Raw genomic sequence first — 104,107 nt, 5'->3', positions numbered from 1 at the left:
GAAGAACCGGCCGCACTCGCCATCAAGCGCCCACACTTATCGGCTGTTAGTTTTTAAAGAGCACATCGCCTGACTTATCCACTTCACCGCACCGAGCGTCTTGCTCAGCGCCGCTTCAGTCTGGCGTTTGCTGCATCAGCAGCAGAGAAACGAGATTATGAACATCGCTTCGGAGTCTGTCAACAAGTTTTTTGCAGCATCTTGTTTGACTCGCCTTTCGGCACTCCTCCCAAGACTCGGATCACATTCCATCCGTTTGAAGTTAAACGGGTCGTGCGAACATCGCACGACCCGTCGACGCTAGTCTTGGTGCCGGCTGCAGGACTCGAACCCGCCACCTGATGATTACAAATCAACTGCTCTACCAGATGAGCTAAGCCGGCGAAGGACGAGATTCTACTCTACTTGACGACTTTGAGGTGCGATCTCACCGCAGATTTTGCAGCGTCCTCATCAGATGAACCGAGCGCCGGCTCCTCACGAGACGAAGCAGCCCCAGCACCCGTCCGCTCATCCGTAGCAGGCTCGGCCGGACGCACATCGCGCTCAGTGGATCGCGCAGCGCCCGATACACCCGCCGGCTCCATCGCGGAATGCGATGCAGGCTCGACCGGGAATGCCATTCCCTGCCCGTTCTCCCGTGCGTAGATCGCGAGAACGTTCGCTACCTGCACTTCGATCTTGTGCGACTTGCCCGAGAATCGCGCACTGAACTCGATCCATTCGTTGCCCATTTGCAGCTGGCTCGTCGCCTCGAAGCTGATGTTCAGCACGATTTCGTCGTTCCGCACGAACTGGCGCGGCACGCGCGTGGCCCCGTCGACCCGAACGGCGATGTGTGGCGTGAAGCCGTTATCCGTGCACCACTCATAGAGCGCGCGCAGCAAATAAGGCTTGGTGGAAATTTCTTGCATCAACTTTCCTCTGCCGAAGCACGGCCGCACGAACTCGCGCCGCCATGCTCCGCTCTCGCAAACTATCGACGCATCACCTTTTCGGAAGGCGTGAGCGCTTCAATATAAGCCGGACGGCTGAAGATCCGTTCCGCGTACTTCATCAACGGTGCAGCGTTCTTCGACAGCTCGATCCCGTAATGATCCAGACGCCACAGCAGCGGTGCGATGGCCACGTCGAGCATCGAGAACTCTTCGCCCAGCATGTACTTGTTCTTCAGGAAGATCGGCGCGAGCTGCGTGAGACGGTCGCGGATTGCGCTGCGAGCCTTCTCATGATTCTTCTCCGCGGCCTTGCCCTTTTCGTTTTCGAGCGTGCCGACGTGCACGAACAGTTCTTTCTCGAAGTTCAGCAGGAACAGGCGCGCACGCGCACGCTGCACCGGATCGGCCGGCATGAGTTGCGGGTGCGGGAACCGCTCGTCGATATATTCGTTGATGATATTCGACTCGTACAGGATCAGGTCGCGCTCGACGAGAATCGGCACCTGTCCGTAAGGGTTCATCACCGCGATGTCTTCCGGCTTGTTGAACAGATCGACGTCGCGGATCTCGAAATCCATGCCCTTTTCGAACAACACCAGCCGGCAGCGCTGGGAGAACGGGCAAGTTGTGCCGGAATACAGAACCATCATGTTTTTAAATTCCCTTCAGTAAACTCGAAGGGCCGGCCGAGGCGGCTTTCCTGGGAAAGCGCCGTCGCACCGACCCACGCCGTCGATTGGCGTGCTATTTGATATCTCTCCAGTATGCCGCGTTCAGGCGCCATGCGAGGAAGCTCAGGAGCGCCAGGAACAGCAAAACCCAGACGCCGAGGCGCTTGCGGGTCTGCTGGGCGGGTTCGGACATCCACGAAAGGTACGAAACCAGATCGGCCACAGCTGAATCATAATCCACGTTCGACATGGCGCCAGGCGTCACCTGAGTGTAACCCACGAATCTTTTTACCTTTTCGCCCGTCTTTTCGTCCGTTTCCGTCGTGAACCGCGCGTCGCGGACGCCCTGCAGCATCCATAGCACGTGCGGCATGCCAACGTTCTCGTACACGCGATTATTCCAGCCCGTCGGCCGCGTCGGGTCGCGGTAGAAGCTGCGCAGGTACGTGTAGAGCCAGTCGCGTCCACGCGCCCGCGCTTCCACCGACAAATCCGGCGGCGACGCACCGAACCACGCCTTGGCGTCGTCGGGACGCATGGCAATGCTCATCGTGTTGCCGATTTTGTCCGTCGTGAACAGCAGATTGTCCTGAATCTCCTTCTGACTGATGCCGAGATCGGTCAGCCGGTTGTAGCGCATCAGGTTCGCACTGTGACAGTTCAGGCAATAGTTTACAAAGATTTGTGCGCCGTGCTGCAACGACGCAAAATTGTCCGCGTTATTCGGCGCGCGGTCGAGCACTGCTTCTTCCTGGGCGTGAACCGGCGCGACGCCGAATGCGAACATCGCGGCGCCGATCATCGCCATGATTGAGAGCCATTTTTTCATCGTGTTGTCTCCGGACGTGAGCTCAGTGCGGTTTGTACTTCACTCGCTCGGGCGGCAATTTGAATCTGCCGCGCGGCGTCCAGAAAGGCATGCCCAGGAAAAACGCAAAATAGATCAACGCGCAAATCTGTGCGATGAGCGTCCCCGCCGGCGATGGCGGCCTCGTTCCTAGAAAGCCGAGCACGAGGAACGCGAATACGAATATCGCGTAAAAGACCTTGTGGAAGAGCGGCCGATAACGAATCGATTTGACCGGACTGCGGTCGAGCCACGGCAGGAAAAACAGCGATACGACCGCCGTGCCCATTACCACCACGCCCCAGAATTTTGACTCGGTGAATGCCATGAATACGATCACGACGAGCGCCAGCACCGGCAGCGCAATCCGCCATTTACCGCGCGCCCGCAACAGCGCGAACAAGCCGAGCAGCGCGATAATGATCATCAACACGATCTTGAACGGATCGGTGGTTGCGCGGAGCATGGCGTAGAACGCGGTGAAATACCAGACGGGCGCGATCTCGGGAGGCGTCTGCAGCGGATTGGCCGGCACGAAGTTATTCGCTTCGAGAAAATAGCCGCCCATTTCCGGCGCGAAGAAAATGATCGCCGCGAAAATCAGCAGAAACACGCACACGCCCATGAAGTCGTGCACCGAGTAATACGGGTGAAATGGAATGCCGTCGAGCGGAATGCCGTCCGCGTCCTTCTTCGCCTTGATTTCGATGCCATCGGGATTATTCGATCCGACTTCATGCAGCGCGACCAGATGTGCGACCACGAGCCCGATCAACACGAGCGGAATCGCGATCACGTGGAACGCGAAGAAGCGATTCAGCGTGACATCCGACACCACATAATCGCCGCGAATCCAGAGCGACAAATCCGGTCCGATGAACGGGATCGCGGAAAACAGATTCACGATTACCTGCGCGCCCCAGAACGACATTTGGCCCCACGGCAGCAGATAGCCGAAAAACGCCTCGGCCATCAGGCATAAGAAAATCGCGCAGCCGAAAATCCACACGAGTTCGCGCGGTTTCCGGTATGAACCGTAAATGAGCCCGCGGAACATATGCAAATACACGACAACGAAAAACATCGATGCGCCCGTCGAATGCATATAGCGAATGAGCCAGCCCCACGGCACCTCTCGCATGATGTATTCGACCGACGCAAACGCGAGCGTCGCATCCGGCTTGTAATTCATCACGAGGAAAATGCCCGTCACGATCTGAATGACGAGGACGAGCAACGCGAGCGAGCCGAAGAAATACCAGAAGTTGAAGTTTTTCGGCGCGTAGTATTCGGAAACGTGTTTTTTCCAGGTTGCAGTCAGCGGAAACCGGCGGTCGATCCAGCCCGTCAGGCCCGTCGTCTCGACATCCTTGTCTGCGGTCGCCATTTAAGCCTCTCCCTTTTCGTCCTTGCCGATCACGAGTTGCGTCGCCGAAGTGAACATATACGGAGGTATGTCCAGATTCTGCGGCGCGGGCTTGTTCTTGAAGACGCGGCCCGCCAGGTCATAAGTCGAACCGTGGCAGGGGCAAAGGAAACCGCCCGGCCAGTTATCGGGAAGATTGGGTTGGGGACCTTCGGTGAATCGCGGCGTCGGCGTACAGCCCAGGTGCGTGCACACCGCGACCGTCACCAGAATGTTTCTATGATCGGCGCGCGACCGATATTCATTCTTGCAATACTCCGGCAACGGCATTGAAAATTCCATTTTGGAATTCGGGTCCGCCACTTCGCCGTCGGCCTTCTTGATGTCGGCCAGCATTTCATCGGTGCGATTGACGATCCACACCGGCCGGCCGCGCCACGCGACCGTCATCATTTCGCCCGGCTTCAGTCCGCTGATATCGACCTCGACGGGCGCGCCCGCCGCCTTGGCCTTTTCCGATGGCGCAAACGAACTGACAAAAGGCACTACGGTTGCCACACCTCCGACACCACCTGCTACGGTCGTCGCAATCAGCCAGGTACGGCGGCCGCCGTCGACGCGCTTATCGTCCTTGTCTCGCATCACACGCCCCACTTCTGAGTTGGATTTATACCGTCACATCAGTGTTCCGCCGCTAGTGTGCGCGAATGGAGTTGCCATTTACAAGGCCCGCGCAGTAAAAATCACTCGAAGCTGGCGGGCCTTCCGGGTTTTCCCCACGTTTTCGCGCATTCCCGTGAAGCAATCTTTCAAAGCGATCTCGAGCGTCGAATAACAGAAAATACTCGTGAGCGCCTATTAAACAGGATTATCGATGTCGATGAACAGGTGCTCGACATCGAATTCCTCGGACAGATGCGCCCCGACCGCCTGCACGCCATAGCGCTCAGTGGCGTGATGCCCCGCCGCGATAAACGCGACGCCGGATTCCGCCGCGATATGCATCGTCTGCTCGGACACTTCGCCGGTCACGTAGACATCCGCGCCGGCCTCAATTGCTTCTTCGAAATAGCCTTGCGCGCCGCCGGTGCACCACGCGACGCGCCGCAGTTCGCGGCCGAAATCGCCGAAAACGAGCGGCTTGCGGCCGAGCGCGTTTTCCACCGTCGCGGTGAAGTGCTCGAGCGAAAGCGGCATCGTGAGCGGTGCGACCCAGCCAAGGTCCTGATCCCCGAAACGGCCATCCGCGATCAGCCCGAGCCGCGCGCCGAGCTGCGCGTTGTTGCCGAACTCCGGATGCGAATCGAGCGGCAGATGGTACGCGAACAGATTGATGTCGTTGGCGATCAGCGTCCGCAGGCGCCGATGCTTGCGCCCCGTGATTTGGGGCGCCTCGTTGCGCCAGAAGTAGCCGTGATGGACGAGCACGGTATCCGCGCCCCACTCCAGCGCGGCTTCCAGGAACGCGAGCGACGCCGTCACGCCCGTCGCAATTTTCTGAACGCGCCGGCCGCCTTCGACCTGCAGGCCGTTCGGGCAATAGTCCTTGAAGCGGCCGATTTCCAGCAGATTGTTCAGATACAATTCGAGTTCGATCCGATCCATGAAATCCTCTATCCCTTCAAATGCTTAGACGCTTCTGGCTGTTTTTTGCCCAAGCGGTCACCGTGCTTTTGGCTCTGATGTTCATCATCGCGACCCTCAAACCGCAGTGGCTTCAACGTCAGGGCCAATTTGGCAAGCAACTCGCCGAGCCGATCGTCGCGCTACAGGAAGTAGCGCCGAGCATCGGCTCGCGTCCGGCTCAGTCGTCGTATGCCGAAGGCGCGCAGAAAGCGATGCCCGCGGTCGTGAACGTGTTCTCCAGCAAGGATGGCAACCTGCCTCCGGACGCGCGCTCGAAAGATCCGCTGTTTCGCTACTTCTTCGGCGACAAGAACCGGCGCAAGAGCGACGAGCCTCCCGCGTCGAATCTCGGCTCAGGGGTCATCGTCAGCTCGGAAGGCTACATTCTAACGAACCAGCATGTCGTGGACGGTGCGGACCAAATCGAAGTCGCGCTCGCGGACGGGCGCACGTCGAGCGCCAAAGTCATCGGCGTCGATCCCGAAACCGACCTCGCGGTGCTGAAGATCAACATGACGAACCTGCCGACCATCACGCTCGGCCGGATGGATCAGGCGCGCGTCGGCGATGTCGTATTGGCGATCGGCAACCCGTTCGGCGTCGGGCAAACGGTGACGATGGGTATCGTGAGCGCGCTCGGGCGCAATCACCTCGGCATCAACACGTTCGAGAACTTCATTCAGACCGACGCGGCCATCAATCCCGGCAACTCCGGCGGTGCGCTCGTCGACGTGAACGGCAACCTGCTCGGCATCAACACGGCAATCTACTCGCGCAGCGGCGGGTCGCTCGGCATCGGCTTCGCCATTCCGGTCTCGACGGCGCGCAGCGTGCTGGAAAGCATCATCACGACGGGCACGGTCACGCGCGGATGGATCGGCGTGGAGCCGCAGGACGTGACGCCGGAAATCGCGGAATCGTTCGGGCTGGATCAGAAGTCGGGCGCGATCGTCGCGGGCGTGCTGCAAGGCGGCCCGGCGGACAAGGCTGGCATCAAGCCGGGCGACATTCTCGTGAGCATCAACGAGGACACGATCACCGACACCACGCGCCTGCTCAACGTCGTCGCGCAGATCAAGCCGGGCACGGCGGTGAAAGTCCACCTGATGCGCAAGAACAAGGAATTGGACGTCAACGTGACCATCGGCAAGCGGCCCGCACAGCCGCGCGCGCCGCAGATGCCGGACGAAGACCAGGGCGATCAGGGCGACGAATAAGGCATCGTTCGGAAAAGTAAAAAGGCGGCTTCGAGAAATCGAAGCCGCCTTTTTTCATCGAACGCGGGCACTTTGGAAGCGACCAAACGCGACAATCTGCCGCACCCGATCTACTTCACCACCACTTCCTCGCTCTTGACCGCTTCCTTTCCGACGACAAACCGCGCCGCCACGATTCCGGCCTCGTAAAGCACGATGAGCGGAATCGCGAGAATGAGCTGCGAGAAGACGTCGGGCGGCGTCACGACCGCCGAGATGATGAACGCGCCGACGATCACATAAGGGCGAATCTGCTTCAGCTTCGGAATGGACACCACGCCCATGCGCGCGAGCAACACGACGACGATCGGCACCTCGAACGTCACGCCGAACGCAAGGAACATGGTCAGCACGAAGCTCAGATAATTGTCGATATCCGTCGTCATCTCCGCGCCGAGCGGCGCGTTGTAGTGCGCCATTACGCGGAAAATGGTGGGAAACACGACGAAATAGGCGAACGCCATGCCGCAGAGAAAGAGCGCGTAGCTGCTGAAAACCAGCGGCCCCACGAGCTTTTTCTCGTGCTGGTAAAGGCCCGGCGCGACGAACGCCCAGATCTGATACAGCACGATTGGCAAGGCGATGACGAACGCGACGAGCATCGTCACCTTCATCGGCACGAAGAAGGAGCCGGTGACGTCGGTGACGATCATCTTGCCGTCGCGCGGCAGGTTTTGCATGAGCGGCCGCGCGAGCAGCTTGAAGATGTCCGGCGCCCAGTAGACGAGCGAAACGAATACGACGATGACCGCAGCGCCCGCGCGGATAATGCGGTCACGCAGTTCGACCAGGTGCGAAATGAACGTCTCTTCGACGGGCTCGTCTTTATTTTGTTGCGGGTCGCTCACGCCGGCCCTCGGAATGGATCATCGATGGAAGGAATGCGGCCGCGTCAGAAAAACTTCGTCGGACGCCGCAGGCTGGCGGGCGTATGCCGCGCCACGCGCGCCGCGCCCGACTGGACACGCGTGCGGCGCGCGGTCGTGCGCTTGTACCAGCCCGGAATCGCACTCTGTTTGACGCGCCAGTTCTTGCGTTTCGCCGGCACGGGCGCCGCGCTGCCCCACGACCGGCCGATGCCGCCCTCATCCGCAACCGACGATTCCCCCTCGCCCGCGATGCTCGGCGACACCGACGTGCCCTGATTCCACGCGTCGTTGAGTTCGGATTCGTGGCGCCGCAGATTGTCGTGAATCGTCGATTCGACGTTCGACGCCGCCGTCTCGAACTGCGTGCGCATCTTCTTCAGCTCGTCGAGTTCCATCTCGCGCGCCACCTCCGACTTGACGTCGTTGATGTAGCGCTGCGCGCGTCCGAAGAGCGCGCCGGCGGTGCGCGCGACGCCGGGCAGGCGCTCCGGCCCGAGCACCACGAGCGCGACGACGCCGATCAGCGCCATTTTGGTCAGACCGAGATCGAGCATTGAGAAAGAAGTGGAGGGTTGCGGTCAGCGGCCCAGCTTAGCGGTAGTCGCTCGAGCGGGTCTTGTCTTTCGCTTCCACGTCCACCGTGCCGTTGCGCGGCAGTTCGCGCTGGTCCGGCGACGCGGGGTTGTCGCCTTCGCGCATGCCTTCCTTGAAGCCCTTCACCGCGCCGCCCAGGTCGCCGCCGATGTTACGCAGTTTCTTCGTCCCGAAAACCAGCGCCACGATCAGCAACACGATCAACCAATGCCAAATGCTCAACGAACCCATGAATGAAAACTCTCCTTAGTACGGCCGCCAAACCTTTCCGCGACGGAAGGCTGGCCCGGCGGCCCGAGCCGAAGCACTATCGCTTCAGCCAGCAATAATCGATCTTGCCCGCCCAATGATGCGTCAATAAGCTGAAATCACGATGAAACCGTATCAGCCCATCCGCCGCCACGGGCGCTCCCCGGCCAAAAGATGCGCATGAATGTGAAACACCTCCTGCCCGCCGCCCGGCCCGGTGTTGATGACCGTGCGAAAACCCGTGTCGCCCCCGGTGTAGGAGACGCCCAGATCCTTCGCCAGACGGCCAACGAGATTCATCATTCTACCAAGCAACGGGGCATCACTTTCAGAGCAGTCCGAAAGTGTCTCAATGTGCCTGCGGGGGATGACCAGCACGTGGACCGGCGCGGCCGGGTTGATGTCGTTGAAGGCGACGAATTCGTCGTCCTCAAAGACCTTCGTGCTGGGAATCTGCCCGGCGGCGATCTTGCAGAAAATGCAGTTGTCTTGACTCATGAATGTCCAGTATCCGGAGATCCGGCTTGGCCGATCAAAACCACGCGCGCGGCTCGATCGCTTTGTTTTCGTAGAGGAACAGCCAGCCCTTGATGACGCGATAAAGGGTCCAGATGCCGACCGCGAACAGAATAACGAAACCGATGCCCACGAAAAGCAGCGCCACGCCGACCAGATGCCCCAGCACCGCCCACCAGAACGTGCGGATCTGCCACGTGAAGTGCGCTTCGTACGGCGTGCCGACGGTGTCGCCGCGCTTCAGATAATTGATGATGACCGCGACGAGCACGGTCAGCCCGCCCGTCAGCCAGTAGAGCGCATACAGGGCGTAGAGGATGTGAGTCAGCGTGCGCAGACGGCGCAGGCGCTCGGGCTCGCCCGATTCCTGATACATGGGCGGCGGATACGGCTGGTCGGGCGATCTCATGCTTGCCTCCAACGCTTGCGCGAGAAAGTGGGCGAAACCCTCGTCAGCCGCCGTTCTGCTCGCGCTCGCGCGATTTGCGCAGCGCCTTTTCTTCGATCCCCGACAGGCCTTCGCGCCGCTCCAGTTCGGCGATCACGTCGGCCGGGCTCAGATCGAAATGCGACAGCATCACGAGACAATGGAACCACAAGTCGGCGACTTCTCCGACGAGCGCTTTCGGCGCGCCGCCTTGCCGCGTGTCCTTCGCGGCGAGCACGACTTCCGTCGCTTCCTCGCCGATTTTCTTCAGGACCGCGTCGTCACCTTTATGAAAGAGTCGCGAAACGTAAGATTGTTCCGGATCGCCGCCCTTGCGGCTGTCGATGACGGCGGCGAGGCGCAGCAGCGTGTCCAGCGTGTTGGCTTGCGTCATTTATAGATGCTTTCTGGGTCTTTCAGGACCGGTTCGACGGCGACCCACTCGCCGCTTTCGGCCGTTCCTTCGAATTTCTGAAAAAAGCAGGAATGGCGGCCCGTGTGGCAGGCGATACCCGAAACCTGCTCGACTTTGAGCAGCACGACGTCCTCGTCGCAGTCGAGGCGCACGTCGTGGACGTGCTGGACGTGCCCCGATTCCTCGCCCTTGAACCACAACCGCTGCCGCGAGCGCGAGAAATACACGGCGCGCTTCAGTTCGATGGTCTTCGCGAGCGCCTCGCGGTTCATCCACGCGAACATCAGCACGTCGTTCGTCGATGCTTCTTGCGCGATGACCGGCACGAGGCCGTTCGCGTCCCACTTCACTTTGTCGAGCCAGGTGGCTTGGTCGCTCATGGTCAGATCCTCACCGCGATGCCCTGGTCGGCCATGAAGCGCTTCGCCTCGCCGACCGTGTGCTCGCCGTAGTGGAAGATGCTCGCCGCGAGCACGGCGTCTGCGTGACCATCCACGATGCCATCGGCAAGATGCTGCAGCGAGCCGACGCCGCCGGACGCGATCACCGGAACCGGCACGGCGTCCGATACGGCGCGCGTCAGCGCCAGATCGAAGCCCGCCTTGGTGCCGTCGCGATCCATGCTGGTCAGCAGGATTTCGCCCGCGCCGAGTTCGGCCATCTTGCGCGCCCATTCGATCGCGTCGATGCCCGTCGCCTTGCGCCCGCCGTGCGTGAACACTTCCCAGCGCGGCGCATCGCCTTCCGCCGACACGCGCTTCGCGTCGATGGCGACGACGATGCACTGCGAACCGTGCTTGTCCGACGCATCGCGCACGAGTTGCGGATTCGCGACCGCCGACGAGTTCATGCTGATCTTGTCCGCGCCCGCGTTCAGCAGGCGCCGGACGTCCTCCACGGCGCGCACGCCCCCGCCGACGGTCAGCGGAATGAAGACCTGCGACGCCACCGCCTCGATGATCGGGAGAATGAGGTCGCGCTGATCGGACGTCGCGGTGATGTCGAGGAACGTGAGTTCGTCCGCGCCCTGATCGTCATAGCGCCGCGCGATTTCCACGGGATCGCCCGCGTCGCGCAGTTCGACGAAGTTGACCCCTTTGACGACGCGGCCAGCGGTCACGTCGAGACAGGGGATGATGCGTTTTGCGAGAGCCATGTTCTTGCCACTGCCGGTTCGGTACGAAGTGAGGGCGGCCAGCGCCGCCCGGCGCGCTTGAAACGTCCGCGCAAGGGGCGAAGCGGCGGGTTTAAGCGTCGTCCGCTTCGCGCAGCGCGTCGGCGCGCTGTTGCGCCGCGTTGAAGTCGAGGTCGCCGGAGTAGATCGCGCGGCCGCAGATCACGCCTTCGATGCCTTCGCTCTCGACTTCGCAGAGCGACTCGATGTCCGCGATGCTCGACAGCCCGCCGCTCGCGATGACCGGAATCTTCACCGCTTGCGCGAGCCGCACGGTCGCGTCGATGTTGATGCCCTGAAGCATGCCGTCGCGGCCGATGTCCGTATAGATGATGGACTCGCAGCCGTAGTCCTCGAACTTGCGGCCGAGGTCCACGACTTCGTGACCGGTCAGCTTGCTCCAGCCGTCGGTGGCGACTTTGCCGTCTTTCGCGTCCAGCCCGACGATGATGTGCCCGGCAAACGCGGTGCACGCGTCCTGCAAAAAGCCGGGATTCTTCACCGCCGCCGTGCCGATGATCACGTAGGCGAGGCCGTCGTCGAGATAGCGTTCGATCGTGTTGAGGTCGCGGATGCCGCCGCCCAACTGCACGGGAATTTCGCTGCCCACTTCTTCGATGATCGCGCGGATGGCGTCGCCGTTTCTCGGCTTGCCCGCGAATGCGCCGTTCAGGTCGACGAGGTGCAGTCTGCGTGCCCCCTTGTCGACCCAATGCCGGGCCATCGCCGCCGGATCCTCTGAGAAAATGGTCGCCTGGTCCATATCGCCCTGCTTGAGGCGCACGCACTGACCGTCTTTAAGATCGATGGCCGGAATGAGCAGCATAGGTATCGCGTAATGTCTGGATGAAATTAATGAGAACGGCCGCGCGGGCCGTCTCGCTAGTGTAGTACAAGTCTTGCAGCACTCCGTCGCGCGAGAGGCTAGGCCGAACGGCTAACGTGCGGTGCCTCTCACGGATTCCAGTGCACGAAGTTCCGGTACAGGCGCAAGCCCGCATCCGCGCTTTTTTCGGGGTGGAATTGCGTGGCGAAAATGTTGTCGCGCGCGACCGCCGACGTGAAGGCATCGCCATACGCGGTTTCGCCGGCGGTATGCGCGGGATTGTCCGGCACCACGTAGTAACTGTGCACGAAGTAGAAGAAAGCGCCATCCGCGATGCCGTCCCACAGCGGATGCGCCTGCGTCTGACGCACGCGGTTCCAGCCCATCTGCGGCACCTTGAAGCGCGACCCGTCGTCCTGCACGCGGCCTTCCAGATCGAAGCGCACCACCTTGCCGGGGAAAAGCCCGAGGCCTTGGGTGTCGCCTTCCTCGCTCCAGTCGAACAGCATCTGCTCGCCGACGCACACGCCGAGCATCGGCTTTTCGCGCGACGCCTGCATCACCGCTTCCTGCAGGCCCGACTCGCCGAGGTGGCCCATGCAGTCGCGCATCGCGCCCTGACCCGGCAGCACGATGCGATCGGCTGCGCGGATGGCCTGCGGCTGATCGACGATCGCCACGTCCGCATCCGGCGCGGCCTTCTTCAGCGCCTGATAGACCGAGCGCAGATTGCCCATTCCGTAATCAACAATCGCAATCGAAGTTTTCATTTCAAAGTAGGCAACAGGGCCTTCAATCCGTTGACGATGAACTCCACCGCCAGCGCCGACAACATCAATCCCATGAGACGCGTGCCGATGTTGATGCCGGTGCGCCCGACCCAGCGCGCGATCGGCTCGGCGAGATTCAGCGCGCCGAAGCACAGTCCCGCGATGACCGCGCCCAGCACCACGAGCCCGAAGCGGTCGTACCAGTGCTGCGCGTTCGCGGCATAGACGATCACCGTGCTGATCGATCCCGGCCCGGTGAGCAGCGGAATCGCGAGCGGCACGACGGCCACGCTGTTGCGCTCCTCGGCTTCCATGCGCTCTTCGGGCGTGGAGCGCGCGTTGCCGACTTGCGCGTTCAGCATGCTGATCGCCATCAGCAACATGATGATGCCGCCGCCGACTTCGAACGATCCGACCGATATCCCGAAGAACTCGATGATCTGCTGCCCGAGCAGCGCGGTCACCGCGATCACGCAGAACACCGAAATGCACGCGACACGGATGGTATTGCGCTTCTCCCCATCGGACTGCTGCGCGGTGAGGCTCAGAAAAAACGGTATCGCGCCGATCGGGTTGATCAGCGCGAGCAAGGATATGAACGACTTGAACAGATCCATCGTGGATGGCCAGCCGGGTTGGACGCGGCGTCGCGCCGAATCGGCATGCAGCGCTTAAAGACTGCCTTTGGTCGACGGAATCTGCCCCGCCGCGCGTTCGTCGAACTCGACGGCCATGCGCAGCGCGCGGCCGAACGCCTTGAACACGGTCTCGACCTGATGATGCGCGTTGATGCCGCGCAAGTTGTCGATATGCAGCGTGACGCCGGCGTGATTCACGAACCCGCGGAAGAATTCGATGGTGAGATCGACATCGAAATTGCCGATGCGCGCGCGCGTGAACGGCACGTTGAACTCCAGTCCCGGCCGCCCCGAAAAGTCGATGACGACGCGCGACAGCGCTTCGTCCAGCGGCACATACGAATGACCGTAGCGGCGGATGCCCTTGCGGTCGCCGATGGCCTTCGCCACCGCTTGCCCGAGCGTGATGCCGGTATCCTCGACTGTATGGTGATCGTCGATATGGAGGTCGCCATGCGCTTCGATTTCGAGGTCGAACAGGCCGTGACGGGCGATCTGGTCGAGCATGTGATCGAGGAACGGCACGCCGGTGGCGAGCTTCTGCTTGCCGGTGCCGTCCAGATCGAGCTTCACACGGATCTGCGTTTCGCTGGTGTTGCGAACGACTTCCGCAATGCGCATGGTGTTTCCTTGAGACTTTCGAGAAGAGGTGAGCTTATTTCGGCGCGAGCTTTTTGAGCGCCGCGATCATCTGCGCGTTTTCTTCGGCGGTTCCTACCGTCAATCGCACGCAATTTGAAAGCAATGGGTGCATTTTACCCACGTTTTTGACCAGAACCCGCGAAGTTAGCAGCGTTTCGAACGCGAGCGCGGCATCCGGCACGCGCACGAGCAGGAAGTTGCCCGCGCTCGGGTACACCGTCATGCCCGGCAGCGCCGCCACTTCGCGCGCGAGTCTAGCGCGTTCCTCGCGCAGCGCGGCGGCCTGCGCGTCGAGCACGTCGAGGTGATCGAGCAGGAAATCGGCGGTGGCCTGCGTCAGCACGTTGATGTTGTACGGCGGGCGCACCTTGTCGAACTGCATGATCCACGCGGGCCGCCCCGCCATGTAGCCCAGGCGGATGCCCGCCAGCCCGAGCTTCGAGACCGTGCGCATCACGACGACATTATCGAATTCGGCCGCGCGCGGCATCCACGTCTTTTCGGCGAACGGCTGATACGCCTCGTCGATGACGACGAGACTCTTGCGCGCCGCCGCGATCACGCGTTCCATGTCGGCGTCGCTGTAGAGCGTGCCGGTCGGATTGTTCGGATACGCGAGGTAGACGAGCGCCGGCGCATGTTCTTCGATGGCCGCGACGAGCGCGTTCGCGTCGAGCGTGAAATCCGCGTTGAGCGGCACGCCGACAAACTCGAGCCCCGCGAACGCCGCCGACATCTGATACATGACGAAGCCCGGCACCGGCGCGACGACCTTCGCGCCCGGCTTCGCGCACGCCACCGACATCATGCTGATCAGTTCGTCCGAACCGTTGCCGAGCAGCACGTCGCAGGCGTCGGGCACGTGCATCGCGCGCTTGAGCTTCGCGACGAGATCTGCCGGGCGCGGCGCCGGATAGCGATTCAGCGCGACGCCCGCCAGATGCGCGCCTAGGCGCTCGGCGAGATCGGCGGGAAGCGTGTACGGATTTTCCATCGCGTCGAGCTTGATGAGGCCCGTGGAATCGGGCACGGGATAGCTCGTCATCGCGAGGATGTCGGGACGAATGATGTCTTGTGGTGTCGTCATGGTGCCGCCGATGGCGGGTGCGGCGGCTCTCAGGCCGCCTCGTTCAGTCGGGCCGGCACAATCAGCCGAGGTTTTTCATGCGGTATTCGGCGCTCTTCGCATGCGCCTGCAAGCCTTCGCCGTACGCGAGTTCGGCCGCGATTTCCCCGAGCGTCTGCGCGCCGTCCGCGCTCACTTCGATCACGCTGGAGCGCTTCATGAAGTCGTACACGCCGAGCGGCGACGAGAAACGCGCGGTCCGCGATGTCGGCAGCACGTGATTCGGGCCCGCGCAGTAATCGCCCAAGCTTTCGCTCGTGTAGCGGCCGAGGAACATGGCGCCTGCGTTGTGAATACGCGCCGCCCACTGATGCGGATCCAGCGCGGAGATTTCGAGGTGCTCCGGCGCGATGTCGTTGGCGATCGCGCAGGCTTCGGTCATGTCCTTCACCTTGATCAGCGCGCCGCGATCTTCGAGCGAGCGCTGGATGACATCGCGGCGCGGCATGGCGGGCAGCAGTTCGACGATCGCATCTTCCACGCGCTGAATGAACGCCGCGTCCGGGCACAGCAGAATGGACTGCGCGAGTTCGTCGTGCTCGGCTTGCGAGAAGAGGTCCATCGCGACCCAGCGCGGATCGGTGGTGGCGTCGCAGATCACGAGAATCTCGGAGGGGCCCGCGATCATGTCGATGCCGACCGTGCCGAAAACACGCCGCTTCGCCGATGCGACATACGCGTTGCCCGGCCCGCAAATCTTGTCGACCGCCGGCACGGATTCCGTGCCGTAGGCGAGCGCGCCGACTGCCTGCGCGCCGCCGATGGTGAACACGCGGTCCACGCCGCCGAGCAGCGCCGCCGCCAGCACGAGCGGATTCTTCACGCCGTCGGGCGTCGGCACGACCATCACGATTTCCTTCACGCCCGCGACGCGTGCCGGAATCGCGTTCATCAGCACCGACGACGGATACGCCGCCTTGCCGCCCGGCACGTAGATGCCCGCGCGATCGAGCGGCGTCACTTTCTGGCCGAGCACGGTGCCGTCGGCTTCGGTGTACTGCCAGCTATGACTTCCGCATTCGATGCGCTGTTTCTCGTGATACCCGCGCACACGCGCCGCCGCCGCTTCGAGCGCCGCGCGGCGCTTCGGCTCGAGTCCTTCGAGCGCGGCTTCAAGTTCGGACGCAGGCAGTTCCAGCGCCGCGACGCTGTCCGCTTTCAACCGGTCGAACTTGTTGGTGTAGTCGAGCACGGCGGCGTCGCCACGCGTTTTCACGTCCGCGAGAATCTGCGCGACGGCGCGCTCGATGGCTTCGTCCTCGCTCGCTTCGAACGCGAGAACCGCGCGCAGCGCCTTCTGAAAACCGTCGGTGCTGGAATCGAGCTTACGAATCTTGATAGACATGCTGGTTTCCGTTTGCTGTGGCGCGCCGCGCGATGCGGCCGCCCTAGTTGTTCGTTCCTGCCGAGGCGCGCTCGAACGCGTCGAGATACGGCTTGAGCGCCGCGCGCTTCAGCTTCAGCGCCGCCTGATTCACGACGAGACGCGACGAAATCTGCATGATCTCTTCGACCTCGACCAGATTGTTCGCCCGCAGCGTGCCGCCCGAGCTGACCAGATCGACGATCGCATCCGCGAGGCCGACGAGCGGCGCGAGTTCCATCGAACCGTACAGCTTGATCAGATCGACGTGCACGCCCTTGGCCGCGAAGTGCTCGCGCGCCGTCTCGGTGTATTTCGTCGCGACGCGCAGACGCGCGCCCTGCCGCACCGCGTTCGCGTAATCGAAGCCCGCCTTCACCGCCACCGACATCCGGCAGCGCGCAATGTCCAGATCGATCGGCTGATACAGCCCGCTGCCGCCGTGTTCGATCAGCACGTCCTTGCCCGCCACGCCGAAGTCCGCCGCGCCGTACTCGACGTAAGTCGGCACGTCCGTCGCGCGCACGATGATCACGCGCAGGTTCGGATTGGTCGTCGGAAGAATCAGCTTGCGCGAGCTTTCCGGATCTTCGGCCACCTGCACGCCGGCTGCGGCGAGCAGCGGCACGGTTTCCTCGAAGATACGCCCTTTCGACAAGGCGAGCGTGAGCGGCGCGCTCGCCGCGATGGACGATGACGTCTGCGGCAACGAGCTCATTGCTCGCTCCCCGTGCCCTTGATGCGGCGAACGTTCGCGCCCACGGCGGTCAGCTTCGACTCCATGCGGTCGTAGCCGCGATCCAGATGGTAGATGCGATCGATCAGCGTTTCGCCGTCCGCGCACATCGCCGCGATCACGAGACTCGCCGACGCGCGAAGATCGGTGGCCATCACCTTCGCGCCGGAGAGTTGCTCGACGCCGCTCACGAGCGCCGTGTTGCCGTCGATGGTGATGCGCGCGCCCAGACGATTCAGCTCCTGCACGTGCATGAAGCGGTTCTCGAAGATGGTTTCGACCACTTGCGACGTGCCGCTCGCAATCGCGTTGAGCGCCATGAACTGCGCCTGCATGTCGGTCGGGAACGCCGGGTATTCGGACGTGCGGATATTGACCGCTTCCGGACGCTTGCTCATGCGAACGCGCATCCAGTCGTCGCCTTCCTCGATGGAAACGCCCGCTTCGCGCAGCTTCGCCGTGACCGCGTCGAGCAGCGAAGGGGTCACGTGGCGCAGCGTGACATCGCCGCCCGCCGCCGCGACCGCGCACAGGAACGTGCCCGCTTCGATGCGGTCCGGCACCACTGCGTGACGCGCGCCGTGCAGCTTCTCGACGCCCTGAATCACGAGACGGTCCGTGCCGATGCCGTCGATCTTCGCGCCCATCGCGACGAGCAGATTCGCGAGGTCGCTCACTTCCGGCTCGCGCGCCGCGTTCTCGATGATCGTTTCGCCGTCCGCCAGCACCGCCGCCATCAGCAGGTTCTCGGTGCCCGTGACGGTGATCATGTCGGTGACGATGCGCGCGCCCTTCAACCGCTTCGCCCGCGCTTCGATGAAGCCGTGCTCGATGTTGATCTCGGCGCCCATCGCCTGAAGGCCCTTGATGTGCTGATCGACCGGACGCGCGCCGATCGCGCAGCCGCCCGGGAGCGACACCTTCGCTTCGCCGAATCGCGCGACGAGCGGCCCGAGCACGAGAATCGACGCGCGCATGGTCTTGACCATCTCGTAAGGCGCGACGAGCTTGTCGACCTTCGATGCGTTCAGCGTCACGCGGCCGTCGTTCATCGCTTCGGATTGCACGCCCATCTGGCGCAGCAGTTCGAGCGTCGTGCGCACGTCCTTCAGATTCGGAACGTTCGACAGATGGACGTCCTCGGCGGTGAGAAGGCTCGCGCACAGAATCGGCAAAGCCGCGTTCTTCGCGCCCGATACGGTGATTTCGCCGGAGAGCTTCGTGCCCCCTGTGATGACCAGTTTGTCCATGGTTGCGTGTCCTTCGACCGAGCGTCCTGCTGCGGAGCCCGATTCGGCGCCGCGGTTATCTTGAATGATTCGCACTGTTTCCTGCCGGTGATGCCGGGTGTTGCGGTGTTGCTGATGTGTTGCCTAGAGATGCCGTGACCTGTTCTGGCTTCGCCGGATGGATTCAGGCCGATTTCCATTCGTCGGGCGTGAGCGTCTTCATGCTGAGCGCATGAATCTCCTCGCGCATGCGCTCGCCGAGCGCCGCATAGACCAGTTGATGACGCGCGATCAGCCGCTTGCCGACGAACGCATCGCTCACGATGGTCGCGAAAAAGTGCTGACCGTCGCCTTCCACTTCCAGGTGCTGGCACTGCAAGCCGCCAGCGATGTAGTCCTTCACTTGCTCCGGGGTCGGCAACATGAAAGTGTCCTTGAGATGAGTTAGTGACGCAGCTTGTAGCCGCTTGCGAGCAAACGCACGGCGATCAGCGCGAGCACGGCCAGAAAACCGCCGACGATGCCGAGGCTCACCAGCGGATTGACATCCGAGAGGCCGAAGAAGCCGTAGCGAAAGCCGTCGATCATGTAAAAGAACGGGTTCAGATGCGACACCGCGCGCCACACGGGCGGCAGCGTATGGGTCGAATAGAACACGCCCGAGAGAAACGTGAGCGGCATGATCAGGAAGTTCTGGAACGCGGCGAGCTGATCGAACTTGTCGGCCCAGATGCCGGCGATCAGGCCTAGCGTGCCGAGAATCGCCGAACCGAGCATCGCGAACGCAATGATGTAGAGCGGCGCGGCGAAAGACATCGGGATGAACCATATCGTCACGATGAACACGCCGAAGCCCACGCACAGCCCGCGCACGACCGACGCCAGCACGTAGGCGAAGAACATCTCCCAATGCGCGATGGGCGGCAGCAGCACGAACACGAGATTGCCGGTGATCTTCGACTGGATCAGCGACGACGAACTGTTCGCGAACGCGTTCTGCAGCACGCTCATCATCACGAGGCCGGGCACGAGGAAGCTCGTATAGCCGACGCCCGGATACACCTGCACATGTCCCGATAGCGCGTGACCGAAGATGGTGAGATAGAGCAGCGCGGTCACGATGGGCGCGAGCACCGTCTGGAACGACACTTTCCAGAAGCGCAGCAACTCCTTGTAGAACAACGTCTGAAAGCCGCTCATGACAGGCCCTCGACGACTTCCGGTTCCTTCATGACCTGCATGAATACATCCTCGAGGTCGGCTTTACGCACTTCGATTTCGTCGAACGTGCAGCCGGCCGCGCGGCATTTCGCGAGAATCGGCTCGACTTCGTCGTACGTCGACAGACGCAGCAAATGCTGCGCGCCCGATACGGCGTGCGGATCGACTTCGAGCGAGCGTAGTTCCGCAGGCAGCACGCCGTTCGAAAAACGCAGATACAACTGCATGCCGGAGAAGCGCTGCAGCAGCGTGCTCGTGCGCTCGAGCGCGACGACTTCGCCGCGGCGGAGCATCGCGAGCCGGTCGCACAGCGATTCGGCTTCTTCGAGGTAATGCGTCGTCAACACGATGGTGTGGCCTTCGCGATTCAGCCGCGAGATGAATTTCCACAGCGTCTGCCGAAGCTCGACATCGACGCCGGCCGTCGGCTCGTCCAGCACGATCACCGGCGGCCGATGCACCAGCGCCTGCGCCACCAGCACGCGGCGCTTCATCCCGCCCGACAGCGCGCGCGTGTTGACGTCGGCTTTCTCGGTGAGATCGAGGTTCGCCATGACTTCGTCGATCCAGTCGTCGTTGTTGCGCAAGCCAAAATAGCCCGACTGGATGCGCAGCGATTCGCGGACGGTGAAGAACGGGTCGAACACCAGTTCCTGCGGGACGACGCCGAGCGCACGCCGCGCCGCGCGGAAATCGCTGACGACATCGTGGCCGCGAACGGCGATCGTGCCGCTGTCGGCACGCGCAAGCCCGGCAAGAATGCTGATCAGCGTGGTTTTGCCTGCGCCGTTGGGGCCGAGCAGGCCGAAGAACTCGCCCTCTTCCACCGTGAGGCTCACGCCTTTGAGCGCCTGGAGGTCCTTGTAGCGCTTCCTGACGTTTCGGATTTCTATGGCTGACATTGACAGTGCACGCGCCTCGTGCGGCCGCGCCTCGATTGGCGGATTGTCGCTTGACGGACCCGGACTCGATCGAAATGGGGCCGGGTTTGGGCCCGAAAAAACGTTTGATTATAGGGCAAAGCGGTGGGGCCCGACGTCGGAGCCGTCCTGTTTGCGGCGGGATCACGCTTCTTGAGCGCGCCGCCGCGCCTGAGAGCAAGTCAGGACAGGATCAATGTCGGAAGGTGAGCAGCGTGTCGACGCCATAGGCTTGCGCAAGACTGGCGAGCCCGGAAGGAAAGTTGACGATATCGAGCGCGACACCGCGTGCGGTCGCCGCGCGCTGCCATGCGAGGAGCACGGCGAGCGCGGACGAATCGAACTGGCGCAGCGGGGCGCAGTCCACTTCGGTCGCGCCGGCGGTAATGCGCGAAAGACCCGCTTCGAGCGCGGACTTCGCGCTCTCGTGGGTCAGAGTCGCGGCCGTTTGAAAGCGGCCGCCGGTGGCGACTGAACTCACGACGAAGCCTTGCCGCTCGCGAGTTGCTGGTTACGCTGCGTCAGGAAGTCGAGCAGACCGCTGACGCCGTGTTGCGAAATCTGCTCGCTGAACTGCTGCTGATACGCCTGAATGAGCCACGCGCCGAGCACGTTGATGTCATACACGCGCCAGCCTTGCGGCGTCTTGTACAGGCGATAGTCGAGTTCGACCGGCGAGCCGTTGTTCATCACGACCGAGCGGACCACGACGTCCGTATCTTCCGGCGATGCACGGAACGGCTTGTACTGAACCGTCTGGTTGCGAACCTGGCTCAACGCGCCCGAGTACGTGCGGATCAGCAGCATCTTGAATTGCTCGACGATCTGCTTTTGCTGTTCCGGCGTCGCCGTATTCCAGTTGCGCCCCATCACGAGACGCGTGGTGCGCGTGAAGTCCGTGTACGGCAGAATCTTTTGATTGACGAGTTCGGTGATGCGCTGCACGTTGCCCGACTGAAGCTGCGGGTCGGACTTGATCTGATCGAGCACCTGCTGCGTGACCGTCTTGATCATGGCGTCAGGCGAGTTCGAATCGACAGTTTGCGCGGAGGCCGCGCCGCAGAACGCCATGAACAGGGCAAACAAGGGAAGCAAAAAGAATTTTTTCATCGCAATTCCTGCAAGAAAGTGGCTTGAGTTGGATTGCGCTCACCGGACCGGAGTTCAGCGAGCACACCGCCCAAGCTGTAAAAAATGCTGTCAGTTATGTTACCGGGTGTTAGCGCAAGCGCGCTCAACGCAAGCGGAACGAAGGGAAGCCCGGCGGGGCGCGCGGCGGGACGTACTGATTGCCCGGCACCGTCGCGTTGCCCGTGGAACTGGCCGCATTCGGCGCCACGGCAGTTCCCGAAGCAGGAGCCACGCCCGATGCCGCTTCAGCAGCCTCGGCCCCCGACGCAGCCGATGCCGCCGCAGGCGGAACCGCCGTCGCCGATGCACCGACGGCGCCCGCTGCGCCCACCGCGCCCGTCGTTCCAGTCGCGCCTTCGGGTTCGGCATATGTCGGCAGCGGCGCTTCGTCGTAGTTCGGCGCAGCCTCGGTGCCGGTATCGCGGCCTTCGCCGATCAGATACTGACGCCGCTGAAGATAGGCGTTGCGCACGAAGGAATACTTGTCGAGCGCGGCGTCGGCGAGCACGTCTGTCGCACCGAGCAGATTCGCCCGCACGTTGACGAGATTCACGCCGTAGAGCGCCCAGCTCACCGAATCCGGGCTCACGTAGCTCAGCGGATTGCCGAAATAATCGACGACGAGCCCGCTCGTGTCGCGCACCGTGCTCGGGCCGAGTAGCGGCAACACGACATACGGCCCCGGCGGCACACCGTAGTGGCCGAGCGTCAGGCCGAAGTCGCCCGCGTGCTTCGGCAGCTTCGCGACGGTCGCGACGTCGAACAGGCCGCCGACGCCGAAGAGCGTGTTGATCGTGACGCGCATGATGTCCGACACGCCATCCGCGATCTTCAGTTGCAGCAGATTGTTCGCCGCGATGTAGACGTCGCCGATATTCGAGAAGAAGTTCGTGACGCTGTTGCGCACCGGCTCCGGAACCGCCCACACGTATGCCTTCGCGACCGGCTTCAACGCGACCTGATCGACCTTGTCGTTGATCGTGAACATCGTCCGGTTGTAGCTTTCGAACGGATCGCCTTTGGTCGGCGTCGTAACCGTCGCGCAACCGGCGAGCGTCACCACCGCCGCCGATACCAGCACGCGCCGCAGCCCCATCGCGTACATACGATTCTCCTTATTGCGCGGCGCCTGATGCCGCGCTTGCCGCACTCGCCGCCGATGCAGCCGGCGCCGGTTCGGGCGCCACGCCCATCGCGCTGGCGGCCCCGGGGAACGCGGGTGCGGGCGCAGCCGGCGTCGCCGCCTTCGATGCGCCCGAATCCGCCGCCTTGTTGTAGAGGAACTGACCGATCAGGTTTTCGAGCACGACTGCCGATTGCGTCATCGTGAGCGTGTCGCCGTTCTTCAGCATCTGATCGTCACCGCCCGGCTCCAGACCGATGTACTGCTCGCCGAGCAGGCCGGAGGTCAGGATTTTCGCGGACGAATCTTTCGGAAACTGATACTGCTTGTCGATATCGATGGTCACGACCGCCTGGTACGTGTGCTCATCGAAGCCGATCGAACCGACGCGCCCGACCGTCACGCCCGCGCTCTTCACTGGCGCGCGCGGCTTGAGTCCGCCGATGTTGTCGAACTTGAGCCGAACCGCATAGGTTTGCTGGAACGACAGGGAACTCATGTTGCCGGCCTTCAGCGCGAGAAACAGCAGCGCCACGAAACCGAGCACCACGAAGAGGCCGACCCAAAAGTCGAGAGCAGTCTTTTTCATCGTCTTTCCAAAGAGAATCTTGTCGCGGAGCGCGTGTGACGGTATGTACCCTTCACAACGCCCACGTCCGCGCCGTGGCCATCAGCTGAACATCAAGGCGGTCAGCAGGAAATCGAGGCCGAGCACCGCCAGCGACGCATACACGACCGTCTTGGTCGTCGCACGCGAGACGCCTTCAGGCGTCGGCCGGGCTTCGTAGCCCTGGAACAACGCGATGAACGTCACCGCGAAACCGAAGACGACGCTCTTCACGACGCCATTGCCGACATCGCGCCAGACGTCCACGCCGCCCTGCATCTGCGACCAGAACGCGCCCGGGTCCACGCCGATCAGCAACACGCCGACCACATAGCCGCCGATCACGCCCACCGCGCTGAAAATGGCCGCGAGCACCGGCATGGCGATGATGCCCGCCCACATGCGCGGCGCGACGACCACCTTCATGGGATCGACGGCCATCATTTCCATCGCCGTGAGTTGCTCGCCGGCCTTCATCAGGCCGATTTCCGCCGTCAGCGACGTGCCCGCGCGCCCCGCGAACAGCAGCGCGGTGACGACCGGCCCGAGTTCGCGCACGAGCGAGAGCGCGACGAGCAGCCCGAGCGCCTGCTCGGAACCGTAGCGATTCAGCGTGTAATAGCCCTGCAGCCCGAGCACGAAGCCGACGAACAAGCCCGACACCGCGATGATGACAAGCGAATAATTGCCGACGAAGTGGATCTGCTTCGTGACAAGGCGCGGACGGCGCAGCAGCGGGAAGAATTCGAGGACGAGGCGCACGAGCATGCGCGTGGCGTAGCCGGCGGTGCCGAAGCCGTCGAGCACCCAGCGTCCGATTGCGCTGATCATGCCTTGCCTCCGATGCCGAAATCCGCCGCGAGCGGCTGGCTCGCGTAGTGGAACTTGAACGGGCCGTCCGGCGTGCCGTCGATGAACTGGCGCACCGTGGGGTCCTGCGACGCGCGCAGTTGCGCGGGCGTGCCTTCGGCGTGAATGCCGCCATTGGCGATGAAGTACACGTAATCCGCGATGGCGAACGATTCGGGCACGTCGTGCGTGACGAGGATGGAGGTCGCGCCGAGGGCGTCGTTGATCGTGCGGATCAGCTTCGCGGTGATGCCGAGCGAGATGGGATCGAGGCCGGCGAACGGCTCGTCGTACATCATGAGTTCGGGATCGAGCGCGATGGCGCGGGCAAGCGCCACGCGCCGCGCCATGCCGCCCGAGATCTCGGACGGCGCGAGGTCGCGCGCGCCGCGCAAGCCGACCGCGTTGAGCTTCATCAGCACGAGATCGCGGATGAGTTCTTCCGGCAGATCGGTGTGCTCGCGCAGCGGAAACGCGACGTTCTCGAACACCGTCTGGTCGGTGAAGAGCGCGCCGAACTGGAACAGCATGCCCATCTTGCGGCGAAGCGCGTAAAGACCTTCACGCGTTTGCGCGCCGACGTCCTGGCCGCCGTAAAGCACCTGGCCACGATTCGCCTTGACGAGACCGCCGACCAGCCGCAGCGTCGTGGTCTTTCCGCAGCCGGAGCCGCCCATGACCGCGACCACCTGCCCACGCGGGAATCGCATGTTCAGGTTCGACAGCACGAGCCGGTCGCCGTAACCGAAGTCGACGTCACGTAGCTCTAACAGAGTCTCTGAAGAGGCTGGCACTGGGTAACAAATTCCGTTGACGCAAAACGCCGCATTATAGGGCCTGCGTGCAATCGGTGCTTCGCCCTATCCTGCGAGGTCTTGATTTTTCGGAACTGTCAGCATTGACGTGCAAACTTCTGTTGCAGCGACGAAACCGCCGCAGCCGTGTCCGGCGCTTCCGTCACCGCGCGCACGACCGCCGCGCTGCCGACGCCGGTCGCGAGCACGTCGCCGATCACGTTACCGTCGATTCCGCCGATCGCGACGAGCGGCACGCGGCCAGCGAGCAACTGCACGTAGCGGCGAAGGCGCGCGAGTCCTTGCGGCTTCGTCGGCATGACTTTGGTGGTCGTCGGGAAGACCGCGCCGAGCGCGAGGTAGCTCGCGCCGAAATGCAGCGCGCGCAGCATTTCGTAGTAGCCGTGCGTCGAGAGGCCGAGGCGCAGGCCGGCGCGCGCGATCGCGTTCAGATCGGCGGTCTGCACGTCTTCCTGGCCGAGATGCACGCCGTAAGCGCCCGCCGCGATCGCCGCGCGCCAGTGATCGTTGATGAAAAGCTGCGCCGCATGCCGACGCCCCGCCGCCACCGACCGCTCGATCTCGCGCTGGAGGTCATCGGCGTCGTTGCTCTTGCGGCGCAACTGCGCGGTGACGACGCCCAGGTCGAGCACGCGCTCGATCCATTCGCCGCTCGGCAGCACGGGATACAGCCCCAGCTTGTCCGGGCACGATGGAAAGCCCGGCTCCGGCGCGGGCGGCAGGTCGCCGACACGCGGGAACGTCGCGAAATCGACGGGCCATGCGTCGTCCCTGGCGTCGTCGCCGGTGCGCCAGGCGAGCGCCAGCACGAGCGCGTCGTGCGGCTCGAAGTTGCAGTCGAGAAACGCGGCGAGCGCGGCCAGCCAGTCGTCGGACCGCTCGCCTTCCAGCACGAAACGGTCGCCGCCGCGCGTCAGCGTCACGCGATCGCCGTGCGCTTCGAGGACCGCCGCGCCGCCGCGTTCGAGCGCTTCGACATCGACGTCATGCGCATCCGTGAACACGATCAAATCCTGCGCGGCCGGGGACTCGGGCGGCGTCAGGCAGATGCGCCAGCGCGTCGCTGCCGCAGGCCACTCGCCGAGTCGCGCGCGGATTCGCTCGGCGACTTCCGTGAGTTCGTCCGCCGGCGGCCAGAACACTTCGCGTCCGAGCAAACTCATGCCGCACCTCCGTCCTGATGCCAGAACGGCATGCCGACGACCGGCGTGCTCGCCTGCGCGCTGTCGCGCTCGGCCATCGGCCCGGCGAGAAACGCCGTGCGTCCGGCCGCGACGCCCAGCGCGAACGCGCGCGCCATCTGCGGGGGAAACGTCGCCTGCGAGACGGCCGTGTTGAGCAGCACGCCGTCGAAGCCCCACTCCATCACTTGACACGCATGCGACGGCACGCCGAGCCCGGCATCGACGATCAGCGGAACATCCGGCAGCCGCTCGCGCAACGTGCGCAGGCCGTAGGGATTCGTCACGCCCTTGCCGGTGCCGATGGGCGCGCCCCACGGCATCAGCGCTTCGCAGCCGGCATCGAGCAGACGCCGGCCGATCACGAGATCTTCGGTGCAGTACGGCAGCACCTTGAAGCCGTCGCGCACGAGCTTCGCGGCGGCTTCAACGAGGCCGATCGGGTCGGGCTGCAGCGTGTAGTCGTCGCCGATCAGCTCGAGCTTGATCCACGGCGTATCGAACACTTCGCGCGCCATGTACGCGGTCGTCAGCACTTCGTCGACGCTCTGACAGCCCGCCGTGTTCGGCAAGAGCGCGACGCCGTGGCGCTTGAGGACATCGAAGAAGCCGGCCTCGCCGGTCTCCGACTGACGGCGCAGCGCGACGGTCACCATGCCGGGACGCGCGGCGTCGATGGAATCCGAAAGCGATTGCAGCGACGGATAACGCGATGTCCCGAGCAGCACGCGGCTCGGGAAAGTCTGGCCGTAGAGCGTGAGCGCGTCAGCGGCGGATTGTGTGGTCATGATCGTGTCCCTGGTTTGGACTCAGCCGCCCGCGACGGGCGAAACGATGTCGAGCTTGTCGCCCGGCGAAAGCGTCTTCGTGCCGTGCTCGCCGCGCGCGACGAACTGGCCGTTCAGCGCCACGGCAAACGGCGGCTTCGCGCCGAACGCGGCGAGCGCGTCGGTGACGGTCGCCGCATCGGGCAAGATGAATTCGCGCTGATTGATGTGGATGTCCATGCTTTGTCTCAAATAGCCGTCATACAGTCGCGACGGTCGCCGCCTCGAACGCGCCGTGCAGAAGTTCGGACCAGCGCGCGCGGCGGCGGAAGTCGTCGAAGGAAGCGGCGTCGCGCACGTTTTCGCCGATGAGCGCATCCGCGAGCGCGCAGGCCGAATCCGCGACTTCGGGCGCGATCATGAAGCCGTGCCGATACAGCCCGTTCACGCGAACGGTCCGCGCGCCGTCCCACACGATGGCCGGCCGATGGTCCGGCAGCGTCGGCCGGCATTGCGAATTCAGTTCGAGAATGCGCGCCTCGCCGAAGCCCGGATGCACGGCGAACGCCGCGCTCAGCAATTCGAGCGCCGATCGCACGCTCACGGGCGACATGTCTTCGCCTTCGACTTCGGTGGCGCCGATCACGTAGAGGTCGTTTTCTTTCGGCGCGATGTAGAGCGGATAGCGCGGATGCAGCAGCCGCACGGGCCGCGTCAAGCCGATGCCCGGCGCATGCACGCGCGCCACTTCGCCGCGAATGCCGCGTAGCGCGGGCCACGCGGGCTTGCCGCCGAGTCCGCGGCAATCGATGATCCAGCGCGCGTCGGGCATCGCATCGACGGGCGTGTTCCACTGCGTGCGCACGCCGCGCGCCGCCAGCCCCGCCGCGAGCGCCTTTAACGCCTGACGGTTGTCGAGCTGGCCGTCGTGCGGCAGCAGCCAGCCCTGCGCGAAACGCGTTCCGAGCGCGGGTTCCGCCTGCGCGACTTGCGCGCCCGCGAGCTTGACGAAACCGCCATCGAGCAGCGCGGCGGGCGCATTCGCGCGCAAGCGGCGCTCGAAAAGCGGCGCCTCCGCGCGATCCGCGCCGTGCCAGACGACGAGCGTCCCGTTCTGCTGGAAGAAAACCGGTTCGGGCAAGGCCGCGAGCACGTCCGGCCAGCGCGCGAGCGACGCCGCTCCGAGTTCGACGACCAGCGGTTCCGCGCTCGTCGCTTCGGCGAGCGGCGCGAGCATGGCGGCCGCGACCCACGCCGCCGACTGCGTGCCCGATTCGTCGCCGCGCTCGTACAGCGCGACCTCGTGGCCCGCGCCCGCGAGCTGCCACGCGACGAGCCGCCCGACGAGTCCGCCGCCGATCACGGCGAAATCGGGCTTGTTCGCTGCGGCCTGATCGATGCTATTCACAATCCGATGTCTCCTTTGACGACGCGCGTGCGCGGGTGTCGCGGACGAGCGCGCACCCATGCGTGAAACCAGCGACGAAATCAGCGGAGAGACCGGCCCGGCGCCGAAGCAAGACGCAGCGGGCGGAAAGGAAGACTGGAAGAAACTGGAGGAAAGGCGCAAGGCATTGCGCGTTCTCCGGAAACTTCCCTCGCCGGTATTACCCGGATCGGGTGCAAAGGGTCTCTCTCAGCCTCGCCGCGCCCTGTACCGATGCGCGCGAAGCACCCCTGTTTCGCCGTTGGTCATTAGAGCATAAAAGGCAAAGCCGCTGCAAACCGGGATTGCCCGCGCGCACGGGCGGCATCGGTCGCGGGCTGCGGCACTCTGGCACAATGCCCCGAAAGCGGTTCATCGAACGATCGCACCGTATTAAGCGGCAGTTAAGAGAACATCTCAACAATCTGCGAGGCTGGAAGCGGCTCGCGCGCGACGATCACCTCGCGCGCGCATGCCCGATCCGGCCGCGAAACGTGTCAACCCGCCGGCAAGCCGGCGCACCAGCAGAAAGGTCATGGCCAACACAAATTCCGAAAACACGCAGCAGCAGGCGGATCAGGTCTCGGCGTGGAGCCTCATCAAGCCGTACTGGGTATCCGAAGAACGCAAGCTGGCCTGGGGGCTGCTCGTTGCGATCATCGCGATCAACATGACCGTCGTGTGGATCAACGTGCGGCTCAACAGCTGGAACGCGGACTTCTATAACGCGCTGCAGAACAAGAACGTCCGCGATTTTCCGCACTTGCTGCTGATCTTCACCGGCCTCGCGTTCGCGTACATCCTGCTCGCCGTCTACGGGCGATATCTGCGTCAGATGCTCGCCTTCCGCTGGCGGCAATGGCTCACGAACCGGTATCTCGAACAATGGCTTGGCGACCGCGCGTTCTACCGCATCGAGCGCGACCGCCTCGCCGATAACCCCGACCAGCGTATCAGCGACGACCTGCAATCTTTCGCGACGACCACGCTGACGCTGTCGCTCGATCTGCTTTCGACGCTCGTCACGCTCGTCACCTTCATCACGATTCTGTGGACCATCGCGGGCGCGCTCACGTTCTCGCTCGGCGGCACGCCGATCACGATTCCCGGCTACATGGTCTGGGCGGCGGCGCTGTACGCGATTCTCGGCTCGCTCATCATTCAGAAGGTCGGGCATCCGCTGGTGTCCATCAATTATCAGCAGCAGAAGGTGGAAGCGGACTTTCGTTTCGGGCTGATTCGCGTGCGCGAGAACGCGGAGCAGATTGCGTTCTACGACGGCATCGCCACGGAAACCGCGAACGCGAAGACCATCTTCCACCGCATCCGCGACAACTGGTGGCTCATCATGAAGTACACGAAGCGCATGACCTTCGTGCTGAGTTTCTACGGCCAGATCGCGATCATTTTCCCGATCATGGTCGCCGCGCCGCGCTACTTCGCGGGCGCGTTTTCGTTCGGCGTGCTGATGCAGATTTCATCGGCGTTCGGCACCGTCAGCGATTCGTTCTCCTGGTTCATCAACAGTTATTCGACGCTGGTCGAATGGCGCGCCACGGTCAACCGTCTTCGCGAATTCAAGCGCGTGATGCGCTCGACGCATATCCGCGAGGAAACGTCGCCCGCGACGGAGCGTGGCGGCATCAATCTGCATTACACGAGCACGCCATCGCTGACGACGACGAATCTGACGCTCGCGTTGCCGAACGGCACGCCGCTTTCGCGCGTGGCGGATGTATCGATCGAGCCGGGATCGCGCTGGCTGGTCGTGGGGCCGTCGGGATCGGGCAAGAGCACGCTGATGCGCGCGCTCGCGGGCCTGTGGCCGTTCGGCGACGGCACGATCGACGCGCCCGTCGACGCGAAAATGATGTTCATCCCGCAGCAAAGCTATCTGCCGATCGGCACGTTGCGCGCGGCGCTGGCGTATCCGTCGCCGGGCGGCACGTTCACCGACGAGGAATCGCGCGAGGTGTTGCGCGCGTGCAATCTGGAAGCGTACGGCGATCGGCTGGACGAGAACGCACACTGGGCGCGGAGCTTGTCGCCGGGCGAGCAGCAACGGCTTGCGGCCGCGCGCGTGCTGCTGCACAAGCCGGACTTCCTGTTCCTCGACGAAGCCACGAGCGCGCTCGATGCGGACAACGAACTGCATATCTACAACACGCTCGTGGACCGGCTGCCGAAAGCGGCGATTCTGAGCGTCGCGCACCGGGAATCGGTGGCGCTGTTTCATGATTATCGGATCGAGATCGAGAGGGCGATGGTGGAGGCTTGATCGCTGCATCGTCGAATTTGAAAAAAGCCGCACCCGCGAGCAATTGCCGGTGCGGTTTTTCTTATTTGTAGGTGCGGTTGAACAGCCGCCGACCGCAGCGCCATAGACTGTCGCGTCCCTTCGACGTAAAGACAGCAGATGGACCTGAAACTATTGACGGACGATGACCTCGAGTCCATGCGCCGCGCGCCCAAGATCATCGTCAACCCGCGTGCGCGGTGGGTGACCAAAGGCGGGCATCGCGAACGGAATTTCATGCTTCACGACACGCGCGATGCAACGCAGAGCTATCGATTGTTCTTGCGCATCTCGCTCACGAATCGCAGCGTCTTTTCGGCCGGACTCGCGCGTGTCTGGCCGACGGAAGAAACGCTCGTCCTCGCGCGCTATAACGGTCCGTACCATCCGCACCGGAACGTACTGGAGCGAACGAAGGTGCCGCCCGGCTGCCACCGGCATCTCGCCACGCACCGCTATATCGTCGCCGACCTCGACCCCGACGGTTTCGCTGAAGCGGTGTCCGGCTACAATTCGCTCGACGGCGCCTTCCAGTGCTTGTGCAAGGACTGTGGCATCGCGTCGCTCGCCTTGCATCCACTTCAACCTGAACTCGAGTTCTGATATGTCGCGCGATACATCGGACGCCATCAAGCGACTGCTTTGCGAATCGTGGTGCTCGGAGCTCGACGTCGCTGAAGACGGCGATGCACTCCGCTTGTCCATGCCCCTGCTGGAACCCGACGGCGATTATGTGACCGTCTGGCTGCGGCAAGCGATGGGCGGCTGGCGCATCGAAGATGCCGGCACGACGCTGATGCGCATCTCCTACGACTCAGACTCAGGTTCATTTCTGCGCGGTCCGCGACGCGTCTTGCTCGACAAGACACTCGCCGCATACGGCGCGCGGCTGGCGGACGACGGCCAGATCGTGGCCGAATCGGACGAGCAGTTTCTCGGCATGTCGCTGCTGCGTTTTGGACAAGCGCTCTTGCGCGTGAACGATCTGAAAAGCTCGACCCGCTCGCGCGTCGCGTCCACGTTCTTCGACGACCTGAACGCCCGGCTGATGCAGATCGTGGGCGCGGACAACGTGGTGCCGAAATATCATGCACCGGAGGTTCCGGATGCCGCCGACTATCCGATCGACTTTTTCCTGAGAGGCTCGCGCACGCCGCTTTTCGTCTTCGGTGTGCCGAATCAGGAGCGCGCGCGCACGGCGACCATCGTTCTGCAGCATATCGACCAATACATCCCGCATTACGACTCGATCATCGTCTTCCAGGATGCGAGCGTCATTCCGAGCATCGATCTGCGCCGGCTCATGAACGCGGCCAATGACATGGTCGATTCGCTCGATGCAAAAGCGTCGCTCGCGAAGAAGATCCAGCACCGCATGCGCGCAGCATAGAAACGAAAAGGCCACGCAAGCGCGTGGCCTTCTCACTTCTCACCTTCAAGCCTTACCGCGGCAACTCACTACTCCCCATCAAATAAGCATCGACCGACCGCGCGCACTGGCGTCCTTCACGAATCGCCCACACGACGAGCGATTGTCCGCGCCGCATATCGCCGGCGGTGAACACCTTGTCGACCGACGTGTAATACGCCTTCTCGCCTTCCGTCGATGCGCGCACGTTGCCGCGCGCGTCCTTGTCCACGCCGAACGCTTCGAGCACCGGCGACAGCGGCTGCGTGAAGCCCATCGCGAGCAGCACGAGGTCCGCCTTCATCTCGAACTCGGAGCCGGGCACTTCGACCATCTTCCCGCCCTTCCACTCGACGCGCGCCGCGATCAGCTTCTCGACCTTGCCGTTCTTGCCTTCGAAGCGCTTCGTCGCGACCGACCAGTCGCGCTCGCAACCTTCTTCATGCGACGACGACGTCCGCAGCTTGATCGGCCAATACGGCCACACGAGCGGCTTGTTCTCTTCCTCGGGCGGTTGCGCGAGCAGCTCGAACTGCGTCACGCCCTTCGCGCCATGACGATTCGACGTCCCGACGCAATCCGAACCCGTATCGCCGCCGCCGATCACGACGACATGCTTGCCCTTCGCGAGCAACTGATCCGCGACCTTGTCGCCCGCGTTGACCTTGTTCTGCTGCGGCAGGAACTCCATCGCGTAATGGATGCCTTCCAGCTCGCGCCCCGGCACCGGCAAGTCGCGCGGCGTTTCGGAACCGCCCGCGATCACCACGGCATCGAACTGTTCCTTCAGTTCTTCCGGCGTGACGCTTTCCTTCGCCGTGTTGCCGATGTGCGAAGGCAGCGCGTCCTTGCCGACGAACACGTTCGTGCGGAACGACACGCCTTCCGCTTCCATCTGGCGCATGCGGCGATCGATCAGCCACTTCTCCAGCTTGAAATCGGGGATGCCATAGCGCAGCAATCCGCCGATGCGATCGTTCTTCTCGAACACGACGACATCGTGCCCCGCGCGCGCCAGTTGCTGCGCGACCGCGAGCCCCGCCGGCCCGGAACCGACGACGGCCACTTTCTTGCCCGTCTTGTGCTTCGCGGGCTGCGGCGCGACCCAGCCTTCTTCCCACGCCTTGTCGATGATCTTGCGCTCGATCGACTTGATGCCGACCGGATCTTCGTTGATGCCGAGCGTGCATGCCGCTTCGCACGGCGCCGGGCAGATGCGGCCCGTGAACTCGGGGAAATTGTTCGTCGAATGAAGGACGTCGATCGCCGTCTTCCAGTCCTGGCGGAAAACGAGATCGTTGAAGTCCGGAATGATGTTGTTCACCGGACAGCCGTTGTTGCAGAACGGAATGCCGCAGTCCATGCAGCGCGCGCCCTGAACCTTGGCGTCGTCGTCGGTCAGCGCGGCGACGAATTCCTTGTAGTGCTTGACGCGGGTCAGCGGTGCTTCGTACGCCTCGTGACGGCGTTCGAACTCGAGAAAACCGGTTGCCTTGCCCATTTCTTTCTCTGTATTTGGTGAGGATCGCGCTCTCCGATGCCGTGCACCGGAGAGCCTTGCTTTGATTGTTTCGAGCTTAGGCCGCGAGCGCTTCCTTCGCCTTCTTCGCGCCGAGTTCGCCGAGCGCGCGCTTGTATTCGGTCGGGAAGACCTTCACGAACTGACGGCGCGACGCATCCCAGTTTTCGAGCAGCGCCTTCGCACGCGGCGATCCGGTGAACTGGAAGTGACGCTCGACGAGACCCTTGAGCAGCGCTTCGTCGGTCTGGCCGGTGTGCCACAGCGCGCGATCCACCGTGCGCTCCTGCTCGGCCTGCTGCAGCAGCGGATCGAGCGCGACCATCGACTTGTTGCACTTGGCGGCGAACGTGCCGTCCGGGTCGTACACGAACGCGATACCGCCCGACATGCCCGCTGCGAAGTTGCGTCCCGTCTCGCCGAGCACGACCACCGTGCCGCCCGTCATGTATTCGCAGCCGTGGTCGCCCGTGCCTTCGACGACCGCCGTCGCGCCCGAGTTACGCACGCAGAAGCGCTCCCCCGCGACGCCGCGGAAATACGATTCGCCTTCGATCGCGCCGTACATCACCGTGTTGCCGCAGATGATGTTTTCCTCGGACTTGCCGCGGAAGTCGTTCGTCGGGCGAATGATGATGCGCCCGCCCGACAGGCCCTTGCCGACGTAGTCGTTGCCGTCGCCGACGAGATCCAGCGTCACGCCCTTCGCGAGAAACGCGCCGAAGCTCTGGCCCGCCGTGCCCTTCAACTGGATGTGGATCGTGTCGTCGGGCAGACCGTCGTGGCCGTACTTCTTCGCGATCAGGCCGGACAGCATCGCGCCGACCGTGCGATTCACGTTGCGCACCGGCTGGATGAACGAGACATGCTCGCCCTTCTCGATCGCCGCCTTCGACTTCTCGATCAGCACGTGATCGAGCGCCTTGTCGAGACCGTGATCCTGCACATCGACGTGCTTGCGCGCGACTTCGTTCGCCACCGGCACCTGATAGAAGATGCGCGAGAAGTCGAGACCCTTCGCCTTCCAGTGCTCGACGCCCTTCTTCGTGTCGAGCAGATCGACGCGGCCGATGAGATCATCGAACTTGCGCAGGCCCAGTTGCGCCATGATTTCGCGCACTTCTTCCGCGACGAAGAAGAAGTAGTTGACGACATGCTCCGGCTGGCCCGTGAACTTCGCGCGCAGCACCGGGTCTTGCGTCGCGACGCCGACCGGGCACGTGTTCAGATGGCACTTGCGCATCATGATGCAGCCTTCGACGACGAGCGGCGCCGTCGCGAAGCCGAATTCGTCCGCGCCGAGCAGCGCGCCGATCACGACGTCGCGGCCGGTCTTCATCTGACCGTCCGCCTGCACGCGGATGCGGCCACGCAGACGGTTCAGCACGAGCGTCTGCTGCGTTTCGGCGAGGCCGAGTTCCCACGGCGTGCCCGCGTGCTTGAGCGACGACAAGGGCGACGCGCCCGTGCCGCCGTCATGACCGGCGATCACGACGTGATCCGCCTTCGCCTTCGCCACGCCCGCTGCCACGGTGCCGACGCCGACTTCCGACACGAGCTTCACCGAGATGCTCGACGACGAGTTCACGTTCTTCAAATCGTGAATGAGCTGCGCGAGGTCTTCGATCGAATAGATGTCGTGGTGCGGCGGCGGCGAAATCAGCCCGACGCCCGGCACCGAATAACGCAGCTTGCCGATGTAATCCGACACCTTGTGGCCCGGCAACTGGCCGCCTTCGCCCGGCTTCGCGCCCTGCGCCATCTTGATCTGGATCTGATCGGCCGACGACAGGTACTCCGCCGTCACGCCGAAACGTCCCGACGCGACCTGCTTGATCTTCGAGCGCAGCGAATCGCCGTCCTTCAGCGGGATGTCGGTGACGACTTCCTTGCCGATGATCGATTGCAGCGTGTCGCCGTTCTTGATCGGAATGCCGCGCAGTTCGTTGCGATAACGCGTTTCGTCCTCGCCGCCTTCGCCGGTGTTCGACTTGCCGCCGATGCGGTTCATCGCGACCGCGAGCGTGGCGTGCGCTTCCGTGCTGATCGAGCCGAGCGACATCGCGCCGGTCGCGAAGCGCTTCACGATGTCCTTCGCCGATTCCACTTCGTCGAGCGGAATGGCCTTCGCCGGATCGAGCCTGAACTCGAAGAGACCACGGAACGTCATGTGACGGCGCGTCTGGTCGTTGATCAGATGCGCGTATTCCTTGTACGTCTGGTACGAATTGCTGCGCGCCGAATGTTGCAGCTTGGCGATCGCATCCGGCGTCCACATGTGCTCTTCGCCGCGCACGCGGTACGCGTACTCGCCGCCCGCATCGAGCATGTTGGCGAGGACCGGGTTGTCGCCGAACGCCTCGCGATGCAGGCGAATGGCTTCCTCGGCCACTTCGAAGATGCCGATGCCGCCGACCTTCGACGCCGTGCCCTTGAAATACTTCTCCACGAGATCCGACGACAGGCCGACCGCCTCGAAAATCTGCGCGCCGGTGTAGGACATGTAAGTGGAAATGCCCATCTTCGACATGACCTTGTGCAGGCCCTTGCCGACTGCCTTCGTGAAGTTGTAGATGGCCTTGTCCGCCGAGAGATCGCCCTTCAGCCCTTCGGCCATGTTGGCGAGCGTTTCCAGCGCGAGGTACGGATGCACGGCTTCCGCGCCGTAGCCCGCGAGCAGCGCGAAGTGATGCGTCTCGCGCGCCGAACCCGTTTCCACGACGAGACCCGTGCTCGTGCGCAGGCCGTGCTGCACGAGGTGCGTGTGGATCGCGGACGTGGCGAGCAGCGCCGGAATCGCGACGTTATCGCGGTCCATCTTGCGGTCCGACACGATCAGGATGTTGTAGCCGGACTTCACGGCATCGACGGCTTCGGCGCACAGCGACGCGATGCGCGCTTCCACGCCTTCCTTGCCCCACGCCGCCGGATAGCAGATGCTCAGTTCGTACGAGCGGAACTTGCCGCCGGTGTACGTATCGATCGCGCGGATCTTCGCGATGTCCTTGAAGTCGAGCACGGGCTGCGACACTTCGAGGCGCATCGTCGGGTTGATGTTGATGGTGTCGAGCAGGTTCGGCTTCGGCCCGATGAACGAGACGAGCGACATCACCATGTTCTCGCGGATCGGATCGATCGGCGGGTTCGTCACTTGCGCGAACAACTGCTTGAAGTAGTGATACAGCGTCTTGTTCTTGCTGGACATGACCGCGAGCGGCGAGTCGTTGCCCATCGAGCCGATCGCTTCCTCGCCCGATTGCGCCATCGGCGCCATCAGGAACTTCACGTCCTCTTGCGTGTAGCCGAACGCCTGCTGACGGTCGAGCAGCGCGGCGGCCTCGCGGCGCTGCGTTTCGACGTCCTCGGCCTTCGGCTCGATCTCGTCGAGCTTGATGCGCACGGCGTCGATCCAGCTCTTGTACGGCTTCGCGTTCGCGAGGTTGTCCTTGAGCTCCTTGTCCTCGATGATGCGGCCCTGCTCCATGTCGATCAGGAACATCTTGCCCGGCTGCAGACGCCACTTCTTCACGATCTTCGATTCGGGAATCGGCAGCACGCCGGATTCCGACGCGAGGATCACGAGATCGTCGTCGGTCACGAGATAACGCGCCGGACGCAGGCCGTTGCGGTCCAGCGTCGCGCCGATCTGGCGGCCGTCCGTGAACGCGATCGCGGCGGGGCCGTCCCACGGCTCCATCATCGCGGCGTGATATTCGTAGAACGCGCGGCGGTTCTCGTCCATCAGCGTGTGCTGTTCCCAGGCTTCCGGGATCATCATCATCATTGCGTGGACGAGCGGGTAGCCGGCCATCACCAGCAGTTCGAGACAGTTGTCGAACGAAGCGGTGTCCGACTGGCCCGGATAGATCAGCGGCCAGAGCTTCGGCAGGTCGTCGCCGAGCACGTACGATGCGATCGCGCCGGTGCGCGCGTTCAGCCAGTTGACGTTGCCCTTCACGGTGTTGATTTCACCGTTGTGCGCGATCATGCGATACGGGTGCGCGAGTTCCCACGCCGGGAACGTGTTGGTCGAGAAGCGCTGGTGCACGAGCGCGAGCGCGGAGACGACGCGCTCGTCCTGCAAGTCGCGGTAGTACACGCCGACCTGACCGGCCAGCAGCAGGCCCTTGTAGACGACCGTGCGCGAGGACATCGACGGCACGAAGTATTCCTTGCCGTGCTTGAGCTTGAGCGCCTGAATGCGATGGCTTGCCGTCTTGCGGATGATGTACAGCTTGCGCTCGAGCGCATCCGTCACGACGATGTCCTTGCCGCGCCCGATGAAGATCATGCGGATGAGCGGCTCGCTCGCCTTCACGGCGGGTGAAATCGGCATGTTGCCGTCGACGGGCACGTCGCGCCAGCCGAGCACGACCTGGCCTTCGGCCTTCACCGTGCGTTCGAGTTCCTGCTCGCACGCGAGACGCGACGCGTGTTCCTTCGGCAGGAAGATCATGCCGACGCCGTATTCGCCGGCGGGCGGCAGCGTCACACCCTGCTTGGCCATCTCCTCGCGATAGAAGCCGTCCGGCACCTGAATCAGGATGCCGGCGCCGTCGCCCATCAGCGGGTCTGCGCCGACCGCGCCCCGGTGATCGAGGTTCTCAAGAATCTTGAGACCCTGCTGAATGATCTCGTGGCTTTTCTTGCCCTTGATATGGGCGACGAAGCCGACGCCGCAAGCGTCATGTTCGTTGGCAGGGTCGTACATGCCCTGCGCGGCGGGAAGCGAACCGGCTGCCGGCTGCTGATGATCGTTCATGGGGACACCGTCTCTACTGTGAGGGGCCGACTCGGCCGTTGAATCGTTTTTCTGTTGCCCGCGGCGCGATTCGCTGATCGCGCGCCGCGAGGCGGGTGCGCTATGACGCGCTGCACCGCAAAACCGCCGGAAATCGAAATATACGCGACGAATCAAAGCGATGGCAAATAAAACATGATGATCCGGCACCTATTATGGTTATGGTGCAAAAGCGCCCCAATAAATAAGTGCCATATCAATGCGAGCCGAAAATAAACGGCGTTCGCCAAACACGAGACGCCGTTCGTTGGTGTCCTTGCCGCCAGGCGCCTTATCCCTACTGGGCTTGCGGCGTTTCCCGGACTTTGCGTGGACGCCCGCGCGGCAACGGCGACACGCGCCGGTTCGCCGCCCGCGACGCCCATTCGCGGTAGGCATCGCTGCCGAGCACCCAGCCTTTGAGCGTGGCCTGGAGGAGACGCGTGGTCTCGCGTTCGTCGAGCGGCTGCTCGCACAGTTCCCTGTACGCGTGCTGACGCTCGAAGGGCGTGTTGCCGAGCGACCAGAAAAGCGGGTGATCGGTGATGAGCGGATCGAGCGTCACGCCGATGTGATGCCGGTAGCTCGACCACTTGTAGTCCTGCGGCGCCGCTGCGAGCTGCGCGCGGACAGGCGCCATTTCGACGACGCGCGTCGCGAGCAGGAAATAGCGCTCGCCTTCGATGACCGTCGCGCGATAGCGTCCTTCCCACAGCGTGCCGCGCCGCATGTAACGCCGGTTGAAGTGCGCGACGTATCGACGTCCGACCGCCTGCATCGCCTTCGGCAGGCTGGCCTCGTCGCGCGGCGTCACGAGCAGATGCACGGCCTGCGGCATCAGCGCGTAGGCATGAATGGAAAGGTGATGATCGCGTGAAGCCGTCCTCAAGCAGTCGATGAAAAGCTCGTAGTCCTGGTCGTCGACGAAGGCAGGTTGCTGGTCGAGACCACGCAGGATGACATGCTGCGGCTGTTCGGGAACGTAGAGTCGTGCAAGCCGTGCCATTCTGGATATTCCGTTGGTCGCGTTTGTGTTACCCCGTTCGGGGGCTGACTGGAGACGCCGCTGCGGCGGGGTTCGAGGCGCATGCAAGCGCCGTGCAACGCGTTTCCGAAGCCGCTTGCCACCTAGGGAAAATGCTCTACGGAACCGCTATGGTTAGATTGAAACGTTGTGTTCATAATGGGCGTGCTTTCAGGAGGAGCACAAATTGAAAATAAAACAAGTCGTAACGGGGATCGCAGCATTGGCGTGTGTGTCCACGGCGGCACAGGCACAATCGGCTGGGTCCATTTATGCAACGGCAGGCTGGTTTCACTTCGCCCCACAGGACAGCAGCGGTCCGCTCAAAGAAACAAGTGTAGGCGGATCTCCCGTCAATATCAGCGTGCCGGGTACGGGCGCCGGCATCAGCAGCGCGGATACGGCAGGCTTCACGCTCGGCTACTTCGTCACCGACCACATCGCCACTGAATTCGAAATTGGCATTCCGCCCACGTTCGACCTCAACGGAACGGGAACGCTCTCGCGGTACGGCAAGATCGGCAGCGCGAAGCAATGGAGCCCAACGCTGCTTTTCAAATACTTCTTTAATGAACCGCAGGCCAAGTTTCGCCCGTTCGTCGGCGTGGGCGTGACGCGCACCTGGTTCACCGACGCGCAAATCAACAACACGGCGTTCGAAGGCTCCGTTCTGCATGGTCCGACCACGGTCGATACGGATAGTTCGTGGGCGCCGGTCTTTAATGTCGGCGCTGTCTACAATTTCACGGAGCACTGGTTCGCGGGTTTTTCCGTCTCGTTCATTCCGTTGAAGGCAACGGCCAAGCTGAGCACGCAAGCGCAAACGCCGGTCGGCACACTCAACGTTCAGTCGCAGGCAAAGATCACCATCAACCCGATCGTGACGTACCTGCGCGTAGGCTATCGCTTTTGATATCACATGCGGCCACGCGCCGGTACCGAATTGCGACTCCACGAAACGCCGTTATGCCATGCTGCATAGCGGCGTTTTGTTTTACACGCGCCTTGTAAATCTGACTCGCCGAGCGCGCGAGACGCCGCAGTAATTACGCATGACGGTCGCCGCACGTGCGTTTGCAGCGGGCAACAGCCGCCCCGGCATTCAACTTGCTCAAGACACCTTCCCCGCGATATTCGCGGGCACCTCCATCCACGATTCATCCATCGACGGAGCGAACTATGAACGCACTGCCCAACACGCGAGACGCCATCGGAGATTCATGGAACAGCACGAGCCGCCGCGCACGCCGCATGGCGCGTCATGGCCGCGAAGCAGCCGAGGATATCGGCGTCGAACTGCGCGCCCTGCTCTCCGAACTCGAAGAAGCGCTGTCGGACGGCGCGTCCGCTGACGCCGCCGCACTGCGCTCGCGCATCAGCGATCAAATCGATTCCGCCCGCGCGCGACTGAGCGGCACGCAAGCCGCCGTCCGCGAGCGCGCCGCCGCCGCACTCGACGACGCCGACGCCTATCTGCACGACAGGCCGTGGCAAACCATCGCGATCGTCGGCGGCCTGGCGCTGGTCGCGGGCATCCTGCTCGCCCGCGCCCGCTGACGCGCGGTCACTTCGACGCATCGTTCAGAAAATCCGCGCCGATGATGTCGATGCGATCCGTACAGATTGCATCGACGCCCCATCGCGCGATGAGCCGCGCCCGCTCCGGCTCGTTCACCGTGTAGGCGAGGACGCGCAATCCGGCGTCCTTGATCTCGCGCACGAGGTTCTCATCGAGCGAACGATGGTCCGCATGCAGCGACACGCAACCGAGCGCGGCGGTCTGCGCACGCCAGTCCGCCGGCACGCGCTCGTACAACATGCCGCGCGGGAGCGTCGGCGCGGCGTCGCGCGCGGCCTCCAACGCCGCATATGAAAACGACGACAACAGCGGTTCGGGCTCCGCATCGTTCCAGAGGCGCGCCGCCTCGCGCGCCACGCGTTCGCCCGTTTCCACTTCGCGCCCCGGGCACGGCTTGATCTCGATGTTCGCGGCCATGTTGAGCAAAGCGCATCGCTCGCGCACTTCGGCAAGCGTGGGCATATGCGCGCCCGCGAATTCCTTTCCGAACCACGCGCCGGCGTCGAGCGCGCGCAATTGCGCGTAAGTCATCGACTTCGCCGCGCCCTGCCCGTTCGACGTGCGATCCACGTCGTCGTCATGCAGCAGGAACACGACATCGTCGGCGGACAGCTTGGCATCGAACTCGATCATCTTGAGACCGAAACGCGCGCCCGTGTCGATGCCTTCCAGCGTGTTCTCCGGCGCGAGCTTGCCGCCGCCGCGATGCGCGACGATGGCGGGATAAGGCCAGGTTCTCATGTCAAAGCCTCCTTCAGTTCGCGCGCAGCCCGGTGGCCGGATCGAAAAAATGCAGATGCTGCGCCGGCACCGATACAACCAGCTTCTCGCCGCGCACCGGCCGATGCGCATGCGGCAGGCGCGCCGCCACGTCATGCTTGCCCCACTTGCCGTGCGCGAGATTGTCCGCGCCGAGCAGTTCCGCCGAATCGACTTCGAGCACGGCTTGCGCGGCCTCGCTGTTGCCGGGCGTCATGTGCTCCGGCCGAATGCCGACGATCCACTCGCGCCCGTTCATCGCGCTGCCGGCATGGCTCACGTTGCCCGCGCCCGCGACCGGCAGCTTCGGCCCGCCGCCCGCTACTTCGAACACCGAACCGTCTTCGGACAGGCGGCCTTCGAGCAGATTCATGGCCGGCGATCCGATAAAGCTCGCCACGAACACGGTTGCCGGGCGCTCGTACACGTCGGTCGGCGCGCCGATCTGCTCCGCGTGGCCCTTGTTCATCACGATGACACGCTGCGCGAGCGTCATGGCCTCGATCTGGTCGTGCGTGACGTACAGGCTCGTGGTCGCGAGACGCGCGTGCAGCCGCTGAATCTCAAGGCGCATTTGCACGCGCAGTTTCGCATCCAGATTCGACAGCGGTTCGTCGAACAGAAACACGGCCGGTTCGCGCACGATGGCGCGTCCCATTGCGACGCGCTGCCGCTGCCCGCCCGACAACTCGCGCGGCTTGCGCGCGAGCAGATGCTCCAGTTCCAGAATGCGCGCGGCGTTCGCCACGCGGCTCTCGATTGTCCCGCGATCCACACCGCCGATCTTGAGCGCATAAGCCATATTCTGCGCGACGCTCATGTGCGGATAAAGTGCGTAATTCTGAAAGACCATCGCGATATCGCGATCTTTCGGTTCCAGCTTGTTCACGACCTTGCCGCCGATCTCGATCGTGCCTTCCGACACGCTTTCGAGCCCCGCGACCATGCGCAGAAGCGTCGACTTGCCGCAGCCGGACGGTCCCACCATCACGACGAACTCGCCGTCGTTGACGGCTACATCGATGCCGTGCAGCACGAATTGCGTGCCGTCGTAAGTCTTCTTGACGCCTTTGAGTGTCAGCGCAGCCATTGATCCCCGCTCTCCCTTTTACTTTTCCGCGTCCACGAGACCGCGCACGAACCAGCGCTGCATCGTCAGCACGACGACGAGCGGCGGCAGCATCGCGAGCAGCGTCGCAGTCATCACGAGATGCCATTCGGTCGCGGTATCGCCCGAGGCGATCATGCTCTTGATGCCGACCACCGCCGTTTGCAGCGACTGCTGATTGGTGATGAGAATCGGCCAGAGGTACTGGTTCCAGCCGTAGATAAAGGTAATGACGAATAGCGCCGCGATGTTCGTCTTCGAGAGCGGCAGCACCACGTCCCAGAAAAAGCGCAGCGGCCCCGCGCCGTCGATGCGCGCCGCTTCCATCAGCTCGTCGGGCAGCGTCATGAAGAACTGGCGGAAGAGGAACGTCGCCGTCGCGGATGCGATCAGCGGCAGCGTGAGGCCGGCGTACGTGTTGACGAGATGCATCGACGATACGACTTGCACCGTCGGAAAGATGCGCACTTCGACGGGCAGCATCAGCGTGATGAAGATCAGCCAGAACGCGAGGTTCTTCATCGGGAAACGGAAGAAGACGATGGCATACGCCGAGATGATCGACACCGCGATCTTGCCGATGGCAATCACGAGCGCCATCACGAGGCTGTTGACGAGCATGCGCCCGAACGGCGCGGCCGCATTGCCGCTGCCGTAGCTCCATATATGCGCGATGTTCTCGAAGAGATGCGTGCTCGGGATCAGCGAAAGCGGGACGCTGAACACTTCTTTCGCGTTCATCGAGGCCGCGCAGAACGCGACGTACACCGGAAAGACGATCAGCGCGACGCCGAGAATCAGCACCGCGTGACAGAAGATATCGAAGCCGCGACGGTTTTCGATCATGAATATTGCACCCTGCGTTCGACGAAGCGGAATTGCACGATGGTCAGCGCGATGACGATCACCATCAGCACGACCGACTGCGCGCCCGAGCTGCCGATGTCGAGTCCCTGGAAGCCTTCCGCGAAGATCTTGTAGATGAGCGTCTTGGTCGATTGCGCGGGGCCGCCGCCGGTGGCGGCATCGATGACGGGGAAGGTATCGAAGAACGCGTAGACGAGATTGACGACCAGCAGGAAGAAGCTCGTTGGCGACAAGAGCGGCAGCGCGATGCCGAAGAAGCGTCGCACGGGACCGGCGCCGTCGATGGCGGCGGCTTCGATCAGCGATTGCGGAATCGCCTGCAAGCCGGCGTAGAAGAACAGGAAGTTATAGCTGACCTGCTTCCAGACGGAGGCGAGCACCACGAGAAACATCGCCTGCGTGCCGTTGAGCGCGTGATTCCACACGACGCCCTGCTTCGCGAGCGCATACGTCACGAGCCCGATGCTCGGATTGAACAGGAACGACCACAGCACCGCCGCGATCGCGGGCGCGACGGCATACGGCCAGATCAAAAGCGTCTGGTACGCCTTCGCGCCGCGCGTCACGCGATCCGCGCACGCGGCGAGCAGCAGCGAAATCGCGAGGCCGGACACGGTGACGAGCGCGCAGAAGATCATCGTCGTACTGAACGACGACAGATACAGCGGGTCCGCGAAAAGCTGCCGGAAGTTCGCGAGACCGACGAATTCGCTCGACGTGCCGAAGGCGTCCTGGCTTTGCGTCGCCTGCCAGAGCGCGACGCCCGCGGGCCAGAGAAAGAAGAGCGCGGTGATCGCGAGCTGCGGCGCGACGAGCAGATACGGCAACACGCTCGTGTCGAAACGAGACCGTTTTTCCATCGGTATGTCCTGAACGGCGCCCGCGATTTTGGCGCGGGCGCATGCCTTTAGGTTGGCGTTCGACGCGGCTTAACCGCCGCTCTTCTCGAAGCGGCGCAGCAGTTCGTCGCCGCGCTGCACGGAAGAATCGAGCGCCTGTTGCGGCGTCTTCTTGTCGGCCCAGACCTGCTCCAGCTCTTCATCGACGATGGTGCGAATCTGCGGCATGTTGCCGAGACGCAGGCCCTTCGTGTAGGCGAGCGGCGGCTTGTTCAGCATCTGCTTGATGGCGATGTCCGCGCCGGGGTTCTTGTCGTAGAAGCCCTGCTTTTGCGTGAGTTCGTAAGCGGCGGTGGTCACGGGCAGATAACCCGTGTCCTGATGCCACTTCGCCGCGACTTGGGGCGACGCCAGATACGCGAGGAACTTCGCGACGCCCTTGTACACGGCCGGGTCCTTGCCCGACAGCACCCACAGACTCGCGCCGCCGATGATCGCGTTCTGCGGCGCGCCCTTCACGCTCGCGTCGTAAGGCATCATGCCGACGCCATAATCGAACTTCGCGTACTTCTGGATGGTCGCGCGCGAGCCCGACGAGTTCGTGATGATTCCGCAGTCGCCGCTATAGAACTTCGAGACCGGCTCGTCCTTGCGGCCCACGTAGGTGAACGTGCCTTCCTTCGCCATCTTCTGCAGGAACTGGATATGCGCGACCTGCAGCGGCTTGTTGAACTCGAGTTTCGCGTCGAGTCCGTCGAAGCCATTGTTCTTCGACGCGAACGGCGCCGCGTGCCACGCGCTGTAGTTCTCGAGCTGAATCCAGCTTTGCCAGCCCGACGAATACCCGCACGAATAGCCCGCCGCCTTCAGCTTCTTCGCGTCGGCTTCGACATCGGCCCAGGTCTTCGGCGGCTGGTTAGGATCGAGGCCGGCCTTCTTGAACGCCTCCTTGTTGTAATAGAGGACGGGCGTGGAACTGTTGAAGGGCATCGAGATGAGATGGCCGGTCTTCGCGTCGCTGTAGTAGCCGGCGATGGTCGGCACGAACGCCTTTTCGTCGAGCGGCACGCCCGCCTGCTTGAACACGTCGGAGACCGGGAGCACGGCCTTCTTCGCCTGCATCATCGTCGCGGTGCCGACTTCGTAAACTTGCAGGATCGCGGGCGCGTTGCCGCTGCGATACGCCGCGATGCCCGCCGCCAGCGTCTGATCATAGGTGCCCTTGAAGACCGGGACGATCGTGTAATCGCTCTGCGACGCGTTGAAGTCCTTCGCAATGTCGTTCACGCGCTCGCCGAGGGCGGCTTCCATGGCGTGCCAGAACTGGATTTCCGTCGCGGCGTGGGCCGCGGTGCTGGCGCCGAAAGCCAGAATGGCCGCAGCCGAAATCGAACGGAACGAGGGCGTGCATTTCATCGATGAGTCTCCTTATTGCGGATTCGCGCGTGGAAAAGCGCGATCCTAGTTGTTGTCGATGACAAACAGACGTTGGTATTCCTTCAGTGCGTAACGGTCCGTCATTCCCGCGATGTAATGCGCGATGAGCCGCGCCTGCGTGCTGTCATGGCCGGGCGCGGCGGCGTCGTTCGCCGATACCTCCGCCACGGCGAGACGCGCCTGATAAGCCGGCGGCAACAGGCGCGGGTCGTCGGTGAAGGCGTCGAAGAGACCGGTCACGACGCGCTTCGCCTTGTTGGCCATGCGCATGACGCGGTAATGGCGGTAGAGGTTCTTGAAGAGAAAGCGCTTGAGCGCGGCGGCTTGCGCGGCGACTTCATCGCTATGCGCGACGAGCGTCGGCGCATTGCGCACGTCGTCGATGGAAGCGGGCGCGACGCGCGCGAGATTGCGGCTCGTCGTCTCGATCAGATCGACGATCAGCGTGTTGATGATGCGGCGGATGGTCTCGTGAATGAGCCTGCGCCCTTCGATGTCCGGAAACTCCGCGCGCGCCGCGTCGAAGTGCGTGTGCCACAGACTGACTTCGGAGAGCTGGTCGAGCGTGAGCAGGCCCGAGCGAAGGCCGTCGTCGACATCGTGATTGTTATACGCGATTTCATCCGCGACGTTCGCGATCTGTGCTTCGAGCGACGGCTGCTTGCCGGTGAGAAAACGCTCGCCGAGGTCGCCGAGCTTGCGCGCATTTTCGCGCGAGCAATGTTTGAGAATGCCTTCACGCGTTTCGAAGCACAGATTGAGGCCGTCGAACGCGCCGTAATGCTCTTCGAGCTGATCAACGACGGCGAGGCTCTGCAGATTGTGTTCGAAGCCGCCGTGATCGCGCATGCATTCGTGCAGCGCATCCTGCCCGGCGTGGCCGAAAGGCGTATGGCCGAGATCGTGCGCGAGCGATATCGCTTCGACCAGGTCTTCATTGAGCCGCAGATTGCGCGCGACCGAACGGGCGATCTGCGCGACTTCGAGGCTATGCGTGAGACGCGTGCGAAAGAGGTCGCCTTCGTGATTGACGAAGACCTGCGTCTTGTATTCGAGCCGGCGAAAAGCCGTCGAATGCACGATGCGGTCGCGGTCGCGCTGGAACTCCGTGCGCGCGGCAGGCGGCGCTTCCGCATACCGGCGACCGCGCGATGTCGAAGAACGCGCCGCATACGGCGCAAGATGGGCTTCGAGCGCCAGTTGCGACGGCGCTCCGAATTCGGCTTCTGTTTCGCTCACCGGCTGCTCCGCATCGTCGTGGTTCCGGCTGCTGCGTGATTGATCGGTCAGACGCTGGCTGCGAGCGTCGCGCGCACCGCCTGATCCGGCGCACTCGTTATTTCGGTCGCGCCGAAGCGGGTCAGCAGAATGAATTTGATCTCGCCGGCTTCGGCTTTCTTGTCGACTTTCATCAGGTCGACGTAGCGATCGTCGCCCAGCTTCGGGCCGACGACCGGCAGCTTCGCCGCCTCGATCACGCGCACGAGCCGCCGGCGCGCGGCGTCGTCGAGCTTGCCGAGGCGCACGGAAAGATCCGCCGCCATGACCATGCCGCAACCGACCGCTTCGCCGTGCAGCCATTCGCCGTAGCCGAGTCCGGCTTCGATCGCGTGACCGAACGTGTGACCGAAATTGAGGATGGCGCGCTGCCCGCCTTCCCGTTCGTCCGACGCCACGACCGACGCCTTGATCTCGCACGAACGCTTGACCGCATGCGCGAGCGCGCTTTCGTCGCGGGAATTGAGCGCGCCGATGTTCGCTTCGATCCAGTCGAAGAATTCGGCATCGGCAATTGCGCCTGTCTTGATGACTTCCGCGATGCCCGCCGCCAGTTCGCGCTCGGGCAGCGTGTGCAGCGCGCCGATATCCGCGATGACGGCCTGCGGCTGATAGAACGCGCCGATCATGTTCTTGCCGAGCGGATGATTGATGCCCGTCTTGCCGCCGACCGACGAATCCACTTGCGCGAGCAGCGTGGTCGGCACCTGGATGAACGGCACGCCGCGCATGTAGCACGCGGCCGCGAAGCCGGTCATGTCGCCGACGACGCCGCCGCCCAGCGCGATCAGCGTCGTCTTGCGATCGGCGCGATCGGTGAGCAACGCATCGAAGATGGTGTTGAGCGTTTCCCAGTTCTTGTGCGCTTCGCCGTCCGGCAGCACGACGGTCGTCACTTTCTTGCCGAGCGGTTCGAGCGCGGCGCGGAGTGCGTCGCCATAGAGCGGATCGACCGTGGAATTGGTGACGATGGCCACCGACGCGCCCTTGATATGCGGCGCAAAAAGCTCCGTGCGGCCGATCAGCCCCGCACCGATATGAATGGGATAGGCGCGCTCGCCCAGTTCGACGTTGACGGTGATCGTTGGGGTAATCATGGCGGACATTATGACTCAGCCGACTTGACGACGCCGGCCACCTCCAGTTGCATCAGGACCATGTTGACGAGCGCGTTGACGGTCGGCCGCCCGGTCTCGACGACGAAATGCGCGCACTCGTGATAGAGCGGATCGCGCGTCTGAAACAGCGCTTCGAGCTTGCCGCGCGGATCTTCCGTTTGCAGCAGCGGCCGGTTCTTGTCGCGGCGCGTGCGCTGCCAGAGATCGTGAGGATTCGCGCGCAGATAAATGACGATGCCGCGATTCTTCAGATGTTCGCGATTATCGGATCGCAGCACCGCGCCGCCGCCCGTCGCGAGCACGATGCCGCTCTTCTGCGACAGCTCGTCGATGACATTGGCCTCGCGCTGCCGGAAACCCGCCTCGCCTTCCAGCTCCCAGATCACGGGGATGCGCGCGCCGGTGCGCGCTTCGATCTCCAGATCGGAATCGATGAACGAGCGCTGCAAGCGGCGCGCAACCGCGCGGCCCACGGTGGTTTTACCCGCCCCCATGAGTCCGACGAAAAAGATGTTCGCGTTCGCGTGCCCTTCCTGCAACCTTGATCCTTTGACAATATGCAATTTGTTCGTGCGGCAGCTTAAGGGCAAACTGCCCGCTTTGTCGAGTCGCGCGGGCGGCCTCATCCCTTTGCTGCCACCACATGCGGCGTGATCAGGATGACCAGCTCGCTGTGCGACTTGCGCCGCGCATCGTGACGAAAGAGCCAGCCGATCAGCGGCAGCTTCGAGAGGCCCGGCACGCCGGTGACATCGACATGTTCGTCCTCTGAATAGATACCGCCGATCGCCACCGTCCCGCCGTCCTCCACTTCCACGCGCGTCTGCACATGCTTCGTGTTGATGGCCGGCCCCGCCGCCGTCTGCTCACCGACGCTGTCTTTCGCCACGTCCAGATCGAGAATGACGTGCCCGTGCGGCGTGATTTGCGGCTCGACCTCCAGTTTGAGCGCAGCGCGCCGAAACTGCACGCCCGACACGCCATTGCCGACCTTCGCCTGATACGGCAGCTCGGTGCCCTGCTCGACGACCGCCTTCGCGCGATCCGCCGTCACGACGCGCGGCCGCGAAACGATCTGTCCCCGCCCTTCGGCTTCGAGCGCGCTGAGTTCGATATCGAGCAGCCGCGTGGCTTGCGCGGCGAACAGCGTGAGTCCGGCGGTCGCGGCGTCGAAGCCGTTGAGCGGACGCGCCGAGAGATCGTATACCACGCCGTCCTTGCCGCCCGCGACGCCGCGCGCCGAATCGCCCGTCGGCGCGACGCCCAGCTTCACGCCGAGATTGCGCGACAGCCCGGTCTCGCCCTCGACGATCCGCGCCTCGATCATCACCTGCGGCGTCGGCTTGTCGATGGATGCGATCAGATCCGCGATCTGCCGCACGCGTGCATCGAGATCGGTGACGAAGAGCAGATTGGTGCGCGCATCGGCCATGGCGGAGCCGCGCTTGGACAGCACGCGCTGGGTGCCGGAACCCGTCAGCAGCTTGCGCACATCCTCTGCGCGCGGATAGCGCAGCGTGAACGTGCGGCTCGCGAGCGGTTCGAGGTCCGCCGCACGGGCGTGCGCCTCGTAGCGCAGCTTTTCGCGCGCGGCGAGTTCGGCGAGCGGCGCGACCCAGATCACGTTGCCGTGCTGCTCCATCGCGAGGCCGTTGACTTCGAGGAGCGTATCGAACGCGCGCCGCCACGGCACGGCGACGAGGTTGATCGACACCTGCCCGCGCACCTTTTCGCTCGCGATGATGTTGAGGCCGGTGAAGCGCGCGAACGCTTGCAACGCGGCGCTCAGGTCGGCGTTTTTCAGGTCGAGGGTGATGGGCTTGCCGTCGTCGTTCTTCGAACCGCTCAGGCGTTCGAGTTCCGGCAGCGGCACGGGCGGACCTTCGAGCGGCTCGGCGGTGTCCGGCGCGGGCTTCTCCGCGCTTGCCGTTTGTGATGCGGACGGCGTCGGCGATACCGGCGGCACGGTCGTATCGATCGCGAATTGATCGGTCGGGAGCGTATCGAGCGATGCGGGCAGCGGCGGAAACGGCGCGACCGGTGCATCGTCGGTTTCGGCCGCCATTGCCGCGCGCGCGACGATGATCGCCGCCACGCTCATCGTCCGGATGATGCGAAGCACCTTGCTCACTTGCGATCCTCCGCGAACGTTAGCGTGCGCGATGCGCCATCGGCGCTCGCGAGCTGTATCACGCGCGGCTGGACGCTTTGCAGCCGCTCGTCGCCGATCTTCTGCCCCGGTTCGTAATGTTCGATGTCCTTCGCGCTCTGCACGAGCGCCATCGCGCGACGGCGTTCGACCATGGTGCCGACGAGCAGCATGCCCGCGTCGCGCGCCAGGCCGCTTGCGCCGTCCGTGCCGAACGGATCGACGACGAACGCGTCCGTGCGCGCGGGCGCGGCCAGCGCAACGGCGGGCAGCGTTTCGTGGATGCGCAGGGTCGCGTCGATCGTCAACGCGCCGGGCTGACGCTTGATCTGCACGGCTTCCGGCACGACCAGACGCGGCAGGCCGGCGAGCGCTTCGAGGAAGCGGCGGATCTCGGGAAATGCGCCTTCCGCGCGAAGCGTGAGCGCGCGCTCGGACGCGGGCTGCGTCGCTGGCCGCGTGCCGCCTTTGGCCGATTGCGGCTCGATTTCCGTCACGCGCAGTCCGCTTTGCGCGGCGAGCGCGGCCACGGCGTGAAGCGCATCGGCGGCGGTCCACGTCACGGGCGTCAGGCTTCCGGCCGCGACGCGCGCCCGCAGTTCCGGCAATTGCACGACGATCGTGTGCGCATCGGCGGCCTTGCGCTGGGTCGCGGCGAGCGCGTTTTGGGCGGCATCGCGCTGACTCAGGCCCGAAGCGAGCCAGGCTTGCAGGCCGAGCGCGAAGACGGCCGCGAACAGCACGAGCGCCGTCAGCGCGGTGCGTCGCGCCGACCACTCGTGGAGCGGCCGGAGAATCGACTGGCGAATACGCGCGGGCGAACGCGAACGCGCGGGCAAAGTCATCGTGATGGTGTTCATTGCGTGTTCCCTTTCGTTGCGGAAGTCGTTTGGCTGTCGCGCGTCTTGCCGTTCGCCGACACCTTCGCCGGCACAACAGCCGTCTCGCGCTCGCCCGCCCCGTAACGCACGAGCGCGGTGAATTCGTATCGGTCGATGGACGGCGCCGCCGCATCGCGTTTAGCGGACGGCGAGACTTCCAAGTGCCGCTTCATCTCGACGACCTCCACCGACTGCACGCCGCGCAAGTCCTCCAGACGCTTGAGCCAGCGCGACGCCGTCTGCGAATCGGGCGCGAGCGCGGAAAGCTCGACTTCATCGGCACGCTGCGAAACCCGCTGCAAGACGACTTCCGTGCGGGGCGGCGCATCGGCGAGCACGTCCAGCAGCGCGAGAAAGCGGTCGCGCGGCGCGACGAGCGGTTGCGCGGCCTCACGCGCGCGGCGTCGCTCGGCCTCGGCATGAAGAAGCCGCGCGTGCTCGTCGATCGCCGCGCTCGATGTGCGCAACGTCGCTTCGAGCGCGATGCGCCGGTCATCGAGACGCATCCGCGCGAACGCGTCCCAGCCGACGACGCCGCCGACAGCCGCGCATCCCGCAAGACTCGCGGCGGCGAGTATCGCGAGGCGCTGTCGTCGCAATGCGCGGCGCTTCTGCGAACGGTGAGGCAGTAGGTTGAATCCGTCGGCGATGGCCGCGCCGGTCATTGCAGCACCTCGCGCAACGCAAGCCCGAACGCGGTGGCGAACAGCGGCGAGTGTTTCAGCGCGGCGTCGATGTCGGATGCGCCGTTGCAATACGGCGCCGATTCGAACGGCAGCGCGGGACAGCCGAACATCTTCGCCAGCGCGGGCAGCGGCAAGCCCGCGTTCGCCAGCAACTGCGTCTGGCCGCCGACGTAGGCGCAATCGACCGGCAAGGTCTCGCCCGCCAGATCGCGCAACGCCTCCGCGACGCTCGCGTACTCCGGCGCGGGATAACGCCCCTCGCTTTCGACGTCGCCCGCATTGACGATCCACCCGTGCAGCCCCGCGCCTTCGAGCCAGCAGACGAGATAACGCGCGTCGGGACCAAGCTCGACGCGGCCCGAATGACGCATCGCGCGCAACGCCGCGGCCGGTTCACCGTCGATCGCACAGAGCGCGATACCCGCCGCCGCCGCCGACTCGACGCGCGCCTCCACATGCCGCCGCGCCGTCGCGGCGATCGCCACGTGCGTCTGGCCGTCCTCGCGAGTCTCGACGGACCAGTCCACCGCGAGCGCGCCGCGCTCCATGCCCGAAACGCGCTCCGCCTCGGCGAGCACTGCCGGTTCGAGCAAGCCGCACGGATCGCCGCCGATTGCGCTCATGTCCGCGTGGCGCGCATCCATCAGCCGCGCGAGCGGGACGCGCGTGGTGAGCGTTGCCGATGCGGGCAGGCCCATCGAGCAGCGCAGCGCGCGCCACGCGCCGTCTTGCGGCATGCGGCCGACCGCTTCGCGCAACGCGGCGACGACGGCCGCGCGATCGACGAAATCGCCGCCTACGACCGCGCCCGCCGCAATCGGCACCGCATCCAGATGCTCGACGCACACCGTCGAATCCCGTTTCAGCCGCCGGCTGAGCACCGCGAGCCGCACCGCGTCCTCGCTCACGTCAATGCCCGCCGCGAATCGCCGCGTGGCCGTCAGTACCTTGCCGCGCAACGTGTTTTCCTTTGCCATGACCGCTCCTCGTTCACTCGCGCGCCGAACCGTTCGCGCGCTTTTCGATGGAGGAATTGTCGTGACGGCGGCGCACGGCGAACATTCGGCCGAATGGCTAACGCGAGCGATGACACGATGTTTTCGCGGGGCATCGCGCGTATCTTGATGGTGTGGAAAACGACGCGCGACGCACCGGACCGGAGGCCCAGTGCCTAGGAAATTCCTGAAACCCGGACGGCTATAATCCCGGGACTGTTTTTGGTGGTGCTATGCAATCTTCTTCTTCGACCAATCCGCCTGCCACGCCGCCCGAAGGCCCGAAAAAGCCTCGGCGCTCGTGGTTTTCGCGGCTGCTTTTAGGTTTTCTCGTCAGCGTGTTCGCGCTCTTCGTCTGTGCCGGACTGGTGCTCGGCTACGCGCTCGTCGTCGCGATGCCGAACCTGCCATCGCTCGATGCGTTGACCGACTATCGCCCGAAGGTGCCGCTGCGCATCTACACGGCGGATCACGTGCTGATCGGCGAATTCGGCGAGGAACGGCGCAGCGTCGTGCGCATTCAGGACGTGCCGGATCGCCTGAAGAAAGCGGTGCTCGCCATCGAGGACGCGCGTTTCTATGACCACGGCGGCGTCGATGTGATGGGCATCGTGCGGGCGGGATCCGTCGCGCTGTCGAACGGCCACGCATCGCAGGGCGCGAGCACGATCACCATGCAGGTCGCGCGCAATTTCTTTTTGTCGAGCGAAAAGACCTACACGCGCAAGATTTACGAGATGCTGCTCGCGTACAAGATCGAACGCGCGCTGACGAAAGATCAGATTCTCGAGGTGTACATGAATCAGATCTATCTCGGGCAGCGCGCGTACGGTTTCGCGAGCGCGGCGCGCGTGTATTTCGGCAAGGACCTGAAGGACATTTCGCTCGCGGAAGCCGCGATGCTCGCCGGTCTGCCGAAAGCGCCGTCGGCGTATAACCCGGTCGTGAATCCGAAACGCGCGAAGGTTCGGCAGGAGTACATTCTTCAGCGCATGCGCGAGCTGAACTTCATCACGCAGGAAGAGTACGAGCAGGCGGTGAAGCAGCCGCTCATCGTGAAGGGACAAGGGCGCGAGTTCAGCGTCCACGCGGAGTACGTCGCGGAAATGGTGCGGCAGATGATGTACGCGCAATATCGCGAGGAAGCGTACACGCGCGGCCTGAACGTCGTGACGACGATCGATTCCGCCGATCAGGACACCGCCTATCACGCGCTGCGCAAAGGGCTGATGGACTACGAACGGCGTCACGGCTATCGCGGGCCGGAGGGTTTCATCGACCTGCCCAAGGACCCGGACGACCGCGAGCAGGCCATCGACGACGCGCTCGCCGAGCATCCCGATAACGGCGAGATCGTCGCGGCGGTGGTCACGTCGGCGAGCCCGAAGGAAGTGAAGGCGAGCTTCATCGACGGGAACGTGGCCACGATCAGCGGCAGCGACTTGCGTTTCGTCGCGAACGCGCTGTCGGCGCGCGCGCAGCCGAACCAGCGCATTCGTCCCGGCGCGATCGTGCGCCTCGCCAAGAACGACGACGGCGACTGGACCATCACGCAACTGCCGCAAGTCGAGGGCGCGCTCATTTCGATCGTGCCGCAGGACGGTGCGATCCGCGCGCTCGTCGGCGGGTTCGACTTCAACAAGAACAAGTTCAATCACGTCACGCAGGCGTGGCGTCAGCCGGGTTCGAGCTTCAAGCCGTTCATCTATTCGGCGTCGCTCGAAAAGGGCTTGTCGCCGGCCACGATCATCAACGACGGACCGCTCTTCTTCAGCGCAGCCGAAACCGGCGGGCAGGCGTGGGAACCGAAGAACTACGGCGGCGGCTTCGACGGCCCGATGACCATGCGCACCGCGCTGCAGAAGTCGAAGAACATGGTGTCGATCCGCATTCTGAACACCATCGGCACCAAGTACGCACAGCAGTACATCACGCGTTTCGGGTTCGATGCGGACCGTCATCCCGCCTATCTGCCGATGGCGCTCGGCGCGGGTCTCGTCACGCCGCTGCAAATGGCGGCGGGCTACGCGGTGTTCGCAAACGGCGGCTATCGCGTGAATCCGTATCTGATCGCCGATATCACCGATCCGCGCGGCGCCGTGGTGTCGCATCCGCAGCCGCTCGTCGCGCAGGAAAGCGCGCCGCTCGCTATCACGCCGCGCAATGCGTTCGTGATGAACAGCCTGCTGCAGAGCGTCGCGCAGCACGGCACGGCCGCGAAGACGAATCAGCTGAAGCGCGGCGACCTCGCCGGCAAGACCGGCACGACGAACGATTCCCGCGACGCCTGGTTCGCAGGCTATCAGCGTTCGCTCGTGGCGATTGCGTGGATCGGCTACGACAATCCGCGCAGCCTCGGCGACCGCGAAACCGGCGGCGGTCTCGCGCTGCCCGTCTGGATGGAGTACATGAGCCGCGCGCTGCAAGGCGTGCCCGAATACAAGCCGATGATGCCGCCCGACATCAAACCGCTCGGCGGCGAGCTTTACTACGACGACATGACGCCGGGCCACGGCTTCGTCGCGACGATCGGCGTGAGTCAGGCGCCGCCGCAGGAAGGCGGCGTGTCGGGCGTGACCGCGCCGACGCCGGATGTCGGCGAGCAGGAAAAGCAGGACATCATGAATCTGTTCAAGGGCCAGTGACCCTTCTCGACCTCACGAGCCGGTCACGCTGAAAAGCGGATCGGCTCGCCTGCCTGCTCGGTCGAATACTTGCTCAGCGTGGCGAAGAACTCGCTGTCGTCGCGGGTGTCGCGCCATTGGCCGTCGACGTATTTGTAGTGGAATCCGCCCGCTTTCGCCGCGAGCCAGATTTCGTGCTTCGGCGGCTGCAAGTTGACGATCACCTTCGTGCGATTTTCGAATTCCAGCGTCAGGACATTGCCGCTTCGCTCGAATTCGATATCGGCTTCGGCCGCGTCGACATCGCGCTCGATCGCGGTCAGCACGGCCTCTGCCAACGTCAGGTATTCCTGGTCTGTCATGCTAAACTCCATCGATTCTATGTACAGGGACGGTCATGCGAGTTGTTTTCAGGATGAGCGCGATTGTAGCGGCTGTCAGCGTTTGCGCCGCGGCCACGGTCACGCTCGGCGGTTGTGGGCAACGCGGTCCGCTTTATCTGCCCGTCGTGCCTCCCGTGCCGCAACGCCCTGACAATCTGCAGGATACGCCGCCTTCCGATGTGACTCCGAGCGACGAAACCGCATCGCGCGCACGTTCGGCCCGCGCTGAATCGGGCGCATCCGGCGACATTCCCGACACCTCCGGCGAACCGCTTTCGCTCGCGCCGGAGACGGATCTGAAATCGGCACCCGCCGCACCGAAAGCGGCCTCGTCCGCCGACTGACGGCACGCATCCAGCGCCATTCGGCGCGTTCCCGCTTCCACTCCACGCACGCATACGCATGAGTGATTCCGCTTTCCATTATGTCGATGGCGTGCTGCACGCCGAAGGCGTTTCCGCCGCGTCGCTCGCGCAGCAGTTCGGCACGCCGCTCTATGTCTATTCCCGCGATGCGCTGACGCGCGCCTATCGCGCTTACGCCGATGCCTGCGCGAACCGCCGCGCGAGCATTCACGTGGCGGTGAAGGCGAACAGCAATCTCGCCGTGCTTAACGTGTTCGCGCGTCTGGGCGCGGGCTTCGATATCGTGTCGTCGGGCGAACTCGCGCGCGTGCTCGCCGCGGGCGGCAAGGCGGCGAACACGGTGTTCTCGGGCGTCGGCAAGACGGCGGCCGAAATGCGCGAAGCGCTCGAAGCCGGCGTCAAGTGCTTCAACGTCGAATCGATTCCCGAACTGCACGCGCTGAACGAAGTGGCGATGTCGCTCGGCAAGCGCGCGCCGGTTTCGCTGCGCGTGAATCCGGACGTCGACGCGAAGACGCATCCGTATATTTCCACGGGCCTCAAGTCGAACAAGTTCGGCGTGGCGTTCAGCGACGCGCGCGCGACCTACCGCGCCGCGCACGCGATGCCGAATCTCGACGTGGTCGGCATCGACTGTCATATCGGCTCGCAGATCACCGAGATCAGCCCGTATCTGGACGCGCTCGACAAGCTGCTCGAACTCGTCGAGCAGATCGAAGCGGACGGCATGAGCATTCGTCATGTGGATGTCGGCGGCGGTCTCGGCATCACGTACGACGACGAAACGCCGCCCGATATCGGCGATTTCGTGCGCACGCTGCTCGCGCATGTCGAGAAGCGCGGCCACGGTCAGCGCGAAGTGTATTTCGAGCCGGGGCGATCGCTCGTCGGCAATGCGGGCGTGCTGCTCACGCAAGTCGAATATCTGAAGCCGGGCGAGGAAAAGAACTTCGCTATCGTCGATGCCGCCATGAACGATCTCGCGCGTCCCGCGATGTACGAGGCGTTTCATCGCATCGTGCCGGTCGTGAAGCGCGATGCAGCCGCGCACCGATACGACGTCGTCGGTCCCGTCTGCGAAAGCGGCGACTGGCTCGGGCGCGACCGCGATCTGGCCGTCGAGCCTGGCGATCTGCTCGCCATCTGCTCAGCCGGCGCGTATGGCTTCGTGATGAGCTCGAACTACAACACGCGTCCGCGCGCCGCCGAAGTCATGGTGGACGGCGACCGCGTGCACGTCGTGCGCGAGCGCGAAACGGTCCCGCAGTTGTTTGCCGGGGAATCGGTTCTGCCGGACTGAAGCTTCCTGTGCTTCAATGAAAAAGCGATGCCGAGGCATCGCTTTTTTCATGCGCGCCGCCGCGCCGCTCGCGTTCGAAGCCACGCGATCAAACGCCAGCCGAGCAACGCGATCACGATCGCGCCGTAGATCTTCGGCAATTCGAAGTCGTGCTTGCCCGCCTTCATCCACCAGAAATGGAGGATGGCGAGCACGGCGATCAGATAAATCGTGCGATGCAGCGTCTGCCAGCGCCGGCCGAGCTTTCGCACCATCGCTTTCGGCGACGTGACCGCGAGCGGAATCAGCAGCACGAACGCCGCGAAGCCCACCGTGATGAACGGCCGCTTGCCGATGTCCTTCAGCATTTCGGCCACGTCGAACCACTTGTCGAACCAGATGTACGTCGTGAAATGCAGCACGGCGAAGAAGAACGCGTACAGCCCGATCATGCGTCGAAAGCGCAGCAGCGCGGTCACGCCGGTGAGGCGTCGCGCCGGCGTGATGGCGAGCGTGATGCAGAGATACACGAGCGTCCAGAGCCCGGTCGAGCGCGTGAGGAATTCGATCGGGTTCGCGCCGAGCCCCGATGTCATCCCGAGCACGATAATGCGCGCGAGCGGATACAACATCGCGATGAAGACGGCCACCTTGGCGGGCGCGATCCAGTTGCGCGTCTGCGGCGCGGCGGCGGAGGCGGATGCGCGCTTGATGTCGGATGCGGTCGGCATGATCAGAAGTTTTTCTTGAGGTCCATGCCCTGATAGAGCGACGCGACCTGATCGCCGTATCCGTTGAAGATCAGCGTCTTGCGCTTGGGCGTGAAGAATCCGTCCTCGCCGATACGCCGCTCCGTCGCCTGACTCCAGCGCGGATGATCCACGTTCGGATTCACGTTCGAATAGAAGCCGTATTCGTTCGGCGCGTACGTGTTCCAGCTCGTCGGCGGCTGCTTTTCGACGAAGCGGATCTTCACCAGCGACTTCGCGCTCTTGAAGCCGTATTTCCACGGCACGATGACGCGCACCGGCGCGCCGTTCTGATTCGGCAGCACTTCGCCGTACAGGCCGACGGTCAGCAGCGTGAGCGGATTCATCGCTTCGTCCATGCGCAGGCCTTCGGAATACGGCCAGTCGAGAATCGGCGTCGAAAGGCCCGGCATCTGCGACGGATCGGCCAGGCTGATGAACTGCACGTACTTCGCGTTGCCCGTCGGCTCGGCGCGCTTGATCAGCTCCGACAGCGAGACGCCGATCCACGGAATCACCATCGACCAGCCTTCGACGCAGCGCAGCCGGTAGACGCGCTCCTCGAGCGGCGCGAGCTTCAGAATCTCGTCGATGTCGTACACCTTCGGATTCTTGATCGCGCCTTCGACCGACACCTTCCACGGACGCGGACGCAGCGTGCCCGCGTGCTGCGCGGGATCGCTCTTGTCGGTGCCGAACTCGTAGAAGTTGTTGTACGTGGTGATGTCCTTGAGCGACGTCGGCTTATCCAACGCGACGAACGCCGGGTTGGTCTTGGCGGCGAGCTTCTGGCCCTTTGCATCGGGCGATGTCAGCGTCGCGTGGGCGAGACCGCTCGCGCCGGCGAGTCCCGTGGCGGCGAGCGCGCCCATCGAGCGCAGCACGCGCCGGCGGTTCTCGAACACGTGCCGCGGCGTGATTTCGCTGCTGTCGATATCGTCGCCGTAAAGCGCGCCATTACGTTTAATCCACATGAGCACGACTCCCTTTGCAAACACGGTCATAGGGCAAACAGCACGACACGCGCCCGTATTCCACGTTAGAACGAAAAAAAACCGCCAGCGTGACGCATGGCGGTTTTTCTCTTCGATGCAGCCGGATCAGAGCTTGCCGTAACTGTGCAAGCCCGACAGAAACATGTTGACGCCGAGAAACGCGAACGTCGTCACGATGAGGCCCGTCAGCGCCCACCATGCCGCCGCCGCGCCGCGCAAGCCTTTCATCAGCCGCATGTGCAGCCACGCCGCGTAGTTCAGCCAGACGATCAGCGCCCACGTTTCCTTCGGATCCCAGCTCCAGTAGCCGCCCCACGCTTCCGCCGCCCACAACGCGCCCAAAATGGTGGCGATGGTGAAGAACGCGAAGCCGACGGCGATCGACTTGTACATGACGTCGTCGAGCACTTCGAGCGACGGCAGGCGGTCCGCGAACACGCCGCGCTGCTTCGCGAGATACGCGACGGAAACCATCGCCGAGAGCGCGAAGCTGCCGTAGCCGATGAAGTTCGCCGGCACGTGGATCTTCATCCACCAGCTTTGCAGCGCGGGCACGAGCGGCTGGATCTGCTGTGCGTCGCGGGCGATCGAATACCACATCAGGAAACCGACCGCCGCGCTGATCACGAGCAGCACGAACGCGCCCATCTGACGCGTCGCGTAATGCTGCTCGTAGTACAGGTAGAACAGCGACGTGATCAGGCAGAACAGCACGAACACTTCATACAGGTTCGAAATCGGAATATGGCCGACGTCGCTGCCGATCATGTACGACTCGTACCAGCGCACCATCAGACCGGTGAAGCCCATCAGCACGGCCACCCACGTCATGCGCGAACCGATCGCGCCGCCTGTCTGCGAACGCGTCAGGAGGCCGATCCAGTAGAACAGCGTCGCGAGGATGAAAAGCGCGCTCATCCACAGAATCGCGGACTGGCTCGACAGGAAGTACTTGAGGAAGAAATTGGTGTCCGCGCGCGCGAGGTCGTGCTGATAAAGCTGAATCGACGACAACGCCAGCACCGCGATCATCGCGATCAGCAGGCGCACCGGCTTCCAGCGCCAGCCGAGCACGACGAACGTCGGCACGGCGCCGATCAGCACGGCCATGTCGTACACGTCCATGTACGCGTGATAGCGGTTGAGCGCGAAGCCCGCGCCCGCGACCATCGCGAGGGCGAACAGCCAGTCGAGTGCGCCGAGCCTGCGGAAGAACGGACGATCGTCGAACACGGCGACATCGGGAAGGCTCGATGCCGGACGTTCCGTCTTGGCGGAGGCGTGGGAGGAAGTCTGTGTGAGGTCCATGATCTTACCGTGATGAAACTTCCGGGCTGGCAGCCTCGGATTGCGATTGCGGCGACGCGGCGACGTTCGCGCCCGGTGCGGCCGGATCGAGCCGCGACGCGCCGAGCGCCGCCGCCACTGCGGCTCGGGTGCGCTCGAACTCCTTTTCGAAGTCGAGCGTGCGGCGCGCGGTGGACATCGCCATCAGCACGCTCGCGCCGCCTTGTCCTGACTCTTTGAGCCAGAACCAGAGCCGGCGTTCGCGCACGTAGAACATCGCGAAGATGCCGATGACCAGCAGAAGGCTGCCAAGATACACCACTTTTTTACCCGGCGCGCGCGTCAACTGGAATACCGAAGCTTGCACCTGCTTGAAGGTGTCCAGTTGCAGAAAGACGGGAGAACCGTACAGAAAACTGTCTGAAAGCGCGTTGATCGACGCTTGTACGAATGCGGTGTTTTTCTCGTCGATCTTCGCGGCGGGCAGGCCGTTCTGCTCGCGCGAAATCTGCCACACGTCCCACATCGCGCCTTCGAGCATGCGCATCAGGAGGGCCGCCGCTTTTTCCTGCTCGCCCTTCGGCACCGAGTGGTCGATGAACCCCGCGATGCTCTGGAAGCCGCCAATGGTCTGCGGATTCGCCGCCGCCGCGCCGGTTTCATCGGCGCCGGCGAAGAGATTCAGCACGCGGATCGCGCTTTCTTCCAGATGCTTCTGCAACTCGGCGTTCGCCTGCGGCACGGAACGCAGCGCGAAACGATGCGCGGCTTCCGCGCGCGTCGCGGGCGTCGCGAGCGCGGCACGCAAATCCATCCACTGCTTGACGGAGCCTTGCTCGTCGGCGGGAATGCGCAGATAGCGAAACGGATCGTTCGGGCTTACGCGCATGCCGGCGAGAAACATTCGCTGACCGCCGACATCCACCGGCAGCATGTAGTTGCTGTATTCGCGCGCCTGGCCGTCCGTGCCGCGCACCTTGTATTGCACCGACGGGCCGACGTTGCGCAGATCGGTCGGTTTCGAGGTCTTCGCGCCGGAGCCGAGCCGTTCGTCGAACGCATCGCGCAGCGTCTCCTTCTTGCCGACACCGCGCGCGTCCGGCGTGCCGCTGCCATCGGTCATGTTCTCGACGTTGATCGCGCGAAAATCCGTGAATTCGACGGTTTCGCCCTTCGCGCCCACGAACTGCGCGCCGATGGGCGCGGTGCCGCCGATCGTCCCGTTGACCGGCGCGGTCTTCGCGCTGGCGCCGGCCATCGGCCAGGCGGTCATTTCCAGCTTCGAGCCGCCGTCCTGAAAGCTCGATTGATAGATCGACACGCCGTCGTACGTGAACGGCTTGTTCACTTCGACGCGCGCCGGAATGCGCTTGCCCGTCTTGTGATCGATCACGACGATATCGCTCGCGAAGAGCTTCGGCATGCCGGTCGAGTAGTAATCGACGATGAATTTGTCGAGCTGGATCGAGAACGGCAGGTCCTGAATGATCGAACCGGCCGGCTGATTCAGAATGGCCGTGCCGACGTACTGCCCTTCCGGCACCCACGCATAGCCGCGAAACGTCGGGTTCGACGTGGAAAGGCGATGCTCGGGAGGAATGTCGTTGATGACGGCGTTCGTGTTGATCGGCGTCTTGTTGAAGAGCCACATTTGCAGCTTGATCGGCAGATTGCTGTCCAGCAGCCCGCCGATGCAGATGACGACGATTGCCAGATGCGCCGAGATATAGCCGATCTTCGTGAGCGCGCCGCGCTTGCCCGCGATCAGCGTCGCGCCGGTGTCCGTTTCGCGGCGGATGAAGCGGTAGCCCATCTTCGCGCTAAGGCGCTCCAGCGTCGCGGCCGTCTGCGCGCGATCCGCCGCGACCGCGAACTCGCCCTTGTGATGGAACGCGCGCAGGCTGCCTTCGTGCACGCGATCCTTCCAGCTCTTGATGTCCGCGATCATTTTCGGGCCATTGCGCACGACGCACAGCGACACCGAAATCACGAGGAAGATCAGGATCAGCATGAACCACCACGCGCTATACACGGTGTAGAGGCTCAGGCCGCGGAAGATGTCCGCCCAGAACGGGCCGAACTGATTGACGTAGTTGGGATACGGGTCTTCCTGCGTGAGCACCGTCCCGATGATGCTTGCAATCGCCAGCACGACCAGCAAGGCGATGGCGAAGCGCATCGAACTCACGAGCTCGACGAAATGCCTGACGGCGCGGCGGCTCGACTTCGACTGCATACCCGATGTGGTGACGCTCATTCAAACTCCGGCTGACAGCAAAAAAGGGTGGAGACGCCAACGGTCTGACCGACCGACGTCCCACCCTTTTCTTGTTTTCGCGCCTGCCTCTGCGGGCCGGCTTCGTATCGTAGTATGGGCGATTCCCCGCTTTCTCGCTTCTTCGCCGGGAACCGCTGGACGCTGCGTGCTACGTTTAATGCAATCCGGCGATGTAATCCGCGACCGCTTTCATCTCGGCATCGTTCAGGCGCGAAGAGATGGCGTGCATCGGTTCGCTGTTGTTGCGCGTGCCTTGCGCGAATGCGTTCAGTTGCGCGACGGTGTAGTCGCTCCACTGCCCCGACAGCCTCGGATACTGCACCGGAATACCCAGCCCCGTTGCGCCGTGACACGCCGCGCACGCCGGCACGCCCTTGTCCGCAATGCCGCCGCGATACACCTTCTGCCCCAGCGCGACGGTGTTCTTGTCGCGCGCATAGTTGGGCTTGGCCTGCTGCGACGCGAAATACGCCGCGACGTTCACCATGTCCTGATCCGACAACGCGCTCGCAATGCCCGCCATGATCGGATTGTTGCGCGCCGGAGCTTTTGCGCCGGGCTGCGTTCTGTAATCCTTCAGTTGCTTGACGATGTATTCCGCGTGCTGCCCCGCGAGCTTCGGAAACGCGGCGCCGGCGCTGTTGCCGTCCGCCGCATGGCACGCGGCGCAGACTTGCGTGGCGATGGCCTGCCCTCTCGCCACATCCGGCTTGGCCGGCTGCGCGGGCTCTGCCGCATTCGCCGATATCGCGAGTCCGCCAAGACCCGCACCTAAACCCGCACTCAAACCGAAAGCCGCCGCTGCCTTGAGCACCACCAGAGACCTGTACAGTCGGTTCATTCGCGTACCCTGTTTTTCGTCTTGTGAGAATGTGAGGTTCTGCAAAAAACGACGGCAACCGGACATGCCGCAAGATACCCGAACGAAAGGGCGCGAAAAGATGCCCCGAAAACTGTCTCGCTCCTTGATGGGTGACGCCTGCGGCCTTGGGTCTTACGCCCTGCGGGATCTTTAAAAAACCGTCGTATTGTACAATAACCCGCTACACGCAAAGACGCCAGTCGGGGCATGCCCAGTATTTGCCGGGGTTCTCAAGGCTTCAGTCATCGCCTCTTTCACGATCGCCCGCCAATGTCATTTCTGCTCCATCAATCTCGCTTCTTCACCACGGTCAATCATCTGCGCGACCTTCCGCCGACTCCGCAACCCGAAATCGCGTTTGCGGGACGCTCGAACGCGGGCAAGTCGACGGCGATCAACATCCTTTGCAATCAGAAGCGGCTCGCGTTCGCCAGTAAGACGCCGGGCCGCACGCAGCACATCAATTACTTTTCCGTCGGGCCGAAGGATGCGCCCGTCGCGCACCTCGTCGATCTTCCCGGCTACGGCTACGCCGAAGTGCCGGGCGCGGCGAAGGCGCACTGGCAGCAGTTGCTGTCGACCTATCTGCAAAGCCGCGCGCAGTTGCGCGGCATGATCCTGATGATGGACTCGCGCCGTCCGCTGACGGAACTCGATCGCATCATGATCGACTGGTTCGCGCCCACCGGCAAACCGATCCACGCGCTCCTCACGAAATGCGACAAATTGACGCGACAGGAGATGACCAACGCCCTTCGCGCCACGCAGAAAGCGTTTGGCGAATACAAGGCGGCGGGGTATCGCGGTGAGTTGAGCGTGCAGCTCTTTTCGGCGCTCAAGCGCACGGGTCTCGACGAAGCGCACGAACTGATCGAAAGCTGGCTGATGCCCGAGCAAGCGGCATCGGAAGGCGCTGCCGAGTAGGAATCCCCGGCAACGCGGATGCAGGCGGGCATAAAAAAACCCGCCGCATGACGGCGGGTCAATCGCCTTATCGAATTTCGACAGGCACCCGCTCAGGGAGGAGAAGCGGGGAGCGCGGCGCAAGCGCGTTGCTCGATCGGTATGATATACCATTGTCTCAAAACGTTTTCGAGACGCGGGCCGCCTTGTCCTGTATGGCTTTGAGCGCTCGGAGCAACGTTTCGGTCCCCCTTCGAAGCACATCCAATCGAGTCACGTCATGAGTTTCTATCCCCATCATCGTCCGCGCCGCATGCGCCGCGATGACTTCTCGCGCCGCATGATGCGCGAAAACATCCTCACCACGAACGACCTGATCTACCCGGTTTTCATCGTCGAAGGCACGAATGTGCGTCAATCGGTGCCGTCGATGCCCGGCGTCGAGCGCACGTCCGTGGATCTGCTGATGAAGGTCGCGGAGCAATGCGTCGAACTCGGCGTGCCGGTGATGTCGCTGTTTCCCGCGATCGAACCGTCGCTGAAGACGCCCGATGGCCGCGAGGCAACGAATCCCGAAGGTCTGATTCCGCGCGCCGTGCGCGAGCTGAAGAAGAACTTCCCGACGCTCGGCGTGCTGACCGACGTCGCGCTCGATCCGTACACGAGCCACGGCCAGGACGGCGTGCTCGACGAAGAAGGCTACGTGAAGAACGACGAAACCAGCGAGATTCTCGTCGATCAGGCGCGCACGCAGGCCGAAGCGGGCGTGGATATCGTCGCGCCGTCGGACATGATGGACGGCCGCATCGGCGCGATCCGCGAAATGCTGGAGAGCGACGGCCACATCCATACGCGCATCATGGCGTACGCGGCCAAGTACGCGTCGGCGTTCTACGGCCCGTTCCGCGACGCGGTCGGCTCGGCGGCGAATCTCGGCAAGGGCAACAAGATGACGTATCAGATGGACCCGTCGAATTCCGACGAAGCCATGCGCGAAGTGCGCATGGACATCGAGGAAGGCGCGGACATGGTGATGGTCAAGCCGGGCATGCCGTACCTGGACATCGTGCGGCGCGTGAAGGACGAGTTCCGCTTTCCGACGTACGCGTATCAGGTCAGCGGCGAATACGCGATGATCAAGGCCGCCGTGCAGAACGGCTGGCTCGATCACGACAAGGCAATGATGGAAGCGTTGCTCGCGTTCAAGCGCGCGGGCGCGGACGGCGTGTTGACGTACTTCGCGCTGGATGCTGCACGGATTCTGCGGGCGTCGAAGTAAGCGTTCTTAGTCGTGTCGATGAAAAAAGGGCGATGCTTCGCGGCATCGCCCTTTTTTCATCCGTTCGAAGGACCGAGCTTGTCGAGGCTTTTCAGGAACCTGTCCGCCGATTCATAGCCGACCACGCGCGCCACTTCGTTGCCCTGGGCATCGAAGAAAATGATGCCCGGCGGGCCGAACAGCCTGAAACGCTTGAGGAGCAATTGATCGTCGGCGTTGTTCGCGGTGACGTCCGCGCGCAGCAAATTCAGTTGCGCGAGACGCGCTTGCACCCGGGCATCGGAGAACGTCAGGCTCTCCATTTCCTTGCAGGAGACGCACCAGTCGGCGTAGAAGTCGAGCATCGCGGGACGCGCGGCAGCTTTGACCGCCGAATCCAGTTCCGACGATGACCGCACCGGCGCGAAGACCGGCCCCGGCTTCTGCGCGGCCACCGCCGACGACGCGCCATCGCGCAACGCCAGCACCGCGAGCGGGCGAAGCGGATCGGTCGAGCCCGCCGCCAGACCGACGAGCAGCGTCGCGGCCCAGACGGCGAATGCCGCGCCGATTCCGCGCGAGAGGCGCTTCCACACGTTGGACGGCGCGGCCGTGTCCGACGCGAACAAGCCGAGCGATGCAGCCGCGATCAGCAGCCACAGCGCGGCGAGCAGCATCCGCGCGGCGCCGCCTATCACCGGCCAGACGATCCACAGCGCCGCTGCGAGCAGCACGACGCCGAAGAACACTTTGACGCCGTCCATCCAGGCGCCGGCGCGCGGGAGAATCGCGCCCGCACCCAGGCCGATGACGAGCAGCGGCACGCCGAGCCCGATGCCCATCGCGAAGAGCGCTGCCCCGCCGAGCACGGCATCGCCCGTATGCGCGATGAACGCGAGCACCGCGAAGAGCGGCGCGGTCATGCACGCGCCCACGACGAGCGCGGACAGCGCGCCCATCACGGCGACAGCGGCGAACTTGCCGCCCGTGCGCTTCTGCGACGCTTCGTTCACGCTGCTCTGCCACCGCTCGGGCAACGCGATATCGATTCCCGAAATGAGCGCGACGGCGAAAGCCGCCAGCAACACGCCGAATGCGCCGAGCACCCACGGGTTTTGCAGCCACGCGCCGAGACTCTGCCCGACCAGCGCGGCGGCCACGCCGAGCGCGGTATAGACGAGCGCCATGCCGACGACGTAGCACGCGGACAGCGCGAATCCGCGAGAGCGCGTCGCGCGTGCGCCTTCGCCGACGATGATCGCGGACAGGATCGGGATCATCGGGTAGGAGCACGGCAAGAGACTGAGCACCATGCCCGCGACGAAATACAGCCCGACGACCGCGAAGAATCTGCCGCCCTGGAGCATCGACTGCGCGTAGTCCGCGCTCGTTGCGCGTTCGAACCACGACTGCGAGTCATCCGCCGCCGCCGTCGATCGCAACGCGCCCGCCCCCTGCAGCGCCGCGCCTTTCACGCGATAAACGCGCTCCATCGGCGGATAGCAAATGCCCTTTTCCGCGCAGCCCTGCGACGTCACCGCGAGTTCGAACGGCCCTTTCGCCTGCGCCACGGGAATACGAATCACGAGTTCGCCGCGATACGTCTCGACGTCCTTGTTGAACGTCTGGTCGAAGTGGACTTTGCCGGCAGGCAATTGCGCCGCGCCGATGCTCGCGTCGCCGCTCTTGACCGCGAACGCGAATCGCTCGCGGTACATGTAGTAGCCGTCTGCGATCTTGTATCGCACGTCCACTTCCCCCGGCTGTTCGGATGCGCTGAACTTGAACGCGACGGCCGGGTCGAGAAAGTCGTCGTCCGCGCGCGCGATGCCTGCAACGGCGCAGAACATCATCAACAGGACGAACGCGCCGAACACGCGGCGCGCGGCGGTACTGAAAAGCTCAAACATGAAGAGGACGCTGCGTTTCTGCGTTGACCCACTGTCCGTATCCCGGCGACGCTTCCGCCTGCCAGACGAGGACTTCGGGCGTTTCATAGGGATGCCGCGCTTCGACGAAGCGCTGCAATTCTTCGCTGCGTGCGACGCTCGTCTTCAGCAGCAACTGCACTTCTTCCGACGATTCGAGCGCGCCCTTCCAGTGATACTGCGACTCGACCGCGCCGAGCCGGGTCACGCACGCCGCGAGCCGCGCTTCGAGGATCGCCTGCGCGAGCGCCGTCGCCGATTCGGCATCGGGCAGCGTCGTCATCATCAGAATAACGGGGACGTTCACGTACGGCTCCAGGAAAGCGGACTACGGCTGATATCGTAGCATTCGCGACCGGCGCCCACCTTTTGGCGCTAACCGCTGCGAACGCGGCCGCGAAAAACAAAAAGGCCAAGCAGAGCTTGGCCTTTTGCTTACTACTTACCGAACTTATTCAGCTTCCTGAACTTCTTCGGTCTCTTCAACTTCCGGGCGATCCATCAGTTGAACCAGCGCCATCGGAGCGTTGTCGCCGACGCGGAAGCCGAACTTCAGGATGCTCAGGTAGCCACCCGGACGGTTCGCGTACCGCGGGCCGAGAACGTCGAACAGTTTCGCGACGGAATCGCGATCGCGCAGGCGGTTGAACGCGAGGCGGCGGTTTGCCAGCGACGGCTTCTTGCCGAGCGTGATCAGCGGCTCGACGACCTTGCGCAGTTCCTTGGCCTTCGGCAGCGTCGTCTTGATGACTTCGTGCTCGATCAGCGAGTTCGACATATTACGGAGCATTGCCAGACGGTGGCTGCTCGTGCGGTTCAGTTTCCGCAGACCATGCTTATGACGCATTTTCAGTTCCTTTAACGAGTTTTGATCCAGCTCTTCTATTGCGCTTTGCTGCGAAACAGCGGCGCACGGGCCGGTCGAAGAAAAAGCAAGACGCGGATTTTAAAGCAAAATCCGCGTCTTTGCCAGTTACAGCGTGACCGCGCTTAACGGTCGACTTACTTGTCCAACCCTGCCGGCGGCCAGTTCTCGAGCTTCATGCCGAGCGTCAGGCCACGCGAAGCCAACACTTCCTTGATCTCGTTCAGCGACTTGCGACCAAGGTTCGGCGTCTTCAGCAGCTCGTTTTCCGTGCGCTGGATCAGGTCGCCGATGTAGTAGATGTTCTCGGCCTTCAGGCAGTTCGCGGAACGAACCGTGAGTTCGAGATCGTCCACCGGACGCAGCAGGATCGGATCGATCTGCGGCGCACGCGACGGCGCTTCCGCTGCGGCTTCCGTGCCTTCCAGGGCTGCGAACACCGACAGTTGATCGACCAGAATGCGCGCCGATTGACGGATCGCTTCTTCCGGCGAAATCACACCGTTGGTTTCGATGTTCATCACGAGCTTGTCGAGGTCGGTACGCTGTTCAACACGCGCGCTTTCCACGGCGTAGCTCACGCGACGCACCGGCGAGAACGACGCGTCCAGCACGATACGGCCGATGATCTTCGCCGACTCTTCGCCGTAGCGACGCACGTTGCCGGGCACGTAACCACGGCCCTTCTCGATCTTGATCTGAACGTCGAGCTTGCCGCCCTTCGACAGGTGAGCAATCACGTGATCCGGGTTGATGACCTCGCAATCGTGCGCGAGTTCGATATCGCCGGCCGTGACCACGCCTTCGCCTTCCTTGCGCAGCGTCACCGTGACTTCGTCGCGGTTGTGCAGCTTGAAGACGACACCCTTCAGGTTCAACAGCAGGTTGACCACATCCTCTTGCACACCATCGAGCGTCGAGTATTCGTGCACGACGCCTGCGATCGTCACTTCGGTCGGCGCATAGCCCACCATCGACGACAGCAGCACGCGCCGGAGCGCGTTACCCAAGGTGTGGCCATAGCCGCGTTCGAACGGCTCCATAACCACTTTCGCGTGGCTTTCACCAAGCGATTCAACTGCAATGATCTTGGGCTTCAACAAACTGGTTTGCATAGGTTTTCCTTTTCAATACCCTCGGCTCGTTACACCGATAAGGCTGACCGGTAACAACCTGAAAATTAAACAGCCGAGGATGCCCATTTGCCACGAGCAATCGGGCTCCCCGGCTGCTAATCCGATTACCGCGCGATTAACGCGAATACAATTCGACGATCAGGCTTTCGTTGATGTCGCCAGCGATATCGCTGCGCTCCGGCATCGACTTGAACGTTCCTTCGAACTTCTTCGCATCGACCGACACCCAGCTCGGCATTCCGCCTTGCTCGGCCAGCGAGAGCGCCTCGACGATACGAGCTTGCTTGCGCGACTGCTCGCGAACGGAGACGACGTCGCCCGACTTGACTTGCATCGACGGGATGTTGGTCACTTGACCGTTCACCATGATCGACTTGTGGCTCACGAGCTGACGTGCTTCAGCGCGCGTCGAGCCGAAGCCCATGCGATACACGACGTTGTCGAGACGCGACTCGAGCAATTGCAGCAGGTTTTCGCCCGTCGGGCCCTTGCGGCGGTCGGCTTCAGCGAAGTAGCGGCGGAACTGACGTTCCAGCACGCCGTAGATACGCTTCACTTTCTGCTTTTCGCGCAACTGGGTGCCGTAGTCGGACGTACGTGCGCCCGAGGTGCGGCCATGTTGACCGGGCTTGCTGTCGAGCTTGCACTTGTCGGCGAGCGAACGGCGTGCGCTCTTCAGGAACAGATCGGTGCCTTCACGGCGGGACAGCTTGGCTTTAGGACCGGTATAGCGTGCCACGTTAAATCCTTGATAATTGATCACGCGAGCTTTCGTTCGCGCTAGTCCGAACCCCTTTGGGTCGAACGGTGGGCTTAGTCAAATTCATCACGCACGAAACCCGCCGATACTCACGCATCAGCAGGAACATGCGGTTGCGTCGTCGCGTTAGATGCGGCGGCGCTTCGGCGGACGGCAGCCGTTGTGCGGGACCGGCGTCACGTCGGAGATCGCGGTGATCTTGATGCCAAGACCATGCAGCGCGCGTACCGCCGATTCACGGCCAGGACCGGGGCCCTTGATCCGCACTTCGAGGTTCTTCACGCCGTATTCCATTGCCACGCGGCCAGCCGACTCGGCTGCGACCTGAGCTGCAAACGGCGTCGACTTACGCGAGCCCTTGAAGCCCTGACCACCCGAGGTCGCCCATGCCAGCGCGTTACCTTGACGGTCGGTGATCGTGATAATGGTGTTGTTGAACGACGCGTGAACGTGAACCACGCCCTCGGCGACGTTCTTCTTGACCTTCTTGCGAACGCGTTGCGCCGCGGAGTTGTTCGAAGCCTTAGCCATTACGTTTTCCTGTAACTGTCAGTTCCGCTTACTTCTTCAGCGATTGCGCTGCACGACGCGGACCCTTGCGAGTACGGGCGTTGGTGCGCGTACGCTGGCCACGCAGGGGTAGGCCCTTGCGATGACGCATGCCGCGGTAGCAACCCAAGTCCATCAGGCGCTTGATGTTCATCGTCACTTCACGGCGCAGGTCGCCTTCGACGATGAACTTGCCCACTTCGTCACGCAGCTTTTCGAGGTCTGCGTCGGTGAGGTCCTTGACCTTCTTCGAAAATTCCACACCAGCAGCGGTGCAAATGCCGCGGGAACGCGTGCGTCCGATGCCGAAGATTGCCGTCAGGCCGATCTCGGTATGCTGGTGATTCGGGATGTTAACCCCTGCGATACGAGCCATTGTTTTTCCTCAAACAAAAAGCGCAAGCAAAAGCGCGGCGTTCAGCCTTGACGCTGTTTGTGGCGCGGATCAGAGCTGCAAATCACGCGCACAACGCCCTTGCGCTTGATGATCTTGCAATTGCGGCAAATGCGCTTAACCGATGCCATCACTTTCATGATATTACCCTTTTTTCAAATCACTTCGCCCGGAACACGATCCGTGCACGAGACAGATCGTAAGGCGTCAATTCAACCGTAACCTTGTCGCCTGGCAGGATGCGGATGTAGTGCATCCGCATCTTTCCAGAAATGTGTCCCAGGACGACATGGCCATTTTCCAACTTCACCCGGAAAGTAGCGTTGGGGAGGTTTTCGATGACCTCGCCCTGCATCTGGATTACATCGTCTTTGGCCATGGTCCTTAATTAACGCATCGGGACGTTGCCGCCCTTGAAGTTTGCCTTCTTGAGCAGCGATTCATATTGTTGCGACATAACGTACGACTGCACCTGAGCCATGAAGTCCATCGTGACGACGACAATGATCAGCAGCGACGTTCCACCAAAATAAAACGGCACGTTCCAGCGCAACACCAAGAACTCAGGCAACAGGCACACGAACACAATGTAGATCGCACCGGCCAGCGTCAAACGCGTGAGGATGCGGTCGATATACCGTGCAGTCTGATCGCCCGGACGGATACCCGGAACGAAAGCACCGCTCTTCTTCAAGTTGTCGGCGGTTTCCCGGCTGTTGAACACCAGTGCGGTGTAGAAGAAGCAGAAGAAAACAATCGCCAACGCATACAGCAGCACGTACACGGGCTGACCGGGCTTGATGGCCTCGGCCACGTTGTGCAGCGTGTTCGCGAACCAGCCGGTACGCGACCCCGAACTGAACCAGTTCAGGATGGTTGCCGGGAAGAGGATGATCGACGACGCGAAGATCGGCGGAATCACACCCGACATATTCAACTTCAGCGGCAGATGAGACGACTGTCCGCCGTAAATCTTGTTACCGACCTGGCGCTTCGCATAGTTCACGAGGATCTTGCGCTGACCGCGTTCGATGAACACGACCAGATACGTGACCGCCGCGATCAGCACGACGATGATGATCGCCGAGATGATGCTCATCGAACCGGTGCGGACAAGCTCGAACAAACCGCCGATCGCGTTCGGGAAGCCCGCCGCGATACCACCGAAGATGATGATCGAGATGCCGTTGCCGAGACCGCGCTCCGTGATCTGCTCACCCAGCCACATCAGGAACATCGTGCCCGTCACCAGCGTGACGACCGTCGTCAGCCGGAACACCATGCCGGGATCCAGCACCAGAGCGGGCTGGTTCTCCAGCGCCACCGCGATACCGAACGCCTGGAAGGTCGCGAGCACCACGGTGAAGATACGCGTGTACTGCGTGATCTTCCGTTGCCCCGCCTGCCCTTCCTTCTTCAGCGCCTCCATCTGCGGCGATACGATCGACAGCAACTGCATGATGATCGACGCCGAAATGTAGGGCATGATGCCCAGTGCAAAGATCGTGAATCGCGACAGCGCGCCACCCGAGAACATGTTGAACATGCCAAGGATGCCGCCCGACTGGCTCTGGAACAGCTTGGCCAGTTGATCCGGATCGATGCCGGGAACCGGAATGTGCGCACCAATGCGGTAGACGATCAACGCCAGCAGCAGGAACACTGCACGCCGACGCAGATCGCCGAATTTCGCCGCGCTTCGACCGGGTTTTGCGAGACTCGGGCTGTTAGCCAAGAACCTTCTCCGATGCTAGTGCTAGTAACGGCTAAAGCGCGTTACTCGGCGAACGAGCCGCCAGCGGCTTCGATTGCCTCACGGGCGCCCTTCGTTGCCGTCAGACCCTTCACCGTGACCTTGCGGGTGATCTCGCCGGTCTTGATGATCTTCGCGCTCTTGATGAGCTCGCCGACCAGACCCGCTTGCTTCAGCGCCAGCAGATCGATTTCGTCGACCGGCAGCTTTTCCAGATCGGCGAGGCGCACTTCACCGACGAATTCCTTCGTCAGCGAGGTGAAGCCACGCTTCGGCAGGCGACGCTGCAGCGGCATCTGACCGCCTTCGAAGCCAACCTTGTGGAAGCCGCCCGAACGCGATTTCTGACCCTTGTGGCCGCGGCCCGCGGTCTTGCCGAGGCCCGAACCGATGCCGCGACCGACGCGACGCTTAGCGTGCTTCGCGCCTTCCGCCGGCTTCAGGTTATTCAATTCCATGTTCAACTCCTTGGATCCGTGGGTCGGCCGCTTAGCCGATGACCTTAACGAGGTACGAAACCTTGTTGATCATCCCGCGCACAGCCGGCGTGTCCTGCAGCTCGCTAACCGAGTTGAGGCGGCGCAGGCCGAGGCCACGCACCGTTGCACGGTGCGATTCGCGAGTCCCGATCAGGCTCTTCACGAGCTGAACCTTGACAGTTTTCTCAGACATGATGACCTCGAGGCTTAGCCCAAAATATCTTCGACGGACTTGCCGCGCTTCGCCGCGATGTCGCTCGGGGTCGATTGCTTGCGCAGACCGTCGAGCGTTGCACGAACGAGGTTGTACGGGTTCGTCGAGCCGTGGCTCTTGGCCACCACGTTCTGCACGCCCATCACGTCGAACACTGCGCGCATCGGGCCACCAGCGATCACGCCCGTACCGTCCTTCGCCGGAGCGAGGAGAACAGCGGAAGCGCCATGCTTGCCGTGCACTTCGTGTTGCAACGTACCGTTCTTGAGCGGCACCTTGAACATGTTGCGGCGGGCTTGTTCCATTGCCTTCTGAACGGCAACCGGAACTTCCTTCGCCTTGCCCTTGCCCATGCCGACGCGGCCATCGCCGTCGCCAACCACGGTCAGTGCGGCGAAGCCGAGAATCCGGCCACCCTTCACGACCTTGGTCACGCGGTTGACCGAAATCATCTTTTCGCGCAGGCCGTCGTCGCGTTCGTCAGCCTGAACTTTCGCTTGCATCTTTGCCATGACGAATTCTTCCCTTAGAACTTGAGCCCGGCTTCGCGCGCCGCATCAGCCAGCGCCTTCACGCGGCCGTGGTAGCGGAAACCCGAGCGGTCAAAGGCGACGGATTCGATGCCGGCAGCCTTGGCCTTCTCGGCAATACGCTTGCCGATCAGGGTTGCAGCGTTGATGTTGCCGCCCTTGCCCGACTTGTCGGCCAGCTCAGCGCGCACTTCGGCTTCCAGCGTCGAGGCACTTGCCAGCACCTTCGTGCCGCATGCCGAGAACACTTGAGCGTAAATGTGCGTATTCGTGCGATGCACGGCGAGACGCGCGACCTGCAGCTCAGCGATCTTGATACGCGTCTGACGAGCGCGGCGCAGGCGAGATTGAGTCTTATCCATGATTGCGCACCCTTACTTCTTCTTCGTTTCTTTGAGGATCACGACCTCGTCGGAATAGCGCACGCCCTTGCCCTTGTAAGGCTCCGGCGGACGATAGCCGCGCACTTCCGCCGCGACTTGTCCGACTTTCTGCTTGTCGATCCCCTTGATCACGATTTCGGTCTGCGACGGGGTTTCAGCCTTGATGCCTTCCGGCATCTGGTGCACCACGGGGTGCGAGAAACCCAGCGACAGGTTCAGCTTGTCGCCTTGCGCTTGCGCACGATAACCAACGCCAACCAGCGTCAGCTTGCGCTCGAAACCCTTGGTGACGCCGTGCACCATGTTCGCCACCAGGGCGCGCATCGTGCCGGACATCGCGTTTGCTTCACGGCTTTCGTTGGCCGGCGCGAAGTTCAACGTGCCGTTGTCGTTCGCCACGCTCACCAGCGGGTTGGCCGCTTGCGAGATCGTGCCGAGCGGACCCTTCACGGTGATGACGTCGCCCTTGACCGCCACTTCCGCGCCTTGCGGCAGCGCGATCGGGCTTTTACCTACTCGAGACATGTTTCCTCTCCCTTCGGCGTTAAGCGACGTAGCAGATGACTTCGCCGCCGACGCCGTTCTGGCGCGCCTTGCGGTCGGTCATCACACCCTTCGGCGTCGACACGATTGCAACGCCCAGGCCGTTCATGACCTGCGGGATGTCGTTGCGACCGCGGTACACGCGCAGACCGGGCTTCGAGACGCGCTCGAGGCGCTCGATAACCGGACGGCCAGCGTAGTACTTCAACGCGATATTCAATTCCGACTTCGCGCCTTCAGCCTTCACCGCGAAATCGTCGATATAACCTTCGTCCTTCAAAACCTGCGCAATCGCAACCTTGACTTTCGACGAGGGCATAGTCACCGAAACCTTCTCGACCATCTGCGCATTGCGGATGCGAGTCAGCATATCGGCGATAGGATCACTCATGCTCATTTATGTTTCTCCTATTACCAGCTCGCCTTGGTGAGGCCAGGGATTTCGCCGCGGAACGCGATTTCACGAATCTTGTTACGCGCGAGTCCGAACTTGCGGAACGTGCCACGCGGACGACCCGTGATCGCGCAGCGGTTACGCTTGCGAGTGGGGTTCGAGTTACGCGGCAGTTGTTGCAGCGCGAGGCGGGCGAGGTAACGCTCTTCGTCCGACTTGCTTGCGTCGTCGATCACAGCCTTCAGCTCAGCACGCTTCGGAGCGTACTTGGCTGCCAGGCGCGCGCGCTTCTTTTCACGTTCGATCAGTGCCAGTTTAGCCACGGTAACCTCAGTTTCTGAACGGGAACTTGAAGCCGGCGAGCAGCGCCTTTGCTTCGTCGTCAGTCTTCGCGGTGGTCGTGATGCTGATGTTCAGCCCACGCAGCGCGTCGATCTTGTCGTAGTCGATTTCGGGGAAAATGATCTGCTCTTTCACACCGATGTTGTAGTTGCCACGACCGTCGAACGCCTTGCCCGACACGCCACGGAAGTCGCGCACACGGGGGAGCGCAACCGTCACGAAACGGTCCAGGAATTCGTACATGGCATTGCCACGCAGGGTAACCATCGTGCCAATCGGGTAGCCTTCGCGGATCTTGAAACCAGCGATTGCCTTACGCGACTTGGTGATAACCGGCTTCTGGCCGGCGATCTTCGTGAGGTCGCCAACGGCGTGCTCAAGGACCTTCTTGTCAGCGACGGCTTCGCCAAGACCCATGTTCAGGGTGATCTTGGTGAGGCGCGGCACTTCCATGACCGACTTGTAACCGAACTTTTCAACCAGTTGCGGCACAACCTTTTCTTTATAAATCTCTTGCAGACGAGCCATTTTTTAACTCCGCGTCAGGCGTTCAACGTGGCGCCGGTCGACTTCAAGAAGCGAACCTTCTTGCCGTCTTCGACCTTGATGCCAACGCGTGATGCCTTGCCGTTCGCGTCGACCAGTGCGACGTTCGAAATATGCAGCGGCATCGTTTTGGCTTCCACGCCGCCCGTCGTACCCTTCATCGGGTTCGGCTTCACGTGCTTCTTGACGAGGTTGATGCCCTCGACCGTCACACGGTCTTCCGCAACGACCAGCACGGTGCCGCGCTTGCCCTTGTCCTTGCCGGTGGTGACGATGACTTCGTCACCCTTGCGAATCTTGTTCATCGCGACTCCTTACAGCACTTCCGGCGCGAGCGAAACGATCTTCATGAATCGTTCGCTACGCAGTTCACGCGTCACCGGCCCGAAAATGCGCGTGCCGATCGGCTCGAGCTTCGTATTCAAGAGAACGGCAGCATTGCCGTCGAACTTGATAAGCGAGCCATCCTGGCGACGCACGCCCTTGGCCGTGCGAACGACCACGGCGTTATAGATTTCGCCCTTCTTCACGCGTCCGCGCGGCGTCGCTTCCTTGACGGTCACCTTGATGATGTCGCCAATGCTAGCGTAACGACGCTTCGAGCCGCCGAGCACCTTGATGCACATGACTTCACGTGCACCCGTGTTGTCGGCCACTTCAAGCCGAGTTTCGGTCTGGATCATGGTTTATCTTTCCCAACTTAATCCGGTCGCACCACCATGGCACATCCGGTCAGTCTTGGTCCCGTCAGCCATTCGGCTGCTTGGGTTAGAACAGGCAGCGAGGGCAGACGAAACCCGCCATCGCAATCCGGTGAATCTGTCGGCACAGGCTGGCGCCCGAACCGGCTTCCCCCACCAATTTCGCCCGCGACGGGGCTCCCACAAAGAGGGAAGACCGAGATTATAACAAATAATCTCGGTCTTGCAAGCGAAATTACTGCGACACTACGACTTACTGCATCGCATTACTTCTACTTCAGATCACGCGAGCTGCTTCGAGCAGTTTCGACACAACCCAGGCCTTCGTCTTCGAAATCGGACGGGTTTCCTGGATTTCGACGAGATCGCCTTCGTTGTACGTGTTCGCGTCGTCGTGCGCGTGGTACTTCTTCGAGCGCACGACGTACTTGCCGTAGATCGGGTGCTTCACGCGGTGCTCGACCAGCACGGTAACCGTCTTGTCCATCTTGTTGCTGACGACCTTGCCGACCAGCGTCCGCTTGAGCGAGGTTTTTACGCTATCGTTCATTTCTGGTTCGCCTTTTCAGTCAGGACAGTCCGCACACGTGCGATGTCGCGACGAACCTTCTTCAGCTGGCTCGTGTTCGTGAGCTGCTGGGTCGCGAGTTGCATGCGCAGGCCGAATTGCGCCTTAAGCAGGTCCGACAGCTCTTTGTTGAGCGCGGCCTGGTCCTTCTGGTGAAGTTCAGATGCCTTCATCGTTTACTCCTTAGGCGCCGAGCTGGCGGACAACGAAGTTCGTCTTGAGCGGCAGCTTGGCTGCAGCCAGACGGAACGCTTCGCGCGCCAGTTCTTCGGAGACACCGTCCATTTCGTACAGCATCTTGCCCGGTTGAATTTCAGCGACGTAGTACTCCGGGTTACCCTTACCGTTACCCATACGCACTTCGGCCGGCTTTTGCGAAATCGGCTTGTCCGGGAAGATCCGGATCCAGATCCGGCCGCCACGCTTGATGTGACGCGTCATCGCGCGACGCGCCGCTTCGATCTGACGCGCGGTCAAACGGCCGCGACCGATAGCCTTCAGACCGTATTCACCGAACGACACCGCGTTGCCGCGCGTCGCCTTGCCGGTGTTACGACCCTTCTGCTCTTTGCGATACTTTCTGCGTTTCGGTTGCAGCATCGTTATTCTCCACTCTTCGCGTCACCGCCGGCGCCACCACGACGGGGGCCGCCGCGGCGTGCACCAGCCGGCGCACCTTCACCGTCACGGCGCGGACGGCGATCGCCACCCGGACGTGCGTTGCGACGCGGACGCTTCTCTTCCGCGACTTCTTCCACCACCGGCGCGTCGTTACGGCCGAGGGTGTCGCCCTTGTAGACCCACACCTTCACGCCGATGATGCCGTACGTGGTCTTCGCTTCCGACGTCGCGTAGTCGATATCGGCACGCAACGTATGGAGGGGCACGCGGCCTTCGCGATACCACTCGGTACGTGCAATTTCGATACCGTTCAGACGGCCCGCGCTCATGATCTTGATGCCTTGGGCGCCAAGACGCATCGCGTTTTGCATCGCACGCTTCATCGCGCGGCGGAACATGATCCGGCGCTCGAGCTGCTGCGTGATGGAATCGGCGATCAGTTGAGCGTCCGTTTCCGGCTTGCGGATTTCTTCGATGTTGACGTGAACCGGAACGCCCATGCGCTTTTGCAGCTCGGCCTTCAGCGATTCGATGTCTTCACCCTTCTTGCCGATCACGACACCCGGACGCGAGCTGAAAATCGTGATACGTGCGTTCTTTGCAGGACGCTCGATCACCACGCGGCCGACGGACGCGTTCTTCAGCTTCTTCTTCAGGTATTCACGAACACCGATGTCTTCCTGCAACATCGCCGCGAAATTGTTGTTGTTCGCGTACCAGCGCGAAGCCCAATTGCGGCTGACGGCCAAACGGAAGCCAGTCGGATGAATTTTCTGTCCCATCGTATGGCTCCTTAATTCCCGACCGTCACAGTGATGTGACAGGATTGCTTCTCGATGCGGTTACCACGACCCTTTGCGCGCGCGGTAAAACGCTTCAGCGAAGCAGCCTTGTCGACGTAGATGCTCGTGATCTTGAGCTCGTCGATATCAGCGCCTTCGTTGTGTTCCGCATTCGCGATCGCAGACAGCACGACCTTCTTGACGATACCCGCCGCCTTCTTCGGCGAGAACGTCAGAACGTTCAGCGCCTTGTCGACCGGCAAACCACGAATCTGGTCAGCCACAAGGCGCGTTTTCTGCGCCGAGATGCGGGCACCGCGATGAATTGCTTTCACTTCCATCTTGATAGCCCCTTATTTCTTGGCCTTCTTGTCGGCCGCGTGACCCTTGAACGTACGGGTCAGTGCGAACTCGCCAAGCTTATGGCCGACCATGTTTTCCGTGACGTACACCGGAACGTGTTGACGGCCGTTATGGACGGCGATCGTCAGACCGATGAAGTCCGGCAGAATCGTCGAACGACGCGACCAGGTCTTGATCGGCTTCTTGTCACGCGTCGATGCAGCCGCCTCAACCTTCTTCAGCAAATGAGCGTCGCAGAACGGACCTTTTTTAGCAGAACGTGTCATTGCCTACTCCTTAACGCTTGTGACGGCGCTGGACGATCATCGTCGTCGTGCGCTTGTTGCTACGGGTGCGGTAGCCCTTCGTCGGCGTGCCCCACGGGCTCACCGGATCGCGACCTGCAGCCGTGCGGCCTTCACCACCACCGTGCGGGTGATCGATCGGGTTCATTGCAACACCGCGCACCGTCGGACGAATACCGCGCCAGCGGTTTGCACCGGCCTTACCGATCTGACGGAGGCTGTGCTCTTCGTTACCCACTTCACCGATCGTCGCACGGCACTCGACGTGCACGCGGCGGATTTCGCCCGAACGCAGACGAACCTGCGCGTAGACGCCTTCGCGAGCCAGCAGCATGGCCGACGTACCAGCCGAACGCGCGATCTGCGCGCCCTTGCCCGGCAGCATTTCGATGCAGTGGATCGTCGTACCGACCGGAATGTTGCGGATCGGCAGGGCGTTGCCCGCGCGAATCGGCGCTTCGGAACCGGACATCAGCTGCGCGCCGACCGTCACGCCCTTCGGCGCGATGATGTAGCGACGCTCGCCGTCTGCGTACAGAACCAGCGCGATGTTCGCGCTACGGTTCGGGTCGTACTCGAGACGCTCGACCTTCGCCGGGATGCCGTCCTTGTTGCGACGGAAATCGACGATACGGTAGTGCTGCTTGTGACCACCGCCCTGGTGACGCGTGGTGATACGGCCGTTGTTGTTACGGCCCGCCGACTTGGATTGCGAGTCGAGCAGCGCTGCGAACGGCTTGCCCTTATGCAGATCCTTGTTGACGATCTTGACCATCGCGCGGCGACCCGGCGAGGTCGGCTTAACTTTCACGATTGCCATGATTACTTGGCCTCCGCTTCAAAGTTGATTTCCTGGCCGGGCTTCAGGCAGACGTATGCCTTCTTCACGTCCTTGCGCTTGCCGTTGAAGCGACCAAAGCGCTTGGCTTTGCCCTTCGTGACGAGCACGTTGACGGAATTGACTTCGACCTTGAACAGCAGCTCGACAGCAGCCTTGACTTCCTGCTTCGTGGCGTCCGGCGCGACTTCGAACACGACTTGTTCGTTCTTGTCGGCAACCAGCGTCGCCTTTTCGGAGATCACCGGCGCGAGCAGAACTTGCATCAAACGATGATCGTTTTTGCGAACTTCGCTCATGACAGCAACTCCTCGATCTGAGCGACCGCAGCCTTCGTGATCAGAATCTTCTTGAAGTAGATCAGCGAGAGCGGGTCGGCGTAACGCGGCTCGACAACCGCCACGTGGGCCAGGTTGCGCGACGCGAGGTACAGGTTTTCGTCGACCGTGTCGGTGATGACCAGCACGGAGTCGAGACCCATCGCCTTGAATTTATCGGCCAACAGCTTGGTCTTCGGCGCTTCGAGCGCGAGATCCTCGACCACCGAGATGCGGCCTTCGCGAGCCAACTGCGAGAAGATCGAGCAGAGGCCTGCGCGATGCATCTTCTTGTTGACCTTGTGCGAGAAGTTTTCTTCCGGCGAGTTCGGGAAAATGCGACCACCGCCACGCCACAACGGGCTCGACGACATACCGGCACGAGCGCGGCCCGTACCCTTCTGACGCCACGGCTTCTTGGTGGTGTGCTTGACCTGCTCGCGGTCCTTCTGAGCACGGTTGCCGCTGCGCGCGTTGGCTTGATAAGCCACCACGACCTGGTGAATCAGGGCTTCGTTGTAATCGCGACCGAACACGACGTCCGATGCGGTCACGCCAGCGCCTTCCTGACCATTGGCATTCAGGAGCTTAAGTTCCATTATTTCGCTCCTTTCACAGCACGCGTCTTGACGGCCGGGGTCACGAAGACCTTGCCGCCCTTCGCACCCGGAACAGCACCGCGGACGAGCAGCAGATTGCGCTCAGCGTCGATGCGGGCGATTTCCAGATTTTGAACCGTGACGGTCTCGTCACCGAGGTGACCCGTCATGCGCTTGCCGGGGAACACACGACCCGGATCCTGCGCCATACCGATCGAACCCGGAACGTTGTGCGAACGCGAGTTACCGTGCGTTGCGCGGCCCGAGGCGAAGTTGTAGCGCTTGATGGTACCGGCGTAGCCCTTACCGATCGACGTGCCTTGCACGTCAACCTTCTGGCCGACTTCGAAAATGTCCGTACCGACCACGGCGCCGTTCGACAGTTCACCTGCCTTGGCTGCGTCGATATGGAATTCCTTGAGGATTTCACCGGCTTGAACGCCGGCTTTGGCGAGGTGGCCCGCCAACGGCTTCGTCACGCGCGATGCGCGGCGAGTACCGAATGCAACCTGAACGGCGGTGTAACCATCCGTTTCAACGGTCTTGATCTGCGTCACGCGGTTGTCCGACACGTCCAGCACGGTGACGGGGATGGAATCCCCTTCAGGCGTGAAGATACGGGTCATGCCAACCTTGCGACCTACGAGTCCAAGGCTCATCGTTTTCTCCATTCCCGACTGCGATTGGTCGGGGCTGATTACAAAATGCCCGCCGTGCTCGCGGGTTCAACACCCAAAAGACGACAGACTTTTTTGCGCAAATGCGCGAAAAGCCTTGGAGTATAGCAAGGCTTTTCGAATTCTGCAAGCAATCAAAGACTTAGCTCCGTCCGACACGCCGGCGGAGCTTTGTAGGCTTACTGCAGCTTGATTTCGACGTCCACACCGGCCGGCAGATCGAGCTTCATCAGCGCGTCGACCGTCTTGTCCGTCGGATCGACGATGTCCATCAGGCGCTGGTGCGTACGGATTTCGAGCTGGTCGCGCGACGTCTTGTTGACGTGCGGCGAACGCAGGATGTCAAAACGCTGAATACGCGTCGGCAGCGGCACCGGGCCACGGACAATCGCGCCAGTCCGCTTCGCCGTATCGACGATCTCGGCTGCCGATTGATCGATCAGGCGATAGTCGAAAGCCTTCAGACGAATGCGGATTTTCTGGTTCTGCATGACGATTCCTTAGAAAAAGAGCGAGGCGGTATTGCGCCGCCGATTTGGCAAAAGAGCGAGGGACCGGGCATTCGCTGAGGGCGAACACCCGGCCCCGGTCACATCACTTCTGTACTGCTACTGCAAGAAAGACCGAGATTTTACTCGATAATCTTCGCAACGACACCTGCGCCGACGGTACGGCCGCCTTCACGGATAGCGAAACGCAGACCTTCTTCCATGGCGATCGGAGCGATCAGCTTGACGGTGATCGACACATTGTCGCCCGGCATGACCATTTCCTTGTCCTTCGGCAGCTCGATCGAGCCCGTCACGTCGGTCGTACGGAAGTAGAACTGCGGACGGTAGTTGTTGAAGAACGGCGTGTGACGGCCGCCTTCGTCCTTGCTCAGCACATACACTTCAGCCGTGAAGTGCGTGTGCGGCGTGATCGAACCCGGCTTGGCCAGAACCTGGCCGCGCTCCACGTCTTCACGCTTCGTGCCGCGCAGCAGGATACCGACGTTGTCGCCTGCCTGACCCTGGTCGAGCAGCTTGCGGAACATTTCCACGCCCGTACAGGTGGTCTTCACCGTCGGCTTGATACCGACGATTTCGATTTCCTCGCCGACCTTGACGATGCCGCGCTCGACGCGACCCGTCACCACCGTGCCGCGACCCGAGATCGAGAACACGTCTTCCACCGGCATCAGGAACGAACCGTCCACCGCGCGCTCCGGCGTCGGGATGTACGTGTCCAGCGCGTCGGCCAGGTTCATGATCGCCACTTCGCCCAGCTCGCCCGTGTCGCCTTCCAGCGCCAGCTTTGCCGAACCCTTGATGATCGGGGTGTCGTCGCCCGGGAAGTCGTACTTCGACAGAAGCTCACGCACTTCCATTTCGACCAGCTCGAGCAGCTCGGCGTCGTCGACCATGTCGCACTTGTTCAGGAACACGATGATGTACGGCACGCCGACCTGACGGGCCAACAGGATGTGCTCGCGCGTTTGCGGCATCGGGCCGTCAGCGGCCGAGCACACCAGGATTGCGCCGTCCATCTGCGCCGCGCCCGTGATCATGTTCTTCACGTAGTCAGCGTGGCCCGGGCAGTCGACGTGTGCGTAGTGGCGGTTAGCCGTTTCGTACTCGACGTGCGCGGTGTTGATCGTGATGCCGCGTGCCTTTTCTTCCGGCGCTGCATCGATCTGGTCGTATGCCTTCGCTTCGCCGCCGAACTTCTTGGTCAGCACCGTCGTGATTGCTGCCGTCAGCGTGGTCTTGCCGTGGTCAACGTGACCGATCGTGCCCACGTTCACGTGCGGCTTGGTCCGCTCGAATTTACCTTTTGCCATGATTACCTTCGTTCAAAGATTGTTTATCGGTTAAGACTTTTGGCCTGAGCCGAATGACTAGCGGGATTACTTACCCTTGGCGTTGATGATCGCTTCGGCGACGTTACGCGGAGCTTCAGCATAGTGCTTGAATTCCATCGTGTACGTCGCGCGGCCTTGCGTCAGCGAACGCAGGGACGTCGAATAACCGAACATTTCGGACAGCGGCACTTCGGCGCGCACGATCTTGCCGCCGCCAACCATGTCTTCCATGCCCTGGACGATACCGCGACGGCCCGAAAGATCGCCCATCACGTTGCCCATGTAGTCTTCCGGCGTTTCGACTTCCACGGCCATCATCGGTTCGAGGATGACCGGGCTTGCCTTGCGCATTGCTTCCTTGAAGGCCATCGAGCCGGCCATGCGGAACGCGTTTTCGTTCGAGTCGACGTCGTGGTACGAACCGAACGTCAGGTGAACCTTCACGTCCACAACCGGGAAGCCAGCCAGCACGCCCGACTTCAGCGTTTCCTGGATACCCTTGTCCACGGCCGGGATGTATTCGCGCGGAATCACGCCGCCCTTGATCTCGTCGAGGAACTCGTAACCCTTGCCCTGCTCGTTCGGCTCCAGCGTGATGACCGCGTGACCGTACTGGCCGCGACCACCCGACTGCTTGACGAACTTGCCGTCAACGTCTGCTGCCGTCGTGCGAATGGTTTCGCGGTATGCAACCTGCGGCTTGCCGACGGTCGCTTCCACGCCGAATTCGCGCTTCATGCGGTCGACCAGAATTTCGAGGTGGAGCTCGCCCATGCCCGAAATGATGGTCTGGCCCGATTCTTCGTCCGTCTGGACGCGGAACGACGGATCTTCCTGAGCGAGACGGTTCAGCGCCAGGCCCATCTTTTCCTGGTCAGCCTTCGTCTTCGGCTCGACGGCCTGCGAAATCACCGGTTCCGGGAAAATCATGCGTTCGAGCACGATCGGGTTCTGCGGATCGCACAGCGTGTCGCCCGTGGTCGCTTCCTTCAGGCCGACCGCAGCGGCGATGTCGCCCGCGCGCACTTCCTTGATTTCTTCGCGCTGGTTCGCGTGCATCTGCAGAATACGGCCGAGACGTTCCTTCTTGTCCTTGGTCGCGTTCAGCACGGTGTCGCCGGAATTCACGACGCCCGAGTACACGCGGAAGAAGATCAACTGACCGACGAACGGGTCCGTCATGATCTTGAACGCCAGCGCCGAGAACTTCTCGTCGTCGGCAGCGCGGCGCTCGGCCTTTTCGCCGCTTTCGAGTTCGCCCGTAACCGGCGGAATGTCGACCGGCGACGGCAGGAAGTCGATGACGGCGTCGAGCATGCGCTGCACGCCCTTGTTCTTGAACGCGGTGCCGCAGAGCATCGGCTGGATTTCGCACGCGATGGTCCGGTCGCGGATCGCCTTGACGATTTCCGCTTCGCTCAGCTCTTCGCCGCCGAGGTACTTTTCCATCAGTTCTTCGCTGGCTTCCGCCGCCGATTCGATCATCTTCTCGCGCCACTCGTTGCACGAGTCGACGAGTTCAGCCGGGATGTCGACGTAGTCGAACTTCGTGCCTTGCGACGCTTCGTCCCAAATGATCGCCTTCATCTTCAGCAGATCGACGACGCCCTTGAAGTTTTCTTCCGAGCCGATCGGCACGACGACGGGAACCGGGTTCGCCTTCAGACGCGTCTTCAGCTGGTCGTAGACCTTGAAGAAGTTCGCGCCGGTACGGTCCATCTTGTTGACGAACGCGAGACGGGGAACCTTGTACTTGTTAGCCTGACGCCACACGGTTTCCGACTGCGGCTGCACGCCGCCCACCGCGCAGTAGACCATGCACGCGCCGTCGAGGACGCGCATCGAGCGCTCCACTTCGATCGTGAAGTCGACGTGCCCCGGGGTGTCGATGATGTTGATGCGGTGCTCGGGATAGTTGCCGCCCATCCCCTTCCAGAAGGCCGTGGTAGCAGCCGACGTGATGGTGATGCCGCGCTCCTGCTCCTGCTCCATCCAGTCCATCGTTGCAGCGCCGTCGTGAACTTCACCGATCTTGTGGTTCACGCCCGTGTAGAACAGGATGCGCTCGGTCGTCGTCGTTTTGCCGGCGTCGATGTGAGCGCTAATACCGATGTTGCGGTAGCGCTCGATAGGTGTCTTGCGAGCCACTTTGGATCCTTTATTCGGTCGACGCGCCAGTTCATTGCTTATGAGCCGGCAGCGCCCTAACACAAACGGGCGAGGCGCCTGGAATAGCGCACCCGCCCTGATTTTTCCGTTGCCCTATCAGCGGGAGCTTAGAAACGGAAATGCGAGAATGCCTTGTTGGCCTCTGCCATGCGGTGAACTTCGTCGCGCTTCTTCATCGCGCCGCCGCGGCCTTCTGCCGCTTCGGAGAGCTCACCTGCCAGGCGCAGGGCCATCGACTTTTCGCTGCGCTTCTTCGCGGCTTCGCGCAACCAACGCATCGCCAATGCCATACGACGCGAGGGACGCACTTCGACCGGAACTTGATAGTTCGCACCACCAACGCGACGGCTCTTCACTTCGACCACCGGCTTCACGTTGTTGAGCGCGACCGTGAACACTTCCAGCGGGTCCTTGCCACCCTTGGTCTGGATCTGCTCAAAAGCGCCGTACACGATACGCTCGGCAACCGACTTCTTGCCGGAGAGCATCAGCACGTTCATGAACTTGGCTACATCTACGTTGCCGAATTTCGGATCCGGCAACACTTCCCGCTTGGGGACTTCGCGACGACGCGGCATGATTCTTCCTTTACTTTTTCAGTTGGAGCGTTTTTTCTGCTCCGCGGCCACCAACTAACCCGATCCATCTCTCGACTAAACCAGCTTGGCCGGGTGACCACTTACTCGATAGCACCGGCACTTCCGGCACCACCGCCTTAACCGCCTTGTGGCGACCTGAAACTACTGCGAAAACCGGCGATTACTTGCCGGCCTTGGCGCGCTTCGCACCGTACTTCGAGCGAGCCTGCTTACGATCCTTGACGCCCTGGGTATCCAGCGAGCCGCGAACCATGTGGTAACGCACACCCGGCAAGTCCTTCACACGACCGCCGCGAATCAGCACGACCGAGTGTTCCTGCAGGTTGTGGCCTTCACCACCGATATACGAAATGACTTCGAAGCCGTTCGTCAGGCGAACCTTCGCAACCTTACGAAGTGCCGAGTTCGGCTTTTTCGGCGTCGTGGTGTACACGCGGGTGCACACGCCGCGACGCTGCGGGCAGTCCTGCAGGGCCGGCGACTTGCTCTTCGTCGTTTCCGACGCGCGGCCTTTGCGAACCAGTTGATTGATGGTTGGCATTGTTTAATCCTAAAAATGAACAAAATCGGCGCGTTTCCCACACGGGCAAAGCGTGAGGAGTCGCGCGTCTGACCTTCTCGCGACTGGGTTTACTCCGATCAACCGGAACCCCAAGAACGAGAACCTAGCATGATATTCTGAAAATCCTAATCCGGTCAACACGTTGCGTGAATTTATGCGCCACGCGCCGCGAGCGGATCAGTCCGCGCCGACGACATCCAGCAGTTCGTCGCCGAAACGCTCCAGTTTTCGCACGCCGATGCCCGGAATGTGACGCAAATCGTCGATGGTATCGGGGTCGCTGCGGGCGATCTCCGCGAGCGTCGCGTCGTGGAAGATCACGTAGGCCGGCACGCCGTCGGTCTTCGCGGTCTCCGCGCGCCAGGCCCGCAGGCGCTCCCAGCGCGACTTCTCGCGCGGCGACATGCCCGCGGTCGGATCGGCGCGCTCGCCGGTCCGACCGGCGGATTGCCGGCTGCGCACCGGCTTGACGTACTTGCGCAGCGTGACGCGCTCCTCGCCCTTGAGCACGGGCTTGCTGGCGTCGGTGAGGACGAGGGCGCCGAAGCCATCGTGATCGACGGCCAGATATCCGAACGCGACGAGTTGCCGGAACACCGCGCGCCACTCCGGCTCGGACAGCGCCGAGCCGACGCCGAACGTCGAGAGTTTCTCGTGCCCGCGCTGCAAGACTTTCTCGCTGCGCGTGCCCCGCAGGATGTCGATCAGATGCCCCGCGCCGAAATGGAAGCCGCTCGCCTTGTGCGCGCGATAGACGCACGACAGCGCCATCTGCGCTTCGCGCGTGGCATCGAACGATGCGGGCGGCTCGAGACACGTATCGCAGTTTCCGCACGGCTTGCTCGTCTCGCCGAAGTACGCGAGCAGGCGCACGCGCCGGCACGTCGCGGCTTCGCAGAGACCGAGGAGCGCATCGAGCTTGCCGGTCTGGACGCGCTTGTGGGCGTCATCGGCGTCGGATTCGTCGATCATCTTGCGCTGCTGCACGACGTCGCCCAGGCCGTAGGCCATCCATGCGTTCGCGGGCAGACCATCGCGGCCCGCGCGGCCGGTCTCCTGATAGTAGCCTTCCACGCTCTTCGGCAGATCCAGATGCGCGACGAACCGCACATCCGGCTTGTCGATGCCCATGCCGAATGCGATCGTCGCGCACATCACGATGCCTTCCTCGCGCTGGAACATCTCCTGATGCTTCTGGCGCGTCTCGAATTCCATGCCCGCGTGGTAAGGCAACGCACGAACGCCCTGCCCTTTGAGCCAGTCGGCCGTTTCTTCGACCTTGCGGCGCGAGAGGCAATAGACCACGCCGGCGTCCGTCGTACCGTCGCCGTTCGTGTGTTCGGCGCGGATGAAATCGAGCAACTGCGAGCGCGCGTTGTCCTTTTCGACGATCCGATACCGGATGTTCGGCCGATCGAAACTCGACACGAAGATGCGCGCGTCATCGAGCGCCAGCCGATGCACGATCTCGTCGCGCGTGATCGCGTCCGCCGTCGCCGTCAGCGCGATGCGCGGCACGTTCGGGAAGCGCTCGTGCAGCACGGAAAGCTGAATGTACTCCGGCCGGAAATCGTGGCCCCATTGCGAGACGCAGTGCGCCTCGTCGATTGCAAACAAGCCGACCGGGGAGCTTTCGAGCAAGTCGAGAAAGCGCGGCGTCATGAGACGCTCCGGCGCGACGTACAGCAAATCGATCGTACCGTTGCGCAGCGCGCGCTCGGTGGCGGCGGCTTCGGCGCCGGAGAGCGTCGAATTGAGATACGCGGCACGCACGCCGACTTCGGTGAGCGCGGCGACCTGATCCTGCATCAGCGCGATCAGCGGCGACACGACGATGCCCGCGCCAAATCCCGCTTCCTTGCGCACGAGCGACGGAATCTGGTAGCAGAGCGATTTGCCGCCGCCCGTCGGCATCAACACGAGCGAATCGCCGCCGTTCGCAACGTGCTCGACGATCTCCGCCTGCTGCCCGCGAAACGCCGGATAGCCGAAAACTTCGTTGAGGATCTGGAGCGAACGGGTCATGGCGGGAGGGGCGGACTGCGGCATGGAGGGATACGGGATTCTATCAACGCACGCGCCGACTTCACGCGCTTGTGGCGGCGTTAGCCATTCGGCAGAGGTGCGAACCGGAAAAAGTTGGGGCGAAAAAAAACCGCCCGGCGAACCGGGCGGTTTCAGTGCTGCGTTACTGCTCGGGAAAGGAAAGCGGCTCGCTTACTCGTTGGTATGCGGCTGCTGCTCCGTTGCCGGGGTTTCCGGCGTACCGAAATCGAATGCCTCTTCGGCAGCGATCTGGTCGAAGCGTTCGCGATCCGCCGACTCCTTCGTCTTGCGCGCCTTGTGGAACGCGAGACCCGTACCGGCCGGAATCAGACGGCCGACGATCACGTTTTCCTTCAGGCCACGCAGATCGTCGCGCTTGCCCATGATCGCGGCTTCGGTCAGCACGCGAGTCGTTTCCTGGAACGACGCCGCCGAGATGAACGAATCCGTCGACAGCGACGCCTTCGTGATACCCAGCAGCACGTTCTCGTACGTCGCCGGACGCTTGTCTTCCGCGATCATGCGGTCGTTCTCGTCGAGCATGTCCGACCGCTCGACTTGTTCGCCCGGAATGAAGCGCGTGTCACCGTTGTCGGTGATCTGCACACGGCGCAGCATCTGACGCACGATCACTTCGATGTGCTTGTCGTTGATCTTCACGCCTTGCAGACGATACACGTCCTGCACTTCGTCCACGATGTAGCGCGACAGCGCCTCGATACCCTGCAGACGCAGGATGTCGTGCGGATCGGCGGGACCGTCGACGATCATTTCGCCCTTGTTGACGACTTGACCATCGTGCACCAGCACCTGCTTTTCCTTCGCGATCAGGAACTCGTGCTGATTGCCTTCGAGATCCGTGATGACGAGACGCTGCTTGCCCTTCGTGTCCTTACCGAACGACGTCGTGCCCGTGACTTCCGCCAGAATGCCGGCGTCCTTCGGCGAGCGCGCTTCGAACAGTTCGGCCACGCGCGGCAGACCACCGGTAATGTCACGCGTCTTCTGCGCTTCAACCGGGATACGCGCCAGCACTTCACCGACCTGCACTTGCTGACCATCCTTCACGGTGATCAGTGCGCCGACCTGGAAGCCGATCTGCACCGAATGCTCGGTGTTCGGGATCTTCACTTCCTCGCCGTTCGCGTCGAGCAGCTTGACCTGCGGACGCACGCTCTTGCCGGCCTGCGAGCCGCGGCGCTTCGCATCGATCACGACGAGGGTCGAAAGACCGGTCACGTCGTCGATCTGCTTGGCGACCGTCACGCCTTCCTCGACGTTTTCGAACTTCACCGTACCGCCCCACTCGGTGATGATCGGGCGCGTCAGCGGATCCCATTGCGCGAGTTGCGCGCCGGCCTTGATCTGTGCGCCGTCGAGTTGCAGCAGCGTCGCGCCGTACGGAACCTTGTGACGCTCACGCTCGCGACCGAAGTCGTCCGCGATGATCGCTTCGCCCGAACGCGAGATGACGACCTGCTCGCCCTTCGCGTTGGTGACGTAACGCATCGTGGCCGTGAAGCGCACCGTACCGTTGCTCTTCGCTTCCACCGTCGATGCCACCGCCGCACGCGACGCCGCGCCACCGATGTGGAACGTACGCATCGTGAGCTGCGTGCCCGGCTCGCCGATCGACTGAGCGGCGATCACGCCGACCGCTTCGCCGACATTCACGCGCGAGCCACGGCCGAGGTCGCGGCCGTAGCACGCGGCGCACAGGCCATAGCGCGTTTCGCAGGTCAGCGGCGTGCGCACGCGCACTTCGTCGATGCCGAGACGCTCGATGTCTTCCACCGCGTCTTCGTCGAGCAGATCGCCCGACGCGTACAGCGTTTCCTGCGTTTCCGGATTGACGACGTCCGCCACCGCGACGCGACCCAGAATACGGTCACGCAGCGCTTCGACGACTTCACCGCCTTCGACCAACGCCTTCATCGCCACGCCGTTCGACGTGCCGCAATCGTCTTCGACCACGACCAGATCCTGCGTCACGTCGACGAGACGACGCGTCAGGTAACCCGAGTTCGCCGTCTTCAGCGCCGTATCCGCCAGACCCTTACGTGCGCCGTGCGTCGAGATGAAGTACTGCAGCACGTTCAGGCCTTCGCGGAAGTTCGCGGTAATCGGCGTCTCGATAATCGAGCCGTCCGGCTTCGCCATCAGGCCGCGCATACCGGCGAGCTGACGAATCTGCACCGCGGAGCCACGCGCGCCCGAGTCGGCCATCATGTAGATGGAGTTGAACGACTCCTGCTTCGTTTCCTTGCCGTCGCGATCCACCACGGGCTCGGTTGCGAGCTGCTCCATCATCGCCTTGCCGACGCTTTCCGACGTCGCCGACCAGATGTCGACCACGTTGTTGTAGCGTTCCTGCGCGGTGACGAGACCCGACATGTACTGACGGTCGTACTCCTTCACCTTCTTCGCGGCGTCGCCGACGATCGTCTCTTTTTGCGGCGGCACGAGCATGTCGTCCACGCAAATCGAGATGCCGGCGCGCGTTGCGAGACGGAAACCCATCTGCATCAGCTGGTCGGCGAAGATCACCGTTTCGCGCAGACCGCACTTGCGGAACGCCGTGTTGATCAGGCGCGAGATTTCCTTCTTCTTCAGCGGCTTGTTCAGCACCGAGAACGGCAGGCCCGGCGGCAGAATCTCCGACAGGATCGAACGGCCGACGGTGGTCGCGTACAGCGTGATCTTCGGCACGAACTTCGGCGCGCCTTCGCTCTGGTCTTCGTTCGCCACCATTTCGGTGATACGCACGTTGACGCGCGAAGCCAGCTCGACTTCCTTGTTTTCGTACGCGCGGATCACTTCCGACACGCCCGTGAACGTCAGGCCTTCGCCCTTCCCGTTCACCGCTTCACGCGACGCGTAATACAGGCCGAGCACGATATCCTGCGACGGCACGATCGACGGATCGCCGTTCGCCGGGAACAGGACGTTGTTCGACGCCAGCATCAGCGTGCGCGCTTCCATCTGCGCTTCGAGCGACAGCGGCACGTGAACGGCCATCTGGTCACCGTCGAAGTCGGCGTTGAACGCCGCGCAAACGAGCGGATGCAGCTGGATAGCCTTACCTTCGATCAGCACCGGCTCGAAAGCCTGAATGCCGAGACGGTGCAGCGTCGGCGCGCGGTTCAGCATGACCGGATGCTCGCGGATCACCTCTTCGAGGATGTCCCACACCACCGGCGTCTGGTTCTCGACTTCCTTCTTCGCGGCCTTGATGGTCGTGGCGACGCCCATCACTTCCAGCTTGTTGAAGATGAAAGGCTTGAACAGTTCGAGCGCCATCAGCTTCGGCAGACCGCACTGATGCAGCTTGAGCGTCGGGCCCACGACGATGACCGAACGGCCCGAGTAGTCCACGCGCTTACCGAGCAGGTTCTGACGGAAACGACCGCCCTTGCCCTTGATCATGTCGGCGAGCGACTTCAGCGGACGCTTGTTCGCGCCGGTCATGGCCTTGCCGCGACGACCGTTGTCGAGCAGCGAATCGACGGCTTCCTGCAGCATCCGCTTTTCGTTGCGGACGATGATTTCAGGCGCCTTCAGTTCGAGCAGACGCTTCAACCGGTTGTTACGGTTGATCACGCGGCGGTACAGGTCGTTCAGGTCCGAGGTCGCGAAACGGCCGCCGTCGAGCGGCACGAGCGGACGCAGTTCCGGCGGCAGCACCGGCAGCACTTCGAGCACCATCCAGTCAGGCTTGATGCCCGAACGCTGGAAAGCCTCGAGCACCTTAAGGCGCTTCGCGTACTTCTTGATCTTCGCTTCCGAGCCGGTGTTCTTCAGCTCCGTGCGCAGCGTTTCGACCTGCTCGTCGATGTTGATGGCACGCAGCAGTTCGCGCACGCCTTCCGCGCCCATTTCGGCACGGAATTCGTCACCGTACTCTTCGACCTTGTTGTAGTAATCCTCTTCGGTCATGATCTGCCGCGCTTTCAGCGGCGTCATGCCCGGATCGATCACCACGTATGCTTCGAAGTACAACACGCGCTCGATGTCGCGCAGCGTCATGTCGAGCACCATGCCCAGACGCGACGGCAGCGACTTCAGGAACCAGATGTGCGCGACGGGCGAGGCCAGCTCGATGTGGCCCATCCGCTCACGACGCACCTTCGCGAGCGTCACTTCGACGCCGCACTTTTCACAGATCACGCCACGGTGCTTCAGGCGCTTGTACTTGCCGCAAAGGCACTCGTAGTCCTTGATCGGCCCGAAAATCTTGGCGCAAAACAGACCATCCCGCTCCGGCTTGAACGTGCGGTAGTTGATGGTCTCCGGCTTCTTCACTTCGCCGAACGACCACGAACGGATCTTGTCGGGCGACGCGAGGCCGATCTTGATCGCATCAAAGACTTCTTCTTGTTGGACTTGCTTGAATAGATCGAGCAGAGCTTTCATTGCTTTCTCTCCGTAGTCCGATTAGTTGCGGTCGAGATCGATATCGATACCGAGCGAGCGGATTTCCTTCACCAACACGTTGAAGGATTCCGGCATGCCCGCATCGATCACGTGATCGCCCTTGACCAGGTTCTCATAAACCTTCGTCCGGCCCGTCACGTCGTCCGACTTGACCGTCAGCATTTCCTGCAGCACATACGACGCGCCATACGCCTCGAGCGCCCACACTTCCATTTCACCGAAGCGCTGACCACCGAACTGCGCCTTACCACCCAGCGGCTGCTGCGTGACGAGCGAGTACGGACCGGTCGAACGCGCGTGCATCTTGTCGTCGACCAGGTGGTGCAGCTTCAGGTAGTGCATGTAGCCGACCGTGACCTTGCGCTCGAACGGTTCGCCCGTGCGGCCGTCGTGCAACTGGACCTGATTCTTCGACGAATTCATGCCCAGGTTCTGAGCGATGTCGTCCGGGAACGCCAGATCCAGCGCGCGCGACATTTCGTCTTCCGTGGCGCCGTCGAACACCGGCGTCGCGAACGGCACGCCTTCGCGCAGGTTCTTCGCGAGTTCGACGATTTCGTCGTCCGAGAAGTTTTCCAGCTCTTCCTTGCGACCCGACTCGTTGTAGATCTGCGTGAGGAACTGACGCATCTCTTCGATCTTCGCTTGACGCTGCATCATCTCGCCGATGCGCCAGCCGAGACCCTTCGCGGCCCAGCCCAGATGCACTTCGAGAATCTGACCCACGTTCATCCGCGACGGCACGCCGAGCGGATTCAGCACGACGTCGGCCGGACGGCCATCGGCCATGTACGGCATGTCTTCGATCGGAACGATCTTCGACACGACACCCTTGTTACCGTGACGGCCCGCCATCTTGTCGCCAGGCTGCAGGCGACGCTTCACGGCGAGATACACCTTGACCATCTTCAGCACGCCTGGCGGCAGTTCGTCGCCTTGCGTGAGCTTCTTTCGCTTCTCTTCGAACGCGAGGTCGAACTGGTGGCGCTTCTGCTCGATCGAATCCTTGATCGCTTCCAGCTGGGCCGCTGCTTCTTCGTCCGCGAGGCGGATGTCGAACCAGTGGTAGTGGTCGAGATCTTCGAGGTACGCGAGGTCGATCTTCGTGCCCTTCGCGAGCTTCTTCGGACCGCCGTTCGCGACCTTGCCGTTCAGCATGCGTGCGAGACGCGAGAACGCGTCGCCTTCCACGATGCGCAGCTGGTCGTTCAAATCGAGGCGATAGCGCTTCAGTTCGTCGTCGATGATCTGTTGCGCACGCTTGTCACGCGTGATGCCTTCGCGCGTGAACACTTGCACGTCGATGACCGTGCCGCTCATGCCCGACGGCACGCGCAGCGACGTGTCCTTCACGTCGGACGCCTTCTCGCCGAAGATCGCCCGCAGCAGCTTTTCTTCCGGCGTCAGCTGGGTTTCGCCCTTCGGCGTGACCTTGCCGACCAGCACGTCGCCCGCTTCGACTTCCGCGCCGATGTACACGATGCCCGACTCGTCGAGACGGCCAAGCTGCACTTCCGCGAGGTTCGAAATGTCGCGCGTGATTTCTTCCGGTCCGAGCTTCGTGTCGCGAGCAACGACGTTCAGTTCTTCGATGTGGATCGACGTGTAACGATCGTCCGCAACGACCTTTTCCGAGATCAGGATCGAGTCTTCGAAGTTGTAGCCGTTCCACGGCATGAACGCGACGAGCATGTTCTGGCCGAGCGCGAGCTCGCCCAGATCCGTCGAGGCGCCGTCAGCCAGCACGTCGCCGCGCGCAACCTTGTCGCCCATCTTCACGATCGGACGCTGGTTGATGTTCGTGTTCTGGTTCGAACGCGTGTACTTGATCAGGTTGTAGATGTCCACGCCGACATCGCCGGCCACGGCTTCGTCGTCGTTCACGCGAATCACGATACGGCCCGCGTCGACATAATCCACCACGCCACCGCGCATGGCCTGAACCGTCGTACCCGAGTCGACCGCCACCGTGCGCTCGATACCCGTACCGACGACCGGCTTCTCCGGACGCAGACACGGCACGGCCTGACGCTGCATGTTCGAGCCCATCAACGCGCGGTTCGCGTCGTCGTGCTCGAGGAACGGAATCAGCGATGCCGCCACCGACACGATCTGCGACGGCGCCACGTCCATGTACTGGATGCGGTCCGGCGTGACCATCAGCGTTTCGCCCGCTTCACGCGACGACACGAGTTCGTCGGTCAGCGTGCCGTCTTCGGCCACCGCCGCGTTCGCCTGAGCGATCACGTAACGGCCTTCTTCGATTGCCGACAGATAGTCGATCTGGTCCGTGACCTTGCTGTCCACCACCTTGCGATACGGCGTTTCGAGGAAGCCGTATTCGTTCAGGTGCGCGTACAGCGCCAGCGAGTTGATCAGACCGATGTTCGGACCTTCCGGCGTTTCGATCGGGCACACGCGACCATAGTGCGTCGGGTGCACGTCGCGGACTTCGAAGCCTGCGCGCTCACGCGTCAGACCGCCCGGGCCCAGTGCGGAAACACGGCGCTTGTGCGTGATTTCCGACAGCGGGTTGGTCTGGTCCATGAACTGCGAGAGCTGCGACGAACCGAAGAACTCGCGGATGGCCGACGAAATCGGCTTCGAGTTGATCAGGTCGTGCGGCATCAGGTTTTCGCTTTCGGCCTGGCCGAGGCGTTCCTTGACCGCGCGCTCGACACGCACGAGACCCGCGCGGAATTGGTTTTCCGCCAGTTCGCCGACGCAACGCACGCGACGATTGCCCAAGTGGTCGATATCGTCCACTTCGCCCTTGCCGTTGCGCAGCTCGACGAGAATCTTGATCGTCGCGAGGATGTCGTCGTCCTGCAGCGTCATCGGTCCGATGATTTCGTCACGGCCGACGCGGCGGTTGAACTTCATACGGCCGACCTTCGACAGGTCGTACGCGTCTTCGCTGTAGAACAGACGGTTGAACAGCGCCTCGACCGCTTCTTCGGTCGGCGGCTCGCCCGGACGCATCATGCGATAGATCGCGATGCGCGCAGCCATCTTGTCGGCGGTTTCGTCGATACGCAGCGTCGACGAGATGTACGGACCCTGGTCCAGATCGTTCGTGTAGAGCGTCTGGATGTCCTTGACTTTCGCTTCGCGCAGCTTCTCGAGGACCGATTCCGTGATTTCCTCGTTTGCGTTGGCGATGACTTCGCCCGTTTCCGGATCGATCACGTTCTTCGCCAGCACGCGGCCGAGCAGATACTCCTCGGGCACCGAGATGAACTTCGTCTTGGCGTTTTCGAGGTCGCGAATGTGCTTCGCGTTGATCCGCTTGTCCTTCGTGACGATGACGTTGCCTTCGCGATCCTGGATGTCGAAGCGCGCGACTTCACCGCGCAGACGCTCCGGCACGAACTCCATCTGCGCGCCTTCGTTCATCAGCGCGAAGTTGTCGAACACGAAGAAGTTCGCGAGGATCTGTTCCGGCGAAAGACCGATGGCCTTCAGCAGAATCGTGACCGGCATCTTGCGACGACGGTCGACGCGGAAGTACAGCACGTCCTTCGGATCAAATTCGAAGTCGAGCCATGAACCGCGGTAAGGAATGATGCGCGCCGAGAACAGCAGCTTGCCGGAGCTATGCGTCTTGCCCTTGTCGTGCTCGAAGAACACGCCAGGCGAACGGTGGAGCTGCGACACGATCACGCGCTCGGTACCGTTGATGACGAACGAGCCGGTCGGCGTCATGAGCGGAATTTCGCCCATGTACACTTCCTGCTCTTTCACTTCCTTCACGACGGGCTTGCTCGGCGATTCCTTGTCGAGCAGAACGAGACGGACCTTCGCGCGCAGGGCGGAACAGTACGTCAGGCCGCGCTGCTGGCATTCCTTGATGTTGAATGCGGGCGGCGACAGCATGTAGCTGACGAATTCGAGACGCGCGAAACCGTTGTGCGAAACAATCGGGAAAACAGACGTGAATGCGGCCTGCAAGCCTTCTGCTTTGCGCTGCGAGGACGACGTATCTGCTTGCAGAAACGTCTGGAATGATTCAAGCTGGGTCGCCAGCAAAAAGGGAACTTGGTGAACGATGGGGCGCTTCGCGAAACTCTTGCGAATACGCTTCTTCTCGGTGAAGGAATATTGCATACGATCTCCGAATCACGGCGGGCGTTACCGAGGCGGGATACCTCGACGACACGGCCCGGTGTTCACCGACTGAGACCCGCGCGAGTGTCCGGGGAGGACGCGCGAATCTAGAAGCTTGGTGGTTGGCCGCTACCAACCGCTGGCTGACGGCAGCGGATGCCTGTGTTTCCCGCTACCCGACCAAACTTGCCTTCTGCAGTCGCTTCAGAAGACAAAGAGAACTACCGGAAGATTTTGCCGATTCGACCGTTCTCTTTGGCTTCTGCGGGGACATTTATGCTTGCTACGAAGCATAAAAACTCAGTCCCCACAAAGCACAAAAAGGCCGGCGGTGAAAAACCGCCAGCCTTCGCACAGCGCAATGAAACTTACTTGATTTCAGCCTTCGCGCCTGCGTCTTCCAGCTTCTTCTTCGCTTCTTCAGCAGCAGCCTTCGGCACCGCTTCCTTGATGGGCTTCGGTGCGCCGTCGACCAGGTCCTTCGCTTCCTTCAGGCCGAGACCCGTCAGTTCGCGAACAGCCTTAATCACGGAAACCTTGTTCGCGCCTGCTTCGAGCAGGTTCACGGTGAACTCGGTCTGCTCTTCAGCAGCAGCAGCAGCGCCGCCGCCAGCCGGGCCAGCGACTGCAACAGCAGCTGCCGACACGCCAAACTTCTCTTCGAACGCCTTGACCAGCTCGTTCAGTTCCAGAACCGACATCGCGCCAACGGCTTCCAGGATGTCTTCTTTTGCGATTGCCATTTGAAATACTCCTAAATTGAATTCGGATCGAGCTAGCGATCTAGCAAATACCTAACTGAGCGACGAGCGCCCAAGCGGCTGTGTTATGCAGCTTCGCCTTGCTTTTCAGCCAGCGCGGCCAGAGCGCGCGCAAAGCCGGAAACAGGCGCTTGCATGACGAACAACAGCTTGGAGAGCAGCTCTTCACGGCTCGGGATGCTGGCCAGCGCTTGCACGCCTGCCTTGTCCATCACCTTGCCTTCGTAGGAACCAGCCTTGATGATCAACTTGTCATTGCTCTTACCGAAGTCGTTGACGACCTTGGCAGCGGCAATGGCATCTTCCGAGATGCCGTAGATCAGAGGACCGGTCATCTGCTCAGCCAGCGGAGCGAACGGGGTACCTTCAACAGCGCGACGCGCCAGCGTGTTCTTCAACACGCGCAGATACACCTGTTGCTCACGCGCTTTCGCGCGCAGCTTGGTCAGATCGCCAACCGTGATCCCACGATACTCAGCGAGCACCATCGTCTGAGCCTTCGCGACTTGCGCGGCGACTTCAGCGACGACTGCCTGCTTATCTTCTTTGTTCAGTGGCACGGTTAAACCTCCAGATTCGATGCACTCGGGTGTCCAACCCTCATGCACCACGTTCGACAACGGCGTCCGACTGTTAGGAGTATTTCGATCGATCGGTGTGAGTCTCACGACGCACGACAACCGACTTCAACCACTGCAAAACTGTTTCGGGTTCGCCATCTGCGTTGGCTTGAATTAAGGCGCTGCCCGACTTCTGCACCGCCACCAACGGTCTTTGACAACCGGCTGCTTAGCTAAACTGCCGCTATGCAGCCGCCCAAAGCCCTTTGAGACGCGGTCTACCGACCGCGCCGAAATTTCTTACTGCGCCAGCGAGGACTGGTCCACGCGAACGCCGACACCCATCGTGCTCGACACGGCGACCTTACGCAGGTACACGCCCTTGCTCGTAGCCGGCTTCGCCTTCTGCAGCGCGTCGATCAGCGCTGCCAGGTTTTGACGCAGCGAAGCGGGTTCGAACGATGCGCGACCGATCGTGCCGTGGATGATACCGGCCTTGTCGACGCGGAATTGCACCTGACCTGCCTTGGCGTTGCGGACTGCCTGAGCTACGTCCGGCGTGACCGTGCCAACCTTCGGGTTCGGCATCAGGCCGCGCGGGCCGAGAATCTGACCCAGCGTACCGACCACGCGCATCGTGTCCGGCGAAGCGATCACGACGTCGAAGTCCAGGTTACCGGCCTTCACTTGCTCGGCCAGGTCTTCCATGCCGACCACTTCTGCGCCGGCGGCACGCGCTTGCTCAGCCTTTTCGCCTTGTGCAAAGACTGCAACGCGCACCGACTTGCCGGTACCAGCCGGCAGGACGACCGAGCCGCGAACCACTTGATCCGACTTCTTCGCATCGATGCCGAGCTGCACTGCCACGTCGATCGACTCGTCGAACTTGGCGCTTGCGCATTCCTTGACGAGAGCGAGCGCGTCGTCGATCGCGTACAGCTTCTGACGATCAACCTTGTTTGCGAGTGCCTGAAGGCGCTTAGAAAGCTTAGCCATTTACACGCCCTCCACAGTGATGCCCATCGAACGAGCGCTGCCTGCGATCGTGCGCACGGCTGCGTCCAGATCCGCTGCCGTAAGGTCCGGCATCTTGGTCTTCGCGATTTCTTCCGCTTGAGCGCGGGTGATGTTGCCCACCTTGTCTGTGTGCGGCTTGCTCGAACCCTTCTGAATGGCGGCTGCCTTCTTGATCAGAACGGTAGCCGGCGGCGTCTTCATGATGAACGTGAAGCTCTTGTCCGCGAATGCCGTAATGACGACCGGCACCGGCAGACCCGGCTCCATGCCCTGAGTCTGCGCGTTGAACGCCTTGCAGAACTCCATGATGTTCAGGCCACGCTGGCCCAGTGCCGGACCGACCGGCGGCGACGGGTTGGCTTTACCTGCAGGAATCTGCAGCTTGATAAAGCCGACGATTTTCTTTGCCATGTTGAAAACCTCTGCTGAACGCGTGAGCGTTCGGTGAGTGATAGCGCGCGTTCGACGAGACCGGCTACTGACGCTCCTCAACGGCCGTTACGCGGGCCGTAAGCGCGAATCGCGCAAGACCGGAAGGCCTCGCGCGACGTGTTCTGAATTACAGCTTCTCGACCTGCCCGAACTCGAGTTCGACCGGTGTCGAGCGCCCGAAGATCGTGACTGAGACACGAACTCGGGACTTTTCGTAGTTGACTTCTTCGACGTTGCCGTTGAAGTCAGTGAAAGGACCTTCCTTGACCCGGACCATCTCGCCCACTTCGAACAGCGTCTTCGGCCGCGGCTTCTCGACGCCCTCTTGCATCTGCGACATGATCTTTTCGACTTCGCGCGGCGAAATCGGGCTCGGACGGTTGCGCGCACCGCCGACAAATCCGGTGACCTTGGCCGTGTTCTTCACGAGGTGCCAGGTTTCATCGGTCATTTCCATTTCGACCAGGACATATCCCGGGAAGAAACGACGTTCCGTAACCGACTTGTGACCGCCTTTCACTTCAACGACTTCTTCGGTGGGGACAAGAATTTGACCGAATTGGTCCTGCATCCCTGCCCGCTCGATGCGCTCCTGAAGCGCACGTTGCACGCTCTTCTCCATGCCGGAGTAGGCGTGCACTACATACCAACGCTTTCCACTCGGGGATGTCGGAGTATCGCTCATATCATTTCCAACCCAGAATCGCCGAGAAAATCACCCATTCGATCGACTTATCGCTAAGCCACAACAGAATGGCCATGACGAGAACAAACGCGAACACCACCAGCGTGGTCTGCGTTGCCTCTTTCCGAGTCGGCCAGACAACCTTGCGTACTTCCTTGTAGGAGTCTTTGGCGAACGCGATAAAGCTCTTACCGGGCGCAGAGAGAAGGCCGACAGCAACGCCCGCGATAACACCGACAGCAAGCGCTGCGCCGCGGACATACCACTCTTGGCCGTCGAGCAAAAAGAAACCCACGAACCCGGCCAAGACCAACAATACACCAGCCGCCAACATCAGCTTGTCGCTGGAAGTATTAACAGTTTCGACGGAAGGATTCGCCATAACACCTTAAACAGCGCCACTTGGCGCAAGAATGTGGCAGGGGCAGAGGGAATCGAACCCCCAACCTTCGGTTTTGGAGACCGACGCTCTGCCAGTTGAGCTATACCCCTAAACCATTTGGGGCCGACGGTTTCGCCGACCCCGAAAACTACAGACTACCGAGAGATTTCTGGCTCTTACTCGATAATCTTCGCAACGACACCTGCGCCGACGGTACGGCCGCCTTCACGGATAGCGAAGCGCAGACCTTCTTCCATGGCGATCGGAGCGATCAGCTTGACGGTGATCGACACGTTGTCGCCCGGCATGACCATTTCCTTGTCCTTCGGCAGCTCGATCGAGCCCGTCACGTCGGTCGTACGGAAGTAGAACTGCGGACGGTAGTTGTTGAAGAACGGCGTGTGACGGCCGCCTTCGTCCTTGCTCAGCACGTACACTTCAGCCGTGAAGTGCGTGTGCGGCGTGATCGAACCCGGCTTGGCCAGAACCTGGCCACGCTCCACGTCTTCACGCTTCGTGCCGCGCAGCAGGATACCGACGTTGTCGCCTGCCTGACCCTGGTCGAGCAGCTTGCGGAACATTTCCACGCCCGTGCAAGTGGTCTTCACCGTCGGCTTGATACCGACGATTTCGATTTCCTCGCCGACCTTGACGATGCCGCGCTCGACGCGACCCGTCACCACCGTGCCGCGACCCGAGATCGAGAACACGTCTTCAACCGGCATCAGGAACGAACCGTCCACGGCGCGCTCCGGCGTCGGGATGTACGTGTCCAGCGCGTCGGCCAGGTTCATGATCGCCACTTCACCCAGCTCGCCCGTGTCGCCTTCCAGCGCCAGCTTCGCCGAACCCTTGATGATCGGGGTGTCGTCGCCCGGGAAGTCGTACTTCGACAGAAGCTCACGCACTTCCATTTCGACCAGCTCGAGCAGCTCGGCGTCGTCGACCATGTCGCACTTGTTCAGGAACACGATGATGTACGGCACGCCGACCTGACGGGCCAACAGGATGTGCTCGCGCGTTTGCGGCATCGGGCCGTCAGCGGCCGAGCACACCAGGATTGCGCCGTCCATCTGCGCCGCGCCCGTGATCATGTTCTTCACGTAGTCAGCGTGGCCCGGGCAGTCGACGTGTGCGTAGTGGCGGTTAGCCGTTTCGTACTCGACGTGCGCGGTGTTGATCGTGATGCCGCGTGCCTTTTCTTCCGGCGCTGCATCGATCTGGTCGTATGCCTTCGCTTCGCCGCCGAACTTCTTGGTCAGCACCGTCGTGATTGCTGCCGTCAGCGTGGTCTTGCCGTGGTCAACGTGACCGATCGTGCCCACGTTCACGTGCGGCTTGGTCCGCTCGAATTTACCTTTGGCCATTTTCGACTCCTAACAGGATTTTCGCACCTTGCGCCGCGCGCAACTTACTGGACTGATACGACTGGTGCCCATGGGCAGGATCGAACTGCCGACCTCTCCCTTACCAAGGGAGTGCTCTACCACTGAGCCACATGGGCACTAATTAACCGACATTGGAGCGGGTGAAGGGAATCGAACCCTCGTCGTAAGCTTGGAAGGCTTCTGCTCTACCATTGAGCTACACCCGCGAGGGTTGGATTCCCTTACCGCTTGAATTCTGGTGGAGGAGGTTGGATTCGAACCAACGTAGGCGTAAGCCAACAGATTTACAGTCTGCCCCCTTTAGCCACTCGGGCACCCCTCCGCAGAGAACTATCGATTATGGGGTAACAACACGCTCTTGTCAAGCGTTTCTTGCAACCCGGAACACGAGGCTCTCACTTATAGTACGACGAAACGCAAAAACCCCACCTTTATGGGGTGGGGTTTTTGTTTATTGCATGAGGAGCCTGACGATTACCTACTTTCACACGGGCAATCCGCACTATCATCGGCGTGGAGTCGTTTCACGGTC

The 104,107-nt window shown here is 62.5% G+C and carries 112 protein-coding genes, 5 tRNA genes and 1 riboswitch; of the genes, 11 read left to right on the top strand and 106 right to left on the bottom strand.

What is annotated here, in order from left to right:
- Positions 1–307: 307 nt before the first annotated feature.
- The 7 genes from AWB72_RS25325 to AWB72_RS25295 all read right to left on the bottom strand — a co-directional run bounded on the left by AWB72_RS25325 (position 308) and on the right by AWB72_RS25295 (position 5,427).
- Positions 308–383, bottom strand: a tRNA-Thr gene (locus AWB72_RS25325).
- A gap of 18 nt (positions 384–401) precedes the next feature.
- On the bottom strand, positions 402–914 hold the full coding sequence (locus tag AWB72_RS25320) for a ClpXP protease specificity-enhancing factor (protein ID WP_040050400.1): 513 nt from the start codon (positions 912–914) through the stop codon (positions 402–404).
- A gap of 62 nt (positions 915–976) precedes the next feature.
- Positions 977–1,588 (bottom strand): glutathione S-transferase N-terminal domain-containing protein, encoded by a 612-nt coding sequence (locus AWB72_RS25315; RefSeq protein WP_008344155.1) that lies wholly within the window; start codon positions 1,586–1,588, stop codon positions 977–979.
- A 94-nt stretch (positions 1,589–1,682) separates the two neighbouring features.
- Positions 1,683–2,438, bottom strand: a complete 756-nt coding sequence (locus AWB72_RS25310) for a cytochrome c1 (protein WP_040050401.1) — start codon at positions 2,436–2,438, stop codon at positions 1,683–1,685.
- Between the two features lie 22 nt (positions 2,439–2,460).
- Complete coding sequence (locus AWB72_RS25305) at positions 2,461–3,843, bottom strand: cytochrome b (protein ID WP_040050402.1); 1,383 nt, start codon at positions 3,841–3,843, stop codon at positions 2,461–2,463.
- Entirely contained in the window at positions 3,844–4,464 is a 621-nt protein-coding gene (gene petA, locus AWB72_RS25300; protein ID WP_040050403.1) for a ubiquinol-cytochrome c reductase iron-sulfur subunit, read from the bottom strand.
- Between the two features lie 216 nt (positions 4,465–4,680).
- Positions 4,681–5,427, bottom strand: a complete 747-nt coding sequence (locus tag AWB72_RS25295; RefSeq protein ID WP_040050404.1) for a Nif3-like dinuclear metal center hexameric protein — start codon at positions 5,425–5,427, stop codon at positions 4,681–4,683.
- A gap of 20 nt (positions 5,428–5,447) precedes the next feature.
- Between AWB72_RS25295 and AWB72_RS25290 the strand changes: the two genes are divergently transcribed.
- A complete protein-coding gene (locus tag AWB72_RS25290; protein WP_040050405.1) occupies positions 5,448–6,665 on the top strand; it encodes a S1C family serine protease in 1,218 nt (405 codons plus the stop codon).
- A 110-nt stretch (positions 6,666–6,775) separates the two neighbouring features.
- Here the strand turns inward: AWB72_RS25290 and tatC are convergent, their stop codons facing one another.
- From tatC to AWB72_RS25145, 29 genes are all read right to left on the bottom strand, one after another.
- Positions 6,776–7,552: a twin-arginine translocase subunit TatC gene (gene tatC / locus AWB72_RS25285; protein ID WP_040050406.1), complete on the bottom strand. Its 777-nt coding sequence runs from the start codon at positions 7,550–7,552 to the stop codon at positions 6,776–6,778.
- A gap of 44 nt (positions 7,553–7,596) precedes the next feature.
- A complete protein-coding gene (gene tatB / locus AWB72_RS25280) occupies positions 7,597–8,127 on the bottom strand; it encodes a Sec-independent protein translocase protein TatB (RefSeq protein ID WP_040050407.1) in 531 nt (176 codons plus the stop codon).
- Between the two features lie 37 nt (positions 8,128–8,164).
- Entirely contained in the window at positions 8,165–8,398 is a 234-nt protein-coding gene (gene tatA / locus AWB72_RS25275) for a Sec-independent protein translocase subunit TatA (RefSeq protein WP_040050408.1), read from the bottom strand.
- 153 nt (positions 8,399–8,551) lie between these two features.
- Positions 8,552–8,914, bottom strand: coding sequence for a histidine triad nucleotide-binding protein (locus tag AWB72_RS25270; protein WP_040050409.1), 363 nt, complete (start codon positions 8,912–8,914; stop codon positions 8,552–8,554).
- Between the two features lie 34 nt (positions 8,915–8,948).
- On the bottom strand, positions 8,949–9,341 hold the full coding sequence (locus AWB72_RS25265) for a DUF4870 family protein (RefSeq protein WP_040050410.1): 393 nt from the start codon (positions 9,339–9,341) through the stop codon (positions 8,949–8,951).
- 43 nt (positions 9,342–9,384) lie between these two features.
- The gene (locus AWB72_RS25260; protein ID WP_040050411.1) at positions 9,385–9,753 is read right to left on the bottom strand and encodes a phosphoribosyl-ATP diphosphatase; all 369 of its coding nucleotides are present in this window, start codon (positions 9,751–9,753) and stop codon (positions 9,385–9,387) included.
- Complete coding sequence (gene hisI, locus AWB72_RS25255) at positions 9,750–10,154, bottom strand: phosphoribosyl-AMP cyclohydrolase (protein ID WP_040050412.1); 405 nt, start codon at positions 10,152–10,154, stop codon at positions 9,750–9,752. Before hisI ends, AWB72_RS25260 begins: the two co-directional genes overlap by 4 nt.
- Positions 10,155–10,156: 2 nt before the next feature.
- On the bottom strand, positions 10,157–10,930 hold the full coding sequence (hisF, locus tag AWB72_RS25250; protein WP_040050413.1) for an imidazole glycerol phosphate synthase subunit HisF: 774 nt from the start codon (positions 10,928–10,930) through the stop codon (positions 10,157–10,159).
- A gap of 91 nt (positions 10,931–11,021) precedes the next feature.
- Complete coding sequence (hisA, locus tag AWB72_RS25245; RefSeq protein WP_040050414.1) at positions 11,022–11,774, bottom strand: 1-(5-phosphoribosyl)-5-[(5-phosphoribosylamino)methylideneamino]imidazole-4-carboxamide isomerase; 753 nt, start codon at positions 11,772–11,774, stop codon at positions 11,022–11,024.
- Positions 11,775–11,902: 128 nt separating this feature from the next.
- Positions 11,903–12,544, bottom strand: a complete 642-nt coding sequence (gene hisH / locus AWB72_RS25240) for an imidazole glycerol phosphate synthase subunit HisH (RefSeq protein WP_040050415.1) — start codon at positions 12,542–12,544, stop codon at positions 11,903–11,905.
- Positions 12,541–13,161 (bottom strand): YchE family NAAT transporter, encoded by a 621-nt coding sequence (locus AWB72_RS25235; protein ID WP_040050416.1) that lies wholly within the window; start codon positions 13,159–13,161, stop codon positions 12,541–12,543. The genes hisH and AWB72_RS25235 overlap by 4 nt, the downstream gene beginning before the upstream one ends.
- Before the next feature lie 54 nt (positions 13,162–13,215).
- Positions 13,216–13,803, bottom strand: a complete 588-nt coding sequence (gene hisB, locus AWB72_RS25230; RefSeq protein ID WP_040050417.1) for an imidazoleglycerol-phosphate dehydratase HisB — start codon at positions 13,801–13,803, stop codon at positions 13,216–13,218.
- 34 nt (positions 13,804–13,837) lie between these two features.
- The gene (hisC, locus tag AWB72_RS25225) at positions 13,838–14,911 is read right to left on the bottom strand and encodes a histidinol-phosphate transaminase (protein WP_040050418.1); all 1,074 of its coding nucleotides are present in this window, start codon (positions 14,909–14,911) and stop codon (positions 13,838–13,840) included.
- 61 nt (positions 14,912–14,972) lie between these two features.
- Positions 14,973–16,295, bottom strand: coding sequence for a histidinol dehydrogenase (hisD, locus tag AWB72_RS25220; protein ID WP_040050419.1), 1,323 nt, complete (start codon positions 16,293–16,295; stop codon positions 14,973–14,975).
- 43 nt (positions 16,296–16,338) lie between these two features.
- On the bottom strand, positions 16,339–17,031 hold the full coding sequence (hisG, locus tag AWB72_RS25215) for an ATP phosphoribosyltransferase (RefSeq protein WP_040050420.1): 693 nt from the start codon (positions 17,029–17,031) through the stop codon (positions 16,339–16,341).
- Positions 17,028–18,299, bottom strand: coding sequence for a UDP-N-acetylglucosamine 1-carboxyvinyltransferase (gene murA, locus AWB72_RS25210; protein ID WP_040050482.1), 1,272 nt, complete (start codon positions 18,297–18,299; stop codon positions 17,028–17,030). Before murA ends, hisG begins: the two co-directional genes overlap by 4 nt.
- Before the next feature lie 163 nt (positions 18,300–18,462).
- Positions 18,463–18,702, bottom strand: coding sequence for a BolA family protein (locus AWB72_RS25205; RefSeq protein ID WP_035967676.1), 240 nt, complete (start codon positions 18,700–18,702; stop codon positions 18,463–18,465).
- 20 nt (positions 18,703–18,722) lie between these two features.
- The gene (locus AWB72_RS25200; RefSeq protein ID WP_040050421.1) at positions 18,723–19,478 is read right to left on the bottom strand and encodes an ABC transporter permease; all 756 of its coding nucleotides are present in this window, start codon (positions 19,476–19,478) and stop codon (positions 18,723–18,725) included.
- Complete coding sequence (locus AWB72_RS25195; protein ID WP_040050422.1) at positions 19,475–20,401, bottom strand: ABC transporter ATP-binding protein; 927 nt, start codon at positions 20,399–20,401, stop codon at positions 19,475–19,477. Before AWB72_RS25195 ends, AWB72_RS25200 begins: the two co-directional genes overlap by 4 nt.
- 211 nt (positions 20,402–20,612) lie before the next feature.
- A complete protein-coding gene (locus AWB72_RS25190) occupies positions 20,613–20,900 on the bottom strand; it encodes an STAS domain-containing protein (RefSeq protein ID WP_040050423.1) in 288 nt (95 codons plus the stop codon).
- Positions 20,897–21,529, bottom strand: coding sequence for an MlaC/ttg2D family ABC transporter substrate-binding protein (locus tag AWB72_RS25185; protein WP_040050424.1), 633 nt, complete (start codon positions 21,527–21,529; stop codon positions 20,897–20,899). The genes AWB72_RS25190 and AWB72_RS25185 overlap by 4 nt, the downstream gene beginning before the upstream one ends.
- A gap of 124 nt (positions 21,530–21,653) precedes the next feature.
- Positions 21,654–22,655 carry an MlaA family lipoprotein gene (locus AWB72_RS25180; protein ID WP_040050425.1) on the bottom strand — a complete coding sequence of 334 codons (1,002 nt, stop codon included), beginning with the start codon at positions 22,653–22,655 and terminating at the stop codon, positions 21,654–21,656.
- A gap of 10 nt (positions 22,656–22,665) precedes the next feature.
- A complete protein-coding gene (gene mlaD / locus AWB72_RS25175; protein ID WP_040050426.1) occupies positions 22,666–23,262 on the bottom strand; it encodes an outer membrane lipid asymmetry maintenance protein MlaD in 597 nt (198 codons plus the stop codon).
- Between the two features lie 81 nt (positions 23,263–23,343).
- A complete protein-coding gene (gene mlaE, locus AWB72_RS25170; protein WP_040050427.1) occupies positions 23,344–24,111 on the bottom strand; it encodes a lipid asymmetry maintenance ABC transporter permease subunit MlaE in 768 nt (255 codons plus the stop codon).
- Positions 24,108–24,923, bottom strand: coding sequence for an ABC transporter ATP-binding protein (locus AWB72_RS25165; RefSeq protein ID WP_040050428.1), 816 nt, complete (start codon positions 24,921–24,923; stop codon positions 24,108–24,110). The genes mlaE and AWB72_RS25165 overlap by 4 nt, the downstream gene beginning before the upstream one ends.
- Positions 24,924–25,021: 98 nt before the next feature.
- Complete coding sequence (gene thiE / locus AWB72_RS25160) at positions 25,022–26,107, bottom strand: thiamine phosphate synthase (protein WP_084592867.1); 1,086 nt, start codon at positions 26,105–26,107, stop codon at positions 25,022–25,024.
- Positions 26,104–26,913 carry a thiazole synthase gene (locus AWB72_RS25155; RefSeq protein ID WP_040050429.1) on the bottom strand — a complete coding sequence of 270 codons (810 nt, stop codon included), beginning with the start codon at positions 26,911–26,913 and terminating at the stop codon, positions 26,104–26,106. Before AWB72_RS25155 ends, thiE begins: the two co-directional genes overlap by 4 nt.
- A gap of 21 nt (positions 26,914–26,934) precedes the next feature.
- Positions 26,935–27,132 carry a sulfur carrier protein ThiS gene (thiS, locus tag AWB72_RS25150; protein WP_040050430.1) on the bottom strand — a complete coding sequence of 66 codons (198 nt, stop codon included), beginning with the start codon at positions 27,130–27,132 and terminating at the stop codon, positions 26,935–26,937.
- Between the two features lie 19 nt (positions 27,133–27,151).
- Positions 27,152–28,300, bottom strand: a complete 1,149-nt coding sequence (locus AWB72_RS25145) for an FAD-dependent oxidoreductase (RefSeq protein ID WP_040050431.1) — start codon at positions 28,298–28,300, stop codon at positions 27,152–27,154.
- 168 nt (positions 28,301–28,468) lie between these two features.
- A riboswitch (TPP riboswitch) is annotated at positions 28,469–28,581 on the bottom strand.
- 272 nt (positions 28,582–28,853) lie between these two features.
- Between AWB72_RS25145 and AWB72_RS25140 the strand changes: the two genes are divergently transcribed.
- The 3 genes from AWB72_RS25140 (at position 28,854) to AWB72_RS25135 (ending at position 32,004) form a co-directional block, all read left to right on the top strand.
- Complete coding sequence (locus AWB72_RS25140; RefSeq protein WP_040050432.1) at positions 28,854–30,596, top strand: ABC transporter ATP-binding protein/permease; 1,743 nt, start codon at positions 28,854–28,856, stop codon at positions 30,594–30,596.
- A gap of 138 nt (positions 30,597–30,734) precedes the next feature.
- Positions 30,735–31,217 carry a hypothetical protein gene (locus tag AWB72_RS28985; protein ID WP_040050433.1) on the top strand — a complete coding sequence of 161 codons (483 nt, stop codon included), beginning with the start codon at positions 30,735–30,737 and terminating at the stop codon, positions 31,215–31,217.
- Between the two features lies 1 nt (position 31,218).
- A complete protein-coding gene (locus tag AWB72_RS25135) occupies positions 31,219–32,004 on the top strand; it encodes a DUF1828 domain-containing protein (RefSeq protein ID WP_040050434.1) in 786 nt (261 codons plus the stop codon).
- Positions 32,005–32,056: 52 nt separating this feature from the next.
- On the opposite strand, the gene AWB72_RS25130 is transcribed toward AWB72_RS25135, so the two are convergent.
- The 3 genes from AWB72_RS25130 to AWB72_RS25120 form a co-directional block, all read right to left on the bottom strand.
- Positions 32,057–33,523: a glutamate synthase subunit beta gene (locus tag AWB72_RS25130; RefSeq protein ID WP_040050435.1), complete on the bottom strand. Its 1,467-nt coding sequence runs from the start codon at positions 33,521–33,523 to the stop codon at positions 32,057–32,059.
- A 76-nt stretch (positions 33,524–33,599) separates the two neighbouring features.
- Entirely contained in the window at positions 33,600–38,303 is a 4,704-nt protein-coding gene (locus AWB72_RS25125; protein WP_040050436.1) for a glutamate synthase-related protein, read from the bottom strand.
- Between the two features lie 316 nt (positions 38,304–38,619).
- Positions 38,620–39,327: a transposase gene (locus tag AWB72_RS25120; RefSeq protein WP_040050437.1), complete on the bottom strand. Its 708-nt coding sequence runs from the start codon at positions 39,325–39,327 to the stop codon at positions 38,620–38,622.
- Positions 39,328–39,532: 205 nt separating this feature from the next.
- On the opposite strand from AWB72_RS25120, the gene AWB72_RS25115 reads away from it, so the two are divergent.
- Together AWB72_RS25115 and AWB72_RS25110 are read left to right on the top strand one after the other, a co-directional pair.
- Positions 39,533–40,258 carry an OmpW/AlkL family protein gene (locus AWB72_RS25115; RefSeq protein WP_040050438.1) on the top strand — a complete coding sequence of 242 codons (726 nt, stop codon included), beginning with the start codon at positions 39,533–39,535 and terminating at the stop codon, positions 40,256–40,258.
- Positions 40,259–40,524: 266 nt separating this feature from the next.
- Positions 40,525–40,902, top strand: a complete 378-nt coding sequence (locus tag AWB72_RS25110; protein WP_040050439.1) for an ElaB/YgaM/YqjD family protein — start codon at positions 40,525–40,527, stop codon at positions 40,900–40,902.
- A 7-nt stretch (positions 40,903–40,909) separates the two neighbouring features.
- On the opposite strand, the gene ugpQ is transcribed toward AWB72_RS25110, so the two are convergent.
- From ugpQ to pilM, 12 genes are all read right to left on the bottom strand, one after another.
- Positions 40,910–41,665: a glycerophosphodiester phosphodiesterase gene (gene ugpQ, locus AWB72_RS25105; protein WP_040050440.1), complete on the bottom strand. Its 756-nt coding sequence runs from the start codon at positions 41,663–41,665 to the stop codon at positions 40,910–40,912.
- Between the two features lie 13 nt (positions 41,666–41,678).
- Positions 41,679–42,773: a sn-glycerol-3-phosphate import ATP-binding protein UgpC gene (locus AWB72_RS25100; protein ID WP_040050441.1), complete on the bottom strand. Its 1,095-nt coding sequence runs from the start codon at positions 42,771–42,773 to the stop codon at positions 41,679–41,681.
- A gap of 18 nt (positions 42,774–42,791) precedes the next feature.
- Entirely contained in the window at positions 42,792–43,637 is an 846-nt protein-coding gene (gene ugpE, locus AWB72_RS25095) for a sn-glycerol-3-phosphate ABC transporter permease UgpE (protein ID WP_040050442.1), read from the bottom strand.
- The gene (ugpA, locus tag AWB72_RS25090; RefSeq protein WP_040050443.1) at positions 43,634–44,518 is read right to left on the bottom strand and encodes a sn-glycerol-3-phosphate ABC transporter permease UgpA; all 885 of its coding nucleotides are present in this window, start codon (positions 44,516–44,518) and stop codon (positions 43,634–43,636) included. Before ugpA ends, ugpE begins: the two co-directional genes overlap by 4 nt.
- 69 nt (positions 44,519–44,587) lie before the next feature.
- Positions 44,588–45,913 carry a sn-glycerol-3-phosphate ABC transporter substrate-binding protein UgpB gene (gene ugpB, locus AWB72_RS25085; protein WP_040050444.1) on the bottom strand — a complete coding sequence of 442 codons (1,326 nt, stop codon included), beginning with the start codon at positions 45,911–45,913 and terminating at the stop codon, positions 44,588–44,590.
- Positions 45,914–45,958: 45 nt separating this feature from the next.
- Positions 45,959–47,173 carry a deoxyguanosinetriphosphate triphosphohydrolase gene (locus AWB72_RS25080; RefSeq protein ID WP_087128810.1) on the bottom strand — a complete coding sequence of 405 codons (1,215 nt, stop codon included), beginning with the start codon at positions 47,171–47,173 and terminating at the stop codon, positions 45,959–45,961.
- Between the two features lie 47 nt (positions 47,174–47,220).
- Entirely contained in the window at positions 47,221–48,318 is a 1,098-nt protein-coding gene (gene aroB, locus AWB72_RS25075) for a 3-dehydroquinate synthase (RefSeq protein WP_040050446.1), read from the bottom strand.
- Positions 48,318–48,869 (bottom strand): shikimate kinase, encoded by a 552-nt coding sequence (locus AWB72_RS25070; protein ID WP_040050447.1) that lies wholly within the window; start codon positions 48,867–48,869, stop codon positions 48,318–48,320. The genes aroB and AWB72_RS25070 overlap by 1 nt, the downstream gene beginning before the upstream one ends.
- Positions 48,870–48,952: 83 nt before the next feature.
- The gene (locus AWB72_RS25065; protein WP_040050484.1) at positions 48,953–50,431 is read right to left on the bottom strand and encodes a type IV pilus secretin PilQ; all 1,479 of its coding nucleotides are present in this window, start codon (positions 50,429–50,431) and stop codon (positions 48,953–48,955) included.
- A gap of 26 nt (positions 50,432–50,457) precedes the next feature.
- Positions 50,458–51,339, bottom strand: coding sequence for a type 4a pilus biogenesis protein PilO (locus AWB72_RS25060; RefSeq protein WP_040050448.1), 882 nt, complete (start codon positions 51,337–51,339; stop codon positions 50,458–50,460).
- Positions 51,336–52,025: a PilN domain-containing protein gene (locus AWB72_RS25055; RefSeq protein ID WP_084592873.1), complete on the bottom strand. Its 690-nt coding sequence runs from the start codon at positions 52,023–52,025 to the stop codon at positions 51,336–51,338. Before AWB72_RS25055 ends, AWB72_RS25060 begins: the two co-directional genes overlap by 4 nt.
- Positions 52,022–53,023: a type IV pilus biogenesis protein PilM gene (gene pilM / locus AWB72_RS25050; protein WP_087128809.1), complete on the bottom strand. Its 1,002-nt coding sequence runs from the start codon at positions 53,021–53,023 to the stop codon at positions 52,022–52,024. Before pilM ends, AWB72_RS25055 begins: the two co-directional genes overlap by 4 nt.
- Positions 53,024–53,274: 251 nt before the next feature.
- Between pilM and AWB72_RS25045 the strand changes: the two genes are divergently transcribed.
- Positions 53,275–55,686, top strand: coding sequence for a penicillin-binding protein 1A (locus AWB72_RS25045; protein WP_040050450.1), 2,412 nt, complete (start codon positions 53,275–53,277; stop codon positions 55,684–55,686).
- Between the two features lie 23 nt (positions 55,687–55,709).
- Here AWB72_RS25045 and cyaY read toward each other — a convergent pair whose 3' ends face one another.
- On the bottom strand, positions 55,710–56,027 hold the full coding sequence (cyaY, locus tag AWB72_RS25040; protein ID WP_040050451.1) for an iron donor protein CyaY: 318 nt from the start codon (positions 56,025–56,027) through the stop codon (positions 55,710–55,712).
- Between the two features lie 35 nt (positions 56,028–56,062).
- Between cyaY and lptM the strand changes: the two genes are divergently transcribed.
- Both lptM and lysA read left to right on the top strand, forming a co-directional pair.
- On the top strand, positions 56,063–56,392 hold the full coding sequence (gene lptM, locus AWB72_RS25035) for an LPS translocon maturation chaperone LptM (protein ID WP_040050452.1): 330 nt from the start codon (positions 56,063–56,065) through the stop codon (positions 56,390–56,392).
- Between the two features lie 58 nt (positions 56,393–56,450).
- A complete protein-coding gene (lysA, locus tag AWB72_RS25030) occupies positions 56,451–57,713 on the top strand; it encodes a diaminopimelate decarboxylase (RefSeq protein ID WP_040050453.1) in 1,263 nt (420 codons plus the stop codon).
- Positions 57,714–57,760: 47 nt separating this feature from the next.
- On the opposite strand, the gene msrQ is transcribed toward lysA, so the two are convergent.
- From msrQ to AWB72_RS25005, 5 genes are all read right to left on the bottom strand, one after another.
- Positions 57,761–58,423, bottom strand: coding sequence for a protein-methionine-sulfoxide reductase heme-binding subunit MsrQ (gene msrQ, locus AWB72_RS25025; protein ID WP_040050454.1), 663 nt, complete (start codon positions 58,421–58,423; stop codon positions 57,761–57,763).
- A gap of 2 nt (positions 58,424–58,425) precedes the next feature.
- Entirely contained in the window at positions 58,426–59,415 is a 990-nt protein-coding gene (gene msrP, locus AWB72_RS25020) for a protein-methionine-sulfoxide reductase catalytic subunit MsrP (protein WP_040050486.1), read from the bottom strand.
- Positions 59,416–59,541: 126 nt separating this feature from the next.
- Positions 59,542–60,744, bottom strand: a complete 1,203-nt coding sequence (gene ccsB / locus AWB72_RS25015; RefSeq protein ID WP_040050455.1) for a c-type cytochrome biogenesis protein CcsB — start codon at positions 60,742–60,744, stop codon at positions 59,542–59,544.
- A gap of 4 nt (positions 60,745–60,748) precedes the next feature.
- The gene (locus AWB72_RS25010) at positions 60,749–62,980 is read right to left on the bottom strand and encodes a cytochrome c biogenesis protein ResB (RefSeq protein WP_040050456.1); all 2,232 of its coding nucleotides are present in this window, start codon (positions 62,978–62,980) and stop codon (positions 60,749–60,751) included.
- A 175-nt stretch (positions 62,981–63,155) separates the two neighbouring features.
- On the bottom strand, positions 63,156–63,842 hold the full coding sequence (locus AWB72_RS25005; RefSeq protein ID WP_040050457.1) for a c-type cytochrome: 687 nt from the start codon (positions 63,840–63,842) through the stop codon (positions 63,156–63,158).
- A gap of 291 nt (positions 63,843–64,133) precedes the next feature.
- Between AWB72_RS25005 and yihA the strand changes: the two genes are divergently transcribed.
- Positions 64,134–64,787: a ribosome biogenesis GTP-binding protein YihA/YsxC gene (gene yihA, locus AWB72_RS25000; protein ID WP_040050458.1), complete on the top strand. Its 654-nt coding sequence runs from the start codon at positions 64,134–64,136 to the stop codon at positions 64,785–64,787.
- 259 nt (positions 64,788–65,046) lie between these two features.
- Positions 65,047–66,045, top strand: a complete 999-nt coding sequence (hemB, locus tag AWB72_RS24995; protein ID WP_040050459.1) for a porphobilinogen synthase — start codon at positions 65,047–65,049, stop codon at positions 66,043–66,045.
- A gap of 56 nt (positions 66,046–66,101) precedes the next feature.
- Here hemB and dsbD read toward each other — a convergent pair whose 3' ends face one another.
- The 49 genes from dsbD to AWB72_RS24750 all read right to left on the bottom strand — a co-directional run bounded on the left by dsbD (position 66,102) and on the right by AWB72_RS24750 (position 103,897).
- Positions 66,102–67,934: a protein-disulfide reductase DsbD gene (gene dsbD / locus AWB72_RS24990; RefSeq protein WP_040050460.1), complete on the bottom strand. Its 1,833-nt coding sequence runs from the start codon at positions 67,932–67,934 to the stop codon at positions 66,102–66,104.
- Positions 67,927–68,259, bottom strand: coding sequence for a divalent-cation tolerance protein CutA (cutA, locus tag AWB72_RS24985; RefSeq protein WP_040050461.1), 333 nt, complete (start codon positions 68,257–68,259; stop codon positions 67,927–67,929). Before cutA ends, dsbD begins: the two co-directional genes overlap by 8 nt.
- A 144-nt stretch (positions 68,260–68,403) precedes the next feature.
- Complete coding sequence (gene rplQ / locus AWB72_RS24980; protein ID WP_008344047.1) at positions 68,404–68,799, bottom strand: 50S ribosomal protein L17; 396 nt, start codon at positions 68,797–68,799, stop codon at positions 68,404–68,406.
- Positions 68,800–68,954: 155 nt separating this feature from the next.
- The gene (locus AWB72_RS24975; RefSeq protein WP_040050462.1) at positions 68,955–69,932 is read right to left on the bottom strand and encodes a DNA-directed RNA polymerase subunit alpha; all 978 of its coding nucleotides are present in this window, start codon (positions 69,930–69,932) and stop codon (positions 68,955–68,957) included.
- Positions 69,933–70,068: 136 nt separating this feature from the next.
- Positions 70,069–70,692 (bottom strand): 30S ribosomal protein S4, encoded by a 624-nt coding sequence (rpsD, locus tag AWB72_RS24970; RefSeq protein WP_040050463.1) that lies wholly within the window; start codon positions 70,690–70,692, stop codon positions 70,069–70,071.
- 147 nt (positions 70,693–70,839) lie between these two features.
- Positions 70,840–71,244, bottom strand: a complete 405-nt coding sequence (gene rpsK / locus AWB72_RS24965; protein ID WP_006052224.1) for a 30S ribosomal protein S11 — start codon at positions 71,242–71,244, stop codon at positions 70,840–70,842.
- A gap of 28 nt (positions 71,245–71,272) precedes the next feature.
- Positions 71,273–71,638: a 30S ribosomal protein S13 gene (gene rpsM, locus AWB72_RS24960; RefSeq protein ID WP_008344037.1), complete on the bottom strand. Its 366-nt coding sequence runs from the start codon at positions 71,636–71,638 to the stop codon at positions 71,273–71,275.
- 41 nt (positions 71,639–71,679) lie between these two features.
- Entirely contained in the window at positions 71,680–71,796 is a 117-nt protein-coding gene (gene rpmJ / locus AWB72_RS24955; protein ID WP_004199844.1) for a 50S ribosomal protein L36, read from the bottom strand.
- A 20-nt stretch (positions 71,797–71,816) separates the two neighbouring features.
- Positions 71,817–72,035, bottom strand: a complete 219-nt coding sequence (gene infA / locus AWB72_RS24950; RefSeq protein WP_004521905.1) for a translation initiation factor IF-1 — start codon at positions 72,033–72,035, stop codon at positions 71,817–71,819.
- A 9-nt stretch (positions 72,036–72,044) separates the two neighbouring features.
- Positions 72,045–73,391 carry a preprotein translocase subunit SecY gene (gene secY / locus AWB72_RS24945; protein ID WP_040050464.1) on the bottom strand — a complete coding sequence of 449 codons (1,347 nt, stop codon included), beginning with the start codon at positions 73,389–73,391 and terminating at the stop codon, positions 72,045–72,047.
- Positions 73,392–73,432: 41 nt separating this feature from the next.
- Complete coding sequence (rplO, locus tag AWB72_RS24940) at positions 73,433–73,867, bottom strand: 50S ribosomal protein L15 (RefSeq protein ID WP_008343934.1); 435 nt, start codon at positions 73,865–73,867, stop codon at positions 73,433–73,435.
- A 31-nt stretch (positions 73,868–73,898) separates the two neighbouring features.
- Positions 73,899–74,081, bottom strand: a complete 183-nt coding sequence (gene rpmD / locus AWB72_RS24935) for a 50S ribosomal protein L30 (protein ID WP_004202755.1) — start codon at positions 74,079–74,081, stop codon at positions 73,899–73,901.
- A 14-nt stretch (positions 74,082–74,095) separates the two neighbouring features.
- Positions 74,096–74,614 (bottom strand): 30S ribosomal protein S5, encoded by a 519-nt coding sequence (gene rpsE, locus AWB72_RS24930; RefSeq protein ID WP_016346467.1) that lies wholly within the window; start codon positions 74,612–74,614, stop codon positions 74,096–74,098.
- A 14-nt stretch (positions 74,615–74,628) separates the two neighbouring features.
- Entirely contained in the window at positions 74,629–74,994 is a 366-nt protein-coding gene (rplR, locus tag AWB72_RS24925; RefSeq protein ID WP_035967614.1) for a 50S ribosomal protein L18, read from the bottom strand.
- A 12-nt stretch (positions 74,995–75,006) separates the two neighbouring features.
- Positions 75,007–75,540, bottom strand: a complete 534-nt coding sequence (rplF, locus tag AWB72_RS24920) for a 50S ribosomal protein L6 (protein ID WP_040050465.1) — start codon at positions 75,538–75,540, stop codon at positions 75,007–75,009.
- A gap of 19 nt (positions 75,541–75,559) precedes the next feature.
- A complete protein-coding gene (rpsH, locus tag AWB72_RS24915) occupies positions 75,560–75,955 on the bottom strand; it encodes a 30S ribosomal protein S8 (protein WP_040050466.1) in 396 nt (131 codons plus the stop codon).
- Between the two features lie 14 nt (positions 75,956–75,969).
- Complete coding sequence (gene rpsN / locus AWB72_RS24910; RefSeq protein ID WP_040050467.1) at positions 75,970–76,275, bottom strand: 30S ribosomal protein S14; 306 nt, start codon at positions 76,273–76,275, stop codon at positions 75,970–75,972.
- A 7-nt stretch (positions 76,276–76,282) separates the two neighbouring features.
- On the bottom strand, positions 76,283–76,822 hold the full coding sequence (gene rplE, locus AWB72_RS24905; protein ID WP_040050468.1) for a 50S ribosomal protein L5: 540 nt from the start codon (positions 76,820–76,822) through the stop codon (positions 76,283–76,285).
- A gap of 14 nt (positions 76,823–76,836) precedes the next feature.
- Positions 76,837–77,145, bottom strand: coding sequence for a 50S ribosomal protein L24 (gene rplX / locus AWB72_RS24900; protein WP_040050469.1), 309 nt, complete (start codon positions 77,143–77,145; stop codon positions 76,837–76,839).
- Positions 77,146–77,154: 9 nt separating this feature from the next.
- A complete protein-coding gene (gene rplN, locus AWB72_RS24895) occupies positions 77,155–77,523 on the bottom strand; it encodes a 50S ribosomal protein L14 (RefSeq protein WP_006998478.1) in 369 nt (122 codons plus the stop codon).
- 295 nt (positions 77,524–77,818) lie between these two features.
- Positions 77,819–78,091 (bottom strand): 30S ribosomal protein S17, encoded by a 273-nt coding sequence (gene rpsQ / locus AWB72_RS24890; RefSeq protein WP_035933074.1) that lies wholly within the window; start codon positions 78,089–78,091, stop codon positions 77,819–77,821.
- Positions 78,088–78,282, bottom strand: coding sequence for a 50S ribosomal protein L29 (gene rpmC, locus AWB72_RS24885; RefSeq protein WP_007180130.1), 195 nt, complete (start codon positions 78,280–78,282; stop codon positions 78,088–78,090). Before rpmC ends, rpsQ begins: the two co-directional genes overlap by 4 nt.
- A 10-nt stretch (positions 78,283–78,292) precedes the next feature.
- Positions 78,293–78,709, bottom strand: coding sequence for a 50S ribosomal protein L16 (gene rplP, locus AWB72_RS24880; RefSeq protein WP_008343852.1), 417 nt, complete (start codon positions 78,707–78,709; stop codon positions 78,293–78,295).
- 2 nt (positions 78,710–78,711) lie between these two features.
- Positions 78,712–79,512, bottom strand: a complete 801-nt coding sequence (gene rpsC / locus AWB72_RS24875; RefSeq protein ID WP_040050470.1) for a 30S ribosomal protein S3 — start codon at positions 79,510–79,512, stop codon at positions 78,712–78,714.
- Positions 79,513–79,523: 11 nt separating this feature from the next.
- Positions 79,524–79,853, bottom strand: coding sequence for a 50S ribosomal protein L22 (gene rplV / locus AWB72_RS24870; RefSeq protein WP_007730533.1), 330 nt, complete (start codon positions 79,851–79,853; stop codon positions 79,524–79,526).
- 12 nt (positions 79,854–79,865) lie between these two features.
- The gene (rpsS, locus tag AWB72_RS24865; RefSeq protein ID WP_008343850.1) at positions 79,866–80,141 is read right to left on the bottom strand and encodes a 30S ribosomal protein S19; all 276 of its coding nucleotides are present in this window, start codon (positions 80,139–80,141) and stop codon (positions 79,866–79,868) included.
- 10 nt (positions 80,142–80,151) lie between these two features.
- Positions 80,152–80,979, bottom strand: coding sequence for a 50S ribosomal protein L2 (gene rplB, locus AWB72_RS24860; RefSeq protein ID WP_040050471.1), 828 nt, complete (start codon positions 80,977–80,979; stop codon positions 80,152–80,154).
- A 2-nt stretch (positions 80,980–80,981) separates the two neighbouring features.
- Positions 80,982–81,296: a 50S ribosomal protein L23 gene (rplW, locus tag AWB72_RS24855; RefSeq protein ID WP_035967599.1), complete on the bottom strand. Its 315-nt coding sequence runs from the start codon at positions 81,294–81,296 to the stop codon at positions 80,982–80,984.
- Positions 81,293–81,913: a 50S ribosomal protein L4 gene (gene rplD, locus AWB72_RS24850; protein WP_040050472.1), complete on the bottom strand. Its 621-nt coding sequence runs from the start codon at positions 81,911–81,913 to the stop codon at positions 81,293–81,295. Before rplD ends, rplW begins: the two co-directional genes overlap by 4 nt.
- Positions 81,913–82,572: a 50S ribosomal protein L3 gene (rplC, locus tag AWB72_RS24845; protein WP_040050487.1), complete on the bottom strand. Its 660-nt coding sequence runs from the start codon at positions 82,570–82,572 to the stop codon at positions 81,913–81,915. The genes rplD and rplC overlap by 1 nt, the downstream gene beginning before the upstream one ends.
- Positions 82,573–82,769: 197 nt before the next feature.
- A complete protein-coding gene (gene rpsJ / locus AWB72_RS24840) occupies positions 82,770–83,081 on the bottom strand; it encodes a 30S ribosomal protein S10 (RefSeq protein WP_006998489.1) in 312 nt (103 codons plus the stop codon).
- 140 nt (positions 83,082–83,221) lie between these two features.
- A complete protein-coding gene (gene tuf, locus AWB72_RS24835) occupies positions 83,222–84,412 on the bottom strand; it encodes an elongation factor Tu (protein WP_040050473.1) in 1,191 nt (396 codons plus the stop codon).
- Between the two features lie 66 nt (positions 84,413–84,478).
- Positions 84,479–86,581 carry an elongation factor G gene (gene fusA, locus AWB72_RS24830; RefSeq protein WP_040050474.1) on the bottom strand — a complete coding sequence of 701 codons (2,103 nt, stop codon included), beginning with the start codon at positions 86,579–86,581 and terminating at the stop codon, positions 84,479–84,481.
- Between the two features lie 128 nt (positions 86,582–86,709).
- Positions 86,710–87,180: a 30S ribosomal protein S7 gene (gene rpsG, locus AWB72_RS24825; RefSeq protein ID WP_006053291.1), complete on the bottom strand. Its 471-nt coding sequence runs from the start codon at positions 87,178–87,180 to the stop codon at positions 86,710–86,712.
- A 181-nt stretch (positions 87,181–87,361) separates the two neighbouring features.
- Entirely contained in the window at positions 87,362–87,742 is a 381-nt protein-coding gene (rpsL, locus tag AWB72_RS24820; RefSeq protein ID WP_006998493.1) for a 30S ribosomal protein S12, read from the bottom strand.
- A gap of 198 nt (positions 87,743–87,940) precedes the next feature.
- Positions 87,941–89,788 carry a DNA helicase RecQ gene (gene recQ / locus AWB72_RS24815; protein ID WP_040050475.1) on the bottom strand — a complete coding sequence of 616 codons (1,848 nt, stop codon included), beginning with the start codon at positions 89,786–89,788 and terminating at the stop codon, positions 87,941–87,943.
- Positions 89,789–89,980: 192 nt separating this feature from the next.
- Positions 89,981–94,222: a DNA-directed RNA polymerase subunit beta' gene (rpoC, locus tag AWB72_RS24810; RefSeq protein WP_040050476.1), complete on the bottom strand. Its 4,242-nt coding sequence runs from the start codon at positions 94,220–94,222 to the stop codon at positions 89,981–89,983.
- A 21-nt stretch (positions 94,223–94,243) separates the two neighbouring features.
- Entirely contained in the window at positions 94,244–98,350 is a 4,107-nt protein-coding gene (gene rpoB / locus AWB72_RS24805) for a DNA-directed RNA polymerase subunit beta (RefSeq protein ID WP_040050477.1), read from the bottom strand.
- Between the two features lie 368 nt (positions 98,351–98,718).
- On the bottom strand, positions 98,719–99,093 hold the full coding sequence (gene rplL / locus AWB72_RS24800) for a 50S ribosomal protein L7/L12 (protein WP_035970538.1): 375 nt from the start codon (positions 99,091–99,093) through the stop codon (positions 98,719–98,721).
- 83 nt (positions 99,094–99,176) lie between these two features.
- Entirely contained in the window at positions 99,177–99,671 is a 495-nt protein-coding gene (rplJ, locus tag AWB72_RS24795) for a 50S ribosomal protein L10 (protein WP_040050478.1), read from the bottom strand.
- Between the two features lie 300 nt (positions 99,672–99,971).
- Positions 99,972–100,667 (bottom strand): 50S ribosomal protein L1, encoded by a 696-nt coding sequence (gene rplA / locus AWB72_RS24790; protein WP_040050479.1) that lies wholly within the window; start codon positions 100,665–100,667, stop codon positions 99,972–99,974.
- Positions 100,668–101,099: a 50S ribosomal protein L11 gene (gene rplK / locus AWB72_RS24785; protein WP_040050480.1), complete on the bottom strand. Its 432-nt coding sequence runs from the start codon at positions 101,097–101,099 to the stop codon at positions 100,668–100,670.
- 148 nt (positions 101,100–101,247) lie between these two features.
- Positions 101,248–101,805 (bottom strand): transcription termination/antitermination protein NusG, encoded by a 558-nt coding sequence (gene nusG, locus AWB72_RS24780; protein ID WP_014192489.1) that lies wholly within the window; start codon positions 101,803–101,805, stop codon positions 101,248–101,250.
- A 1-nt stretch (position 101,806) separates the two neighbouring features.
- Positions 101,807–102,187 (bottom strand): preprotein translocase subunit SecE, encoded by a 381-nt coding sequence (gene secE / locus AWB72_RS24775; RefSeq protein WP_040050481.1) that lies wholly within the window; start codon positions 102,185–102,187, stop codon positions 101,807–101,809.
- A gap of 34 nt (positions 102,188–102,221) precedes the next feature.
- Positions 102,222–102,297: transfer RNA gene (locus AWB72_RS24770), tRNA-Trp, on the bottom strand.
- Positions 102,298–102,363: 66 nt separating this feature from the next.
- A complete protein-coding gene (gene tuf / locus AWB72_RS24765) occupies positions 102,364–103,554 on the bottom strand; it encodes an elongation factor Tu (RefSeq protein ID WP_040050473.1) in 1,191 nt (396 codons plus the stop codon).
- A gap of 62 nt (positions 103,555–103,616) precedes the next feature.
- Positions 103,617–103,691 (bottom strand) — tRNA-Thr (locus AWB72_RS24760).
- A gap of 16 nt (positions 103,692–103,707) precedes the next feature.
- Positions 103,708–103,781, bottom strand: a tRNA-Gly gene (locus tag AWB72_RS24755).
- Between the two features lie 30 nt (positions 103,782–103,811).
- Positions 103,812–103,897, bottom strand: a tRNA-Tyr gene (locus AWB72_RS24750).
- Positions 103,898–104,107: the final 210 nt, after the last annotated feature.

The sequence above is a fragment of the Caballeronia concitans genome (assembly GCF_001544615.1).
GTDB lineage: Bacteria > Pseudomonadota > Gammaproteobacteria > Burkholderiales > Burkholderiaceae > Caballeronia > Caballeronia concitans.
Note: the sequence above shows the minus strand (reverse complement) of the source record. Positions and strands in the feature narration are given on the sequence as shown.

What these genes read in the sequence shown, in the direction of transcription:
- AWB72_RS25320 (WP_040050400.1), bottom strand. Translation starts at nt 914, where the DNA reads ATGCAAGAAATTTCCACCAAGCCTTATTTGCTGCGCGCGCTCTATGAG.
- AWB72_RS25315 (WP_008344155.1), bottom strand. Translation starts at nt 1,588, where the DNA reads ATGATGGTTCTGTATTCCGGCACAACTTGCCCGTTCTCCCAGCGCTGC.
- AWB72_RS25310 (WP_040050401.1), bottom strand. Translation starts at nt 2,438, where the DNA reads ATGAAAAAATGGCTCTCAATCATGGCGATGATCGGCGCCGCGATGTTC.
- AWB72_RS25305 (WP_040050402.1), bottom strand. Translation starts at nt 3,843, where the DNA reads ATGGCGACCGCAGACAAGGATGTCGAGACGACGGGCCTGACGGGCTGG.
- petA (WP_040050403.1), bottom strand. Translation starts at nt 4,464, where the DNA reads ATGCGAGACAAGGACGATAAGCGCGTCGACGGCGGCCGCCGTACCTGG.
- AWB72_RS25295 (WP_040050404.1), bottom strand. Translation starts at nt 5,427, where the DNA reads ATGGATCGGATCGAACTCGAATTGTATCTGAACAATCTGCTGGAAATC.
- AWB72_RS25290 (WP_040050405.1), top strand. Translation starts at nt 5,448, where the DNA reads ATGCTTAGACGCTTCTGGCTGTTTTTTGCCCAAGCGGTCACCGTGCTT.
- tatB (WP_040050407.1), bottom strand. Translation starts at nt 8,127, where the DNA reads ATGCTCGATCTCGGTCTGACCAAAATGGCGCTGATCGGCGTCGTCGCG.
- tatA (WP_040050408.1), bottom strand. Translation starts at nt 8,398, where the DNA reads ATGGGTTCGTTGAGCATTTGGCATTGGTTGATCGTGTTGCTGATCGTG.
- AWB72_RS25270 (WP_040050409.1), bottom strand. Translation starts at nt 8,914, where the DNA reads ATGAGTCAAGACAACTGCATTTTCTGCAAGATCGCCGCCGGGCAGATT.
- AWB72_RS25265 (WP_040050410.1), bottom strand. Translation starts at nt 9,341, where the DNA reads ATGAGATCGCCCGACCAGCCGTATCCGCCGCCCATGTATCAGGAATCG.
- AWB72_RS25260 (WP_040050411.1), bottom strand. Translation starts at nt 9,753, where the DNA reads ATGACGCAAGCCAACACGCTGGACACGCTGCTGCGCCTCGCCGCCGTC.
- hisI (WP_040050412.1), bottom strand. Translation starts at nt 10,154, where the DNA reads ATGAGCGACCAAGCCACCTGGCTCGACAAAGTGAAGTGGGACGCGAAC.
- hisF (WP_040050413.1), bottom strand. Translation starts at nt 10,930, where the DNA reads ATGGCTCTCGCAAAACGCATCATCCCCTGTCTCGACGTGACCGCTGGC.
- hisA (WP_040050414.1), bottom strand. Translation starts at nt 11,774, where the DNA reads ATGCTGCTCATTCCGGCCATCGATCTTAAAGACGGTCAGTGCGTGCGC.
- hisH (WP_040050415.1), bottom strand. Translation starts at nt 12,544, where the DNA reads ATGAAAACTTCGATTGCGATTGTTGATTACGGAATGGGCAATCTGCGC.
- AWB72_RS25235 (WP_040050416.1), bottom strand. Translation starts at nt 13,161, where the DNA reads ATGGATCTGTTCAAGTCGTTCATATCCTTGCTCGCGCTGATCAACCCG.
- hisB (WP_040050417.1), bottom strand. Translation starts at nt 13,803, where the DNA reads ATGCGCATTGCGGAAGTCGTTCGCAACACCAGCGAAACGCAGATCCGT.
- hisC (WP_040050418.1), bottom strand. Translation starts at nt 14,911, where the DNA reads ATGACGACACCACAAGACATCATTCGTCCCGACATCCTCGCGATGACG.
- hisD (WP_040050419.1), bottom strand. Translation starts at nt 16,295, where the DNA reads ATGTCTATCAAGATTCGTAAGCTCGATTCCAGCACCGACGGTTTTCAG.
- hisG (WP_040050420.1), bottom strand. Translation starts at nt 17,031, where the DNA reads ATGAGCTCGTTGCCGCAGACGTCATCGTCCATCGCGGCGAGCGCGCCG.
- murA (WP_040050482.1), bottom strand. Translation starts at nt 18,299, where the DNA reads ATGGACAAACTGGTCATCACAGGGGGCACGAAGCTCTCCGGCGAAATC.
- AWB72_RS25205 (WP_035967676.1), bottom strand. Translation starts at nt 18,702, where the DNA reads ATGTTGCCGACCCCGGAGCAAGTGAAGGACTACATCGCTGGCGGCTTG.
- AWB72_RS25200 (WP_040050421.1), bottom strand. Translation starts at nt 19,478, where the DNA reads ATGAGCGGCTTTCAGACGTTGTTCTACAAGGAGTTGCTGCGCTTCTGG.
- AWB72_RS25195 (WP_040050422.1), bottom strand. Translation starts at nt 20,401, where the DNA reads ATGTCAGCCATAGAAATCCGAAACGTCAGGAAGCGCTACAAGGACCTC.
- AWB72_RS25185 (WP_040050424.1), bottom strand. Translation starts at nt 21,529, where the DNA reads ATGAAAAAATTCTTTTTGCTTCCCTTGTTTGCCCTGTTCATGGCGTTC.
- AWB72_RS25180 (WP_040050425.1), bottom strand. Translation starts at nt 22,655, where the DNA reads ATGTACGCGATGGGGCTGCGGCGCGTGCTGGTATCGGCGGCGGTGGTG.
- mlaD (WP_040050426.1), bottom strand. Translation starts at nt 23,262, where the DNA reads ATGAAAAAGACTGCTCTCGACTTTTGGGTCGGCCTCTTCGTGGTGCTC.
- mlaE (WP_040050427.1), bottom strand. Translation starts at nt 24,111, where the DNA reads ATGATCAGCGCAATCGGACGCTGGGTGCTCGACGGCTTCGGCACCGCC.
- thiE (WP_084592867.1), bottom strand. Translation starts at nt 26,107, where the DNA reads ATGAGTTTGCTCGGACGCGAAGTGTTCTGGCCGCCGGCGGACGAACTC.
- AWB72_RS25155 (WP_040050429.1), bottom strand. Translation starts at nt 26,913, where the DNA reads ATGACCACACAATCCGCCGCTGACGCGCTCACGCTCTACGGCCAGACT.
- thiS (WP_040050430.1), bottom strand. Translation starts at nt 27,132, where the DNA reads ATGGACATCCACATCAATCAGCGCGAATTCATCTTGCCCGATGCGGCG.
- AWB72_RS25140 (WP_040050432.1), top strand. Translation starts at nt 28,854, where the DNA reads ATGGCCAACACAAATTCCGAAAACACGCAGCAGCAGGCGGATCAGGTC.
- AWB72_RS28985 (WP_040050433.1), top strand. Translation starts at nt 30,735, where the DNA reads ATGGACCTGAAACTATTGACGGACGATGACCTCGAGTCCATGCGCCGC.
- AWB72_RS25135 (WP_040050434.1), top strand. Translation starts at nt 31,219, where the DNA reads ATGTCGCGCGATACATCGGACGCCATCAAGCGACTGCTTTGCGAATCG.
- AWB72_RS25130 (WP_040050435.1), bottom strand. Translation starts at nt 33,523, where the DNA reads ATGGGCAAGGCAACCGGTTTTCTCGAGTTCGAACGCCGTCACGAGGCG.
- AWB72_RS25125 (WP_040050436.1), bottom strand. Translation starts at nt 38,303, where the DNA reads ATGAACGATCATCAGCAGCCGGCAGCCGGTTCGCTTCCCGCCGCGCAG.
- AWB72_RS25120 (WP_040050437.1), bottom strand. Translation starts at nt 39,327, where the DNA reads ATGGCACGGCTTGCACGACTCTACGTTCCCGAACAGCCGCAGCATGTC.
- AWB72_RS25110 (WP_040050439.1), top strand. Translation starts at nt 40,525, where the DNA reads ATGAACGCACTGCCCAACACGCGAGACGCCATCGGAGATTCATGGAAC.
- ugpQ (WP_040050440.1), bottom strand. Translation starts at nt 41,665, where the DNA reads ATGAGAACCTGGCCTTATCCCGCCATCGTCGCGCATCGCGGCGGCGGC.
- AWB72_RS25100 (WP_040050441.1), bottom strand. Translation starts at nt 42,773, where the DNA reads ATGGCTGCGCTGACACTCAAAGGCGTCAAGAAGACTTACGACGGCACG.
- ugpE (WP_040050442.1), bottom strand. Translation starts at nt 43,637, where the DNA reads ATGATCGAAAACCGTCGCGGCTTCGATATCTTCTGTCACGCGGTGCTG.
- ugpA (WP_040050443.1), bottom strand. Translation starts at nt 44,518, where the DNA reads ATGGAAAAACGGTCTCGTTTCGACACGAGCGTGTTGCCGTATCTGCTC.
- ugpB (WP_040050444.1), bottom strand. Translation starts at nt 45,913, where the DNA reads ATGAAATGCACGCCCTCGTTCCGTTCGATTTCGGCTGCGGCCATTCTG.
- aroB (WP_040050446.1), bottom strand. Translation starts at nt 48,318, where the DNA reads ATGTCCGCCATGATTACCCCAACGATCACCGTCAACGTCGAACTGGGC.
- AWB72_RS25065 (WP_040050484.1), bottom strand. Translation starts at nt 50,431, where the DNA reads ATGAGCGTGGCGGCGATCATCGTCGCGCGCGCGGCAATGGCGGCCGAA.
- AWB72_RS25060 (WP_040050448.1), bottom strand. Translation starts at nt 51,339, where the DNA reads ATGAACACCATCACGATGACTTTGCCCGCGCGTTCGCGTTCGCCCGCG.
- AWB72_RS25055 (WP_084592873.1), bottom strand. Translation starts at nt 52,025, where the DNA reads ATGACCGGCGCGGCCATCGCCGACGGATTCAACCTACTGCCTCACCGT.
- pilM (WP_087128809.1), bottom strand. Translation starts at nt 53,023, where the DNA reads ATGGCAAAGGAAAACACGTTGCGCGGCAAGGTACTGACGGCCACGCGG.
- AWB72_RS25045 (WP_040050450.1), top strand. Translation starts at nt 53,275, where the DNA reads ATGCAATCTTCTTCTTCGACCAATCCGCCTGCCACGCCGCCCGAAGGC.
- cyaY (WP_040050451.1), bottom strand. Translation starts at nt 56,027, where the DNA reads ATGACAGACCAGGAATACCTGACGTTGGCAGAGGCCGTGCTGACCGCG.
- lptM (WP_040050452.1), top strand. Translation starts at nt 56,063, where the DNA reads ATGCGAGTTGTTTTCAGGATGAGCGCGATTGTAGCGGCTGTCAGCGTT.
- lysA (WP_040050453.1), top strand. Translation starts at nt 56,451, where the DNA reads ATGAGTGATTCCGCTTTCCATTATGTCGATGGCGTGCTGCACGCCGAA.
- msrQ (WP_040050454.1), bottom strand. Translation starts at nt 58,423, where the DNA reads ATGCCGACCGCATCCGACATCAAGCGCGCATCCGCCTCCGCCGCCGCG.
- msrP (WP_040050486.1), bottom strand. Translation starts at nt 59,415, where the DNA reads ATGTGGATTAAACGTAATGGCGCGCTTTACGGCGACGATATCGACAGC.
- ccsB (WP_040050455.1), bottom strand. Translation starts at nt 60,744, where the DNA reads ATGGACCTCACACAGACTTCCTCCCACGCCTCCGCCAAGACGGAACGT.
- AWB72_RS25010 (WP_040050456.1), bottom strand. Translation starts at nt 62,980, where the DNA reads ATGAGCGTCACCACATCGGGTATGCAGTCGAAGTCGAGCCGCCGCGCC.
- AWB72_RS25005 (WP_040050457.1), bottom strand. Translation starts at nt 63,842, where the DNA reads ATGAACCGACTGTACAGGTCTCTGGTGGTGCTCAAGGCAGCGGCGGCT.
- yihA (WP_040050458.1), top strand. Translation starts at nt 64,134, where the DNA reads ATGTCATTTCTGCTCCATCAATCTCGCTTCTTCACCACGGTCAATCAT.
- hemB (WP_040050459.1), top strand. Translation starts at nt 65,047, where the DNA reads ATGAGTTTCTATCCCCATCATCGTCCGCGCCGCATGCGCCGCGATGAC.
- dsbD (WP_040050460.1), bottom strand. Translation starts at nt 67,934, where the DNA reads ATGTTTGAGCTTTTCAGTACCGCCGCGCGCCGCGTGTTCGGCGCGTTC.
- rplQ (WP_008344047.1), bottom strand. Translation starts at nt 68,799, where the DNA reads ATGCGTCATAAGCATGGTCTGCGGAAACTGAACCGCACGAGCAGCCAC.
- AWB72_RS24975 (WP_040050462.1), bottom strand. Translation starts at nt 69,932, where the DNA reads ATGCAAACCAGTTTGTTGAAGCCCAAGATCATTGCAGTTGAATCGCTT.
- rpsK (WP_006052224.1), bottom strand. Translation starts at nt 71,244, where the DNA reads ATGGCTAAGGCTTCGAACAACTCCGCGGCGCAACGCGTTCGCAAGAAG.
- rpsM (WP_008344037.1), bottom strand. Translation starts at nt 71,638, where the DNA reads ATGGCTCGTATCGCAGGGGTTAACATCCCGAATCACCAGCATACCGAG.
- rpmJ (WP_004199844.1), bottom strand. Translation starts at nt 71,796, where the DNA reads ATGAAAGTGATGGCATCGGTTAAGCGCATTTGCCGCAATTGCAAGATC.
- infA (WP_004521905.1), bottom strand. Translation starts at nt 72,035, where the DNA reads ATGGCCAAAGACGATGTAATCCAGATGCAGGGCGAGGTCATCGAAAAC.
- rplO (WP_008343934.1), bottom strand. Translation starts at nt 73,867, where the DNA reads ATGGAATTGAATAACCTGAAGCCGGCGGAAGGCGCGAAGCACGCTAAG.
- rpmD (WP_004202755.1), bottom strand. Translation starts at nt 74,081, where the DNA reads ATGTCTGAGAAAACTGTCAAGGTTCAGCTCGTGAAGAGCCTGATCGGG.
- rpsE (WP_016346467.1), bottom strand. Translation starts at nt 74,614, where the DNA reads ATGGCAAAGATGCAAGCGAAAGTTCAGGCTGACGAACGCGACGACGGC.
- rplR (WP_035967614.1), bottom strand. Translation starts at nt 74,994, where the DNA reads ATGGATAAGACTCAATCTCGCCTGCGCCGCGCTCGTCAGACGCGTATC.
- rplF (WP_040050465.1), bottom strand. Translation starts at nt 75,540, where the DNA reads ATGTCTCGAGTAGGTAAAAGCCCGATCGCGCTGCCGCAAGGCGCGGAA.
- rpsH (WP_040050466.1), bottom strand. Translation starts at nt 75,955, where the DNA reads ATGAGCATGAGTGATCCTATCGCCGATATGCTGACTCGCATCCGCAAT.
- rplE (WP_040050468.1), bottom strand. Translation starts at nt 76,822, where the DNA reads ATGGCTCGTCTGCAAGAGATTTATAAAGAAAAGGTTGTGCCGCAACTG.
- rplX (WP_040050469.1), bottom strand. Translation starts at nt 77,145, where the DNA reads ATGAACAAGATTCGCAAGGGTGACGAAGTCATCGTCACCACCGGCAAG.
- rplN (WP_006998478.1), bottom strand. Translation starts at nt 77,523, where the DNA reads ATGATCCAGACCGAAACTCGGCTTGAAGTGGCCGACAACACGGGTGCA.
- rpsQ (WP_035933074.1), bottom strand. Translation starts at nt 78,091, where the DNA reads ATGAACGATAGCGTAAAAACCTCGCTCAAGCGGACGCTGGTCGGCAAG.
- rpmC (WP_007180130.1), bottom strand. Translation starts at nt 78,282, where the DNA reads ATGAAGGCATCTGAACTTCACCAGAAGGACCAGGCCGCGCTCAACAAA.
- rplP (WP_008343852.1), bottom strand. Translation starts at nt 78,709, where the DNA reads ATGCTGCAACCGAAACGCAGAAAGTATCGCAAAGAGCAGAAGGGTCGT.
- rpsC (WP_040050470.1), bottom strand. Translation starts at nt 79,512, where the DNA reads ATGGGACAGAAAATTCATCCGACTGGCTTCCGTTTGGCCGTCAGCCGC.
- rplV (WP_007730533.1), bottom strand. Translation starts at nt 79,853, where the DNA reads ATGGAAGTGAAAGCAATTCATCGCGGTGCCCGCATCTCGGCGCAGAAA.
- rpsS (WP_008343850.1), bottom strand. Translation starts at nt 80,141, where the DNA reads ATGACACGTTCTGCTAAAAAAGGTCCGTTCTGCGACGCTCATTTGCTG.
- rplB (WP_040050471.1), bottom strand. Translation starts at nt 80,979, where the DNA reads ATGGCAATCGTGAAAGTTAAGCCGACCTCGCCGGGTCGCCGCGCGATG.
- rplW (WP_035967599.1), bottom strand. Translation starts at nt 81,296, where the DNA reads ATGAGCGAAGTTCGCAAAAACGATCATCGTTTGATGCAAGTTCTGCTC.
- rplD (WP_040050472.1), bottom strand. Translation starts at nt 81,913, where the DNA reads ATGGAACTTAAGCTCCTGAATGCCAATGGTCAGGAAGGCGCTGGCGTG.
- rplC (WP_040050487.1), bottom strand. Translation starts at nt 82,572, where the DNA reads ATGAGCCTTGGACTCGTAGGTCGCAAGGTTGGCATGACCCGTATCTTC.
- rpsJ (WP_006998489.1), bottom strand. Translation starts at nt 83,081, where the DNA reads ATGCAGAACCAGAAAATCCGCATTCGTCTGAAGGCTTTCGACTATCGC.
- tuf (WP_040050473.1), bottom strand. Translation starts at nt 84,412, where the DNA reads ATGGCAAAAGGTAAATTCGAGCGGACCAAGCCGCACGTGAACGTGGGC.
- rpsG (WP_006053291.1), bottom strand. Translation starts at nt 87,180, where the DNA reads ATGCCGCGTCGTCGCGAAGTCCCCAAGCGGGAAGTGTTGCCGGATCCG.
- rpsL (WP_006998493.1), bottom strand. Translation starts at nt 87,742, where the DNA reads ATGCCAACCATCAATCAACTGGTTCGCAAAGGCCGCGCGTCGGAAACG.
- recQ (WP_040050475.1), bottom strand. Translation starts at nt 89,788, where the DNA reads ATGACCCGTTCGCTCCAGATCCTCAACGAAGTTTTCGGCTATCCGGCG.
- rpoC (WP_040050476.1), bottom strand. Translation starts at nt 94,222, where the DNA reads ATGAAAGCTCTGCTCGATCTATTCAAGCAAGTCCAACAAGAAGAAGTC.
- rpoB (WP_040050477.1), bottom strand. Translation starts at nt 98,350, where the DNA reads ATGCAATATTCCTTCACCGAGAAGAAGCGTATTCGCAAGAGTTTCGCG.
- rplL (WP_035970538.1), bottom strand. Translation starts at nt 99,093, where the DNA reads ATGGCAATCGCAAAAGAAGACATCCTGGAAGCCGTTGGCGCGATGTCG.
- rplA (WP_040050479.1), bottom strand. Translation starts at nt 100,667, where the DNA reads ATGGCTAAGCTTTCTAAGCGCCTTCAGGCACTCGCAAACAAGGTTGAT.
- rplK (WP_040050480.1), bottom strand. Translation starts at nt 101,099, where the DNA reads ATGGCAAAGAAAATCGTCGGCTTTATCAAGCTGCAGATTCCTGCAGGT.
- nusG (WP_014192489.1), bottom strand. Translation starts at nt 101,805, where the DNA reads ATGAGCGATACTCCGACATCCCCGAGTGGAAAGCGTTGGTATGTAGTG.
- secE (WP_040050481.1), bottom strand. Translation starts at nt 102,187, where the DNA reads ATGGCGAATCCTTCCGTCGAAACTGTTAATACTTCCAGCGACAAGCTG.
- tuf (WP_040050473.1), bottom strand. Translation starts at nt 103,554, where the DNA reads ATGGCCAAAGGTAAATTCGAGCGGACCAAGCCGCACGTGAACGTGGGC.